Origin of the sequence: Rhodococcus sp. NPDC057297 (assembly GCF_042667435.1) — a bacterium.
Taxonomy (GTDB): Bacteria; Actinomycetota; Actinomycetes; order Mycobacteriales; family Mycobacteriaceae; genus Rhodococcoides.
On the sequence record NZ_JBHUZE010000001.1, the window covers coordinates 1 to 115343 of the forward strand.

The 115343-nt window shown below is 63.7% G+C and carries 96 protein-coding genes and 3 tRNA genes (1 of these 99 running past the window's edge); 53 read left to right on the forward strand and 46 right to left on the reverse strand.

The window, feature by feature from the left end; all coding sequences use genetic code 11:
• Positions 1–133: 133 nt before the first annotated feature.
• Positions 134–553, forward strand: coding sequence for a helix-turn-helix domain-containing protein (locus ACFULT_RS00005; protein WP_094720320.1), 420 nt, complete (start codon positions 134–136; stop codon positions 551–553).
• 22 nt (positions 554–575) lie between these two features.
• Positions 576–989 carry a VOC family protein gene (locus tag ACFULT_RS00010; RefSeq protein ID WP_037104240.1) on the forward strand — a complete coding sequence of 138 codons (414 nt, stop codon included), beginning with the start codon at positions 576–578 and terminating at the stop codon, positions 987–989.
• Between the two features lie 59 nt (positions 990–1048).
• On the opposite strand, the gene ACFULT_RS00015 is transcribed toward ACFULT_RS00010, so the two are convergent.
• The 10 genes from ACFULT_RS00015 to ACFULT_RS00060 form a co-directional block, all read right to left on the reverse strand.
• Complete coding sequence (locus ACFULT_RS00015) at positions 1049–1756, reverse strand: ABC transporter ATP-binding protein (RefSeq protein WP_378480270.1); 708 nt, start codon at positions 1754–1756, stop codon at positions 1049–1051.
• Positions 1756–4434, reverse strand: a complete 2679-nt coding sequence (locus ACFULT_RS00020) for an ATP-binding cassette domain-containing protein (RefSeq protein ID WP_378480271.1) — start codon at positions 4432–4434, stop codon at positions 1756–1758. Before ACFULT_RS00020 ends, ACFULT_RS00015 begins: the two co-directional genes overlap by 1 nt.
• Positions 4435–4468: 34 nt before the next feature.
• Positions 4469–5704 (reverse strand): ABC transporter substrate-binding protein, encoded by a 1236-nt coding sequence (locus ACFULT_RS00025; protein ID WP_378480272.1) that lies wholly within the window; start codon positions 5702–5704, stop codon positions 4469–4471.
• Positions 5701–6708 carry a zinc-binding dehydrogenase gene (locus ACFULT_RS00030; protein ID WP_378480273.1) on the reverse strand — a complete coding sequence of 336 codons (1008 nt, stop codon included), beginning with the start codon at positions 6706–6708 and terminating at the stop codon, positions 5701–5703. The genes ACFULT_RS00025 and ACFULT_RS00030 overlap by 4 nt, the downstream gene beginning before the upstream one ends.
• A gap of 274 nt (positions 6709–6982) precedes the next feature.
• Positions 6983–7729: a GntR family transcriptional regulator gene (locus ACFULT_RS00035; RefSeq protein WP_037104225.1), complete on the reverse strand. Its 747-nt coding sequence runs from the start codon at positions 7727–7729 to the stop codon at positions 6983–6985.
• Between the two features lie 320 nt (positions 7730–8049).
• Positions 8050–8883, reverse strand: a complete 834-nt coding sequence (locus tag ACFULT_RS00040) for an alpha/beta fold hydrolase (protein ID WP_094720314.1) — start codon at positions 8881–8883, stop codon at positions 8050–8052.
• Positions 8884–8918: 35 nt separating this feature from the next.
• Positions 8919–9833, reverse strand: a complete 915-nt coding sequence (locus tag ACFULT_RS00045; RefSeq protein ID WP_037104219.1) for a catechol 2,3-dioxygenase — start codon at positions 9831–9833, stop codon at positions 8919–8921.
• Positions 9824–10267 carry a 2Fe-2S iron-sulfur cluster-binding protein gene (locus tag ACFULT_RS00050; protein WP_080732819.1) on the reverse strand — a complete coding sequence of 148 codons (444 nt, stop codon included), beginning with the start codon at positions 10265–10267 and terminating at the stop codon, positions 9824–9826. Before ACFULT_RS00050 ends, ACFULT_RS00045 begins: the two co-directional genes overlap by 10 nt.
• Entirely contained in the window at positions 10248–11861 is a 1614-nt protein-coding gene (locus ACFULT_RS00055) for a 4-hydroxyphenylacetate 3-hydroxylase family protein (RefSeq protein WP_037104216.1), read from the reverse strand. Before ACFULT_RS00055 ends, ACFULT_RS00050 begins: the two co-directional genes overlap by 20 nt.
• Before the next feature lie 50 nt (positions 11862–11911).
• Positions 11912–12478 carry a flavin reductase family protein gene (locus ACFULT_RS00060; RefSeq protein WP_037104214.1) on the reverse strand — a complete coding sequence of 189 codons (567 nt, stop codon included), beginning with the start codon at positions 12476–12478 and terminating at the stop codon, positions 11912–11914.
• 228 nt (positions 12479–12706) lie between these two features.
• Here ACFULT_RS00060 and ACFULT_RS00065 point away from each other — a divergent pair, with 228 nt between their 5' ends.
• Positions 12707–13648: an AraC family transcriptional regulator gene (locus tag ACFULT_RS00065; protein ID WP_037104211.1), complete on the forward strand. Its 942-nt coding sequence runs from the start codon at positions 12707–12709 to the stop codon at positions 13646–13648.
• Here the strand turns inward: ACFULT_RS00065 and ACFULT_RS00070 are convergent.
• Positions 13622–14869, reverse strand: coding sequence for an MFS transporter (locus ACFULT_RS00070; RefSeq protein ID WP_378480274.1), 1248 nt, complete (start codon positions 14867–14869; stop codon positions 13622–13624). The two genes, ACFULT_RS00065 and ACFULT_RS00070, sit on opposite strands and share 27 nt — an antisense overlap.
• Before the next feature lie 222 nt (positions 14870–15091).
• Between ACFULT_RS00070 and ACFULT_RS00075 the strand changes: the two genes are divergently transcribed.
• Positions 15092–15229 carry a hypothetical protein gene (locus tag ACFULT_RS00075; RefSeq protein WP_378480275.1) on the forward strand — a complete coding sequence of 46 codons (138 nt, stop codon included), beginning with the start codon at positions 15092–15094 and terminating at the stop codon, positions 15227–15229.
• Between the two features lie 70 nt (positions 15230–15299).
• Here the strand turns inward: ACFULT_RS00075 and dmpG are convergent, their stop codons facing one another.
• From dmpG to ACFULT_RS00090, 3 genes are read right to left on the reverse strand one after another with little or no spacing between them, the layout of a single operon-like run.
• Positions 15300–16346: a 4-hydroxy-2-oxovalerate aldolase gene (dmpG, locus tag ACFULT_RS00080; RefSeq protein WP_378480276.1), complete on the reverse strand. Its 1047-nt coding sequence runs from the start codon at positions 16344–16346 to the stop codon at positions 15300–15302.
• Positions 16343–17290 (reverse strand): acetaldehyde dehydrogenase (acetylating), encoded by a 948-nt coding sequence (locus ACFULT_RS00085; protein WP_094720309.1) that lies wholly within the window; start codon positions 17288–17290, stop codon positions 16343–16345. The genes dmpG and ACFULT_RS00085 overlap by 4 nt, the downstream gene beginning before the upstream one ends.
• Positions 17291–17322: 32 nt before the next feature.
• Positions 17323–18114 carry a 2-keto-4-pentenoate hydratase gene (locus ACFULT_RS00090; protein ID WP_378480277.1) on the reverse strand — a complete coding sequence of 264 codons (792 nt, stop codon included), beginning with the start codon at positions 18112–18114 and terminating at the stop codon, positions 17323–17325.
• 47 nt (positions 18115–18161) lie between these two features.
• Between ACFULT_RS00090 and ACFULT_RS00095 the strand changes: the two genes are divergently transcribed.
• From ACFULT_RS00095 to ACFULT_RS00105, 3 genes are all read left to right on the forward strand, one after another.
• Positions 18162–18902, forward strand: coding sequence for an IclR family transcriptional regulator (locus ACFULT_RS00095; RefSeq protein WP_378480278.1), 741 nt, complete (start codon positions 18162–18164; stop codon positions 18900–18902).
• Positions 18903–19069: 167 nt separating this feature from the next.
• A complete protein-coding gene (locus ACFULT_RS00100) occupies positions 19070–20644 on the forward strand; it encodes an alpha/beta hydrolase (RefSeq protein WP_378480279.1) in 1575 nt (524 codons plus the stop codon).
• A gap of 12 nt (positions 20645–20656) precedes the next feature.
• Complete coding sequence (locus ACFULT_RS00105; protein WP_094720306.1) at positions 20657–21364, forward strand: MerR family transcriptional regulator; 708 nt, start codon at positions 20657–20659, stop codon at positions 21362–21364.
• Positions 21365–21485: 121 nt separating this feature from the next.
• Here the strand turns inward: ACFULT_RS00105 and ACFULT_RS00110 are convergent, their stop codons facing one another.
• Entirely contained in the window at positions 21486–22226 is a 741-nt protein-coding gene (locus ACFULT_RS00110; RefSeq protein ID WP_378480280.1) for an SDR family NAD(P)-dependent oxidoreductase, read from the reverse strand.
• A gap of 446 nt (positions 22227–22672) precedes the next feature.
• On the opposite strand from ACFULT_RS00110, the gene ACFULT_RS00115 reads away from it, so the two are divergent.
• Positions 22673–24289: a thiamine pyrophosphate-binding protein gene (locus tag ACFULT_RS00115; protein ID WP_176459986.1), complete on the forward strand. Its 1617-nt coding sequence runs from the start codon at positions 22673–22675 to the stop codon at positions 24287–24289.
• A gap of 108 nt (positions 24290–24397) precedes the next feature.
• Positions 24398–24712: a winged helix-turn-helix domain-containing protein gene (locus tag ACFULT_RS00120; RefSeq protein WP_378480281.1), complete on the forward strand. Its 315-nt coding sequence runs from the start codon at positions 24398–24400 to the stop codon at positions 24710–24712.
• Here the strand turns inward: ACFULT_RS00120 and ACFULT_RS00125 are convergent.
• Entirely contained in the window at positions 24705–25502 is a 798-nt protein-coding gene (locus ACFULT_RS00125) for a 2-keto-4-pentenoate hydratase (RefSeq protein ID WP_378480282.1), read from the reverse strand. The two genes, ACFULT_RS00120 and ACFULT_RS00125, sit on opposite strands and share 8 nt — an antisense overlap.
• A gap of 297 nt (positions 25503–25799) precedes the next feature.
• Between ACFULT_RS00125 and ACFULT_RS00130 the strand changes: the two genes are divergently transcribed.
• The 3 genes from ACFULT_RS00130 to ACFULT_RS00140 are packed head-to-tail and all read left to right on the forward strand — an operon-like array spanning position 25800 to position 29344.
• A complete protein-coding gene (locus ACFULT_RS00130; protein WP_217900758.1) occupies positions 25800–27212 on the forward strand; it encodes an MFS transporter in 1413 nt (470 codons plus the stop codon).
• On the forward strand, positions 27209–28045 hold the full coding sequence (locus ACFULT_RS00135) for an IclR family transcriptional regulator (RefSeq protein WP_378480283.1): 837 nt from the start codon (positions 27209–27211) through the stop codon (positions 28043–28045). The genes ACFULT_RS00130 and ACFULT_RS00135 overlap by 4 nt, the downstream gene beginning before the upstream one ends.
• 24 nt (positions 28046–28069) lie before the next feature.
• A complete protein-coding gene (locus ACFULT_RS00140; protein ID WP_378480284.1) occupies positions 28070–29344 on the forward strand; it encodes an alpha-hydroxy-acid oxidizing protein in 1275 nt (424 codons plus the stop codon).
• 45 nt (positions 29345–29389) lie between these two features.
• Here ACFULT_RS00140 and ACFULT_RS00145 read toward each other — a convergent pair whose 3' ends face one another.
• The 3 genes from ACFULT_RS00145 to ACFULT_RS00155 all read right to left on the reverse strand — a co-directional run bounded on the left by ACFULT_RS00145 (position 29390) and on the right by ACFULT_RS00155 (position 32154).
• The gene (locus ACFULT_RS00145; RefSeq protein ID WP_378480285.1) at positions 29390–30601 is read right to left on the reverse strand and encodes a CaiB/BaiF CoA transferase family protein; all 1212 of its coding nucleotides are present in this window, start codon (positions 30599–30601) and stop codon (positions 29390–29392) included.
• A 31-nt stretch (positions 30602–30632) separates the two neighbouring features.
• Entirely contained in the window at positions 30633–31262 is a 630-nt protein-coding gene (locus ACFULT_RS00150) for a TetR/AcrR family transcriptional regulator (protein WP_037104195.1), read from the reverse strand.
• 61 nt (positions 31263–31323) lie between these two features.
• The gene (locus tag ACFULT_RS00155; protein ID WP_378480286.1) at positions 31324–32154 is read right to left on the reverse strand and encodes an esterase/lipase family protein; all 831 of its coding nucleotides are present in this window, start codon (positions 32152–32154) and stop codon (positions 31324–31326) included.
• A gap of 100 nt (positions 32155–32254) precedes the next feature.
• Between ACFULT_RS00155 and ACFULT_RS00160 the strand changes: the two genes are divergently transcribed.
• The 9 genes from ACFULT_RS00160 to ACFULT_RS00200 are packed head-to-tail and all read left to right on the forward strand — an operon-like array spanning position 32255 to position 42638.
• Complete coding sequence (locus ACFULT_RS00160; protein WP_378480287.1) at positions 32255–34105, forward strand: multicopper oxidase domain-containing protein; 1851 nt, start codon at positions 32255–32257, stop codon at positions 34103–34105.
• Complete coding sequence (locus ACFULT_RS00165; protein WP_378480288.1) at positions 34102–34887, forward strand: MlaE family ABC transporter permease; 786 nt, start codon at positions 34102–34104, stop codon at positions 34885–34887. Before ACFULT_RS00160 ends, ACFULT_RS00165 begins: the two co-directional genes overlap by 4 nt.
• 18 nt (positions 34888–34905) lie before the next feature.
• Positions 34906–35736 (forward strand): ABC transporter permease, encoded by an 831-nt coding sequence (locus tag ACFULT_RS00170; protein WP_037104189.1) that lies wholly within the window; start codon positions 34906–34908, stop codon positions 35734–35736.
• 1 nt (position 35737) lies between these two features.
• Positions 35738–36943, forward strand: coding sequence for an MCE family protein (locus tag ACFULT_RS00175; RefSeq protein ID WP_378480289.1), 1206 nt, complete (start codon positions 35738–35740; stop codon positions 36941–36943).
• Positions 36940–37962, forward strand: coding sequence for an MCE family protein (locus ACFULT_RS00180; RefSeq protein ID WP_378480290.1), 1023 nt, complete (start codon positions 36940–36942; stop codon positions 37960–37962). Before ACFULT_RS00175 ends, ACFULT_RS00180 begins: the two co-directional genes overlap by 4 nt.
• Entirely contained in the window at positions 37959–39014 is a 1056-nt protein-coding gene (locus ACFULT_RS00185) for an MCE family protein (RefSeq protein ID WP_241483581.1), read from the forward strand. The genes ACFULT_RS00180 and ACFULT_RS00185 overlap by 4 nt, the downstream gene beginning before the upstream one ends.
• A complete protein-coding gene (locus tag ACFULT_RS00190; protein ID WP_378480291.1) occupies positions 39011–40237 on the forward strand; it encodes an MCE family protein in 1227 nt (408 codons plus the stop codon). Before ACFULT_RS00185 ends, ACFULT_RS00190 begins: the two co-directional genes overlap by 4 nt.
• Complete coding sequence (locus ACFULT_RS00195) at positions 40234–41340, forward strand: MCE family protein (RefSeq protein ID WP_378480292.1); 1107 nt, start codon at positions 40234–40236, stop codon at positions 41338–41340. The genes ACFULT_RS00190 and ACFULT_RS00195 overlap by 4 nt, the downstream gene beginning before the upstream one ends.
• Entirely contained in the window at positions 41337–42638 is a 1302-nt protein-coding gene (locus ACFULT_RS00200; protein WP_378480293.1) for an MCE family protein, read from the forward strand. The genes ACFULT_RS00195 and ACFULT_RS00200 overlap by 4 nt, the downstream gene beginning before the upstream one ends.
• Positions 42639–42645: 7 nt before the next feature.
• On the opposite strand, the gene ACFULT_RS00205 is transcribed toward ACFULT_RS00200, so the two are convergent.
• The gene (locus tag ACFULT_RS00205; protein WP_378480294.1) at positions 42646–43128 is read right to left on the reverse strand and encodes a hypothetical protein; all 483 of its coding nucleotides are present in this window, start codon (positions 43126–43128) and stop codon (positions 42646–42648) included.
• Positions 43125–43709, reverse strand: a complete 585-nt coding sequence (locus ACFULT_RS00210) for a hypothetical protein (protein WP_378480295.1) — start codon at positions 43707–43709, stop codon at positions 43125–43127. Before ACFULT_RS00210 ends, ACFULT_RS00205 begins: the two co-directional genes overlap by 4 nt.
• Positions 43710–43864: 155 nt before the next feature.
• Here ACFULT_RS00210 and ACFULT_RS00215 point away from each other — a divergent pair, with 155 nt between their 5' ends.
• From ACFULT_RS00215 to ACFULT_RS00235, 5 genes are read left to right on the forward strand one after another with little or no spacing between them, the layout of a single operon-like run.
• The gene (locus tag ACFULT_RS00215) at positions 43865–44968 is read left to right on the forward strand and encodes an alpha/beta fold hydrolase (RefSeq protein WP_378480296.1); all 1104 of its coding nucleotides are present in this window, start codon (positions 43865–43867) and stop codon (positions 44966–44968) included.
• Positions 44965–46218, forward strand: a complete 1254-nt coding sequence (locus ACFULT_RS00220) for an oxygenase MpaB family protein (RefSeq protein ID WP_378480297.1) — start codon at positions 44965–44967, stop codon at positions 46216–46218. The genes ACFULT_RS00215 and ACFULT_RS00220 overlap by 4 nt, the downstream gene beginning before the upstream one ends.
• On the forward strand, positions 46215–47537 hold the full coding sequence (gene hmgA, locus ACFULT_RS00225; RefSeq protein ID WP_378480298.1) for a homogentisate 1,2-dioxygenase: 1323 nt from the start codon (positions 46215–46217) through the stop codon (positions 47535–47537). The genes ACFULT_RS00220 and hmgA overlap by 4 nt, the downstream gene beginning before the upstream one ends.
• Positions 47534–49021 (forward strand): aldehyde dehydrogenase family protein, encoded by a 1488-nt coding sequence (locus ACFULT_RS00230; protein WP_378480299.1) that lies wholly within the window; start codon positions 47534–47536, stop codon positions 49019–49021. Before hmgA ends, ACFULT_RS00230 begins: the two co-directional genes overlap by 4 nt.
• A 35-nt stretch (positions 49022–49056) precedes the next feature.
• Positions 49057–50127 carry a lipocalin-like domain-containing protein gene (locus ACFULT_RS00235; RefSeq protein ID WP_378480300.1) on the forward strand — a complete coding sequence of 357 codons (1071 nt, stop codon included), beginning with the start codon at positions 49057–49059 and terminating at the stop codon, positions 50125–50127.
• Between the two features lie 10 nt (positions 50128–50137).
• On the opposite strand, the gene ACFULT_RS00240 is transcribed toward ACFULT_RS00235, so the two are convergent.
• Together ACFULT_RS00240 and ACFULT_RS00245 are read right to left on the reverse strand one after the other, a co-directional pair.
• On the reverse strand, positions 50138–54628 hold the full coding sequence (locus tag ACFULT_RS00240) for an EAL domain-containing protein (RefSeq protein WP_378480301.1): 4491 nt from the start codon (positions 54626–54628) through the stop codon (positions 50138–50140).
• Between the two features lie 181 nt (positions 54629–54809).
• A complete protein-coding gene (locus tag ACFULT_RS00245; protein ID WP_378480302.1) occupies positions 54810–55706 on the reverse strand; it encodes a LysR family transcriptional regulator in 897 nt (298 codons plus the stop codon).
• A gap of 72 nt (positions 55707–55778) precedes the next feature.
• On the opposite strand from ACFULT_RS00245, the gene ACFULT_RS00250 reads away from it, so the two are divergent.
• A complete protein-coding gene (locus ACFULT_RS00250) occupies positions 55779–56564 on the forward strand; it encodes an inositol monophosphatase family protein (protein ID WP_378480303.1) in 786 nt (261 codons plus the stop codon).
• Between the two features lie 22 nt (positions 56565–56586).
• On the forward strand, positions 56587–57204 hold the full coding sequence (locus ACFULT_RS00255; protein ID WP_378480304.1) for an NAD(P)-dependent oxidoreductase: 618 nt from the start codon (positions 56587–56589) through the stop codon (positions 57202–57204).
• Between the two features lie 122 nt (positions 57205–57326).
• Here ACFULT_RS00255 and ACFULT_RS00260 read toward each other — a convergent pair.
• From ACFULT_RS00260 to ACFULT_RS00270, 3 genes are all read right to left on the reverse strand, one after another.
• Positions 57327–57399 (reverse strand) — tRNA-Arg (locus ACFULT_RS00260).
• Between the two features lie 45 nt (positions 57400–57444).
• Positions 57445–57534, reverse strand: a tRNA-Ser gene (locus tag ACFULT_RS00265).
• Positions 57535–57607: 73 nt separating this feature from the next.
• The gene (locus ACFULT_RS00270) at positions 57608–58360 is read right to left on the reverse strand and encodes a dienelactone hydrolase family protein (protein WP_037111628.1); all 753 of its coding nucleotides are present in this window, start codon (positions 58358–58360) and stop codon (positions 57608–57610) included.
• Positions 58361–58451: 91 nt separating this feature from the next.
• Between ACFULT_RS00270 and hisC the strand changes: the two genes are divergently transcribed.
• Entirely contained in the window at positions 58452–59513 is a 1062-nt protein-coding gene (hisC, locus tag ACFULT_RS00275) for a histidinol-phosphate transaminase (protein WP_378480305.1), read from the forward strand.
• Here the strand turns inward: hisC and ACFULT_RS00280 are convergent.
• The 3 genes from ACFULT_RS00280 to ACFULT_RS00290 all read right to left on the reverse strand — a co-directional run bounded on the left by ACFULT_RS00280 (position 59510) and on the right by ACFULT_RS00290 (position 61573).
• On the reverse strand, positions 59510–60547 hold the full coding sequence (locus ACFULT_RS00280; RefSeq protein ID WP_378480306.1) for an alpha/beta hydrolase: 1038 nt from the start codon (positions 60545–60547) through the stop codon (positions 59510–59512). The genes hisC and ACFULT_RS00280 overlap by 4 nt on opposite strands.
• 141 nt (positions 60548–60688) lie before the next feature.
• Positions 60689–61318 (reverse strand): hypothetical protein, encoded by a 630-nt coding sequence (locus ACFULT_RS00285; protein WP_378480307.1) that lies wholly within the window; start codon positions 61316–61318, stop codon positions 60689–60691.
• A 51-nt stretch (positions 61319–61369) separates the two neighbouring features.
• Positions 61370–61573: a DUF3072 domain-containing protein gene (locus ACFULT_RS00290; RefSeq protein ID WP_037111620.1), complete on the reverse strand. Its 204-nt coding sequence runs from the start codon at positions 61571–61573 to the stop codon at positions 61370–61372.
• 110 nt (positions 61574–61683) lie between these two features.
• Between ACFULT_RS00290 and ACFULT_RS00295 the strand changes: the two genes are divergently transcribed.
• Both ACFULT_RS00295 and ACFULT_RS00300 read left to right on the forward strand, forming a co-directional pair.
• Complete coding sequence (locus tag ACFULT_RS00295) at positions 61684–62010, forward strand: excalibur calcium-binding domain-containing protein (protein WP_378480308.1); 327 nt, start codon at positions 61684–61686, stop codon at positions 62008–62010.
• A 75-nt stretch (positions 62011–62085) separates the two neighbouring features.
• Complete coding sequence (locus ACFULT_RS00300) at positions 62086–62997, forward strand: pseudouridine synthase (protein ID WP_378480309.1); 912 nt, start codon at positions 62086–62088, stop codon at positions 62995–62997.
• Positions 62998–63047: 50 nt separating this feature from the next.
• On the opposite strand, the gene ACFULT_RS00305 is transcribed toward ACFULT_RS00300, so the two are convergent.
• Together ACFULT_RS00305 and ACFULT_RS00310 are read right to left on the reverse strand one after the other, a co-directional pair.
• A tRNA-Ser gene (locus tag ACFULT_RS00305) sits at positions 63048–63134 on the reverse strand.
• Positions 63135–63186: 52 nt separating this feature from the next.
• Positions 63187–63684, reverse strand: coding sequence for a MarR family winged helix-turn-helix transcriptional regulator (locus ACFULT_RS00310; protein WP_371828877.1), 498 nt, complete (start codon positions 63682–63684; stop codon positions 63187–63189).
• A gap of 116 nt (positions 63685–63800) precedes the next feature.
• Here ACFULT_RS00310 and mgrA point away from each other — a divergent pair, with 116 nt between their 5' ends.
• Both mgrA and ACFULT_RS00320 read left to right on the forward strand, forming a co-directional pair.
• Positions 63801–64838 carry an L-glyceraldehyde 3-phosphate reductase gene (mgrA, locus tag ACFULT_RS00315; RefSeq protein WP_037111616.1) on the forward strand — a complete coding sequence of 346 codons (1038 nt, stop codon included), beginning with the start codon at positions 63801–63803 and terminating at the stop codon, positions 64836–64838.
• 9 nt (positions 64839–64847) lie between these two features.
• Positions 64848–65819 (forward strand): NAD(P)H-quinone oxidoreductase, encoded by a 972-nt coding sequence (locus ACFULT_RS00320; RefSeq protein WP_378480310.1) that lies wholly within the window; start codon positions 64848–64850, stop codon positions 65817–65819.
• A gap of 45 nt (positions 65820–65864) precedes the next feature.
• Here ACFULT_RS00320 and ACFULT_RS00325 read toward each other — a convergent pair whose 3' ends face one another.
• Positions 65865–67070, reverse strand: a complete 1206-nt coding sequence (locus tag ACFULT_RS00325; protein ID WP_037111613.1) for a cysteine desulfurase-like protein — start codon at positions 67068–67070, stop codon at positions 65865–65867.
• 166 nt (positions 67071–67236) lie between these two features.
• On the opposite strand from ACFULT_RS00325, the gene ACFULT_RS00330 reads away from it, so the two are divergent.
• The 5 genes from ACFULT_RS00330 to ACFULT_RS00350 all read left to right on the forward strand — a co-directional run bounded on the left by ACFULT_RS00330 (position 67237) and on the right by ACFULT_RS00350 (position 71543).
• Entirely contained in the window at positions 67237–67821 is a 585-nt protein-coding gene (locus ACFULT_RS00330; RefSeq protein ID WP_026348206.1) for a bacterial proteasome activator family protein, read from the forward strand.
• 129 nt (positions 67822–67950) lie between these two features.
• Positions 67951–68826: an ABC transporter permease gene (locus ACFULT_RS00335; protein WP_378480311.1), complete on the forward strand. Its 876-nt coding sequence runs from the start codon at positions 67951–67953 to the stop codon at positions 68824–68826.
• 11 nt (positions 68827–68837) lie between these two features.
• Entirely contained in the window at positions 68838–69677 is an 840-nt protein-coding gene (locus ACFULT_RS00340) for an ABC transporter ATP-binding protein (protein ID WP_052059350.1), read from the forward strand.
• Positions 69661–70569, forward strand: coding sequence for a glycosyltransferase (locus ACFULT_RS00345; protein ID WP_378480312.1), 909 nt, complete (start codon positions 69661–69663; stop codon positions 70567–70569). Before ACFULT_RS00340 ends, ACFULT_RS00345 begins: the two co-directional genes overlap by 17 nt.
• Positions 70570–70688: 119 nt before the next feature.
• Entirely contained in the window at positions 70689–71543 is an 855-nt protein-coding gene (locus tag ACFULT_RS00350) for a TylF/MycF/NovP-related O-methyltransferase (protein ID WP_378480313.1), read from the forward strand.
• A 52-nt stretch (positions 71544–71595) separates the two neighbouring features.
• Here ACFULT_RS00350 and ACFULT_RS00355 read toward each other — a convergent pair whose 3' ends face one another.
• Complete coding sequence (locus tag ACFULT_RS00355) at positions 71596–73467, reverse strand: glycosyltransferase (RefSeq protein ID WP_094720270.1); 1872 nt, start codon at positions 73465–73467, stop codon at positions 71596–71598.
• Between the two features lie 113 nt (positions 73468–73580).
• Here ACFULT_RS00355 and ACFULT_RS00360 point away from each other — a divergent pair, with 113 nt between their 5' ends.
• Positions 73581–75101 carry a hypothetical protein gene (locus ACFULT_RS00360; protein WP_378480314.1) on the forward strand — a complete coding sequence of 507 codons (1521 nt, stop codon included), beginning with the start codon at positions 73581–73583 and terminating at the stop codon, positions 75099–75101.
• Here ACFULT_RS00360 and ACFULT_RS00365 read toward each other — a convergent pair.
• Complete coding sequence (locus ACFULT_RS00365; RefSeq protein WP_378480315.1) at positions 75087–76562, reverse strand: hypothetical protein; 1476 nt, start codon at positions 76560–76562, stop codon at positions 75087–75089. The genes ACFULT_RS00360 and ACFULT_RS00365 overlap by 15 nt on opposite strands.
• Positions 76546–77550 carry a dTDP-glucose 4,6-dehydratase gene (rfbB, locus tag ACFULT_RS00370; RefSeq protein ID WP_378480316.1) on the reverse strand — a complete coding sequence of 335 codons (1005 nt, stop codon included), beginning with the start codon at positions 77548–77550 and terminating at the stop codon, positions 76546–76548. The genes ACFULT_RS00365 and rfbB overlap by 17 nt, the downstream gene beginning before the upstream one ends.
• 279 nt (positions 77551–77829) lie before the next feature.
• On the opposite strand from rfbB, the gene ACFULT_RS00375 reads away from it, so the two are divergent.
• The 5 genes from ACFULT_RS00375 (at position 77830) to ACFULT_RS00395 (ending at position 81476) form a co-directional block, all read left to right on the forward strand.
• Positions 77830–78417, forward strand: coding sequence for a hypothetical protein (locus ACFULT_RS00375; RefSeq protein WP_378480317.1), 588 nt, complete (start codon positions 77830–77832; stop codon positions 78415–78417).
• 119 nt (positions 78418–78536) lie between these two features.
• A complete protein-coding gene (locus ACFULT_RS00380) occupies positions 78537–79634 on the forward strand; it encodes a hypothetical protein (RefSeq protein WP_378480318.1) in 1098 nt (365 codons plus the stop codon).
• Positions 79631–79981 carry a hypothetical protein gene (locus ACFULT_RS00385; protein ID WP_378480319.1) on the forward strand — a complete coding sequence of 117 codons (351 nt, stop codon included), beginning with the start codon at positions 79631–79633 and terminating at the stop codon, positions 79979–79981. The genes ACFULT_RS00380 and ACFULT_RS00385 overlap by 4 nt, the downstream gene beginning before the upstream one ends.
• Positions 79982–80019: 38 nt before the next feature.
• Complete coding sequence (gene rfbA, locus ACFULT_RS00390) at positions 80020–80889, forward strand: glucose-1-phosphate thymidylyltransferase RfbA (RefSeq protein ID WP_094653721.1); 870 nt, start codon at positions 80020–80022, stop codon at positions 80887–80889.
• Positions 80889–81476: a dTDP-4-dehydrorhamnose 3,5-epimerase family protein gene (locus ACFULT_RS00395; RefSeq protein ID WP_378480320.1), complete on the forward strand. Its 588-nt coding sequence runs from the start codon at positions 80889–80891 to the stop codon at positions 81474–81476. Before rfbA ends, ACFULT_RS00395 begins: the two co-directional genes overlap by 1 nt.
• Positions 81477–81643: 167 nt before the next feature.
• On the opposite strand, the gene ACFULT_RS00400 is transcribed toward ACFULT_RS00395, so the two are convergent.
• On the reverse strand, positions 81644–82144 hold the full coding sequence (locus tag ACFULT_RS00400) for a GtrA family protein (protein WP_378480321.1): 501 nt from the start codon (positions 82142–82144) through the stop codon (positions 81644–81646).
• Positions 82145–82218: 74 nt separating this feature from the next.
• Between ACFULT_RS00400 and ACFULT_RS00405 the strand changes: the two genes are divergently transcribed.
• The 9 genes from ACFULT_RS00405 (at position 82219) to ACFULT_RS00445 (ending at position 97326) form a co-directional block, all read left to right on the forward strand.
• Positions 82219–83670: an FAD-binding oxidoreductase gene (locus ACFULT_RS00405; RefSeq protein WP_094720244.1), complete on the forward strand. Its 1452-nt coding sequence runs from the start codon at positions 82219–82221 to the stop codon at positions 83668–83670.
• Positions 83667–84431, forward strand: a complete 765-nt coding sequence (locus ACFULT_RS00410; RefSeq protein WP_037112584.1) for a decaprenylphospho-beta-D-erythro-pentofuranosid-2-ulose 2-reductase — start codon at positions 83667–83669, stop codon at positions 84429–84431. The genes ACFULT_RS00405 and ACFULT_RS00410 overlap by 4 nt, the downstream gene beginning before the upstream one ends.
• Positions 84432–86324 carry a galactan 5-O-arabinofuranosyltransferase gene (locus tag ACFULT_RS00415; protein WP_378480322.1) on the forward strand — a complete coding sequence of 631 codons (1893 nt, stop codon included), beginning with the start codon at positions 84432–84434 and terminating at the stop codon, positions 86322–86324.
• Positions 86325–86358: 34 nt separating this feature from the next.
• The gene (locus ACFULT_RS00420) at positions 86359–88149 is read left to right on the forward strand and encodes a glycosyl transferase (protein ID WP_378480323.1); all 1791 of its coding nucleotides are present in this window, start codon (positions 86359–86361) and stop codon (positions 88147–88149) included.
• Positions 88150–88197: 48 nt separating this feature from the next.
• Complete coding sequence (locus tag ACFULT_RS00425) at positions 88198–91449, forward strand: arabinosyltransferase domain-containing protein (protein ID WP_378480324.1); 3252 nt, start codon at positions 88198–88200, stop codon at positions 91447–91449.
• A gap of 72 nt (positions 91450–91521) precedes the next feature.
• A complete protein-coding gene (locus ACFULT_RS00430) occupies positions 91522–94848 on the forward strand; it encodes an arabinosyltransferase domain-containing protein (protein WP_378480325.1) in 3327 nt (1108 codons plus the stop codon).
• A 95-nt stretch (positions 94849–94943) separates the two neighbouring features.
• Positions 94944–95837 carry an ABC transporter ATP-binding protein gene (locus ACFULT_RS00435; RefSeq protein WP_378480326.1) on the forward strand — a complete coding sequence of 298 codons (894 nt, stop codon included), beginning with the start codon at positions 94944–94946 and terminating at the stop codon, positions 95835–95837.
• On the forward strand, positions 95834–96565 hold the full coding sequence (locus ACFULT_RS00440) for an ABC transporter permease (protein WP_378480327.1): 732 nt from the start codon (positions 95834–95836) through the stop codon (positions 96563–96565). The genes ACFULT_RS00435 and ACFULT_RS00440 overlap by 4 nt, the downstream gene beginning before the upstream one ends.
• Positions 96562–97326: an ABC transporter permease gene (locus ACFULT_RS00445; RefSeq protein WP_378480328.1), complete on the forward strand. Its 765-nt coding sequence runs from the start codon at positions 96562–96564 to the stop codon at positions 97324–97326. The genes ACFULT_RS00440 and ACFULT_RS00445 overlap by 4 nt, the downstream gene beginning before the upstream one ends.
• A 95-nt stretch (positions 97327–97421) precedes the next feature.
• Here the strand turns inward: ACFULT_RS00445 and ACFULT_RS00450 are convergent, their stop codons facing one another.
• The 10 genes from ACFULT_RS00450 to zomB all read right to left on the reverse strand — a co-directional run.
• Positions 97422–98966 (reverse strand): acyl-CoA carboxylase subunit beta, encoded by a 1545-nt coding sequence (locus ACFULT_RS00450; protein ID WP_094720235.1) that lies wholly within the window; start codon positions 98964–98966, stop codon positions 97422–97424.
• Between the two features lie 3 nt (positions 98967–98969).
• Positions 98970–104030 carry a polyketide synthase Pks13 gene (gene pks13 / locus ACFULT_RS00455; protein ID WP_378480329.1) on the reverse strand — a complete coding sequence of 1687 codons (5061 nt, stop codon included), beginning with the start codon at positions 104028–104030 and terminating at the stop codon, positions 98970–98972.
• A 48-nt stretch (positions 104031–104078) separates the two neighbouring features.
• On the reverse strand, positions 104079–105977 hold the full coding sequence (gene fadD32, locus ACFULT_RS00460) for a long-chain-fatty-acid--AMP ligase FadD32 (protein WP_037112566.1): 1899 nt from the start codon (positions 105975–105977) through the stop codon (positions 104079–104081).
• Between the two features lie 220 nt (positions 105978–106197).
• Positions 106198–107217: an LLM class F420-dependent oxidoreductase gene (locus ACFULT_RS00465; RefSeq protein ID WP_052059505.1), complete on the reverse strand. Its 1020-nt coding sequence runs from the start codon at positions 107215–107217 to the stop codon at positions 106198–106200.
• A gap of 176 nt (positions 107218–107393) precedes the next feature.
• Positions 107394–108362: a cutinase family protein gene (locus ACFULT_RS00470; RefSeq protein WP_378480330.1), complete on the reverse strand. Its 969-nt coding sequence runs from the start codon at positions 108360–108362 to the stop codon at positions 107394–107396.
• 11 nt (positions 108363–108373) lie between these two features.
• Positions 108374–108916 (reverse strand): DUF732 domain-containing protein, encoded by a 543-nt coding sequence (locus ACFULT_RS00475; RefSeq protein ID WP_037112563.1) that lies wholly within the window; start codon positions 108914–108916, stop codon positions 108374–108376.
• Positions 108917–109069: 153 nt separating this feature from the next.
• A complete protein-coding gene (locus ACFULT_RS00480; protein ID WP_037112562.1) occupies positions 109070–110899 on the reverse strand; it encodes an alpha/beta hydrolase-fold protein in 1830 nt (609 codons plus the stop codon).
• Positions 110900–111228: 329 nt separating this feature from the next.
• Positions 111229–112242, reverse strand: a complete 1014-nt coding sequence (locus tag ACFULT_RS00485; protein WP_176459975.1) for an alpha/beta hydrolase family protein — start codon at positions 112240–112242, stop codon at positions 111229–111231.
• Between the two features lie 315 nt (positions 112243–112557).
• Complete coding sequence (locus ACFULT_RS00490; RefSeq protein ID WP_170945219.1) at positions 112558–113550, reverse strand: alpha/beta hydrolase family protein; 993 nt, start codon at positions 113548–113550, stop codon at positions 112558–112560.
• 226 nt (positions 113551–113776) lie between these two features.
• Positions 113777–115343, reverse strand: partial view of a flagellar motor control protein ZomB gene (gene zomB, locus ACFULT_RS00495; RefSeq protein ID WP_037112559.1) — the 3' portion only. It continues 296 nt past the right edge of the window; the window shows 1567 of its 1863 coding nt (coding positions 297–1863); its start codon lies beyond the right edge, outside the window; its stop codon occupies positions 113777–113779.

Here is a 115343-nt window from a genome sequence, read left to right on the forward strand (position 1 = left end):
GCCCGCACCCGAATCCGACTCCTCCGCCGAAAACTACGACAACACAAAACCATCCAACGCCTCCGCGAACGAAAGAAACCACCACCCTTCTGATCGGCCGGGGACGTTAGGGTGACCTGTGGGAGGCCGCCACATGCAGTTGACACCACAGGAGGACATCAATCGTCGAATGCTGCGAGCACGGGACGCAATGGACCGCCGGTACGCTGAACCACTGGACGTGCCAACACTTGCCGCGGTTGCGCACCTGAGTGCCTCGCAGTTCGGCAGGGTGTTCAAGCAGGTATTCGGTGAGACTCCGCACCGCTACCTCCAACGCCGACGCGTCGAACGAGCGATGACGCTGCTTCGCCAGACCGATCGCCCCGTCACCTCCGTGGCGTGGGACGTCGGTTTTGCCAGCCTGGGCACGTTCAGCAGGACCTTCACGACAATCGTGGGGTGTTCACCGTCGGACTTCCGAGCACGAAATCAACCCGTCCACGTTCCGTCCTGCTTCATTGCAGCATGGACCCGTCCGCGGACAGCGGTTTCGGAGAAGCGCCACGGGTAGACGGTCTACTAACGTCGCAATCATGACCACTAACCACATCACCTCCGTCCTCATCAAGAGTGTCCCTGTCCTTGACCAGGACGAAGCGCTGAACTTCTACTCCACCCACCTGGGCTTCGAGGTCCACGACGACATCGACCTCGGCTTCATGCGGTGGTTGACCGTTGCTCTTCCCGGAGGCGGTGTTCAGCTGCTGCTCGAGCTCGTCGGAGGCCCCCAGCATGACGACGAAACCGCCGCCCAGGTGCGTGAACTCGTCACCAAAGGTGCGCTGGGTGGACTGTTCCTCACGAGCAGTGACGTCCACGCCACCTTCGCGGCCCTCCGTGATGCCGGAGTCGACATTACTCAGGAACCTGTCGAACAGCCGTACGGCACCGACTTCGGCTTCCGCGACCCCTTCGGCAACCACATCCGCGTCAGCCAGCCTGCCTGACGCACTCTCCGACGACGCACGCCGGGGGCGCTACGAGTTCACGAGTGGCAGTACCGCGGTCACTGTCCGCCGACCCCCAGATAAGCCTGCTCGATCTCGTCGATCCTCGGCAACATGTCCGACGCGGGTCCGTCGAGCACTATCCGGCCCTGATCGAGCACGTAGGCGCGGTCTGCGACTTGCAGGGCTGTGCGAGAGTGCTGCTCCACCAGCATCACGCCGACCCCGGTGCTTCGTGCCTCGTCGATCGCGCGGAAGATTCTCTCCACCACCAACGGTGCGAGTCCGAGCGAGAGTTCGTCCACCAAGAGCACCTTCGGTTTTGCTGCCAGCGCCCGGGCGACCGCAAGCATCTGCTGCTGGCCACCGGAGAGAAGACCTGCCGATCGAGTCAGGTGCGGTTCGAGCTCCGGGAAGATGACCAGCGCGTCGTCGACGGTTCCCTGCCCCAGGCGGAGGTTCTGCAGTACTGAAAGCCCGGTGAACACGCCCCTTTCCTCGATGACGTAAGCGAGTCCGTCCCGGGCCCGGCGGTGAGCCGCGGTGGTGCACTCTTTCCCACCGAGCGCCACGACGCCCGCTGACGGACGCAGAATTCCGCCGAGGGCCAGAAGCAGCGTGCTCTTCCCCGCGCCGTTACGTCCCAGCAAGGCCACCACTTCTCCGGGCGCGACGCTCACACTGACGTCGTGAAGGACGGGAATTTCCCCGTAACCGACACACAGATTTCGCGCAGCGAGCACCGAATTGTCCAGCGATGTCGACATCACACTGTTTCCGTTTCTCCGAGGAAGGCCCGGCGTACTTCACTGTCCAGCCGAATCTCCGCCGGGGTGCCGCGGGCGACGACTTTGCCGAATTCCAGGACGGTGATGTGATCGCACACCTTCATGACGAGGTCCACGTCGTGTTCGACGAGGAGAATACCCATCCCGCATTCGTCGACGAGACTCCTGATCAAGTCCACCAGCTCGTCTCGTTCGGGAGCGGACAATCCGGCCGCAGGCTCATCCAGTAGCAGCACCGCCGGTTGCGCCGCGACGGCGCGGGCAATCGCTACCAGCCGCCTTTGTCCGTAGGGCAGTTCGTGAGGACGACGATCGAGTACCTTGGCGAGGCCGAATCGGTCGACGGCCACCAACGCGGCTGGTGACAAAGCCATTTTCGCCGGCCATACCAGGTCTCGCAGGTACGTCCACTTGCGCTGTCTACCCGAGCCGACCTCGAGATTCTCGCGAACAGTCAACTCGTCGAACAGTTCCAGTGCTTGCAGCGTCCGGCCGAGACCCGCTTCCGCACGTGCCGCTGCAGGCATCCGACCGAAGGACCATCCGTCGATCGACACGTCGCCGTCGTACCTGCGGGTGACGCCGGTGACGGAATCGATCAACGTCGTCTTTCCGGCGCCGTTCGGCCCGATGACTCCTTCGACGCTTCCCGCGGGAACCGTGAGGCTGACATTGTCCAGCGCGGTGACACCGCCGAACGACACACTGAGGTCACGAACTTCCAGATGTGATCCACGCCGTGAGAACGACTCGAACACAACGGGTTCGGCTACAGTCTCGGACAACGTCGAACGTGGGCTACGCCGCATCAGACGCCGCTTCAGACGCCGCGCCATCGCAGCATTCTGTGGAACGAGACCGTCGGGCACGAGAACTAGATTGACGAGCAGAAGGACACCGAGAGCCAACGGTAGATATTGCTGCCAACCGGTGAGCGTCAGCAGGTAGTAGACCACTCCGCCGGTAACCGCGAACCCAGCCATAGGCCCGGCTGCGATGAACCCGGTCCCAGCCAGAACGACGGCGACGAGCAGGGCCATCGCAGCGTCCGTCGTGAACCCCGTGAATACGAGTTGCGGTTGGCTGAATGCTTCGACGGCACCTGCCAGACCCGCCAGCGCCCCCGCGACGGTCAGCGCATAGATCTTCGCCCGAGATGTGTTGATTCCGAGGGTCGCTGCCGCACGCTCACCGCTCCGAGTGGCCAGCAGCCTCCGACCGGCCTCACCGCGGCGTACGTTGGCCACTGCACAGCAACACAGCGCCAGGATCACGACGCAGAGTATCGCGAACCTGGTTGGGTGAGCGACGCTGTCGACATCGATACCGAACACGGTCGGTGCCGGAACCGATATCCCTGCAATACCTCCGGTGAAAGCCGGGTTCGCCAGAACGAGGGCCTGGAACGCCAAAGCCACACCGAGTGTCACGATCGCAACCGTGTCGCCCCGGACTCGTAGCGACAGCATTGCGATCAACGCCCCTCCGGCGGCGCCTGCACTTGCACCGGCCACCAGTGAGAGCACGAACGGAAGACCGACCTCCGACGCCAGCCGGGCTGCGACGAGTGCGCCGAGACCGGCAACCGCATACTGCGCGAGGGAAAGCTGCCCGGCGTACCCCGTCGACACCACGATCGACAGTCCGATGATGGCGGCAACGAGCGACGTGGAAAGAGCGTCGAGCATGTTGCCCGACATGAGGAAGATGGCCACCACAACCACGACTGCTGTGGTCAGCGCAGTTCTCGGTTCGATTCGTCCCGATCCGACTGCGGGGAGCGCCTGCTTGGCATCTCCGCGAGGTGACAACGTGTTCCTACGCACCAACACCGCCGCGATGATCACCAAGAACGGGATGGCCGTGGACCACCCTGCGTCGCCGCTGATCCGAACGGTCTCGGCCTGCGCGACGCCGAGAAGCAGACCTCCTGCCATCGCCCATCCGAAGGAACGGAACGCACCGATCAACGCAGCCGCCAATGCCCCGTAGACCACATTGCTCATGGCGACGACATTGAGTCCGTTGATCGGCGCAATCAGGATGCCCGCGCCACCCGCGAGCAACGCCCCGAATGCCCAGTTGGCGAGCGATATGGAACGCGACGACCAACCAAGTACCTCAGCGGCTCGCGGATTTTCGGCGACGGCCACCGTCGCCGTTCCGAACCGCGTGTAACGGTAGGTGCACACGAGCAAGAACGTGATCACCGAACCGATGAGGAGGAGCAAGGCTCGGTCCGAGGTAATGACGAGTTGGTCGGTCAGACGCCAGGTAGTGCGCGGCAACACACTCTGTACGAACTGCGTGGAGTCGCCGTAGCGCAGAAGGGCAGCGGACTGAATGACGGTGAGCAGGCCGATGGTGGCTACCAATCGCGTCACCGAGGAAGCGTCCCGCAACGGCCGCATCACCGCCAATTCGATGACGGCTCCCAGTACGGCGCTGGCCGCCAGGGCGATGAGCACCGACGTCCACATCGGCACGCCGGCGTCGGTGAGTTCGAAGTACACGTAGGCCGCTACGAGCGCGATCGCGCCCTGGGAGAAGTTCAGTACCTTGTTTCCCAGGAAAATCAGCACCAGGCCTTGAGCCGACAGGCCGTACACCGCGCCGACTCCGATTCCCAGAAGAGCGAACTGCAGAAAATCGTTCATGAGGAAGTGTCCTGTCCGTCGCGATCGTTCGCGACTAGCCGTTACCGGCGTCGATCAGGTCCCCGATCGGGACGAAGGGAGGATCGGCTGGGTTCTGTAGGACGGTCTGACCGTCCTCGATCGTCTGAAAAACAACCGTCGGATTGAACAACCTGGGGTATCGACTGCTGCCCGAAGTCGTGGAGTACGGAGGGGTGATGCCTCCCATGTCGAGTTCGCGAACGTTGTTCATCGCGTCCTGCACCGCCGTCGAGCTGACGGTCTCTAGTGAGCCTGCCACTCTGGCGAAGGTCCACATCGCCAGCCACTCGTGCAGTCCCGTCGCGGTTACGGGTATCGCCGGATCGAAGGCTTCGAGATCGGCCCGGAATTGCCGTGTGCCCGGAGTATCCGCCGACGGGGGAACGAAGCCCTCCACCGACAGGACGCCCTCGGCGTCCTCACCGACACTCTCGAGAACCTTGGCGGTCAGGTTGAAAGGGAAGGTCGTGACGTGCGAGTCCGGTGCGAGCATGCGCATCGATCGCACGAATTCCGCTTCGTCGTTGGCAAATCCGGCGACGCTTGCACCATCGTCCGTGGCGGCGGCAACGACGGCGCTCAGGTCCGGTGATTTGGCGGGTACCTGGACCAAGCTGGCGAACGGGACATTCGCCTGCGCCGCGCCGGCCTCGACAGAACTACTGATCGCGCCCGAGATCCCGCCCAGCCCTCCGGGCACGACCACGCTCACCTCGCTCGCCCCTGCAGCCGCCAGCTGCACCCCCATTCCCAGCGTTTGGCCGACGAAGCCGGATACATCGGGAAACGATGCAGGACTGCTCAACCCGATGTCGGTGAAGGGATATACCCCCACTGCGGGAATACCTGCGGACTCCAGTATGGGGAGGACAGTCGTCTCGTTGGTGGTTTGTAGACCCACGACCGCTGCGACCTTTGCCTCCACCGCCTCGCGGGCACACTGCCGCGCGACATCGGGGTTGAGCTCGTCGCTGCAGACCAACACCTCGATCGGACGTCCGCCGAGGCCACCGGCCGCGTTGGCAGCTGCGGCAGCCGCGCGGGCACCCGCCGGAAACTCGGGGTTGGATGTTCCGAGTAGCGGTTGAGTCCAGTTTCCGATCGTCATCACCTTGACGGGTTCGCCTGTGAGCCCGGCGAACACATCAACACCGGTGCCATATTCGGAGGCCGACGATCCCGTGCTGCATCCGATCGCAAGCACCGATGTCGCTGCGCAGACCAGTGCGGCCTTCACGGAACGTTTCATGATTCGTCCTTCGACACGGTGACGACTACTTTTCCGAATGCAGCCGGGTCGGCTCGGCGTCGATGGGCATCGGCCATCTTCTCGAGAGGGAAGACCGAGTCGACGGGCATGCGGTACCGACCGGTTTCGATTCCGCGTATCCAATCCCGGAGCATCTGTGGGGTCCGCGGTGATCCATGCACTCCCCCTGCCGTGAGACGAACCGACGGTGGAATGAATTCGAGAGGGTGCGGAAAAGTGTTGGTGGAGCGATCTTCACGGACGCCGCTCACCATCGAGTTCTTCTGGTCCTGCAGAAGCCCAGTGAGACAGACGACCCCGTACTCGCGCACGCACTTCAACGTGTCCGGCAGGGTCGCCAATCCGAGCAGGTCGACAGCCGAGTCCGCACCACCGGGGATGATCGCCTCGACCTCCTCTCGCAACCCGCGGCCGTCGACCACTACATGATCGACACCGTGGGCAAGCAACTGCTCGCGCTTCTGCGGCGCCCTCGTCGTGGAAATCACCTGCGCGCCCGCATCCTTGGCAAGTGAGGCAAGTGCAAGACCGACACCCGAGGTACCACCGCGGATCATCAAGGTCTTTCCTTCTATGTCACCCAACGCTGCAAGGCTCCCCGATGCCGCAGTGAACGAAGCAGGTACTGCCGCGAGGGTTGCAGAATCGAGCTCGGATTCGAAGGGAATGGCGTCTTCGGTGTCGACGCAGATGTACTCCGCCCAGGCACCGTCGCGCGTGTACCCGTATCCGCCGTAGCCGCCGGCGACCCGGGTACCCAGCACAACGTCCCTGTCGGGGGCCGATACCACTCGACCGATGAACTCGTTGCCGAGCGTCAAGGGAAGCAGAGCCGTCGACACCCCCTCCCGGCTGGCGATCTCCGACGAAATAACCGTCGTTGCTTCGACTTTCACCAAGACCTGCCCGCTGCTAGGAATCGGGACGGGGATGACCTCCTGCTGTAGCGACTCGGGGCCACCCCCTTCGGCACCTGCCCTCACGGCACGCATCGTGCGCGGCACGCCCCGATATCCACGGGGCACAGTCGATATCGAAGCGGAATCGATGTAGTTCAACTTTTCTTCCTCTATCTCTTGGACGCACGTCCGGCGGAAAAAGACATGCGTGTAACGGATCTCGTTGCGGCAGACGTGGGTCACGGGTGCCACAACTCGGTGGTCGCGCGAAAGAACACACACGACCCTCGACGTGGGGTCCATCGGGTCGGCGCAGTACCTACGGCGCCGTCAGGTAACGACTGTGTCCGGCGTCCTGTCAGGGATCGAGCGTCGTCGGACGGGTCAGGTGCTGCATCAAGGTCAACCGGTCACCCCGAACGCGAGTGAAGGCGTACTCCACCGGTGTGCCGGTGGTATCGCGTACGAGCCGTTCGAACAGCAGCAGTGGATGCCCCACGCGAACGTCGAGCAACTGGGCGACCAGATCGTCGGCGACGACAGCTTCTATGGAGTGATCGGTTGTGCCCAAATGGATCCCGGCCCTTTCGTACAGGGCGAACCATTCGGTACGAGGTCCGAACTGCGCAATCATGGGCACGAACGACGCGGGCACGTACGTGGTAGCGGTGTAGAACGGTTCACCGTCCAGCGACGTCAGCAGTTCGACGACGCCACAGTCGACCCCGACATCGATCTGCAGCCTTTGGGCGACCTGGGGCGACGCCGCCTCCTGGTTGACCGAGAGCACCTCGTGACTGATGTCGACGTCGACGCCGGCCGGACCGTGCAGGAAGTCGAAATCGTGCCGAACTCCGGTGGCGGTGGACAGGGTTCCTGCACCCTGGGCCCGTCGCACGAGGCCTTCGTCTCGGAGCAGCGCAAGTGCGTCACGGATAACCTGCCTGCTCGTGGAGAACGACAACATCAACGACGGTTCGCTCGGCAAGGTACCGGCCCGGAACTCGCCGTGCACGATCGCCGAACGAAGCAGGTCGCGCACACGCCGGGCCGCGGCGTTGCGCCGTCCCGTCCGTGGGTGAGGCCCTGATCCGTGTCGAAGCATGAAGTCAATGTAGGGAAGAAGATTTTGCGCTGCACTGCCCCTGCGTTACAAATAAGTTAAGCGGTTTGAGCACGACCTCTTCAGCACTCTGAGCTGGGAAAACAGAGTTTCGGCGCTGAGGTTCGCCGCAAGATATTCGGTCTTCGAGCTGTATCGGGTTCGACGGGGGTGAATCGATGCGCGCGAACAGCACAAAGCGCGAGAGGTAGACCTCTCGCGCTTTGTCAACCGATTTCTAGGAACAGCGGAACACTGTGCAGCTCAGGGTATTCGACGACGCCCCTGGCCTACCTCCCGCATGACAGCAGAAACCACGCACCTCACTCGGCCAGGAAGCTCCCGACGAGCGCATTGAACCGCGCCGACTCTTCGATCTGCACCCAGTGGCCGCAACGACCGAAGACGTGCAGTTGTGACTTGTCGATCAAGCCGGCCAGCTCGACCGAATTCGACATCGGGATCACCTGATCGTCGCGTCCATGCACGATAAGGGTGTCGTTCTGCAGCTTCCCGACGAGCTCCTGATCGACCGTCATCGCGTCCACCCCCTGCTGCCTCGGCGCAGGGAACATCGCGCTGAATGCCTCCTGCACTCCGGGACGGGTGGCCGCGGCAAGCCGGAGCCTGGCTAGCTCGTCGTTCACCAGGGACCGGTCGTACGCGAACACATCGAGCAGCGACCTCATGTTCTCGAATGACGGCTCGAACCCCCACACCGCGTCCAGCCCGTCGGTGATCTCGAATGGGACGCCGACGCTTCCCATCAAAACCAGCTTGTCGACGCGTTCGGGATGCCGGGTGGCGATGCTCAGGGCAAGCGCACCGCCGAAACTGTTGCCTACGATCGATACTCGATCCAATTCGAGAGCGTCGAGAAAATCGACGAGATGCCGGGTCCACACCTCCATTCCGTACTGGACGCCGTCGGGGCGCTCGGTGAAACCGAATCCGAGGATGTCGGGGGCGACTACGCGGAACGTCTTCGACAGTTCGGGAATCACGCCGCGCCAGTTTGCCCATGCCGTGACGCCTGGTCCCGACCCGTGAATCAAGATCACCGGTGCGCCGGTTCCTTCGTCGTGATAGTTGGTGGCGATTCCGCCTGCATCGACGGTCTTCGCTATCTCTGGTGTCTGCTCGGTAGCGGTGGTCATGTGAGAATCTCGTCTCTCTGTCGCGTGTCGGCTGTCTAGGTGACGACCGTCAGGAAGTCCTGATCCAGTTCACGGTGGGTGTAGTTGATTCCACGGGCAGCCTGATCCATGGTCCACGTGATGGTCCGGAAATCTTTGCCGGTGCGGTAGCCGCCCGAGAACACTTCGTTGCGGTTTCCCGCCGGGTCGAAGAAGTAGATGGTCTCGCCCCGGGTGATGCCGTGACGCGCGGGCCCGAAGTCGATGGGCACGTCGTGCATCGAAAACACGTCGCCCGCGTGCAGTAATGCCGACCAGTCGGCGATGTGGTACGCGAAATGATGAAGTTTTCCGTTCTCGCCTTTGACGAATGCGATGTCGTGGGGTTGTTCACCACAGAACATCCAGGACGCCACCAGGTCGGTGTTGTCCTCGCCGCCCACCAGCCGCTCGGCCGGCTGGAACTCCAGGCACTCCTCGAAGAAGCGCTCGAGCAGAACCGGGTCCTCGGTCGTGATCAGGGTGTGGTCGAGGCGGGGAACACCGATCCCGCGCACACCGGAACGCGGCCACGGGTCCGGGTTCCACAATCCCGTTGCCGTACCGACGTATTCGATGTCGGTGTACAGCTCCAGAGTATGTTCGGACGGGAGCGTCACCCGTAGCCCGTCTCCGACGGATTGGTTGTCGCCCTTGCTCATACGCTCGTATCGAGCACCGAACGCGCGGACTCGGTTCTCGATCTCGGCCAGGGACTTCTCGTCGGACACCTTGTAACCGAGCTTCGCCAGACCGACGCCGCCTTCGCGAAGAACGACGGAGTGATGGTCTGCCTCGTCCCACGACTTGAGGTAGACGGTGCCGTCGTCCTCGTGGACGGCGTCCATGCCAAGTGTGTTGATGTAGTGGGTCTTCGCTTCTTCCAGATCGGTTACGTCGATATGGACGTAACCCAGACGCATCACGGACATAGGTCTTGCTCCTGACTCGAGTGGTGAGTGGTGGTGTGCGTCGGTGCGGACGTGCAACCGAGTGCTTCGAACACGTTGACGATGCGGTCTCGAGCGCCCAGTTCGATCACGACATCCGACTGTGGGGTGGCTCGACACGGAAGGCATTTGTGCTCCTCGGGTGTCGGGCTCGGCCCGTCGAGCACAACGTCGCTGATGACGGCGGTGTACTCGACGGATCCTTCGACGAGTGTTGCTCTGCAGGCCCCGCAGCCGCCGCGACGACACTTGTAGCGAGTGCGATACCCGTTGCGCCGTAACGCGTCGACGATGGTTTCACCTGCGCGAACCTCGACATCTACGCCGGTGGGCCTGACCACGACGTGGAAGCCACCGGAACTTCCGGGAACCGGTGGCATCAGGTCGTCACCGTCGTTATTTGCGTAGGAAGACATTCACGTCGTCGTTTCCGATGAGGTCGGGAACCGTCCAACCGTCCAGGTTGTACTCGCTCATGAATGTCTCGGCCAGACCCTTCATCCCACCGACAACTCCGGTGGCCTGGGCACCGAACAGCAGTTCGGCTTTGACGTTCTCATGATTTCCGGAGTAGTTGCGCTCGTAGAGTTCGTGTCGCCCACCGAATTCGGAGCCGATCGAATCCCACAGCGCCTTCATCACCTTGACGCGTTCGACTGCGTCGATCCCGTCCGAACCGCGAACGTACTTGTCCAGGAACGGACGAAGTTCCGGAGATTTGAAGTCGGCGGCAGAGGACGGCAGGTAGATGAGACCGGACGCCACGTCCTGTTCGATGATCTCCTTGATGCGTGGGTATCCCTGCATCATGAACATACGATAGGTGAGGCCGTACTCCAGCTTGGGAATCACGGTGTCACCGATCCACTGTTCTGGGTCGCGAGCCATCGATTCGGTCAACGACCAGAACAGGTTTCGCCATCCGATCACCTCACCCACCCGCGTCTGGACGCCGCGGAAGTTGCCTGCACCGGTGCAGTCGAGCGCCTTGAGCAGGAGACCGGCGATGAAATCGAGTTTGACTGCCAGACGAGTGCAGCCCTGGAGCATCGCGCGTGGCAGGAATCCGGACTGCGGGAAGAAGGTGTTGATCTTCTCCACCGCCCCGTACATGAACACGTTCTCCCACGGCACGAGGACTTTGTCGAAGACGAGGATGGCATCGTTCTCGTCCATCCTCGACGAGAGCGGATAGTCGAACGGTGTTCCGACGATCGCGGCGTTCTGTGCATAGGATGCGCGCGAGATGAGCTTGACGCCAGGTGATCCCATCGGAACCGTGCAGATGAGCGCGAATTCCTTCTTCTTGATCGGGAGACCGTAATGGGCGATGAAGTTGTAATTGGTCACTGCAGATCCCGTGGCCACCACCTTGGCCCCGGAGACGACCAGACCGGAGTCGGTCTCCTTCTCGACCTTCATGAAGACATCGCCGACCTGGTCCGGGGGTAGTCCGCGATCTACGGGCGGGTTGATGATGGCGTGATTCCAGTAGAGAACTTTTTCCTGGGACTCGCGGTACCACCGCTCGGCGTTGGCCTCGAACGGCGAGTACAGCTCCTTGTTGGCGTGCAACGTACCTAGAAAGGACGCCTTGTAGTCGGGGCTGCGGCCCATCCAGCCGTAGGTCATTCTGGCCCAAGTGGCGATGGCGTCTCGGTCGGCGAGCACGTCCTCTGCAGTCTTCGCGGTGCGGAAGAACGGCATCGTCACGCCGCCGCTGCCGGTATCCGTCGGACAGGTAAGCGTATCGACGTGCTCGCCGCTGTGCATCGAGTCGTACAGCCGAGCGATCATGCGCACCGAGTTGCGGAAGGCCGGGTGATTGGTGTGGTCCTTCACTCGCTCTCCGTGCAACCAGATCTCGCGGTCGTCCGCGATGGACTCGATGTACTCGTCGCCCGTCATGGGCTTGGTCGCGTACACCTGCGGCGTGTTGACCTCACTGTCGGCCGCAGGGTTGACCTGCGTGGAGTCTGTGGACGTTGCGTCGGGCAGTGTTGCGGTCATGGTTTTCCTGTTCTTCTCGGATGGGTCTCGAGTAGGTGGATGGGGGCAGGTCAGGCTGGTGTCTTGATACGTGGTGCGATCGGACGGAAGACCGTGGTCTCGTCGAACCAGCCGCTGTTGGGATCGTCCATCGATCCATTCCACGCCGCGGCGTGAGACGGTGCACCGAGGTCGTGAAATGTACTGCGATAGAAGACGAGTGGGTCCGCGCCCGATGCGGTGGCCTCGACGATCTCGCCGATGAAGATGATGTGGTCACCGCCGTCGTATTCCGCCCACGGGGTGCAGGACAGGGTCGCCGCCGAACCGCACAGGAGCGGCGCCGTCGGCCCGTCGGCCCATCTGGGACCTGGGTCACGGGGACGTCCGGCGAAGTGCATGGCCGTATCGCTCTGGTCGGATGCGAGGATGTTGACGGCGAATGGAGAACCGCCCAGGTATTTGCACGCTTTGGACGATCTGGTCAGTGTGACCTGGCACAACGCCGGCTCCAGCGAGATCGACGTGAATGCCGTGACGGTGGCACCGTGCGGTTCTCCTGCATCGTTTCGGCACGTGATGACAGTGACGCCACTGGCGAACTCTCCGAAGATATTTCGCAGTTTGCGTGGATCCATTTCGGTACACCTTCGATCCAAATCGTCGTATCCGGTCTTGTGGTCTCGACGAGCAACCTATGACCGGGGTCACGCACCCGTCGATCCACCGAGCGAAACGAATATCCACCAGACGCAACGACCTCGATTACGCAACTCGAATCCGCATATAGTGAGCGGAATCACGGCAAGATGGCTGTCACCGAGGATCGTCCGCCACGAGGTCGGTGGGAAGGTGAGAGCAGGACAATGGCATCGAACGACGAAGAGGCTGCACGGTTCCCTGATTGGGAACACGTCCACGAAGCCGTGGCCGATGCGTACTTTCCGCACGAGATGCACCCTCTGACGGCCGGCGCGGAAGCTGCCGCGGCGGTCGGCTCTGCCGACCTCGGCACATGCAGAATCACCCATATCCAATTAGGTGCCGAGGTGTCTGTCAGTTCTGATCATCCCGGCGCTTACGGCATCAACATCCCGGTGTCGGGCTCCATGACGTCCTCGACCAACGGCGTCGAGGTGATTTCCGGCGTCGGGCAAGCCACCGCGTGCCCTCCGGACGCGCTCACGGTCATCCCGCAGTGGGAGACCAGCTGCCGAATCGTGGGGTTCAAGATCGACGAGGCGTACCTGCACACCGAGATGGAGCGAATACTGGACCGGCCTGCGTCTCCCGTGCCACTTCAGCTGGATCTGACAGCTGCAGGGGGTCAGAGCTGGCTCAGGCTGGTCCGAAGCGTCTACGAGCAGGTGCGTGAGGACGATGCGCTGTTGCACAACGATCTGATGCGCCGCCAGCTGGCGGGTGTACTCACGACTGGATTCGTACTCGCAACCGTCGACGACGTGTCGACCGGGCGGTCGGGAACTCGCCCGAGGATCGTTCGCCGCGTCGTCAGCGCCATCGACGACGATCCGGCACGGGCGTGGACGCCAGGTGAAATGTGCGCGATCGCAGGAGTCAGCGTCCGGCGTCTCCAACAGGGTTTTCGAGAATACGTCGGGATGACACCGTTCGAGTACCTCAACTCCGTTCGGCTCGAACGCGCGCGAGCCGAACTGCTCGCCGCGCAACCTCCTACCACCGTTCTCGACGTTGCATCGAGTTGCGGTATCACTCACACGGGCCGGTTCGCTGCGGCCTACCGGCGGAGGTACGGCGAGCTACCGTCGACGACGCTCGCGCACTGAAATCCTGGTCCTGTCCCGCTCCGACATCGCCGCCGTACGCCGCGTCGAGTACAGCCCGACTCCGCTCAGAAGCGCGCACACCAGGTACAGGCAGACCGCCATCGACCAGCCTCCAGCGAACGCACCCGTCGCATCGACGAGGAGCCCGGCAAGCGCCGGACCCAATGCGAAACCGAAGTACATCCCGACGGCGATGACACTGGACGCCTTCCCGACCATCGATGCGTCGACTACTTTGAGAGATCCGGCCATCAACACCACGTTGGCAGCGAGCGCAGACACTCCGTGTAGCGCCACACCCACCCACAGCAGGGCCTGCCAACCGGTTACCCCGGCACATAGAAGAGACAGCGACCCCGCCGCCGAACCCGAAGCCAGAATGAGCAACAGCACGTAGGTGTCGATCGCTCCCGACAGCGCACGTCCCCACAGAATTCTCGACGCGACCCCGAGTGCACCTGCTGCTGCGGCAGCCGCGCCGCCTACCGCCAGGGACAGACCCAGCGCATCGTGAGCGAACAACGGCAAGTAGACGTTGGTCGCCTGGACCGCTGCTCCGGAGACGAACGCGTACGCCGCGAACACCCAGACCGCTACCGGGATCTTCTGTCGCTCTATCTCGTCGCGGGCCCGCGGAAGAACTCCCGAAGCACGCGCGTGCGGGCTGCGCGGCCACGAGAAGAACACGACTGCGATTCCTACGACGCTCAGAGCTGCACCGATCCACAGCGCACCTCTCCATCCGAGGACGAGGGCAACCGCAGGACAACCGAGACCCGCGAGAAATTGACTGAACTGGACGCCGGATTGCTTGATGCCCACCCACTGACCGCGGACCGCCGACGGCGCGTTCTCGCTGATCGCCCTGTTGGTCGCTGGGTTGCTCAGTGACTGCGCGACTCCGGACACCACCATGGACACCAACAACCACATGTAGTTCGTCGACAATGCCGCGCAGACGAAGGACACACCGGCACCGACGAACACGAACAGCAGCAACGCGCGAACACTGCCCCGGTCCGTCGATCGCCCCAGCGTCAGCGACGTAAGCGACGCCGACAGAAACGTCACCGACGCCAACAATCCGAACTGCGCGAGGCTGATCTGCAGTGAATCCACGACGAGGGCGCCCGTGGCACTGAGACCGTACGTCAGCAGCGGACCGATCGCCATGGCGCCCGTCAGCGTCGTCAGCAGGCCCGCCGTGTTGCGTTCATCCATCGCGTCTGCGCCCTCTGCCTTCCACGAGAAGTGTTGTCACATGTTGGACACTACGAACTTACGCATGAGGTGTGACCTGGCGTCCCATAGGTCAGGACAACTCCGGTGCGAGGCACGGACACACACGTTGCGGAATATGGATACTCGCTGCGTTGGCTGGATCGACATTCTTACTTCCTCCACATACGTTCGGGTCACGTTCACACACAGGAGGATCGAGACGTGGAATCCACAGCAGCACCGATCGGGGTTCATCAGCAGTTCGACTTCGTCGCCATGCTCGACGGCGATCCGAACCCACCGGAAGGAATGTGCGCGTGCGGTGTTCGACCGCTCGGCGCCGACGGCGTGAAGACCTGATTACAGTCAGCCGTCCCTGCAGCGTGAGGACGATCCATCCGACCTCGCTGTCCGAGACGAAACCGGAATTTCAGTTCTTGGACGAAACCAGATCGAGGGCGATGTCGGTGATCAGGTCTTCCTGTCCGCCGACGAGTCCGCGTTCCCCGACGGCGAGCAGGATTGCGCGGGTGTCGAGTCCGTACTGCTTCGCTGCTGCCTCTGCGTGGCGGAGGAAACTCGAGTAGACACCCGCGTACCCGAGGGTCAGCGTTTCACGATCGACTTGAACCGGCCTGTCCTGCAACGGCCGAACTATGTCGTCGGCCGCGTCCTGGAGTCCGAACAGATCACAGGCGTGCTTCCACCCGTGCAGGTCAGCGACAGCGATGAACGGTTCGATAGGACAGTTGCCCGCACCGGCACCGTGCCCAGCGAGAGATGCGTCGACGCGTGTGACACCCTCTTCCACGGCAACGACGGAATTCGCGACCGACAGCGACAGATTCTGGTGAGCGTGAATACCGATCTGAGTCTCGGCTCGAAGGACGTCTCGGTAGGCGCGCACCCTGTCGCGGACCCCGTTCATGGTCAGGCGGCCACCCGAATCGGTGACGTACACACAGTGCGCACCATACGATTCCATCAGTTTCGCTTGCTCCGCCAGCTGTGCCGGTTCCGCGAGGTGGGACATCATCAGGAATCCGGAGACATCCATACCGAGCTCACGTGCTGTGCCGATGTGCTGCGCGGAGACGTCCGCTTCGGTGCAGTGAGTCGCCACCCGTACCGAGGTGACACCGAGTTCGAAAGCGTGCTCGAGTTCCTTCACGGTACCGACTCCGGGGAGCAACAGCGTGGTCAGTTCGGCGCGGTGCACCACCGCGGCAGCTGCTTCGATCCATTCCCAGTCGGTGTTGCTACCCGCCCCGTAGGTCAGGCTGTGGCCTGCGAGGCCGTCACCGTGAGTGACCTCGATAGCATCGACGCCGGCACTGTCGAGCGCACTGGCCACGCGCGCAACGTTTTCCGGACTGATGCGGTGCCGCATCGCGTGCATTCCATCACGGAGTGTGACGTCCTGAATGTACAGGGCAGCACCGTCGGTCGCGTTCGGTCGTGTCGAGGTTTCGCTCATCGTGATGCCTCCAGTGTTGCGGTTTCCGCGATCTTCTCCGCGACCTGCAGGGCAGCAGAGGTCATGATGTCGAGGTTGCCCGCATACGCGGGCAGGTAGTGTGCGGCGCCTTCGACTTCGAGGAACACCGAGACCTTCCACAGTCCGGGACCCTTGTCGACGCCGCCGGTCAGAGTCTCGACGGATTCGGCGTCGTCGAGTTGGGTGAACTGGACCTCTTGTTTGAGTCGGTAGCCCGGGACGTACGACGAGACCTTGGCGACCATGTTCAGAATGGACGCACGGATTGCGTCCTGATCCGGGTTCGAGACCAGTGCGAGGACGGTGTCGCGCATGATCAGCGGCGGCTCGGCCGGGTTGAGGACGATGATGGCTTTGCCTCGAGCCGCACCCCCTACCTTTTCGATTGCCTCGGAGGTGGTTTCGGTGAACTCGTCGATGTTCGCCCGGGTGCCCGGTCCAGCCGATTTCGACGCGATCGACGCGACGATTTCTGCGTAGTGGACCGGCGTCACCTGGGAAATTGCGGCCACTATCGGGATGGTCGCCTGTCCGCCACAGGTCACCATGTTCACATCCGGCGCGTCCAGATGTTCCTCGAGATTCACAGCCGGAACGACGTACGGACCGATCGCCGCGGGAGTGAGATCGATCAGTCGCTTGTCGTGTGGCCTGAGTGCCTCCTCGTTGGCGACGTGCGCTTTGGCGGAGGTCGAGTCGAAGACGATGTCTATGTCGGCGAACGCGGGGTGCTCGATCAGTCCTTGCACCCCTGAATCCACCGTGCTGATTCCCAGCCGACGAGCCCGCGCGAGACCGTCGGACGCCGGGTCGATGCCGACCAACACCGCAATCTCGACGTTCTTCGCTACCCGCTTCAATTTGACCACGAGGTCGGTGCCGATATTCCCGGACCCGATCACGGCCACTTTCGTTTTGCTCATGCTGTCCTTCGATTCTTGTAGCGAGTTTCGGCTCAGGCCGTGAACGTGGCGGTGACGGAGCCGATTCCAGAGATCTGAGCCGTGTACGTCGAACCGGGGGTGACTGCGACCATGGGGCCCAGTGCGCCGGAGAGAATTACTTCACCGGCACGCAGTGGAGATCCGTAGGACAAGCTGGTGTTGGCCAACCACACCAGAGCCTCCCAGGGACTCCCGAGACAGTCCGAACCTTTGCCGGCAGAGACCTGCTCACCGTCCGCGGTCATAGTCATGGTGACCTCTGCAAGATCGGGCGCATCGCCGCGAGAGATACTCTCTCCCAATACATACAGGCCCGACGAGGCGTTGTCGGCAATCGTGTCGGCAAGGCTGATATCCCAGCCGGCAATGCGGCTGTCGACAATTTCGAACGACGCCAGGATCTTCTCTACGAACGTCGGCGCTTGCTCGGCAGTGATCGTCTCGTCGATGTCCGACGAGAGCAAGAAAGCGATCTCCGCTTCGATGCGAGGTTGCAGCAGCCGACCTGAATCCACTGCGTCGTCACCGGTGACGTCGAAGTCGTCGAGCAGTACGCCGAAGTCCGGCTGGTCGACTCCTAGCTGCTGTTGCACTGCCGGAGAGGTCAAACCGATCTTGCGTCCGACGACCGTGCGGCCCGAAGCGAGCAATGCATCGATATTGCGTGACTGGACGCGATACGCGGCATCGATGTCCTCGCGGTCGATGACGTCCCGGACCGGGGTGCACGGTGTGCCTGTCTTCGCCGCGTCGGCCAGGCGATCGGCCGCTTCGCCGATCGCGCGTTGTTCGATAGTGGTCATGTCGCAGACAGTACGAGTCTGCGTCACCCGTGCCTAGGATTCATCTCATGAAACGGGATGACATGTCTCTGCTCGAGCGCTACACGTTGATACTGAGTGCGTTTCCTCCCGGTGCCGCTCTACGTCTCTCGGACGTGGCCACACGAACCGGCCTGCCGCGATCGACCGCGCATCGAATGCTCGTCGACATGGTGTCGGTGGGGTGGGTACAGCGCTCCGGTACCGAATTCGAGCTAGGTATGCGGCTGTTCGAACTCGGGGAGAGGGTGCCGGTCAAGCATCGCCTACGCACCGCGGCAATGCCGTTCATGCAGGATCTACACACTGTCACGGGGAACACGGTGCACCTCGGGGTGCGCGACGACCACGACATCGTTTACGTGGAAAAACTCCAAGGTCACGCGCCCATGTCACTGCCGTCGCACATCGGAGGTCGCCTGCCGTTGTCCTGCACCGGGGTCGGCAAGGCTGTGCTGGCGTTCGAGCAGGTCGAGCTTCGCGACGCCGTCCTCGCGCGCCCATTGCGCCGCTACACCCCCCAGACGATCGTCGACCCTGTCCTGCTCGAACGCGAACTCGTCGAGATTCGCCGAACCGGCATATCGGTCGAACACGAGGAGGCAGCGCTCGGCGGCTGCTGCCTGGCATCGCCCATCCTGGTCGGCGGTGTGCCTGTGGCCGCGATCTCCGTGTCGGTGCCGGCCGACCAGTTTCGCCCGGAGCTGTTGGCCCCTGCCGTGCGCGCGACCGCCCTCGCGCTGGGCCGAGCGTTGTCGCGTCCCGGCTGACAAGTGTCTGCGACGCCGAGACCCGAGAGCACCGGACAATCGTGGCAGCGCTTGCGTGGTCCGACTCGTCCACATCGCGGACCCGGCACTTGAGCCTGTTCCGAGAACACAGTGTCGGATGGACCGCGGTGTCGATTTCGCACCGTAGTCGACGATGAGGACGAGCGATGATCGGAACGAGAATGCGACGAGCAGTGAAGGCGACGGGGTCGGCGGCTCTGGCAGTAGCACTGCTTACGGCATGCGCACCGAACACGAATCCCGAGAATGAGCCGCTCGCAGACGGCGCTGCGCTGGATCGCTTCTACCAACAGCACTTGTCCTGGGGAAACTGCGGGCCCGACTATGCGAGCACGGACGACGAAGCCACGGCCATGGACGTCGTTCCGGGGCTCGAATGCACGCGTCTCCAGGTGCCTCTCGACTACACCGATCCCGAAGGTGGTCTTGTCGAGATCGCGGTATCGCGTGTGCCGTCCCGAGGTGACGGACCCAGTACGCCGCTGGTGATCAATCCAGGCGGGCCGGGCGGGTCAGGCGTCGTCGGGGCGATCTTGACCGCCCTAGGGCTTGTCGAAAGCCCGATCACCGAGAACTTCGATATCGTCGGATTCGATCCGCGCGGTGTCGGTGCCTCACAACCGGCCGTGGATTGCTACAGCGACGAAGAAGCGGATGCAGGTACTGTTCCGCTCGGATCGCTGGGTACGACAGTAGAATTCACCAGCGACGACACGCAAGCGATCATGGACAAGTGCGCCGAGAGGTCGGGCGGTGTCGATGCCCTCGCGCACGTCGGGACCCGAGACACGGCGCGGGACATGGATGTTCTGCGAGCAGCACTCGGCCAGGATAAGTTGACGTACTTCGGTCAGAGCTACGGCACCCGCTTGGGCGCGGTCTACGCCGAACAATTTCCCGACCGCGTGCGCGCGCTGGTGTTGGACGCGGCTGTCGATCCTCGCCTCGACGGTCACGAGGCGGTGCTCAGTAGTTACGAAGGATTTCAGCAATCGTTCGACGGCTTGGCGACCGAATGCGCGACTCGAGTCGACTGCCCCCTGGGTAACGATCCAGCACGGGCGACCCAGAGGTTTCAGCAGCTCGTCAGGCCACTGCGTACCGAGCCTGTTCCTGCTCTCGACACAACGTTGGGCTTCGACGATGCAATCGGAAGCGTCATCTCGGGGCTCTACGCGCCGGATACGTGGCCGTCCATCGTCGACGGTCTCGCAGAACTCGCCCGAGGGCGGGGCGACGGTCTGATGCAGCTGCTCTACACCTTCGGGGGTCGCAGCGCAGCGGGCCAGTGGACCAACTTCACGGAAGCGAACTACGCGATCAACTGCATGGACCTCGATCGCCTGACGCCAACTCGAAGCGCCGAACTACGGCGCCGGACGTACGACCTGGCGCCGTTCATGGACCCCGGTGTCGATGTCGCCGACGGTGCCCGTGATGCGTGTGAGCACTGGCCCGCGGAGCCGACGCTCGGCTTTCCGTACGCGCAGGACGTCGACGGACTACCTCCCACCCTTGTCGTATCCACGACGCGCGACCCCTCGACCCCGCACTCCGGTGGCGTCAGCCTCGCCGATTCACTGGAAAGTTCTCTGCTCACCGTCGAGGGCAGCGCCCATGGCATCGTCGGACAGGGCACGAATGCGTGTGTCGATGGCATAGTGTCCGATTACCTGATCAACCTGCAGGTACCCGACGAGGATGCGCGCTGCATCACGTGAGGAGTGGTCGATATGGCCTGGAGTACACGTGAACTCGCGGAGCTCGCAAGTACGACTGTCAACACCATCCGTCACTACCACCGCCTGGGTTTGCTCGCGGAACCCGAGCGCTCGAGCAACGGATACAAGCAGTACCGCGCTGGGCACCTCGTACGTGTTCTTCGGATCAGACGATACCGAGAACTCGGTGTCCCTCTCACACAGATCGATTCCATCGACGGGCCCGACAGCGCGCTCCAAACTCTCGACGAAGAACTGGTAGCCGCCATCGAGCAATTGCAGCGCGCTCGGGAACGACTGGCGGCCACCCTGAGTGAGGGTGCCGAGTCCGATGTTCCCGCCGGATTCGGTTCTGTCGCCGACCGATTACCTGTTCCGGACCGAGCCCTGCTGACGATAATGGCGCAGTACTTCAACGATGATGCGTTGGAAGACATTCGAGCAATGATCGAAGTCGCACAGACCGATGTGGACCGCGAATACGAGCAACTGCCGGAAAGCTCGAGCGACAGCGAGCGCCAGGATCTCGCCGAGAGAATGACGGTGCTGCTCAGCCGGCACCTGGAGGACTACCCCTGGCTGCTCAACCGAGAGTCACACATCACCGCTGCACCGGACGTAGTGGACAGTGCCGTTTATCCATCGGTTGCAGATCTCTACCGTCCCGCACAACTCGACGTACTCGAGCGAGTCGTCTACCTCATCCACGGCCACCGATGAACCGATACCGTCTCGATGGATTCTCCTCGGCTTGCGACCTCCGGCCAATGACGACCACGCGGCTCCGGGCTGCGAGAAGCGCCGTGAGGCTGGTCATTACCTCGTCAACGGTAGGCCGTACTCAGAACCCGAAGACGCCTCGGATGCTGTGACCGATATCGATAGAGGCGCCGGAGATCGTATCCGCGAGTGGCGAGGCCAAGAAAGCAACCAGTGACGCGATGCCCTGTGCATCGGTCGGTCCGGGTGCGCCGATCGCTGTTGTCGACGGGTCCGGCTCTGCTACTACAGGTCCCGGGTGCACCACATTCACAGTTATCGACGATGCGTACAACTCATCTGCCAGACACTTGGTCAGAGCAGCGACCGCAACATTGCGAACCGACGCGGGTATGGAGTCGGTGAGGTGAGTATGTTGCCCGCAGATGTTCACAATCCGGCCGGCGTCGGATTCCGCCAGGTAAGGGATGGCCGCGCGTGCGCATCGGAGATAACCCATTGCCTTCGTGTCGACGGCGTCCAGTATCTCACCGATCTCGTCGGAGCGACCTGCTGCTTCTATCACGCTCTTCGCTGCAGGTGCTCCGGTGTTGATCAGAACGTCGAGACCCTCCATCCACTCGATGGCAGCAGCGGTAGCGGTTCGCACCGAATCGGGGTCGGTCGAGTTCACGAGCGTGTAGCCGACCCGCCCCCGCCCGACTGGGTCGAGTTCTTCCACTGCGCCGCGAAGTGACGACTCGGTACGCCCGCCCAGCATCACTTGTGCGCCTTCGTCCACAAAGGTTCGGGCGACCGCCTTGCCGATCAAGCCGGACCCACCGACGACAAAGATTCGCCTACCGTCCAGATCGAGATTCATAGTTTGGTTCCTCTGTTCGGGAGGTGCACTTGTCGGGCCGTCTCGAGGCCACGATGCACGGTGATGACAGTCACAGTAGACATAGAAAGACTGATTGTGCAAGGTCCGACATTTGCAGAAGACCTGACCGCCTTGTCAGCACGTTCTTGCCGCGTATTCGTTGGGTTTAGCCATTGACGATCGCGTTAATGTCCGACATCATCGTTGGTGTCGGTATCGACGCGACGGTCCAGTGTCGAGTTCCCCCTTCGCTGAGCCGAGCAGCGCCGTGCTGTGGTGCCCTCACATAGGCCGACGCTGAACCCTCGAGCGTACGGTTCGGTTGCTGCGATCCAACCAACTGCACACAACCCTGAAATCGACTGCACTGCGACAGGTTCGGGCCCGCGAATACGCGATGCAACAGGCCGGCTTCGTGTATATGAATCCCTCAGCAAAGGATGACAATGAAGGTTTACTCCGCGATAGCGCACACGCTCACGGACTACGGGGTCGACACCATATTCGGTCTCATCGGTGACGCGAACATGTACAGCATCGGCGAATACCGACGGCTGGGGAAGGGAAGGTACATCGGCGCAGTGGACGAGGGCGGGGCGTGCAGTATGGCCGTCGGCTACGCCCGCGTCGGTGGAAAAGTCGGCGTGGCCACCGTAACTCACGGCCCCGGAGCCGCGAACACCGTAAACGCCGTCACAGAAGCCGCGCGCACCAACACTCCTTTCGTGCTGATCACCGGAAGCACACCACGGAAGCGATTCCATATCCAGGACATCGACCTCAAGGCACTGTTCTCGGCAACCGGAGCCGAATACTACAAGGTGCTGCGGGCAGAACACGTGGTCAACGACCTCGCGCGTGCACTGGCGCGAGCCGCCCGAACCAACTCGGCGATCGTCCTCGACATCCCGTACGACATCTGTCACGAGGACGTCGACTACGTTCCCGCGGAATTCATCTCGCACCCCAAACAGAAGTTCAGCCCCGACGATGTCTCGATGGACAACGCTCTGGGTCGATTGGCTTCCGCGAACAGACCGGTCATCCTCGCCGGTCGCGGTGCAGTGGAATCCGGCGCTCGCGACGAGTTGATCGAACTCGCCGATCTCCTCGGCGCTCCGTTGGCAACAACCGCTGCGGCGAAGGATTTCTTTCACGGAGAAAAATACAATCTCGGAATCATGGGCGACCACGGGCAACCATGGGCGGTCGATATCATCGCCAAGAGTGACTGCATTGCGGCATTCGGCGCTGCGTTGAACAACTACACAACAGTCGACGGAGAACTGCTCGCAGGAAAATCCGTCATCCAAGTCGATTCAGCAGCCGGCGCAATCGGTCGATTCAATCCCGTCTCCTGCGCGGTGACCGCAGATGCCGCCACTGCAGCGGCCGCAATGGTCGAGCAGCTCAAAGAAGCAGGCGTCGCGGCAACCTCGTTTCGCGACTCCCAGCTCACCGGTGGCGTGCTCGAGCGAGATCCGCGTCAGTACTTCACCGACCGCAGCACGGACACCGAGCTCGACGTTCGGACCGCCATGGTGACCCTCGACGAGAACCTCCCGGCCGACCGCGTCATCGTCACTGACGGAGGCCGATTCGTGCCGGCTCCATGGGGATTTCTTCACGCCTCGACCGCGAGGAACTTCACCCATACCTACGGCTGGGGTTCGATCGGACTTGGTATAGCTACCGCCGTTGGAGCGGCAGTTGCGAATCCGGATGCCGTCACCGTATGCGTCGCTGGTGACGGAGGCGGCATGATGGGTTTGATCGAGTTCTCCACAGCGGTGCGTCACAACATTCCGTTGCTCGTCGTCGTACTCAACGACAGTGCCTACGGCGCGGAATACAGCAAGTTCGAGCAGACAGGCTTTTCGCCCGACAACTGCTTTCAGAGCTGGCCCGAGTTCTCCGAGGTCGCTCGATCCCTCGGCGGTAGGGGAATCACGGTCCGGACCGAAAAAGAGCTGCGCGACGTTGTAGCCGAGATCGGAGATCTGACGGACCAGTTACTCATCGAGATCAAGGCCGACCCGAGCGTCGACCCGATGGCTCCGTGACGACAGTAGAACTCGACAGCTCGGCCCCTCGTGAGTATCACGAGGGGCCGAGCTTGCAGGACACACGACATCCAGCATGAAGCGTAGTGCCGCAGGGGGAACCGACGGATGACCATTCACACCGAAGTCGCTCGAAAACCACTCGGACAGGCAGTCCTGCGTCCCCGCCAACAGGTCGAGGAGACAATCAGATCCGCCATACTGTCCGGAGACCTCGAGAGCGGTGAAATGCTTCCGCCGGAGGCAGACCTTGCCCGGCAATTCAACGTGAGCCGGACTACGCTGCGAGAAGCGCTCCGAGTCCTCTCCTCCCAGCACCGAGTCACATTCTCGTGCACCGCGGCATGCGATCGACCACGCCACGGAAGGGACCTGCATCAGAGTGCAACTGTTCGGACCCCAGCGGTCCCGATGCTCAGGTGAACGTCACCGTCACGCTACCGATGTCGTTCAAGTCCGCACTGTAGCAACCCGGTTCGGCAGATACCGGATCTGCGAACGTGCCAGTCGACACCACCTGCCCCGCACCCAGCGAGAGACCGCGGCGGTCGAGCTGTTCCAGCAGCCAGTGAAGTGCGTGAATCGGCGATCCCATGACTGCGTCAGAATTGCCGTCGGCCACAACCTCCCCGTTGCGCGTCAACGTTGCTGGTATTGCGCTCCAGGACAAGGACTCGGATGAAACACTTTTTCCTACGACAAGGTAGCCGGCCAGAGCGTTGTCGAGGACGTGACTGTGCACCGTGTGCCCTGCACCAGGGGATCCGGGCATCCAGTTCCGGAATCGTGAGGTAGGCAGCTCGATCCCGGGCGCAACGCGCACGCGGTGTTCGAGTTCGGTGATCGACATCGATGCGTTCAACTCCTCCACCGCGGTCAACACCAGTTCAGGTTCGATCAGGAAGCCGTTCTCGGTGGACAGATTCACCGTTGCGCCCGAAGGGAGGAGCCGCTCGCGCATCAAGCGTCCGTATGCCGGACCGGTCGAGCCCAGAGCCGCTTGATCTTTCGTGCGAGTCAGACTGATCTTGTACCCGCCGATCGCGCCACGGCGCACACGGACGACCTCATCCAGGATCGAGTCGCGGAACAAGTATGGATCCAGCGGGGCAAAATTTCGGATCGATTCGTCGAGGTCCAACGGAGGCGCACCGGAGTAGGCGTCGATCAGGTGCCGCGCGATGTTCGTCGGTGTTTGCGTAGGAAGACTCATCACAACTCCGTGAAAGTTCGGTATGAACGCCGACGCAAAGATACCATGCAGTCGGTCTACTGTCCGACAGTAACGAAAAGGTACAGGTGCGTATCCGGCACAGAATTCGCCGCATCCTTCGACCGCACGTACTAAACGTCAGACGTTAGACTGTTCGTCTTAATTGAATCTAAAAGTCGAAAATGATCAGAATGTTTCTCACTGAGTGAGAGTATGCCTGTTGACCAACGTGGTTCACATCACACACTGAGCGGCACGCGGCTGTGATCACAGTCGAAAGTTGTCGATGGAGGAACAGTGACCGTAGCGTCCACCGGAAAGTCCGAGGCCACGCCCCCGCGTGCGTCCGACCAGACGTCACCTGCTGCACAGGCAGCGCAACAGGCAATTCAGGCCGCCGATCAGGGAAAGGCCACACCGCAAGCCAAGCGTGCAGCGGCGGCGAGCTTCCTGGGAAGCATGCTCGAGTACTACGACTTCTTCATTTACGGTTCAGCTGCTGCCCTGATTTTCCCGGCGTTGTTCTTTCCGACGGGCAATCCTGCGGTGGCCACCATCGCTGCTCTTGCAACGTTCGGCGTCGGGTATGTCGCACGTCCACTCGGCGGCATCGTGCTCGGTCACTTCGGAGATCGTCTGGGTCGCAAGCGGGTTCTGTTGTTCACGCTTGTGCTGATGGGCGTGGCGAGCACCTCGATCGGTCTACTACCTACTTATCAGCAGATCGGTGCGTGGGCGCCTGCACTGCTGGTGCTCGCTCGCGTCCTGCAAGGTTTCTCTGCCGGAGGTGAGGCCGCCGGGGCCAGTACGCTCACCATCGAACACGCGCCGACCGGTCGCCGTGGCCTGTTCGCCAGTTTCACGGTGTCGGGGATCATGGCCGGAATCGTCGTGGCAAACCTGGTCTTCATTCCCGTCGCGGTGATGCCCGACGAGACGTTGATGTCGTGGGGATGGCGGGTGCCGTTCCTGGCCAGTTCGTTGGTACTGGTTTTGGCTTACGTTGTGCGAAAGCGACTGGACGAGACTCCGGTATTCGTGGAGGCGAAGGAAAAAGACGCGACGCCGGACATTCCTTTCAAGACACTGATGAAGACTCAATGGGCCGACGTCGTCCGCGTCGCAATGGCATCGCTGTTCGCCGTGAACCAGACAGTGGTGATGGTGTTCGGCTTGGCCTACGCAACGTCGGAGGCAGGTATGGCGCGGTCGACGATGCTGTGGGTGTTGGTGGCCGCACACGCGGCATCGGTCGTCGGCGTTCCCCTGGCCGCCGGCCTGTCCGACCGCATCGGACGACGTCCAGTATGGATTTTCGGTGCGATCAGCTCCTCCTCGATGCTGTTCGTGTTCTTCTGGGCAATCAGCACGGGGAACATCCTGTTCGTGACCGTGTCCGGAATCGTTCTTGTCGGCGGTGCGTACTCCTGCATGAACGGGCTGTGGCCGGCGACCTTCTCCGAGCAGTTCGCCGCTCCCGTCCGCTACAGCGGATTCGCCCTCGGCCACGGAACCGGCCTCCTGGTCGCGGCGTTCGCTCCCACCATCTGTGTGGCGATCATGGGCGAGGGTCAGTACGGTTGGCTGCCGGTGGGAATCTTCGTCGCCATTACCGGCGCCGTCTCGGCAACCGGCATCTACTTCTGCAAGGAAACGAACAAGACTCCGCTCGCCGAACTCGGACACAAAGGGACGCGCGCGGCAGCATGACAGCGCATGCCGGAGGTGACGACACCTCGAGTCCGCCCGATGTGCAGCCAGGAGACTCTCTGCTCGCTCGAGCGGTCCGTATAGTCGAAACAGTCGCCTCCGGCAGTGCGTCGTTCACTGCATCGGACGTTGCGCGGAAATGCGGCCTTCCCAGGGCAACGACCCACCGAATAATCAACGAACTGATCGCACTCGGACTGCTCGATCGTGACGAATCTCGGCAGCTCCGAATGAGTTCCGCGACCTGGGAGCAGGCCGCTCTGTCGAGCTCGGTGGGTAATCTGATCGAGGCGGCCGCGCCGATAACTACGTCGCTGCACATGGCAATTCAAGAACATACGTACCTGTGCGTAGTGTCCGGCGGCGATACTCTGTGTATCGATCACCGCGGACCGGCAGACCCCTCTACTCAAGTGATCGCGCGAGCACACAGACGTCCAGCGCTCAGCTCGGCGGCAGGTTTGGCGATGCTAGCGTTCTCGCCGGCAGTGGTACAGGACGAAGCACTGGTGACTGGACGTTCGGACTCTCCGGCGCGCATCTCGTCCGATATGGCGGTCTATCGACGAAATCTCGCCGATATTCGACGGGCAGGGTATGCGGTCCTGACCGACTCGAGCAAAAAGGGAATCACTGAACTCGCCGTGCCGATCCATTCGAGATCGAGCAGTTCGATGGCTGCATTGTCCATTTCATTCCCGACGGATTCGGATCTGTACCGCCGATACTTACCTCCTCTGGTCTCCGCTGCCTCGGATCTGTCTCAGATCTTGAAGCGATCCGAGTCTCGCCACACCCTCACTTTTTATCGTCACTCGGGCGACGGTAGGTAGTGATGACCACGAAAGGATCGACACATGGACCCACTCGAGCGTCCGAAACCGAAGCGGCAGTTGCCCAACCTGCAGCAGGCCGCTCAACTGCTGGGGCTGACACAACGTCGAACCCGAAGATCTGCCCTCGACAGAATCCTGTCTGTCGAAGAGATGCGAGTTCGCGCCCGCAAGCGAGTCCCACGGTCGATCTTCGACTACGTGGACGGAGCGGCCGAGGAAGAAATCACTCTGCGCGCCAATCGAGATGCATTTCAGCGTCTGCGATTCCACCCGACCGCACTGAACGACGTGAGCGATCCAGACACTCGATCGAACATTCTGGGTGACACCGTAGGGATGCCACTTGCCCTCGCTCCCACCGGCTTCACACGCATGGTCCACCGCGAAGGCGAAATAGGTGTTGCATGGGCAGCGAATCGCGCTGAAATACCCTACACACTAGCAACTCTGGGTACGGCATCGGCACAGGACATCTGCAAGGTCACACCCCGCGTACCGCGCTGGTTCCAGCTCTACGCCCACAAAAGCGAGCAGGCCAACCTCCACCTCCTTGCCACCGCGAGAACCCACGGCTTCGATACCCTCGTGGTCACTGTGGATACCGCAGTCATCGGATCCAAACGCAGAGACCTGCGGAGTGGACTGACCGTTCCACCGACCGTGAGCCCACGAACATTCGTCGACATGGCTGTGCACCCGAGGTGGTGGACGGGGGCATTGACCGGGGCACCACTTGGATTCGATGCGCTCGGAAGTTCCGGAGAATCCATGTTCGCGGATCTCAACTCGCAATTCCGACAGGGCATCGACGCCACCTTCCTGAGGTGGATTCGTACCGAATGGAGCGGAAAGCTCGTGATCAAGGGGATAGTCAGTCCGAGCGACGCCTGTACCGCGTTCGAACTCGGTGCAGACGGGATCGTCCTGTCCAACCATGGCGGTCGTCAACTCGACCGGACCATCCCGCCTGTTACTGCGCTCCCTGCGATCCGCAGAGCAGTAGGTCCGACGCGCACGATTCTGCTCGACAGCGGAATACGTTCCGGCGCGGATATAGTCGCCGCATTGTGTCTCGGCGCGGACGCGTGCATGATCGGCCGGCCATATCTGTACGGCCTCATGGCAGGCGGGGCTCCAGGTGTCGATCGGGTTCTGTCCATCCTCCGAGACGACATCGTGAGAACCATGCGATTGCTTGGTGTGCAAAGGCTTTCCGATCTCGGTCCCCATCACGTCTCCAGTGAAACGAGTCCGCCCACCGAAAGCCCTTTCCTCACCGCAGCCAGTAGCCTGTAGCCAGGTACCGGAGCACGACCAGCCGGTGCTGCGGCCTGCCCCTCGTCACCGCGTGAGCTCGTCGAGAATATCGTCGGTGTGTTCGCCGAGTTCGGGACCGAGGTTTCTGATCTGTAGGGATCGCTCGCCGATCACCGGTACGATTCCGGGGAAGCCCACCGAGACCGGATCCTGACCGCCGGTATCGACCGGGAACTGTTGAATCATGTTGCGGGAAAGCATGTGCTCGTCCGCGCAGATGTCAGCCGCCGTGTTGATCGGACCACTCGGCACTTCCGCAGCGTCGAGCACCGCGAGGGCCTCGGCGCGCGTCCGCGTGAGAGCCCATGCCCCGATGGCCGCGTCGAGTTCGTCTCGCCGTTTCCACCTGCCGGCACCACCCGACAGTTCGGGGTCGGAGGCCAGGTCGGGACGCCCGATCGCCAGCATGTAGCGAACGAAGATGCCGTCTCCGTTGCCTGCGACCACGATCGACAACCCATCGGCGCACGTGTACGCGTTGGATGGGGCTATTCCTTCCATCCGCCCGCCGAGGCGTCGTCGCTCGACGCCGTACGCGAGGTAATCGGGAACCAAGGACTCCATCACCGAGAACATCGATTCACTCAGCGCGACGTCGACAATCCGAGACGGCAGCGGCAGCGAGCCCTGCTCGTCGGAGCGAGAACGGCTGTGCAGCAGCGTCATCACTGCTCCGAATCCCGCGTACAGGGCCGCGACGGTATCGCCTATGGACACCCCGACTCGCACGGGTGGCCGGTCGGGATCGCCGACCAGTTCCCGAAAACCGCTGTAGGCCTCGGCGACTGCCGCAAATCCCGGACGCCTCGACAGCGGTCCGGTCTGACCGAACGCAGAAATGCGCACCAGAACGATGTTGGGATTGGCCGCGTCGAGTTCTTCCGGTCCAATCCCCCACTTCTCCAACGTCCCCGGTCTGAAGTTTTCGACCACCACATCGCACGTCGCCGCCAAAGCAAGGACGTGCCGCCTACCTTCGTCGGTCTTGAGATCGAGCACGATCGACTTCTTGTTGCGGTTGAGCGTCCTGAACAACATCGACGTGGTCCCCGAGTGCAGGCGCCACGACCGCGTCTCGTCGCCGGTGTCCGGGCGCTCCACCTTGATCACTTCGGCACCGAAATCCGCGAGCATGCGCGCCGCAGTGGGCCCGGCGATGTAGTTACCCAGTTCCAGAACGCGAAAGCCGCTCAGTGGCAGCGCGTTCGAGTCGTCGGGCGAATCTTCTCCGAGCACAGGTGCCTCCGTCGCGTGGGATGAACCGGTTTCAATGCCGTGTGAGCAGCTCGAACATTGCATGTACTTCCGCAGCTGTCGGGGTGGGCAGGGAGCCCCGTGCGTGAACGAAGCCGATGCCCGAATACACGAGAATGCCTGCCCGGAGCCGCGCTTCGTCCGGGTCGAACTCGAGATCGAGCAACGAGCGCTGTACGACCTCGAAGATTCGATTGTCCAGTTCGCGCACAGCGTCGGCGATCTTGCCGTAGTTGCGTGCCCAATCCCGGACGGCCGACTCCACTGCCCACGTGCGTTGGTCGATCAACAGTTCGGCCATGATCTGCAGGCGCTGTTCGACCTCGACGGTCTCGAGCCCCTTCAATCCGCGCACCGTGTCGTTCTGGGTGTCGCACCACTTGTCCGCGATCGCTTCCATCAGCTTGTCGATGTCGGCGAAATGCCAGTAGAAGCTGCCTTTGGTGACCTCGAGGCGTTCACACAACTTGGTGATCTTCACTCCGGAGACACCGTCGGTCGCCATCAGTTCGAACGAGGCGTCGATCCAATCGTCGACCGACAGGCGTGTTGCGCGTCGCGCCGGCTTGCTCCCGGTCTTGGCAGCCGCAGCCTTCTTTGCGGGTGCGCGGCGCGTCGAAGCCGACCTGGGTGTTCCTGCCATCAGAGTGAACTCCTCGCTGTCGGGGTGGCGTACCGCCCTTCGATCGTACGATCCGGAGTCGTCATCCGACGGCCAGGGCGCCGAGGGCCAACCGACGGACGAGGGGATCGTTCGACAAGTGCAGGTGATCGGACCGATCCTCCGGATCCACGTCTTGCACGACGAGATTTTCACTGCCGGGCAGTGCTGCCGACAGCGGATCGGTCATGAGCCCGTCGTACCGCGAGATCACGTTGACGTACCGCACGCCCGGCGAGACCCATCCGGCACGAGCAGCGTCGTGCATGTAGCCGGAATTGGCCACGATCTGGCCGCACGCCGCGCAACTCGGTTCGAGCAGGGGCTTTTCCACGGCGGCGAGAGCGTCGTAGATTCCGATGCTCCGATTGAACGCGGCCAGGCTGCCGAGGCCGGCCACATCGGTTCCGTTCCACAACGGTCCGACGGTCACGAGCGTGCGAACGTCCTGCGCACGGGACCGCGCTACCCACTGCTGAGCCACCAACCCGCCGGCACCGCGGGCGAGAACCTGCACTCGGTCGGCCCCGGTTCTTTCACGGACGGAGGCGACGAATGCGCCGAACTCGAGCGCCGAGTCCTCGATGCTCGTCAGACCTGACACCGTGAGCCCAGCCTGCTGCAGTAGCGCCGATGCATCCGAACTGCCGTAGGTGAAGGAGAACGCGCACAACCCACGCCGGTCCAGGTCGTCGAGCCACCCGTCCCACTCGCGCTCCGAGGATGCGAGATCGTGCACGAGGACGGTGGGCGTTGCGCACGCCGAGGGAGAGGCGGCTGCAGTCGCGACCTCGACGTTCAGGACTGCGGCGACAGCAATTGACGTCGCACCTATTCCACGTAGTGCTCGACCGACGTTCTCACGCAGGTTCATTGGCTTCCTATCAGCGGTTTCGTCGAATTCGGCTGACCACACCATACAGTGCGGTATGGTGCGTGTCACATCGTCGGACCGTGCGAAAGGCCCCTCACACATGGCGCAGGACATGACCCGCCGCACCCTCTTCCGAGCGCTGGGGGTCGGCACCGCGGCAGTCGCACTCGGCGGCGTCAGCGCCTCCCGCGCGTTCACCTCGCCCGTCGACGACGCGTTCGAGAGTCCGCTGCTGTTCCACTCGCCCGACGTGGCTCCGTTCCGGGATGCACTACCGACACTGCCTACGGTGTCGGGATCGAATCTCTCGGTCGACGCGGTGTCTGCGATGCACAGATTTCATACCGACATGCCCGAAGTCCCCGCGCTGGCATATCACTGCGGACCGAACGCACAACTCGGCTACCTCGGGCCCATCGTCGAAGCGCACGCCGACGATCCGCTGACTCTCCGATTCTCCAACAACATGGCCCTGCATCCCATGGCCCGGGACATGGACACCTCGCTGCACGGTGTGACCGAGAGTTTCCGTACCTCGACGCCGATGTCGCTGCATTTACACGGTGGCGTGACTCCGCCGGAGAGCGACGGCAACCCGGAGCAGCTCACGATCCCTGGCGGAAGCATCGTCCATCACTTTCCCAACAGGCAGGAAGCGGCAACGCTCTGGTATCACGATCACGCGATGGCAATCACCCGCGTCAACGTCTACGCAGGCCTGGCCGGGATGTACCTGCTCCGAGATCGATTCGACACCGGTCGCACCGACAACCCCCTCGGCCTACCTGCCGGCGAGTTCGAGATGCCACTGGTCATGCAGGAGAAAATCTTTCGCGAGGACAGCCACCTGAGCATCAGATCGACTCGCATCGTGCCGGAGGGTTCATGGGAAGGTGGAGCCGTCGGAGACGTCGGGCTCGTCAACGGAATGATCTGGCCGGAACTCACCGTTGCCCGAGGGCTGTACCGCTTTCGGATGATCAACGCCGCCTCGTACAGCGTGTGGAACCTCCACTTCGAGAACCACATGAAGTTCTGGGTCATCGGCAACGACGGCGGATTGCTCGACGCTCCCGTGCCCGTGACGTCGATCAGGGTCGCTCCAGGCGAGAGGTACGACGTGCTCGTGGATTTCTCCGGGTACGACGGAGGCCACACGGTCGAGCTACTCAACGACGAGGTCCCGCCCTTCCAAGCAGCCGTCATCGGCGCAGTCACCATGCCGCTGTTCTGTCGTTTCCGTGTCGGTACTGCACGCGGATTCACCGGCGGGATACCGACATCGCTGCGCGGCGGTCGAGGGCCTGCACCGATCGGACCCATCCAGCAGCCGACGAGGATTCGCACCGTTACCGTCAGCCAGCCCTATGCACTGCGAAATCCACCGGCCATCATGTCGCTCAACAATCTTCGCTACAGCGACCCGGACATCGAAATGCCGCGACCCGGCACCGTCGAGCAGTGGAACATCGTCAACATCACGCCCGATCCCCACCCGATTCACATTCACCTCGTCACCTTCAGGATCGTGGGTCGTACACCACTGCGCACCCTCGATTACCAGGTCGCGAATCCGCAGCCGGCCATCGGGATCAAGTGGACCCCCGACCCGGAGGGCTTCCTCGGCGGACCGATGACCCCGCCTGCACCGTGGGAGGCAGGCTGGAAGGACACGGTCCGAGTCGACGGCGGGACGGTCACACGCATCGTCGTACGTTTCCCGACGGCCGAGGAACTGGGTTTCGACCCCGACGCCACCTTCCCCCGACCGACCGCTGCCGCACACCCGAGCACCGATCACGACAACCGTCACGACCCCATGCACGAAGTCCACAACGGAATCGACCATTCCGGGGAATCCGCCGGTGACCTTCAGGGCTACGTCTGGCACTGTCATCTCCTCGACCACGAGGACCACGACATGATGCTCAAGTACCGGATAGTGCCGTGACGCAGGCTCTTCGGAGTGCTGCCCGCGCTACCATCGCTGCGGCGTCCTCGGTCGGCGAGTTCTACGGCTTGGCCCTGGACACCGCAGTAGCCCTTGGACGTCGAGACTTTCAGTGGCGAGAATTCGTGGACCAGAGCTGGTTCATCGCTCGGGTATCACTACTGCCCACGATCCTGATGTCCATTCCGTTCACGGTCCTGGTTGTGTTCACCCTCAACTCGTTGCTCTCCGAACTCGGGGCAAGCGACCTCAGCGGTGCGGGAGCGGGCCTGGGCGCGGTGACCCAGATCGGACCCCTGGTGACCGTACTGGTCGTCGCGGGCGCTGCGGCGACCGCGATCGCCGCCGACCTCGGTTCACGCACCATCCGTGAGGAAGTCGCGGCAATGGAGGTTCTCGGTATCGACCCCGTTCATCGGCTCGTGGTCCCCCGCGTCGTTGCCTGCACTCTGATCGCAACATTGCTGAACGGTGCCGTCTGCACCATCGGCCTCGTCGGCGGCTTCTTCTTCTCGGTGTACCTGCAGGACGTCACGCCCGGTGCGTACGTATCCGGCATCACCCTGCTCGTCGGTCTACCGGAATTGGTCCTGTCCGAGATCAAGGCGGCTCTGTTCGGCTTGTTGGCCGCGCTGATCGCTTGCTACCGCGGATTGTCGGTCGTCGGTGGGCCGAGGAGCGTCGGTGAGGCGGTCAACGAAACCGTCGTGTTCTCCTTCGTCGCACTGTTTCTCGTCAATCTCGCACTGACATCCGTCGGCCTCGCTCTGAGTGACCGGTGACAAGCGATGGGCTTCGATATGTCGATCCGAGTGAGTAACCGTGTGCGCGGTGTCGTTCGCGGCATCGACGACGTCGGCGAGTTGGCACTCTTCTTCGGACGGGCCCTCGCGTCGACGGGTAAGGCCGCGCGCGACTACCGCGCCGAGACACTCCGTGTACTTGCCGAGATCAGTCTCGGCACAGGGGCTCTCGCGGCAGTCGGAGGAAGCATCGTCGTGCTGGGGTTCCTCACCCTGTTCGCCGGTGCCACCGTTGCCGTCCAGGGATTCGATTCACTGGGAAACATCGGAGTCGACGCGCTCACCGGATTCCTCGCCGCGTACGTCAACGTGCGAGTCGTGGCTCCGATCACGGCAGGCGTCGGCCTCGCCGCGACGATCGGCGCAGGTACCACCGCCCAGTTGGGCGCGATGCGTATCAGCGAAGAGATCGACGCGCTCGAAGTCATGGCCATCAAATCGGTGCCGTACCTGGTCGGAACCCGCGTGCTCGCCGGCATGATCGCAGTCCTGCCCCTGTACTCCCTGTCTCTCATCACCTCGTTTCTGGCGAGCCGCATAGCCACCGTGGTCGTTCTCGGCCAATCTGGTGGCGTCTACGACCACTACTTCTCCACGTTCCTCGTCCCCTCGGACGTGCTGTGGTCCTTCCTGCAAGTGTTCGTGATGGCCACCGCGGTGATGCTGATTCACACCTACTACGGCTACACCGCATCGGGTGGGCCGGCGGGAGTAGGGACCGCAACCGGTCGCGCTGTTCGGCTCTCGCTCATCACCGTCGTCATGGTCACGTTGATGATTTCACTTGCCCTCTACGGCAATTCCCGATCAGTGCACCTGGCGGGATGAGATGTCCGACGTGAACAGCACCGGATCCGGCGCAACCCGCCTGGCGGCTGTGGTTCTGGCGGCCACGGTCGCCGTCGCAGTCGCCGCCACCTACCTCGCCTTCACCGGCGCCGCGCAGGACGCCGTCGATCCACCGACGCGGGTGACACTGAGATCCGACCGTAGCGGTCTCGTCATGCAAGCAGGTGCCCTGGTGAAGATGCACGGGGTGGAAGTGGGGACCGTCGACGTCGTCGATCGGGACGCAGGCGGTGCCGTCGTCCAGCTGCGATTGAACAGCGATGCAGCACAATCGATACCCGAGAACGTGGAAGCGAACATCGCCGCCACCACGATCTTCGGTTCGAAGTTCGTCACACTCACCGAACCGGCCGATCCGTCGACGACGCCGATTGCCTCCGGCGCTGTCATCGACTCGTCCTCGGTAACCGTGGAGGTCAACACCGTCTTCGAATCGCTCACCCAGGTTCTGTCGGCAGTGGAACCCGACAAGCTCAACGCCACCCTCACGACGTTGGCCACGGCACTCGGTGGGCGCGGCAGCGACCTGGGACGGAGCCTGGACGACACGAACGCACTCCTCGCTGCCGTCGAACCTCGGATTCCGACCCTGCAACGCGATATCGACTCCGGATCGACCGTGACCGACACCGCCGCAGTTGCGGCACCGGATGTACTGACCGATCTGAGCAACCTGACGACCACCGGGCGCACTCTCGTCGACGAGGCCGACGCCCTCGACGCCGTCCTGCTCGGGGTCATCGGGATGGCCGATGTGGGCAACGGAGTCCTGACGGACAATGCCGGAGGAATCTCGCGCACCGTGCACGAGCTGAAGCCGACAACCGAACTGCTGGAGGAATACTCACCCCAGTTCACCTGCTTCCTGCAGGGTGCGGACCGCGCCCGGGTGGGGGCAGAGGAGGTGTCCGGCGGAAACGGACGCACGATGCTGCTCAACAGCACCGTATTGTTCGGAATCCCGCCCTACAGGCCCGAGTCGGATCTCCCCCGCGTTGCCGCGTCGGGCGGCCCGCGATGCGGCGCACTGCCCATCGTGCCCGACGACGCCGTGCCGACCCCGTACGTGGTTGCCGATACCGGATCGAACCCGTTCCGTGCGGGCAACACGGGCCCGGTTGTGTCGCCGGGTTCGATACTGGATTTTCTGCCCGGCGGACTCGCTGCACCGGGTGGCACCCGATGAACCGCACATCGAGCACGATCAACCTGGTCGTCTTCGTGGTGGTGATGACTGCAGTCCTCGCGTGCCTGGTCGTGGTGTTCGGACAGGTCCGGTTCGAGTCGACCACTTCCTTCCGCGCCGTCTTCACCAGCGCGTCGGGTCTGCGCAGCGGTGACTTCGTACGGGTGGCAGGGGTGGAAGTCGGAAAGGTCTCGGAAGTAGACATCGTGGACAACCACCACGCGGAGGTCGGCATCGACGTGGGGCCCGGTTACGTGGTCACCTCGTCGACCACTGCCACCGTCCGGTACCAGAATCTCGTCGGCGACCGCTATCTCGAACTGGCCGACGGCGCCGGTGAGGCCGAACCTCTGAGCGACAACTCGACGATCCCCCTCGAAAGGACCTCACCCGCCCTGGATCTGGACCAACTCGTCGGAAGCTTCGAGCCCCTGTTCGAGTCCGTCGATCCATCCAAGGTCAACGACCTGACCGCCGAACTCGTCGCTGCTCTCCAGGGACAGGGCGGTTCGATCGCATCCCTGCTCGCCCACACCGCCACGTTGACCACCACACTCGCCGATCGAGACGAGGTGATCGGGCGGGTGATCACCAACCTGGACACCACGCTGACAACGTTGACCGACCAGAAGGATGTCGTGTCGACCGCACTCGATCGGGCACAGAACTTGGCAACCGGCCTCGCTGCCGACAGCGCGGCATGGGGTACCGCCCTGACGGAGATCGATTCGTCTGCGACAACCGTGGCCGACTTGCTGACCGTGGCCAGACCGCCCTTGCAGTCGACACTCCACGAACTCGATCGAACTGCTGTGCAACTGGATTCGCAGAAGGACAGCATCGGGAGCATCGTCTCGCGCCTCCCCGACACCTACGCCGCGCTCAGCCGACTCGGTGCCTACGGCAACTTCTTCAACTACTACCTCTGCGGCATCAAGCTGAAGATCGACACTCCCGACGGCGGCGGCCTCACCACGCCGCTGATCGGACAGGAGACGGGAAGGTGCGCACCACGATGAATCAGCGTGTACGCGAGCGCAACACCGTGCGGCTCGGCATAGTCGGCACCGTCCTCGCGGTACTGGTGACAGTGGTGGCGACGAACGTGTCATCCTTACCGATTCTGTCGGCGAGCGCTGCCTACAGCGGCGTGTTCCGAGACACCGGCGGACTCGTGACCGGAGCCGATGTCGAAGTGGCAGGAATCGTCGTCGGCGAGGTCACCGATATCGAGATCGATGCGGACACAGTGGTCATCGCATTCACCGTAGGCGGCGGGGTCGAACTCCACGACGATGCGCGCCTGGCCATACCGACACAGACTGTGCTGGGCACGAAGAATCTGAGTGTCGATCCCGGCACCGGTGGACGGCTGACCCCAGGCTCTCGGATCGGACTGGATCACACATCCAGTCCTTACCAGTTGACCGATGCGCTGGGTGACCTGACCGACGACGTCACCGAACTCGACACCGACGGACTGACCGACGCCATGCGCGTGAGCACCGAGGTGCTCGAGCAGACCCCCGCGGATCTCGCTGCGGCAGTCGACGGAGTGGGCCGACTCTCCCAGAGCATCGCCTCGCGCGACGACTCTCTGCGGTCCTTGCTGTCAGCGGCGGAACAGGTCACCGGAGTACTCGCCACCCGGAGTGAACAGATCGGCATCCTCGTCACCGACGCGAACACCATTCTGAGCGAACTCGACCGTCGACGAGCCGTCGTGGATCGATTGTTCGACAGCGTCACCGAGCTCGCCCGGCATCTCAGTGGGCTGGTCGCGGACAACGAGGCGCAACTGGGATCGACTCTGGCATCACTGGATTCGGTACTCGAGGTGTTGGAGCAGAACAGAGCCGATATCGGCACGGCCATCGAGAATCTGGGCCCGTACATCACTCAACTCGGCGAGGCGGTGTCGAGCGGACCGTTCTTCAACTCGTACATTCAGAACCTGATCCCTGGCCAGATCATTTCACCGTTCATCCGTGCCGCCCTCGGACTCGGCCCCGCCCCCGGTGAATCTGCCAGTGTCAACCCACTGTCCGCTATCGACGGAGCCCCCCGATGACGGCCAGGCGATGGCAACTCGCGGCCATCGGGATCGGCCTGGCGATTCTGGCCGCGGTGTCCTACACCGTCGTCCCTGCACTGAACACCACGACTATCGTCGCCCAGTTCCCCAGTACCACCGGACTGTACGTCGGCGACGACGTGAAAGTCATGGGTGTCGACGTCGGAACCGTCGGCTCGATCGAGCCACGAGGTGACCACTCCGACGTCGAGTTACAGATCGACTCGTCCTACTCGGTACCGGCCGACGCCCTGGCGGTCATCGTCTCGCACAGTCTGGTCGCCAGCCGCTTCGTACAGCTCACTCCGCCCTACACCGGGGGCTCGACGATGGTCGATGGGCAGCACATCCCGATGTCGCGCACCGCGGTACCGGTCGAGTGGGACCAGATCAAAGCTCAACTGTCTCGATTGGCGGACGCGGTGGGAACCGCTGCGCCCGACGGCCGAGCACCTCTCGGAGCCCTCGTCGACGCCGCCGATGCCAACCTCAGGGGGGAGGGGCAGAACCTCGGAGCGACCGTCGCTCAACTCTCGGACGCGTTGAAGACGTTGTCCGACGGTCGAACCGACTTGTTCGCCGTCGTGCGCAACCTGCAGGTGTTCGTGTCCGCACTGTCCGCAAGCGGGCAACAGATCGTGAACTTCAACGACTCGATGGCATCGATCACCGCTGTCCTGGACGACAACTCCGAGCAGATCGGCACCGCGTTGACGTCTCTGGACGTCGCCGTCGGCGATGTGCAGAGGTTCGTCGCCGACAATCGCGACGGTCTGGACGACACACTCCGCAGCCTGCAGACCGTCGTGGGCGAACTCGCCTCGCAGCGTGACGGAATCGCCCAGATCCTCCATGTGGCCCCGACCGCGTTGTCGAATCTGAACAACATCTACCAGCCTGCACACAACGCGATAGTTTCCGCGCTCGCGCCCAACAACTTCGCGAATCCGATGGACTTCATCTGCTCGGCCATCGCCGCCGCCGAGGATGTCGGTGCTCAGGAAGGAGCGAACCTGTGCGTGCAGTACCTCGGTCCCCTGCTGAAGACGCTGGCGTTCGACTATCTTCCTCTGTCCACCAACCCGATTCACGGCGTCGGCGCACTGCCGGATCAGCTGGTCTACAGCGAACCCGACCTGGAACCGGCCACCCCCGCGCCGACGCCGGCACCGTCGCCGTCGTCGCTGACGGATCTGTTACTTCCCGGAGGTGATCGATGACGACACGACGAATCGGGCCTCGGCCGGCAGTGGTGCTCGCACTCGCGCTGCTGACGTCCGGCTGCGGCTGGCAGGGCCTCAATTCACTACCGCTCCCCGGCACCGCAGGAGAAGGGGAAGGAGCGTATTCGGTGACCATCGAGATGCCGGACGTGTCCACCATCGATCGCAATTCGCGAGTGCTCGCGTCCGACGTCACCGTGGGCCGCGTCGCGGACACCGAGCTCGACGACGGCCACGCCGTCGTCACCGTTCACCTGGACCAGGGCGTCGATCTGCCGGCGAACGCCGTCGCAGCGGTCGGCCAGACCAGCCTTCTCGGATCGACGCACATCGAACTGTCGCCACCCGTTGCCGAAGCACCGACCGGCCGGCTCGCCGACGGGGATGTCATCCCACTGGGTCGCGCGGGTGCGTATCCCACCACCGAGCAGACCCTGTCGTCGCTGTCGCTCGTACTGAACGGCGGCGGACTCCCCCAACTCGGCGACATCGTGAACGAACTGGATGCCGCGATCGGCGGACGACCGGAATCGGTGCGGTCCGTGATCGATCGGCTGAACGCTCTCCTCGGCGGGCTCGTCGAACAGCAGGCGAACATCGAGCGGACGATCGACAACCTCGATCGATTCGCCGCCGACGTCGCCGATCAGAACCAGGTGCTCGCCGACGCCGTGACCACGCTCGGCCCCGCGCTGACCGTACTGTCGAACAGCCGGCAGGACTTGACCGCCGCACTCACCTCGTTGGGCCGACTGGGTACCACGGCCGAGAAGATCGTCGACGACACCGGAGGCGATCTGGTGGCCGAGCTGCAGGAGTTGCGTCCTGTGCTTGCCTCACTGGCAGATTCCGGGACGTCCCTGACGGATGCCTTCCGTTACCTGCTCACCTACCCGTTCCCAATCGACACTTATCAGAACGCGGTACGCGGTGACTACGCCAACGGCGAGGTGACTCTGGATCTTCGGCTCGACACTCTCGACAACGCCTTGTTTCTCGGCACACCGCTCGAAGGCGCACTCGGCTCGTTCGCACCCACTCCGTCGCCGACGATTCCGTCGACCACCGACCTTCTCATCCCACCGGCAGGCAACCCATGACGTCGAAGACAACGCTCCATCGCAAGCTCTGGATCATCCTGGCCGTCGGCATCGTCTCCACCGCAACCACGGGAATCTATTTCGCCCGCGTGCCGGAGCAGGTCGGTATCGGCCGCTACCGAGTCGCTGTCGAGCTCGCCGACGGCGCAGGCCTCTACACCGGTGCGAACGTGACGTATCGCGGTTCCGAGATAGGACGGGTCGTCGAGCTCACAACCCTCGGTACCGGCGCGCGAGCGGTGGTGTCCCTGGAATCCGATGTCGATGTTCCCGCAGACACGGCGGCCGAGGTGCACTCGATGTCCGCGATCGGAGAGCAGTACATCGACATGGTGCCGAGCTCCGACGAGGGCCCGTACCTGTCCGAGGGTGCGGTGATCGCGAAGGACCGAACCTCCGTTCCCGAACCGGTAGGCCCCACGATCGATCTCCTGCAGTCGGCGCTGGCATCCATCGGCTCGGACAACCTACGCAGCGTGCTCGACGAAAGCGCTGCCGCACTGGGAAACAACGGCGCGAACGTATCCCAGCTACTCGATTCGCTTCGAACTCTCACCGCCGACGCGAACGCCGACACATCGTCGATCATCGCGCTCGTCGACGAAGCCGACCCCGTCCTGGCAGCGACCGCCGCGAGCAGCGAGTCGATCAAGGCCTGGGCAGCGTCACTGACCGGAGTCACGGGGACGCTTCGCGACCACGATGCGTCGGTGCGCGCCCTCGTGGACAAGGGCACGCCGATGGCAACGGAGGTGACAACCCTGTTTCAACAGTTGCAGCCGACTCTGCCTCTCCTCCTGGAGAACCTGACGACCGTGGAACAGGTTGCGGCGGTGTACAACCCGTCGATCGAGCAGATTCTGGTGCTGTACCCGCCGCTCATCGCAGCGACCCAGGGAACGGGGATGCTGAATTCCCAGTCGGGAGAGCCCGGCCAGAACACCTTCTTCGCCGCCCAGGTGAACGACCCGCCTCCGTGCACCACCGGATTCCTGCCTGCGTCCGAACGCCGATCACCCACCGAGGTGGATACAATTCCGACCCCGAAGGGCCTGTACTGCAGGATCGATCCAGCCGACCCCACCGCGGTCCGCGGCGCGCGAAACCTCCCGTGCATGGAGTTCCCGGGACGACGCGCAGCCACGGTGGAACTGTGTCGAGACCCGGTGGCGTCCACCGGAGACTACGACCCGACCGACGGTTCCTACATCGCCGGGGACGGACGCCGGTATGTCGACGGTGGACTCGACGCCCTGCCCGAGACACTGGACGGGCTGCTCGTCCCGGACGGAGAATGACCGCCCGTCAGATCGGATCCAGCTTCGAGATCAACCATCGGCCGTCGACCTGATCGAGTTCGATCCGAAGGCTGCTCGATGCCGCCTTCGGATCGGGGGCGTCGGTCGAGGTGATGTTCTGGTTCACGAAGACCAGTGCGACGGCGGAATTCTCCGACGAGGACACGATCGAACTCGCCGACACCGTTGCGCTGGAGATGATTCCGCGTTCCTTGGCCGCAGGAGCGATGGATTCTGCACCGAACGCACTGTAATAACTCAGGAAATCTCCGGTGAGGAACGACGCCGCATGCTCGATATCGGCGTCCACCGAATCCGCCCTGTAGGACAGCACGGCGACCGCACCGTCGTCGGCCGCGTCACCGATCGCCGAGCGTGACTGAGGCAGTTGTTCGTCCGTACGGGTCTGCGCGTACAGGGAGGCGGTCGACGCTCCCGCACCGACGAGCGCCAGCGACAGGCCCACTGCGAATGCTCGACGACCGATCATGGCACGAACTCCACATCGGAGACCAGAATCGTCCCGTCCTCGTTGTCGAGCGTGATTCGAAGCCGCCACACTCGCGGTTCTTCCTGCGCCCCGGAAGAATTGGTGACGCTGGAGGTCGCCGCCACGAGGACACTCGCGGCACTGTCGTCGGAGTTCTCGATACCCGCTTCGGTGATCGATCCCGTCGCCCGGACGTCGGCCTGCTCTACCACCGAGACGAAATCGTCCGAGCGTTCGGCGAACTGGTCACGAAACGTTCCTGTCGACCGCTCGAGTACCCGCGCGACGTCGTCGTCGACAGTGGCTGCCGAGATGGTCGTCAAGTCGAGCACACTCTGTCGTGCGGCCTGCAGGTAACGCTGCTCCAAGTCCCTCGTGGCCTCGAACCTCATATGCTGGTGAAGCAGCACTCCCGCCGTTGCGCCGAGCGCCACCACGGCGAGCACCGCAGCCCCCACCGCCCCGCGACGCACCTGCCTCGCCGGCTTCGACGAGGCAGATTCGAGCTCGCCCGGTTCCCGCTCCGGAGTGCCCTCGCCCTCCTCGGATGCACTGTCCAGCACAGTTTCTCGCTGACTCACATCGTCACCTTCCCGGTCCGCAGAAATCCGACCGTACTACACAGTATGGAGATTCCGCAGCCGAATGCGCGAGAAAATGCACCCTTGTCCATACCTCGAAGTATGGTACGTTTCTGTGACTCGGATCGCATTCGTCCTAGGAGGCGGACCCAGACGTGATCGTCGACAATTTCCAGAGAATTCAGTACGAACCAGCTCGGGACGGCCGAGTGGAGATGCACTCGGGTCTATCGCGGCATTACCCCACCCTGCATGCCAATTTCGTTGCGCCGCAGAGCCACGATCTCGGCGTAGGGATCCTGCTCGCACATCCCACCTCGGACTTCCTGTCACACTTTCTTCTTCGTGGCTTCGCCGAGGCCGGCATGCCCATCATGGGGCTCAACACGCGATACTCCTCCAACGAGCCGGCACTACTGATGGAACGCGCCATCGCCGACCTCGGATCCGGCGTCCGGTGGATGAAGAACGAACTCGGATTCGACAAGGTGATCCTTCTCGGCTTCAGCGGCGGTGGTTCGCTGTCCACCTACTACCAAGAGCAGGCGGAGACGCAGACCGTCGAGGTCGACGGTCCCCCTCTCGTCCCGGCCGATGGCCTGATGCTCGTCGGAGCCCATTCCGGACGTGCGAGGGTCCTCAGGCACTGGATCGACGCCTCGGTCACCGACGAATCGGATCCGTTCTCCACCGACCCCGCACTCGACCTGTACGACCCCTCTCGCACTGTCCCCCTGGATCGGGACTGGGTCGAGCAGTATCGCGCGGCTCAGCTCGACCGCATCAGAAGGATCGACGACTGGGCGATTCGTGAGCTCGACACACTGTCCGCACGAGGCGCTTCGGATCATGCGTTCGTGGTGCACCGCACCGTCGCCGATCCTCGGTTCGTCGACCTGACGCTCGATCCCAGCGACAGGGAGCTGGGAAGCATGTACGGAGATCCGCAACGTGCCAACACCGCCGCAGGCGGACTTGCCCGATTCGTGTCGGTGCGGAGTTGGCTCAGCACATGGAGTTCGGATCACACCGGGGCGGACGCGTTGAAGAATCTACCGAGGATCCACGCACCGACCCTCATCGTCTCGCTGCTCGGCGACCAAGCTGCATTCGCCGACGATGCCCGAGCGATGCACGATGCCAGTCCTGATTCCACCTTGGTCGAACTGCCCGAACTCAATCACTATCTCGTCGATCAGCCGCACGGAATCGGCACCGTCACCGGCGAATGCGGCGCCTGGATGGAGAAGAACATATGACGCTCACCCAGAACGCGATGCGAGTTCCGACTGCCTTCACGTATTGGGAACACCGCCGCAACCCTCGAATCGCTCGACTCGAGGCGGCCGCGCGCCACGTGTTCGGGACGTCGATCTTTCCGAGTGACGATGTTGCCGCCGAGTTCTGCGACAGCCTGTTTCGCGGAGACACGGTCGCCGAGAACTTCGTCGACGACGTGTTCGCAGCCGATCCGAAGGGTGGGCGAGCACTACTCGAACGCGCTCTGACGGAAGGTATCGACGCGCTCGACGACGTGCCGGCCAGCATGCGGGTGCTCTTCGACGAGTTCGAGACGCTGCCGGACTGGGTGCGGCCCGAGCTCGTCGAACAGGGCGCCGCCATCTGGCGCCGCTGGGGAACGATGTTGTTCGCCGTCGCAGGCGGAATCACCCTGGAGATGTACACCGAAGCCGCCGTCGCGACACCGCTGTCTCTCGCCGGCGGGTACGCGGGCGACAACGCCCTGCGGCGCTTTCTGGAAACGTGCCAGTTCTGGGTCGATACCTCGGAGCCAGGAGCGTTGCTGCGCATCGGCTCGACCGGCCGCGCCACCGCGATGAAGGTACGGGTGATGCACGTTGCTGTCCGACGGCGCATCGACGGCCACCCGGAGTGGGACACCGAGAAATGGGGGTACCCGATCAGCCAGGGATATCAGATGTTGACGTTGCTGGGTGGCAGTACCGTGCCTGCGTTGGCGCTCCGACTGGTAGGACTGCAGACCACACCGACCGAGATTCGCGCGCTGCTGCACTTCCAGAAGTTCATGGGCCATCTCCTCGGTGTCGACGTGCGCAACTTCCCGACGACCATCGCGGACTCCCTCCGCATGACTGCCATGGTCTCGGCAGCACGAAGCTACGACGCGGGGGTGCACGGCAAGGAACTCATCGAGTCCTTTCCTGCCAGCTTCGCACCCAGACCGCACCAGAAAGGACTGGCCCGCATGCGCGCTCGATACAACTACGGAATCTACGGCGCCTACACCACACTGTTCATGGGCCCGGCGACGCGTGCGAAGTACGACATGCCCTCTGCGTTTCCGTGGATTCTGATCGTGATCGCCCGGTTCCCCCTCATCACTGTCCTCGAGCTCGTCCGGCGGACTGTTCCGAGGGCCGGACGTCGGATGGAGCGCATCGCCGATCGACATCGGCGCAGTTGGCTCCGCGCCCAGATGGACGGCCGGGAGGCCGAGTTCGACGCACAGGGAGCGTTGCGACGATGACCGAGAACCTGGAATACAGCACTGGATTCGGAAACGAACATCAGTCCGAGGCAATCCCCGACGCTTTACCCTGGGGGCAGAATTCTCCGCAGCGAGCACCCTACGGCCTCTACGCCGAGCAACTCTCCGGTACGGCGTTCACCGAACCGCGGGAGCTCAACAGGCGCACGTGGGTGTACCGAATCCACCCGTCCGCGCGTCATCCGAGATTCGAGCGCATCGACAACGGCCTCTTCCGTTCGGCTCCGCTCGCCGACGGGATACTCGATGTCAATCGATTGCGGTGGAATCCGCTCGGTACTCCGTGGCCCGACGCTGATTTCCTCGACGGTGTCCACACCATCGCCGCGAACGGCAATGTACTGGAGCGCAACGGTATCGCGGTGCACATGTATCACGCGACGAGGTCGATGACCGACAGGTACTTCGCCGACCTCGACGGTGAGCTACTCGTGGTTCCGCAGTCGGGTGGCCTCCGGCTGCACACCGAACTCGGGCTCCTCGACGTCGCACCCGGCGAGATCGCCGTGATCGCCCGCGCGGTGAAGTTTCGGGTGTCGTTGCACGATGATTCCGCCGCCGGATACATCTGCGAGAACTACGGCGCCTATTTCGCGTTGCCCGAACTCGGCCCGATCGGGTCGAACGGACTTGCCCACGCACGGGACTTCTCGTACCCCGTTGCTGCCTACGAAGATCGCACTGACGAGGTGCAGGTGATCCAGAAGTTCGGTGGGCAGCTCTGGGCAGCAGAATACGATCACTCGCCCTTGGATGTGGTGGCGTGGCACGGTACGCACAGCGCGTACAAGTACGACACGAACCGTTTCAACACGATGGGCACCGTCGGGTGGGACCATCCCGACCCGTCCATCTTCACCGTGCTCACCTCTCCATCGGAGCGACCCGGCCAAGCCAATGTCGACTTCGCTATTTTCCCGCCACGGTGGAACGTTGCCGAGCATTCGTTCCGACCACCCCACTTCCACCGCAACATCATGACCGAGTTCATGGGCCTTGTTCGCGGACAACATGATTCCAAGGCGGAAGGATTCGTCCCCGGCGGGGCGAGTCTGCACAACATGTGGGGCGCCCACGGTCCCGATCTCGAGACCTTCGACACCGCATCGAGTGCAGATTTGGTGCCGCAGAAGTTGGAGAACTCGTTGGCGTTCATGTTCGAGACACGACTCCCGTTGATCACGACGGACTTCGCCTACAACGCGAAACACCGACAGCCGGACTACGACTCCTCGTGGAGCGGCTTGCAACGACATTTCGATTCGCAGGATTCCGCAGCCACAGGAGAGTCACGATGACCACGGCCGACATCACACGACCCGTATTCGATCTACCGGAGCCGCTGCTCCGCATCGGTGGAGCCCGTGTCGGGGCCGCCGACGGTGCGACGTACACCTCGACCGATCCTGCTACCGGCGAGGTGGTCGCAGAGATCGCCGCGGCCGGCCAGGAGGACGTCGACGCGGCCGTTCGCTCTGCGCGCCATCAATTCGAGCACGGCGAGTGGTCCCGAACCAGTGGCCCCGAACGAGGAAAAGCCCTCACCCGGTTGGCAGCACTGATCGAAGCCGACGCCGAGACTCTCGCGGCACTCGAAGCCGTCGAGATGGGCAAGCTGTACCGCGATTCCGTCGGCGGCGACATTCCCTCTGCGGCCGAAGCGTTCCGGCACTTCGCCGGGTGGGCCGACAAGATCTCCGGTTCGGCGATGTCCTTGCCGAACTTCGGCCCGCAGCAACGATTCGGCTACACGGTACGGCAACCTCTCGGTGTCGTCGCGGCGATCACCCCGTGGAACAACCCGGCTCTCATCGCAGCCTGGAAGCTTGCCCCCGCCCTCGCCGCAGGGAACACCGCCGTCGTCAAGCCTGCCGAGGACGCGTCGCTGTCGACGCTGCGACTGGCCGAGCTCGCCTCCGAGGCCGGTATTCCCGACGGGGTGCTCAACGTGGTCACCGGCCTCGGTCCGGTTGCGGGGGCTGCCCTGGCAGGTCATGGCGGCGTCGACAAGGTCTCCTTCACCGGAAGTCCCGCTGTCGGCCAGTCGATTCGGAGCTTTGCGGGCGAGAGCTTCCGAAAACTCGTTCTCGAGCTCGGCGGAAAAGCACCGCAGTTGATCTTCGAGGACGCAGATCTGGAGGCCGCGATGCCCTGGATCTCGATGGGGAACTTCTACCACCAGGGACAGGTGTGTGCCGCTGGGACACGAGTCCTGGCGCACGAGTCGGTCGTCGACCAGGTCGTCGACGGACTCGTTGCCGCAGCCGAGAGCGCTGTCGTCGGAGATCCGTTCGACGACAGGTCCACGATGGGGACCATCGTCAACGCGAAGCAACTCGCTCGCATCGACGGCTACATCGATTCCGGCATATCCGAGGGCGCACAGTTGATCTGCGGTGGCAAACGTGAGCGCGGCGCCGGTTTCTACGCGCAACCCACGGTGTTCCGCGGTACCAACGACCTCACCATCGCCCGCGACGAGATCTTCGGGCCCGTCGCCACGGTGATCGGATTCCGCACCACCGAGGAAGCCGTCCAAATAGCCAACGACACGCGTTACGGCCTCAATGCGATGGTGTACTCGCAGAACATCTCTCGCGTCCACTCCGTCGTCGAGAAGCTTCGTGTGGGCACGGTGTGGGTCAACGGGTGGGGAGTTCCCGACCCAGCGCTGCCCTGGGGAGGCCGCGCAGGAAGCGGTATCGGACGTGAACTGGGCCGATCCGGACTCGACGGGGACACCGAGGAAAAGACCGTCCACATCGGCTTCGACAGCATGTGATGCCGAACTTCACCGCACGAAACGGAGATCCACAGATGACAGCTCCCGAGATCGTCGAAACCTGGAACGGGCCGGGCAGAGCCGACGCCGCCCTCACCACAGTTCAACCGCGGCACAACGGCGCGCACCCGGTGCCGGGCAGTCGCACGGGTTTCGAACACTGGTACTTCGACGCGCACCTCGACGACGGACACACCATCATCGGCTTCCTCAACCTCCGGCGGCCCGAGGAACCGGCATTGGTGGCCAAACCCAGTGTCGAGATCTTGATCTACGCGCCCGACGGAACGCGCCGTCAGATCTTCACGCGATACTCCAAGAAACACGCCTCGGCATCGATCGCTCGATGCGATGTGAGAGTGGGACCCAATCACGCCTGGGCCGAGTTCCCGCAGGACGGTCTTCCGATTCATCATCTGTCGCTCTCGGAAGAGGACGTGACGTTCGACCTACGGTTCCACAACGAGCTGCCCAGCTGGATGCCGGGCGAAGGCGAGACCCTCTTCGGGGGGACCGATGTATTCGGTTGGGTAGTCGCTGCTCCCCGTGCACGTGTCGAGGGGTCGATCACGATCGGAGCAGAGACGAAGACCGTCACCGGACGGGGGTACGCCGACCACAATTGGGGTGCAGGCGACATGAAGAGCGTCATCGATCGGTGGCACTGGGGGCGCCTGTACGACGACGACTACTCCTTGCTCTACGCACTGGTCAAAACGAAGGAGCGACTCGGAGCGCACGAGAGCCGACCGCTGATGCTGGCGTACAAGGGCGAGGTGATTCTCAGCTCCGGCGAAGCGGAAGTCTCGGAAGGGCCGATGAAGTACAACGCCGTCGCCAATCGCGCATACCCGGAGTGGCTTCGGATCGAGATCCCCGGCGTGGTGAAGCTGATACTGACCGTCGGTGCGGTAGTTCATGCACACGATCTGCTGAGCGACGTACCCGTGGCCGGCCACAAAGCTGTCCGGCCGCTGCTGTATCGACTCGTCGGACACCCCGGATACTTCCGGTTCGATTCGACCTTCGAGCTCACCGTCACCCGGAACGGTAGAACCGAAGTCCGGACGGGGAGGACATTGCACGAACTCGTGGCGCTCAACTGACCGATTCACATCACGTTGGATCGGCCGCCGGATCACCGGCGATCGAATCGATGATGTCCGCCAGGGACATCGGTCGTCCGAGGTGGTAGCCCTGAGCCAGCTCGGCTCCGGATTCCACCGCGACAGCCGACAACCTCGCGTCCCCCACCCCCTCGATGACTGCAGTGGTCTCGAGGGCGTGTGCGAGCCCTACCGCTGCTTCGAGTATGCGTTCCCCCCGCGAGTCCTCGGCCGCGCGTTCGGTCAGCGAGCGGTCGATCTTGATGATTCCCGGTTTGAGTTGGCCGAGCAACTCCAAATTGGAGTAGCCGGTACCGAAGTCGTCGATACTGATCGTTGCGCCCAGTCTCTGTAGAAGAGTGAGAACACCGAACGCGCGGTCACCGGGTGTGAGGGTGATCTGCTCGGTGACTTCGATGACGATCTTCTCGAACCCCGCTGCCGGGCGCCATCCTAGGAGTCTGTCCATCAGGTCGCGCTCACGTAGTTCAGTGGCTGACATGTTGACCGCCACGCGTGGATGGTCGGCTCCGAACCGTTCGTGCAGTGTACCGACGTCCTCGATGAGGCAGTCCAGTACGAGATGGCCGAGGGCGCGGAGTTGGCCGGTGTCGGCCGCGATATCGATGAATTCGCCCGCACTGACCAGCTCACCGTCTCGCCTCCACCGAACGAGAGCCTCGATCATCGCTATGTCACCGGTCGCGATCGAACGAATCGGTTGGTAATGCAGCTCGAAATCGCGGGACCTCACCGCCGCTGAGAGCTGGTGGCGCACAGTTGCACGCGCGTCGGCATCGCGGTCCATCTCAGTAGTGAAGTAGACGTGTTGGTCGCGGCCGTTCTGCTTTGCCGAATACATTGCGACGTCTGCGTTGTGGAGCAACTCGTCAGCTGTGTTGCCGTCGGTCGGTTGTACGGCTATTCCGATGGACGCCGACACGAAGGCGTGGGACTCGTCGACAACGATCGGCTCGCGTACGACATTCAATATTCGGTGAACCAGACTGTCGAGAGCATCCAGATCGTCTGCGCGACTGACCAGTATTGCGAACTCGTCACCTCCGAACCTTCCGATCAGGTTGTCCTTGCGCACTGCGCCTTTCAGACGATGGGCGACGACACCGAGAACCAGATCACCGTTCCGATGGCCCAACCTGTCGTTGACTTCCTTGAAGCCGTCGAGGTCGATCCACAGCACCGCGGACGGGTCGTTGCTCGCAGCGACCACATCGGTGGCACGGGCACGAAAGAACGTGCGCGTGAGCAGGCCGGTCTGCTGATCGAACTGCTCATGCGCGGCCAGCTCTGCACTCAGACGGCGCAACCGCGAACTGTCCTGTACGACGACAACGGATCGACCCACCCCGGCACCGTCGACGAACTCGACAGAAGCCGGAACAGTGTGTCCGTCAGCGCGAACCAGCGCGCGATTCGTCGGTGCCCGGTTCTCGTTGTCGTGCCGAATCGACGGTATGAGACTGGACAGGATGCGCCCTTCGAGCGCGTCGGCGGTGTATCCGGTCATGGCTTCGATCACGGGGCTGACCCGCTCGATCCGCCCCCGACCGTCGACCAGGAGCAGACCCAGGGACGAGTTGAGAAACAGCGACTCGATGAGCTTGGCTTGGCCGTCGATACGCGCCGCGAGCTCTTTCTGATCCGAAATATCGAATGCGCTGCCCACTCGCACCGGCGGCGACCCGTCGGGTGGTTGCATATAGGCGGCCGACTCGTCGATCCATCGGATCGTGCCGTCCGGTCGGATGATTCGGTACTGAATCTGCCAACTCTGGTCCGTCGACGCGGAGACCGCAGCTACACGCTCGCGATCGTCGGGGTGCACTGCAGCCCGGAGAAGCGACGGGTCGGCCAGGACGCGGGTGCGGTCCAGACCGTACAGCTCCTCTACTCGGCGGGTCAGGAGGGTCAACACTCCGGACGTGTCGCGTTGCCAGACGAGTTCTCGAATGGACTCGGTCACTATTTCGAGGTTGGTCAAGGCCCGTTCGCGCGCCCGCCGCTCGGCTGTGATGTCGCTGACGTCGATGACCACGACGATGACGCCGAGGATCTCGCTGTTGTCTCCGCGATAGGGCTGCGTCTGCATCAGCAAGTCACGCTGGTCGCTTTCGAGCTCGATGAGTATCGAATCCCCGCCCAATGTTCTCTGCAGCGCGTCGTCGAGTCCGGGAACGGTGATGGCCGTCGGGACCGCACTGAGAGTCCGTCCGATGTCCGACGGTATGAGCGAGAACAGACGTACCGCCAGGGGCGTGAACCGAGTGACGCGGAGGTCTCTGTCGAGCAGGACCAGTCCATTCGTGAGGGAACTCTGAATATTCTCCAGATCGATGTTCGCACGCGTCAATTCGGTTCCGCGCGTTGTGAGCTCTTGGTTCAGCGTCGTCAGTTCTTCGTTGGTCGCTTCGAGTTCTTCGTTGGACGCCTGCACTTCCTCGGACGACGCCTGCAGCTCCTCCGACGATGCCTGCAGTTCCTCGTTCAGGGCTTGCAGTTCCTCGTTGGCTGTGCTGAGGTCCTCGACTGTCGCCTGGAGTGCGTCGTAGACGGTCTCGAGTTCGTCGCTGAAATCTACTGCAGTACCCACTGTTTCCGGATCCGGGCCGACGTGAAGGACCGGTTCGGAGTCGAAGGCAACAATCGCGCCATCGCCGCTGCCGTCGGCAAGGGAGGAGCCGATCCGGGTGACCGATATCCGGGTAGTTGCCTCGTCGGATCGAATCGTTCGGGTCGTCGCTTTCGGGGCACTGTGCTGAACTTGGCTGAGCATGGCACGAACCGTCGCGCGGTATTGCTCCTTCAGAAGGTCGACGACACTGCCACTGTGTACGCCTTCGCTTATCGTGCACCACTTCCCGACATCACCGACCACCTCGATGAGGATCGACCTGTCGTCGACGATAAGCGCCGCGGGCACCACGGATCTGACGATGTCGCGGTAGAACTCCCGATCGGCGACGGAAGTGTGCGTCGAAACATCCACCTGCTCGGCTTGTTTCGGTGAACGGGTGAGCGGGAAGACTCCGCGTAGTGGAAGCCCGAGCACACGGAGATGCTGACGCCTGCGATACAGGCGGCGATCGGGATCGACGACCGTGAACGCCTCATCGGTACGTGGAACGCGTTCGCTCTGACCGAGCAGCAGCAACCCTTTCGGATTCAGGGCGAACTGGCACAGATGTAGAACTTGCTCCTGGAGTCGCGGTTGAAAGTAGATCAGCGTGTTGCGCAGGGAGATCAGATCGAGGTTGGGAAACGGCGGGTCGAACGCCACATTGTGACGAGCGAACACGATGCTCTCGCGCAGTGCAGGAAGCATTTCCACAGTGCCGTCGACTATGCGCGTCCACCGGCGACGATAATTCTCAGGAATCTCATCGGCCTCGCTCGATGGGTACTTACCGGCTCGCGCGACATTCAAGGCGTGCTCGTCGAGGTCCGTGGCGAAGATCTTCACACGACTGGACAGTTCGTCGGCTTCGATACCGAGTACGTCCGCAGCCAGCATTGCGATTGTGTAGGCCTCTTGACCACTTGCGCAGCCGGGCACCCAAATTCGGACCTGATCGGATCCCGATGCTTCGACTGCTGTGCGTAGATGCTCGCGGATACCGTCCCAGACATCCCGGTCACGAAAGAACGCTGTCACGGTCACGAGAAGCGCCCTCGACAGTGCCGATGCCTCGGTGGGAGCATCACGCAGAAGAGTGGCATACGAGCTCGCGCTTCCGATGTTCAGAAGTCTTTGTCGCCGGGCGATTTGACGTTCCAGTGTCGAGGTCTTGTATCCCGAGAAGTCGAGTCCGGTCTCTGCGTGCAATGCCTCGAGAATGTCGTCGAGGTGCGCCGGACCGAGATGGACGGTATCGGCGAGGTCATCTGTGAGTGAACCGCCGTAGTCCATCAGTGTGTTGTTGTCGAGGTAGCGCTTCAGTTCACGGGGGATGTCCTGCGCCGGTGCCTCGATATCCACCGATCCAGTTGCAAATGTGGCCGCCGGCATCGGCTCGAAGGCCGCTGTTGCCAGTTCTTGTACCGCAACGAGACCGCCGGCTGACTCGACGGCCTCGACTCCCGACGCTCCGTCGTTTCCGGTACCGGACAGGACGACGGCGACAGACCTGTCCTCGAACGCCCGCGCCGCGGAGATGAACAGACGATCGATACTGGGCCACGGCCGAGTGTTCGCACTGGGGGCTTCGATTGCGATGCGATGACCATCGACCAAGATGTCGTGGCCCGGTGGTGCGATGAAAACGGTGTCCGCGCGAAGTGGAGCCCCGTCGACAGCTTCGACGACCTGCAGGTCTGTCGTACGATCGAGAATGTGGGCAAGCTCGCTGGCCTCTGTCGGCGCCATGTGCTGGGCTACCACTACGCACCAGCCAAGGCCGACCTCGACTACTCCGAGCATCGACGTCAGAGCGTCGAGCCCACCAGCTGAACTACCGACAACGATCACCCGCAATGTCGGCACGGTTTCATCCGAATCCTCGCGCACAAGGCTCCCCTTCGAACGACCCACCCGACGGCCTAGAAGGGCCTCGAGCACCTCACTCTGCCATACTGGCGCACCGCGCAGTGTGTCGCACGGACAATGACCGGGGCAACATTCGAGGCGAGTTTTCCAACAGTGTTCGAACGCCGCCGCGTTCGACCTACTTCGTGAGCACTGCGTCCAGAACGTCCCTCGCCCGTGACCGCAGCCACGCGTGCGGCGGGTCGCTGTCGTTGCGTCGGTGCCACAGAATGTGGACGGGACTGCCTGGCAACTCGAACGGGAGACTTCTGGCGACGATCCCGAACCGCCGCATTGGGGCGGCGCACATGCCTTCCGCTACTACGGCAACGAGATCCGAGTCCGATACAAGTTCCAACGCCGAGGAGCTCGTCGGAACAACCGCGCACACGCGTCGATCGAGGCCTATGCCCCCCAGGACCTCGTCGACGCGGTCTCGATCACGCCCTCTCCTCGACACGATGACATGTCGAGCGGAAGCGAACGACGCCGCCGTGACAACGTCCGACGCGAGTGGATTCCCTGGCCGCATCGCAGCTACCACCCTGTCTGTTCCCACGAATGTCGACGAGATGTCCGGAGCAGGAGCGCTGGTGGCTCCGATATCGAGATCGACACGCCCACGCTGCACATCGAGGTCGTCGTTCGCGGCCTCTGCCACGAACCGTATGGAAACCTGAGGCATTGCGTCGGCCACCATATCGAGCAAACGCGGCGCGAGCGTGCCGAGGAGCGCATCGTGACACCGGACGACGAACGTCCTGTCGACTCGAGCGAGGTCCACCTCGCGCCGGGGAGTCAGTAGAGCACTCGCGCGGCGTACGAGATCACCGGCCTCGTCTCTTATCTCCAGAGCACGGGGGGTCGGCGCCATCGTTCGGCCCGATCTCACGAGAATGTCGTCACCCGTCGCACGTCTGATTCGCCCCAGGGCACGACTCATTGCCGGGGCTGAGAGCCGCATCCGATCGGCCGCACCCTGGACGCTGTTCTCTTCGAGCAAAGCATCCAGGGCCAGTAGCAAGTTCAGATCCACATGCACGAGGGTAAACTAGTAGTTTCCAATATTGCACTGGAGTTAACTGTTCCCGGAGCCTAACTTGGCGACATGGACATCTCCAGCACACTTCTCTCTCAGGTCGAGGAGGTCGCACACGCCGCAGGCGAGACGCTCCTGACCTTGTTCGATCCCGACAGCCGCCCCACCGACCGGACCCAATTGTTCGACGCCATGCGCCGGAACGAGGACGCGGTCTCCGGCCTAAGGGATGAACTCGCCTCGCTTCGACCGAGTGCCCAGTGGCTGCCGGACACTCTGTCGTCCACCTCGCTACCGGACGGCGAGTGGTGGGTTGTCGACGCGGTGGAAGGAAACGTCAATCACGTCCACGGATCCGGCGAGTGGTGCGTGACGGTCACACTCGTCGTCGACGGCGCTCCCACACTCACGGTGGTTCGGCAACCGATCGGAGACAGGACCTACACCGCGGTCACCGGCGGCGGCGCGTACCTGGGCACTACCGAACTTCATGTGGCTCGCAAGCGCGACCTCGCCGACGCCGTTGCTCTCACCGGTCAGGCAGAGCACGGACAGACTGACACTCACCAGGCGATATCTCGGTCGGTCGAGGCACTGCTGGGCCAGAGCTTGTTGGTGCGCGCAACCGTGCCGTCGACCTTCCCACTTCTGTCCGTGGCGGCGGGCCACGCCGACATCTTCTGGCAATATCGCCCCACGCTCCCCGGCGTGGCAGCCGGACTACTTCTCGCCACCGAAGCCGGCGGAATCGCAACGCGAATCGACGGGACCCCGTGGCACCCGGGAAGCGCCGACATTCTCGTGTCCAATAGATCGCTCGCGCAACAGGCTTCGGCCACCCTCTCCTCCATCTGATCGATCGAAAAGGCAGCAAGTCATGCACATCACCATCCTCGGCGCGTCGGGCGCTACCGGACACCAGCTGACCGGGCAAGCACTCGAACGCGGACATACCGTTGTCGCCATAGCGCGCGATCCCGGCCGAATCGCCCTTCCTGACGCCCCGCACCTGACGAAGGTGTCGGCCGACGTGTTCGACGCCGAATCCATCGAGCGTGTCATCGACCCCGGCACCATCGTGATCTCAGGTCTCGGGGTCACCACAGGTGGTGTCGGAACCCTCGACGCAGGCGCGCGAAGCATCATCGCCGCCCGACCATCCCGAATCATCTGGCTCGGCGCCTTCGGAACGGGTACCTCAGGCGAGGCCGCCGGCGCGTTCACCCGATGGCTACTGCGTCGCGTCATGGGAAAAGAACTGCCCGACAAAGTAAGTGCAGACGCTGCGGTGCTCGATGCGGGAGGAACCGTCTTCCATGCTGGACCGCTGACCGACAAACTGCGTGCAGACACATGGAAGACAGTTGAGCTCGCAGATGCCCCACGAAGGATCTTCCCCGCGACAATCAGCCGCGCAACCGTCGCCGCGGCGATGCTCGACGAAGCCGAGAGCTGCGCCTTCCCCGGAGTAACAGTGATCCCTGTGCGCGGGTGAAACCCTGCGGGAGCCTTCGACACTTTCAGCCGCACCGCAGGCTGCGTCGAGTGACTGTCGAGTCGGTCCGGAAACGAGAATGCCCCGAACTGCATCGCTGCAGCTCGGGGCATTTTCTTCTGTGCGCCCGAAGGGATTCGAACCCCTAACCTCTTGATCCGTAGTCAAGTGCTCTATCCGTTGAGCTACGGGCGCGTGCTATTCAATTGGTCTTGCTGGCCGGTAGAACTCTACCAACCGTGGCGGAGGCGAGAGGATTTGAACCTCCGGACCCGGTGAAGGGTCAAGTCATTAGCAGTGACTCCCATTCGGCCGCTCTGGCACGCCTCCTAGGCTGCCGGCCCTCTCGGACCGCCGAGGAAGAAGATTACACATGCCTACACGGTTAACGCAAAACGGCTGGTCAGCGAAGGAATGAGTCGAACCAGTCGAAGATTCGGGTCTGCGCTTCGACGAGGGCAGCCGCCGTCGGATCCCCGTCCTCGGCACTACCGGGTGACGGCGGGGCATCAGCTCGGTGACCGAGTCCGCCGTAACTGACCACATTGGTTGCCACGGACGCTTTCGTCGCCGCCTCCCGAAGGCTCTCGATGTGCTCGGGTGGGGTCTTGGGGTCGTTCTCGCCGTACAGGCCGAGCCACGGCGCCTGAAGCGACGGCGCGGCTTCGACGAGCGCGACGGCGTCGTCGTTCAACGGCTCGAGAATCCCGGCTGCGGCGACGCTGACAGCTGCACCGATGGGACGATTGGTGGCGACGATCAGCGCGGCGGTCCCAGCGTCGTCGAACCCGATGACGCCGACGCAGTCCGGATAGACGCCTCGAGTGGTGAGCCAGTCGAACGTGGCGTCGAAGTCGGCGAAGAGGTTCTCGCCGAAGACCTCGTCGCCGTCGGTGTCGGCGTCGCGATGGAAAAGGTCAGGAGCGACGGCCAACCAACCCTCCAGCGCGAGGGCGCGCAACAGATCCAGCAGCGACGCCGGGATCTCGCGGGACTCGTGCAGGACGACGATGCCGCCGCGCACACTGCCGTCGGGCTCGATGGCGGTGAGGGGGACTTTCTGCTGCACCGCAGGTGGTTGCTCGGTGTCGGCTTCCACCACACCGGGGTCGACATCGATTCGGAGCACTGCCACATCCGTGAAGATTCCCGACATGAACCCAAACTAGTGCGCTCGTGCGGTGCTCGCATCAATACCGGCGGACACACAGAAAAAGCACATGAACGCCAGGCGCATAATGTGAGCCGTGACCGCTCGCATACGCACCGACCTCGACGCCATCCCCGCCTACGTACCCGGCCGCAACTTTCCCGGGGCGATCAAGCTGGCCAGCAACGAGACCACCCAGGGGCCGCTGCCGAGCGTTCAGGCGAAGATTCTCGAAGCCGCGGCAGGCGTCAACCGCTACCCGGACATCCTCGCCACCGAATTGGTCGCAGCCCTCGCCTCGGAATTGAAAGTCGCACCCGAGAACGTCGCGGCAGGCAACGGCTCCGTCGCACTCTGCCAGGAGGTCGTCCAGATCACCTGCGGACCGGGTGACGAAGTGGTGTTCGCGTGGCGCTCGTTCGAGGCGTATCCGATCATCACCCGTGTCGCCGGAGCAACCCCCGTGCAGGTACCGCTCGACGCGAACCACGTCCACGACCTGGACGCGATGCTCGCGGCGATCACCGACCGCACCCGTGTGGTGTTCGTCTGCAACCCCAACAACCCGAGCGGCACGGTGGTCCGTCGTTCGAAGCTCGAGCACTTCCTCGACGCCGTGCCTGCGCATGTACTCGTCGTGCTCGACGAGGCCTACTTCGAGTACGCCCGCGAGAACCCCGAAGGCGATTACACCGACGGAGTCGAGTTGGCCCGTGGTCGTCGTAACGTGCTGGTCCTGCGTACTTTCTCCAAGGCGTACGGACTCGCCGGGTTGCGCGTGGGCTATGCCGTCGGCGATCCGTCGATCATCACCGCTCTCGGCAAGGTGCGCATCGCATTCGCCGTCAACTCCATTGCACAGCAAGCCGCCTTGGCATCGCTGGCGTCCAAGGACGAGCTTCTTGCCCGCACCGATGCGCTGGTGGCGGAACGTGAGCGCGTACGAAACGCGCTGATCGGATACGGCTACGACGTAGCACATTCCGACGCGAACTTCGTGTTCCTTCCGCTCGGCGACCGCTCCGGCGCCTTCGCGGAAGGGTCGGCCGAGGCCGGAATCCTGTTGCGTGCCTACGGAAACGATGGCGTGCGGATCACCATCGGTGACCCGCACGAGAACGACGCATTTCTGAACTACGCGGCGACCGCGGCCCTCTAGAGGCCCAGAGCCCGCTCGAGCGTCGGCCAGGACTCGCGTAGATCGTCCTGCCAGTACACCCACTGATGAATGCCGTAGGGGCGATAGACGACGGTCGCGTCGATGTCGAGTGAGCGCAGCCGCGTATCGAACAGAGTGGTGCAGTAGAGCGCAGCAGCCTCGAGCGGGCCACCCTGCGCTGCTACCTCCAGTCCGCTTCCACCGGGGCCGAGCTCGTACGGACCGGGCAGTCCGGTACCGACGGAGATGTAGACATCCTTGCCGCGCAACGCTTCTGCATTACGCGATGGATCGTGCTCGACCCAGCGGAGGTCGGCGTTCTCGCCCCACATGTTGGTTGCGTTGCCGCCGTTCATCGCGACCGTTGCGCGCACTGCGTCCTTCAAGTTGTTCTGCGAGTTGTCGTAGCACCCGCTCAGCCCCGCGACGCCGGTGTAGAGATCCGGGTGACGGGTGATGAGATCCATCGCGGCCTGTGCGCCCATGGACACACCGGCGATAGCGTTGGTGCCGTTGCCGGAGAACCGCGCGTCGATCAGCGGTGGGAGCTCCTGCGTCAGGAACGTCTCCCACATGTTCACACCGAGGATGGGGTCCGGAACGTTCCAGTCGGTGTAGTAGCTACTCGAACCACCCACCGGCAGAACGACGTTGGCGTTCTTGTTGGCGAAGAAGTCGACGATGTCGGTCTTCTGCGTCCACGTGCTCTCCGCGTAGTTGGATTCCTTGCCTGCGCTGACGCCGTCGAGCACGTACAGCGTGGGCCGGGAGACAGCTTGCGCGGCGGGAAGCAGAACCTGAACCTGGACGATCTTGCCCATTGCAGGCGAGTCCACGAAAACCGCTGCACGACGATCGGTCAACATCTCGACCTTGTCGATACGCGCAGATGTGGCGGGCGAAGACTGCGAGAACGGTGCCGGGGCCCCCTCCGAGCTACCGGTCCCGGGGAGCGGCTGGGCAGACACCACACCGGACCCGAGTATCGACAGCGCGATACCGGTTCCGAGCGCTGCCAGAACACGACGGTGCATTACTGATCCATCCTCCCCCGTCACCCCGTCTCCGGCGCAACACGAACAACATCTGTTCCACAAGGTAACTCACCGGTAGGCAGCCGTGCCGCGAGCTGTGGTTCCGCTCACAATAGTCGTAAGGAGGGTCGTACAAAAGTTCTACGAGTTGTTTGGGACTCGTCCCAAAGGCCGCATGAGCAGGGCCGCAGCGAAGAAACACAGTGCACCGACGAGCGTCCCCAGATTCGCCATCGATGCGTTCGCCGGATCCCCGGTCGCAGGCCTGATGAATGCCCCCACCGCCGAGAAACCGAACGCGATCGAACCGATCATGTTCAACCACGTGCTCCGCCAGTTACGAGCATGCGGATCCCACAATTTGTCCGTTTCGGTGGTCGCTACGACAGCGAGCGTGCTCGCAACGAGAAAAGCCGCCGAGCCGAACACATCGGGACGCCACACCCACTTGTCCGCCTGGGCCGCCGTCAACCCGGCCACCAGGGCAACACCCGTGCTCACGTTGAACAGAACGGTACCCACCAACTGCACCGCAGCCGCCCACCAGTCGAAGTGCTCCACCTTCTCCGACTCCGAACCGGGTACCGGGCGCCCACTGAGCCTCAACGCGATGAAACCCGACGCGGTGAAGAACAACGAACCCACGAAGTAGGTGACGTTGTCGACGTCGACCCCTACCCAGTGCCCATACGCAGGCACCGCGGCCAAACCGAACAGCAGCGAACCGACGACGAACCCCCACGACTCCCGCCGCAGCCCCTGCGCATTCACCGGCCGATTGTCGCGGGCTCCGCCCAGGCAGTCCTCACCCGTCGGGGATGGTTATCCGCGTCCGGTTTCGCCCTGCAGTTTGTCGATCATTTCCGACGCCTGGGCTTTGGTCAGATCGGCCGGCACGTCCTCGCCTGCTTCCTGCGCCAGCGTGTTCAAGTAGCTTTCCTGCGGACCGGTGATCGGCTCGTCGCCGGTCACCCACTGATCGGGATCCTTCTCGGGGTTCTGGTTGACCTGCTCGTTTTCGCTCATACGTTCGTATACGCACGAGCGTCGGATTCCAAACTCATTCGCGCAGATGATTGACCGTTTGATCACACCTGCTCGACGATTGAAACCCCCTCAGCTCAGGAGCCACACCTATGACCAGCAAGACCTCCATGCTCGCCCGTCTCGGATTGGGCGGTATCGCCCTCGCTGCCACGATGGCCATCAGTCCAGCCGTTGCAAGCGCCGATCCCGTCGCAGACTTCCTCTGCAACTCCGGTTCGTCGCAGTTCTGCCCCGCGTTCGTGCAGCCGGCTCCCGCACCACGTGTCGCGCCTCAGGCAGCACCCCGGCCACAGTCCACGTTCCAGTACAAGAACTGCACCGAGGCTCGCGACGCAGGGGCTGCCCCCGTCTACCGCGACGAATACGGCTACGGCCCGCACCTCGACCGCGACAACGACGGCATCGGCTGCGAGTAATCCCTCGAGTTCGCACTTGTGCAGCTTTCGGGCTGCGTTTTGCCTGCACAAGTGCGAACTCGGTACCGTCGGTCGGTGAGACGACGGCAGCAACCCCCGTTGCCGAAAAGGCACGGCCTGGATCCAGCCCGGGTACGAATGCCGGAAGGTGGCCGGTGGGTCACCGTGCGTGAATTCCTCGTCGCGACCGAACCACGGATGTCACCGGACCGCATCGACGAGATGTTCGACGCGGATGCCATCGTCGACATGCAAGGTCCTGTCAGCCGCGACACCGCGTACGCCCCGGGCGGGGCCGTCTGGTTCCATCGCGATCTCCCCGTCGAAACCGTGGTCCCGTTCGACATCCCCATCGTCTACCGCGACGACACGATCCTGGTGATCGACAAACCCCACTTCCTGCCGACCATCCCGCGCGGCGGACACATTCTGCAGACAGCATTGGTGCGCCTACGCCAGGAATTGGCTCTGCCGCATCTGATTCCGGCGCACCGACTGGATCGAGTCACTGCAGGTCTCGTGCTGTTCGTGATCGATCCGACCGTACGCGGCGCTTACCAGACCCTGTTCCAGGACCGAAAAGTACGCAAGGTCTACGAGGCCGTGGCCGGTTACGATCCTGCACTCCACTTTCCGCGCGAAGTATCGAGTCGCATCGTCAAGGAAAAATACGACTTCGCCGCCCGAGAAGTCGCGGGCGAGCCGAATGCGCACACCACCGTCGAACTCCTTGCCCACCGAAATACGCTGGGACACTATCGACTTCACCCGACAACAGGACGTACCCATCAGCTACGCCTCCACATGAACTCGATGGGGACCCCCATCGTCGGCGACGATCTTTATCCGCATCCCACCGACCGAGCCGTCGACGACTTCACGGAGCCCTTGCAACTCTTGGCCTCGGAGATGGAATTCACCGACCCGCTGACCGGCAGATCCAGACAGTTTCAGACTTCCCGACGCCTGGATCACGCCCTGACATGACGAACGAAACGACGACGGCCCCGGTGAGCACCGGGGCCGTCGTCGTGCTGCGGAAGCGGAGGGATTTGAACCCCCGGACGCTTTTGGACGTCTCTCGCTTTCAAGGCGAGTGCATTGGGCCGCTCTGCCACGCTTCCATCGTCTACCGACGAAAGACGATCCTAAACGGTTCTGCCGGTCAGGGGCCAATCACCCCCGGCCCGTCGGGCTCCCCATCGCTGCGTCGACCTTTTCGAAGATGTCGCCGAGAACCGCGAGTTCACGGGCCGTCAACAGATCGACGAGATGCTTCCTGACGCTGGTGACATGAGTCGGTGCCGCTTCCTCCAGTCGGCGGCGACCCATGGCAGTGATGACGGCAAGGACACCCCGCCCGTCGTCGACGCACGTGCTGCGTTCGACCATGCCGTCGGACTCCATGCGCCTGATCTGATGCGTCAGGCGAGACCTCGACGACAGCACACCGTCGGCCAGGTCGCTCATCCGCAGCGAGCCATCGGATGATTCCGACAGCATCACGAGGATGCGGTATTCCGCCATCGTCAGGTTGTGCGCGTCCTGCAAATCTTTGTTGAGTACCCCCTGCAATCGTTGGCCGCCGTCGATATAGGCGCGCCACGCTCTCATTTCCGCAGCATCTAACCACTGCGGGTCCCCCCCTGGACCAAAGGATCGTTCGGCCGTCACCCGACCATATTAGGCACCAGAGCTACCGATGAGTAGCTCAGCGGTCCTTTCCAGTCACTCCCTGGGCGACGCTCCCGCTCGATGTCCGTTACGGGCGGTCGGAATAGGCTCGGTGCATGTCCGAACCCCATATCGATCCCCCGTACGTCGCGGCTGCAGATCGCTACGACTCGATGCAGTATCGGCGAACCGGCACCAGTGGCCTGAAGCTCCCCGCGATCTCGCTGGGCCTGTGGCACAACTTCGGCGACGATGCCCCGCTGCAGACCCAGCGCGCAGTGCTCCGCAGAGCCTTCGACCTGGGAATAACCCACTTCGACCTCGCCAACAACTACGGACCGCCGTACGGCAGTGCCGAGAAGAACTTCGGACGCATTCTGCGCGAAGACTTCGCCGGCTACCGCGACGAACTGGTCATCTCCAGCAAGGCCGGGTGGGACATGTGGCCGGGGCCGTACGGCTTCGGCGGATCGCGGAAGTACCTTCTGTCGTCGCTGGACCAATCGCTGCATCGAATGGGCCTGGACTACGTCGACATCTTCTACAGCCACCGACCCGACCACGAGACACCCCTCGAGGAGACGGCAGGGGCGTTGATCAGCGCCGTGCAGCAGGGCAAGGCTCTGTACGTCGGGATCAGCTCCTACACGCCTGAGAACACGACGAAGATGGCCGAACTCCTGTCCGCGGCCGGTGTGCCCCTGCTGATCCACCAGCCGTCGTACTCCATGGTCAACAGATGGATCGAGGACGGGTTGCTCGACGCCCTCGCCTCGGTCGGCGCAGGCACCATCGCGTTCTCTCCCCTCGCGCAAGGCATGCTGACCGACAAATACCTGAACGGGATTCCCGACGGCTCACGCGCAACACAGGGCAAGTCGCTGAACCCTGACTGGTTCACCGACGAACACGTCGCCCACCTTCGCGGACTGAACGACATCGCTACCTCACGTGGACAGACACTCGCGCAACTCGCGCTGAGCTGGGCCCTGCGCGACTCTCGCGTGACATCGGTACTCATCGGAGCATCGAGTGTCGAGCAGCTCGAGAACAACGTGGGTGCACTGGAGAACCTCGACTTCTCCGCCGACGAACTGAGCCGAATCGACGAGCACGCACGGGACTTCGGCATCAATCTCTGGGATATCGGGTAAGGGGCAGGCATGCATGCGATAACGCTGAAAGAGTTCGGGGCTCCCGACGTGATGCAGTGGACCGAAGTAGCGGACCCACGTCCCGAGCGCGGGCAGGTCATCGTCGACGTCGCAGCCACCGCGGTCAACCGCGCCGACCTGATGCAGCGTCAAGGCTTCTACCCGCCACCGCCCGGGGCGAGCGACACGTTGGGGCTCGAATGCTCGGGGATCATCTCCGAACTCGGTGAAGGAGTGCACGACTGGAAGGTCGGCGACAAAGTCTGCGCCCTCCTCGCCGGCGGCGGGTACGCAGAGCAGGTCGCCGTCCCGTCGACCCAGCTGTTTCCCATCCCCGGCAAGCTCGATCTCCATGCGGCAGCGGCACTTCCAGAGGTCGCGTCGACAGTCTGGTCCAATCTCGTGATGTTCGGCGGCCTCCGCTCCGGTCATGTGGTTCTCCTCCACGGCGGCGGAAGCGGCATCGGAACGCACGCGATCCAGGTCGCCAAAGCATTCGGCGCCACCGTCGCCGTGACGGCCGGATCACGCGAGAAGCTCGACTTCTGCGCATCCCTCGGCGCGGACATCCTCATCGACTACAAGAACGAGGACTTCGTCGAGAAACTACCCGACGGAGCCGACCTCATCCTCGACAACATGGGCGCGAAGTACTTGGGGCGCAATGTAAATGCGCTTGCCAAGGACGGGAAGCTCATCACCATCGGGATGCAGGGCGGACTGAAGGGTGAGCTCGACTTCGGTGCACTCCTGGCCAAGCGCGGCACCGTTCACGCCGCGGGTCTGCGTGGCCGACCGGAAACCGGAGCGTCGAGCAAGGCGGACATCGTCGCAGACATGACTGCACGGTTGTGGCCGCTGATCGAGGAAGGCGCCGTCGCCCCGATCATTCACGCCGAACTACCGATAACCGAAGCGGCAGACGGGCATCGACTGCTCGACGCCGACGCGATCGGAAAGGTCCTGCTCCGCGTCTCGTGAGTGGAAATGTGGGCCCTGGGCCCTGACCCGAGGACACATTTCCCCTCACATACGGAGCTTGGACAACGCCTTGGAAAGCTGATCGATCTCGTACCGCGTCGTGTACGGCGCGAGCCCGATGGTCACCGCGCCACCCTCGTCGTTGACGCCTAGAGCATCCAGAAGCCTACTGCCGCTGTGGATTCCACTGACGGTGCCGATTCGGTTCTGCGCCAAGTGCTCGGCGACCTTCTCGGCGGACGTGTCCGCGACGGTGAAACTCAACGTCGGGATACGGCTGGGAGCGTCGCCGAGCACCATGACGTGCTCCAGCTTCTCCAACGATCGCAGCAGATAATCGAACAACCGGTCGTGGTAGTCCTGCAGCGAACCGATGGACAGCTGCAAGCGCTCACGACGGGTACCCGTAGCCGCGTCGTCGAGGTTGGCCAGATAGTCCACCGAGGAGACGACACCGGCGAGCAACGCGTACTGATGACCCGACACCTCGAGCCGCTCGACGCCCTTCGCGAACGGATTGAGCGACATCGACGGAATTCGATCCAACAGACCCGGATCACGGAAGACGAGCGCGCCCACCTGCGGACCACCCCAAGCCGACGCTTGAACAGCGACGACGTCAGCGCCCAATTCCTCGATGTCGACGTGCGCGTACGGAGCCGCGCCTGCGGCGTCCACGACGATCAGCCCGCCGACGGCATGGACACGATCGGCCGCAACACGCACGTTCGGGGCCGACCCGACGATGGGCGAGGCCGCGGTCATCGCCACCAGGCGAGTGGTCGTCGTGATGAGTTCTTCGAATTGCCAGCTGGGGAGTTCGCACGTGTCGATCTCGACCTCGGCCCACCGGACCTGAGCCCCGTAGCGGTTGGCGATGCGTAGCCAGGGCGCGACGTTCGCTTCCTCGTCGAGGCGCGACAGCACAAGGCCCGTCCCGAGCCCGAGGCGCGACGACATGGACTCGGCGAGCCACGCGAGCATCGTCGCTCGATCCGGACCGAGAACGACACCTGCGGGATCGCCGCCGACCAGATCCGCTATCGCCTGACGCGCGGCGTCGAGCAAACCAGCGCTGCGACGAGACGACAGGTGGCCGGAAGTGTGAGTTGGCGCACTTCCGCGAAACGCTGTGGACACCGCGGTCGACACACGGTCGGGGATCTGCATACCGTTCTGCGGATCGAGGTGGATCCAGCCGTCGCCCAACGAGGGAATGGATCCCCTGACTCGCGCGACGTCGTACCCCATGCCGGACACTCTAAGCGCCGATTTCGTGAGCGTGTGTTCCACATCCCTTTTTCGGATCGACCGCCTGGCTGTCTTGCACGCTTGTCTTCCCTCCTCAACGACCCGAAACAACAATAATCGGCCCCGCTCATCGCGCAATCCCACCGAAACCGGAAGGATGGCGAACATGACGCACTCGGACTCGCACTCGAATCCAGAAGCCGGCGACCACGTCGTCGTGATCGGTCCAGACGGACAGCCTCTCGCACTCAGCCGGGAAGAGGCAACCGCCGCCGCGGCCCGCGCCGCAGGCACCGACAACGTGGAGAACGGCGAAACGCCCTTGTCGGACATGGTCGAGCAACCGGCGAAGGTCATGCGCATCGGCACCATGATCAAGCAGCTCCTCGAAGAGGTGCGGGCAGCTCCCCTCGACGACGCCAGCCGCGCACGACTCAAAGGCATCCACCAGTCCTCGATCCGCGAACTCGAACAGGGCCTGGCCCCCGAACTCCGCGAAGAACTGGAACGTCTCGCCCTCCCCTTCGGCGAGGACGCCATACCGTCGGACGCCGAACTGCGCATCGCGCAGGCCCAGCTGGTCGGCTGGCTGGAAGGGGTGTTCCACGGAATTCAAACCGCCCTGTTCGCCCAGCAGATGGCAGCACGCGCCCAACTCGAACAAATGCGCCAAGGCGCCCTGCCTCCCGGCGTCGCCATCAACCCCAGTGGCCCAGGCCACACCGGCGGCGGAACGGGCCAGTACCTGTAAGGGGAGGGCAGGAGTCGAGCCTGCGGAATGACCCGGGGCTGGGCAGGAGTGGAGCCTGCGGAATGACCCGGGGCTGGGCAGGAGTGGAGCCTGCGGAGCGACCGTCGGGAGCGGGTAAGGTCGACCGTCGTGTCAGCTCCAGCGAAGGATCCCGAGAACGAGACAGGAGAGCGTGTGACCGTCCCTGTTTCGGATTCGCAGACGTACAAGCGCGCATTTCGCGATCTGAAGACCGGGTTCAGTCAGCGTGAGCTGTGGCTCCACCTCGGCTGGCAGGACATCAAGCAGCGGTACCGACGCTCGGTCATCGGCCCGTTCTGGATCACCATCGCCACCGCAGTCCAGGCCACCGCCATGGGCCTGCTGTACTCGGTGCTGCTCGACATGGATCTGAAGACGTTCCTGCCGCACGTGGCCGTCGGTTTGATCATCTGGAACTTCATCAGTGCGGCGATCCTCGAGGGCGGCGATGTCTTCGTCGCCAACGAAGGCCTGATCAAGCAGTTGCCGTCGGCGCTGTCGGTGCACGTGTATCGGCTGGTGTGGCGTCAGATTCTGCTGTTCGCGCACAACCTGATCGTCTATGTGATCATCATCGCGATCTTCCGGCCGACGTTCCATTGGACCGACCTGGCGGCGTTCCCGGCCTTCGCGCTCATCGCCGTCAATGCCGTCTGGGTGGCGCTGCTGTTCGGCATCGTCGCAACGCGCTACCGCGATATCGCGCCGATTCTCGGGTCCATGGTCACGCTGCTGTTCTTCATGACGCCGATCGTGTGGACGACGCAAGGGCTGCTCAACCAGGGCGGACAGGCCGCCGAGCGCGCCCGCCTCGTCGAGATCAACCCGCTCTTCCACTACCTGGACATCCTCCGAGCCCCGATGATCGGTGAGCCCCAGGAGGCCTACCACTGGTACATCGTGATCGCCTGCACCATCGTCGGCTGGCTCCTGACCATTTTCGCTCTCAAGAAGTTCCGGGCCCGAGTGCCCTACTGGGTTTAGGGGTCTCCGCCATGTCAGTCAGCATCTCCACGCACGACGCCTGCGTCGACTTCCCCATCTTCGACGCCAAAACTCGCTCCCTGAAGAAGGCGTTCCTCGGCAAAGCCGGCGGTGCCATCGACCGGAACAGCTCCGACGTCGTCGTCGTCGAAGCCCTCAAGAACATCACGATGAACCTGAAGGAAGGCGACCGCGTCGGCCTCGTCGGACACAACGGTGCAGGCAAGTCGACGCTCCTGCGCCTGCTGTCCGGCATCTACGAGCCCACCCGCGGTACAGCCTCGGTGCGCGGCCGCGTCGCCCCCGTCTTCGACCTGGGTGTCGGAATGGACCCGGAGATCTCCGGCTACGAGAACATCATCATCCGAGGCCTGTTCCTCGGCCAGACGCGTAAGCAGATGCTTGCGAAGATGGACGAAATCGCCGACTTCACCGAACTCGGCGACTACCTCGACATGCCGCTGCGGACATACTCCACCGGCATGCGGGTGCGCGTCGCGATGGGTGTAGTCACCAGCATCGATCCCGAAATCCTGCTTCTCGACGAGGGCATCGGCGCCGTCGACGCAGAATTCATGAAGAAAGCACGCATCCGGCTCCAGGAACTGGTGCAACGATCCGGCATTCTCGTCTTTGCAAGCCACTCCAACGAGTTCCTCGCCCAGCTCTGCGACCGCGCGATGTGGATCGACCACGGCCAGATCCGTCAGGACGGTGGCATCGAAGAAGTCGTACGAGCGTACGAAGGCAACGACGCGGGCGACCACGTAGCGACGATCTTGAAAGAGCTCGCTCGAGACGAAGCGGGAGTGGAGCCTGCGGAACGACCTAGAGATGAAACCAGTGGCTGAGACGATCATCGGAGTCATCGTGACGCACAAGCGTCGCGAGCTCCTCGCGAAGTCACTCGATGTCATCACGCGCCAGACCCGCCCGCTGGACCATCTCGTCGTTGTCGACAACGCGCACGAGAACGAGGTCCGCGAGCTCGTCGAGTCTGCGTCGATTCCGACTACTTATCTTGGGTCGCATCACAATCTGGGCGGTGCGGGCGGGTTCGCGCTCGGCATCCTTTACGCCCTGTCGCTCGGCACGGATTGGGTGTTCCTTGCCGACGACGACGGGCGTCCCGAGGGTCCGGACGTGTTGAAGACGCTGCACGAGTGCGCACTGAAGCACGGCCTCGACGAGGTCTCCCCCGTCGTCTGCGACATCGACGACCCCGATCGTCTCGCGTTCCCGCTGCGTCGTGGAGTGGAATGGCGTCGACTACGGTCCGAGCTGATCGACCCTCGCAACCCCGACGACGACCTGCTCGAAGGAATCGCGTCACTGTTCAACGGAGCCCTGTTCAAGGCGTCGACGATCGACGCCGTCGGGGTGCCCGATCTGCGACTGTTCGTCCGCGGTGACGAGGTGGAGGTGCATCGCAGACTGCAGCGATCGGGCCTGAAGTTCGGCACCTGCCTGACGACGGCCTACGTCCACCCCAACGGCGCCGAGGAGTTCAAACCGATCCTCGGCGGGCGGATGCACACGCAGTACCCGGACGACGCCACCAAGCGCTATTTCACCTATCGCAACCGTGGGTACCTCATGTCGCAGCCCGGTATGCGGAAACTGCTGCCGCAGGAGTGGATTCGCTTCGGGTGGTTCTTCCTTGTGACCACTCACAATCCCAAGGGCCTGTTGGAATGGCTTCGTCTCCGTCGACTCGGGCGTCGGGAGCATTTCCGGAGATGAACACCTAGGTGAGTGGAAATGCGGTGTGATCTGGTCGCTCCGCAGGTTCCGCTCCTGCCCCAGGGCCTACATTTTCACTCACAACGGCCGTGGGCGTCTGCGTCCGCTACCGTGTGCGCATGACGGAATCGCGGAAGCTGACGGATCGAATTCGGCATTCGGCGCGAGAGAAGTTACAGCGCGCGATCGGCGAGGTTCTGGACAAGCAGACGGCCCAGCTGGCCGAGCAGACGAGCGACCAGCAGACCAAGTTGCTGGACATTCTCGAGCGTCAGCGCCGCGAGATCGATGATCTGCACGCCTTCATCCGCGGACTCGAAATGCGCATGCGACGCGACATTCCGTACGCGTCCGACGTCGAGGCCGCCGCTCAGAGCGCCGAGTTCGCGGAAGAGGTCATGCCGAAGGCACCCACGTTCCTGCGCCCCCACGCCACGCTGAGGTTCGCGCTCGGCGAGGTATCGGTACCGGGGATGGCGCTCGAGTTCGGTGTCGCCAGCGGTACGACGCTGGAGATCATCGCCGAGGAGATGGCGAAGCGACACGACATTTCCATCGTCGCCGGATTCGACGTCTTCTCCGGTCTACCCGAGACGTGGAGGACGGGCTTCCCGAAGGGACTGTTCGAGCAGGAAGCCGAACCGACGGTGCCCGGCGCGGAGATCGTCCCCGGCATGTTCGAGGAATCGCTACCCGAGTTCCTGAAGAGCCACAAGGACACGCTCGCGTTCCTGCACCTCGACGCGGACCTGTACTCGTCGACCGTGACCGTCCTCGACCTCGTCGCCGACCGCCTGGCCGTGGGAACCGTCATCGTCTTCGACGAGTACTTCAACTTCCCCGGCTGGCGCAATCACGAATACCGCGCGTGGACCGAGTTCGTCGGCCGCACCGGCACGGAATTCGACTACCTCGGCTACACCGCGGACAACGAACAGGTCGTCGTTCGAATCCGTACCGCTCCGTCGTTGTGAGTGAAACTGCAGTGCGTTCTGGTCACTCCGCAGGGCTTACATTTCCGCTCACCTAGGAGTAGAGCCGCGTCCAGTTCTCTCGGCTGGTGAGCTCAGGAACAGCCTGCCGGTAGGACTCGGCCACGCTGTCGGTCTCGACACGCAGGCGACGCAGCGCCGTCAGCCCTCGCTTCAGTAGCTCCGTGGCGGCCGCCTTGTCGCGCTTACGAACTCGCACACCCTCCTGCGAACGATCGGTGACGACGGCATGCGCGAACAGCGAGACGTGCCACCAGTGCGCATCATCGGCCGAGATCGCGACCGGGCCCGGGTGAACGCGGCCACGCGACTGGTTGAGCACACGCTTCGCCAGAACGGCCCACTCCAGGCTTTTCTTGGGGTGAGGCCCAGCCGGGGTGATAAACATGTCCGCAGGGCGGACGTCAGGAACCGAGTTCGCGTTGTAGCGCTTCGTCTCGTTGTACGCGGCTCGATCACGACGGATCGCCGCCGCGGCATCCATGCCGCCGTCGGTGAGCTTGCTCGGTCCGACGAGGAAGTCCTCGATGGCCTTGATCAACGTGAACGCCATGCCGTACTGCATGGAAACGAGATAGCGGAACAGATCGGTCGTCAACTGACGCGCGAGCTTCTTACCGTCGAGCCCCGCGTGCAGCGACGCCGTGATCATGCCGTTGCGCAGGTTGAAGTAGCGGTGCCACTCGTCCCAGTCCTTCCACGCGAAATCGGCGTGCCACACGGCCGCACCCGGAAGCGTGACCGTCGCGAATCCATTGGCTCGGGCCCGGTAGCCGTACTCGATGTCGTCCCACTGGAAGAACAGCGGAAGTGGGTAACCGATCTGCGAGACGATCTCCGACGGGATCAGACACGACCACCAGCCGTTGTAGCCGGCGTCGACGCGGATCTCCTGCTTCTTCTTCAGCGCACTCTTGTCCGAGATCGCGTTCTTCACGTGCAAACCGGCTTCGAGCTTCTGAAGGTTCGCGACCTCGGCACCGACATGCACCCGATCGGGATGCAGCAGGTAAAGCATTTGCGCACCGATGATCGCAGGCTCGATGGTCTTGTTCGCGAACGCGTTCATGCGCACGATCGCCTCGGGCTCGCACAGCACGTCGTCGTCCATGAACACGACGTTGGCCGGGTCGCCGCCCTTGCCTTGCACCTCGTACAGCCCGCGGGTGAAACCACCCGCACCGCCGAGGTTGGGCTGAGTGATGTAGACCAGCTTGTCGCCGAGTTCGGCCGCGACACGCTGGAACAAGGGCCGCGTCTGCACCTGGTCGGTTCCCTGGTCCACGACGTACACGTTGTCGACGCCGAGCAGTGCAATCGGATCGTCGGCCATGGCTGCCACGGTGTTGGCGCAGTCGTCGGCCCGGTTGAACGTGCAGATGACCACGGACGTCGGACGCAGCTTCTCCGGCGCGTCGACGGTCCACTCGGCGTCCTCGACCGTCAGCTCACCGGACGTGGTGGTGAATCGGGCGAACAAGGCTCCGCCGTCGAGGAACTGCTTGACGGGAACAGCGAAGTCCAGCCGCCTGGCCCGCCCGTCGGTGGTCAGAGTCTCGCTGGCCATCGTTCGCTTACGACCCTTGTAATCGGTGGCGACGATGTCGATGCGCCCCGAACCGGCAACGGAAGCCGAGAAACGCACCTCGGTCACATCGGTCCAGCGCTGCCAATAACTCGCCGGGAACCGCCCGAAGTAACTGTTCGTCTCGAGAACCGTGCGCTTCGCCAGCTTCGCCGCATACCGAGAGCGCTCGACATTGCCCTTGGCCACAGTCGTGTACATATCCGCACTCACCAGCGGCGACGGCCCGTCGAAGAGGAGACGCTGCGCGCGCAACTCCGTCGACGACGGCAGGTCGACGGATTCTGCCTCGGTCGTGGTGGTGGAATCAGCGTGACTCACAGCAACGGTCCCTTTTCTCCTTGGCTCTTGTGCTGCCCGTATTGCGAGACACAACGCCGGGCGAGGGCTCGCGGTGCAGCGTACGAGCCCTGTTGTCTGCCATTCTGGTGACCATGGTTGCACAGTCCGCTGCCGCCGACGCGGAGGCGTACTCGCCTGGAACCCGGTTGTCGCGCGCAGGACGCTCGTCATGGATACTCGTCGCGCTCGGCGCGGCCCTGGGCGCCGTCGGGTACTGGGTTGCTGCACCCAGCCTCACCGATGACGCGTACATCAGCCTGTCCGCGGCCCGAAATCTCGCCGAACACGGTCAGTGGGCCATCGTCACCGACCTGACCGCGAATACGTCGACCTCACCCCTCAACGTTCTGCTCCTCGGCCTCATCGTGTGGGTCACGTCGTTCTTCGGCGCGCCCGCGCCGTTGTTCGCTCTGTTCGTCGCCAACGTTCTGGCCGGGGGAATCGTCGGTGCAGCGTGCGCGTCGATCTCACGGTCGATCGGTCGAGGCATGTGGCTCGGTGGGATCGCGGTCGTTCTGGTCATGAGCAACCCATTTTTGTTGTCGTCCATCGGACTCGAAGTTCTTCTCATTCCCGCAGCGGTGCTCACGCTGACCGCTGCGGCTCTGCGGGGCAGCCCCGTAGTCTTCGGCATCGCGAGCGGGCTGGCCGTCCTGGTCAGACTCGATCTCGTTCTGTTCGTGCTACTTCTCGCTGCTTTCGCGCCGACGCTGTACCGCCGCTGGCCTCGGGCTCTTCTAGCCGCGGCCGCGGTCTCCCTGCCCTGGTACGTCTTCAGCTGGATCGTGCTCGGATCACTGGTGCCGGACACGCTCGTCCTGAAAGAAGGACAGGCCATCGAGGGTTTCAACTACTTCGACGGGCCATCCCTCTACTACGACGGCGACTGGTGGGGCACACTCGCGAGTTTCGGTCCTGCCGTCGTCGGCCTTGTCGTCACCATCGGTTGGCTCGCTGCGTGCCTGTCCAGACGCGCGCGCGACCGAGCGTCGTGGCCCCTCATCGGCCTCGGACTCGGTGGGGTCGCCTACTACCTCGCCTACACAGTTCTCGACACCGTTCCCTACCACTGGTACTACGTCACCCCGATGATCGCGGGTGGATCGGCGGCAATCTTCCTGGCCGGCATATCGCCGCGCCCGGTGGCCGCCGTCTCGCTTCTCCTCGTCATCGTAGGGATTGCGGGCTCCATCGCGTTCGACACCGTCCGACCCATGCCGTGGGCGTCACCGCCCATCTTCGGCAACTTCGCCTCGGCCGCGGACTACCAGCGCGTCGGCGAGGAGATCGGAGAAATCGTCGGCGACGACGCCGTCAAGTCCCCCGGAGAGATCGGAACGTTGGCCTACGCCTGCGAGTGCACGATCGTCGACGAGTTCTCCGACCGAGGCGTCATCATCAACGAGCGGATCATCCCGCGCCTGGAGGAATCCGGGCCTGTCGGCGACCTGCTGCTTCGCGCGAATTACGCCAACCTCGACTACTCGCGTAAGCCTGTGGTGCCGGTCTACCGCATCGAGTACCGTCCTGGCCCGAGCGACGGCTCACCCTGGACATGGACAGTGGATTCCGCAGCCCGAGGCGTCGCACACTTTGCGCTAGTTCGGAATTGACGCATCCGGTTTCGTCAGGTGCAGCTCGCCTGCTCCGGTCCAGGGCGAGGTGATCGGCCAGTCCACGAACGACGGAGGACTCTCCTGCATCCAGTTCACCCGCAGGAGCCGGTAGTCCAGCGGAATCGGGCCTGTCTGTTCGAGGGCGTCGAAATCCAGGAAATGGAAGTTCTTGCGCCACAACCAGCCGGCGACTCCTGGTTCAGCAGTCTTTTTCCGCAGATCCGCTTCGAGTGCGCCTCGATCCGAGAACTTGTCGACGACGAGGCACTCGCAGTAATAGGACAGCGCGCCGATCTCACCGCCCGACCGGACAGCCTTGTCGCCTGCGTAGGCAGGCAGCTGGGCGCCGATGTCCTCGTACTGATTCGCCGTCGCATGATTGGTCGTGATGGGAACGACCCGATCGGTGGCCGCCGTCCAACTCCACAGGGCCGCGCCCGCCAGCCCTGCGGCTGCCGCGGCGGCAAGACCGACAGACTTCACGACGGTGGGAGCCGCGAACATCGCGCCGACGAACATCACCGTCCCCGCCACCGCGGGAACCCCGTAGTACCAGTGGTAGGGAGGGACCTCGAGCAGGGTGTACGCGGCGTAGTAGGCGACGCCGCCGATCGCCCATGCCCACAAGACCGTTGCTCGACGCCATCGCCGCACCGCCGGCACTGCCAGCAGGCACAGCGCTCCGAGAATCGGCACGACAGCGGTCAGGACAGCCGCGGCGGGATAGATGTCGAGGTACATCAGCAAACCGTTGCCGAAACCCCATTCCCCCCAGGCCCCTTGGCCGGTCTTGATGACGACGGTATCCGGGACCACCGAACCGAGAAACACCCAACTGACGAAGAACCATGGCAACGCTGTTGCTGCAGCGGCTAGCGCAGACAGCCATAGTCGATGCAGCGGCGCGCTCCTGATCAGCACCAACGCGGCCGCGACGACGACCAGGTCCACACGAGCGACCACGGCGAGGCCCGAGGCCACACCGAGAGCAATCGGCGAGTGCTCCATGGCGAACACTGCTACCCAAGCCAGAATCGCCGTTCCCAGAATCACTTCCAATCCCAGAGACGACGAGACCACCGGATTCACGACGATGAGCGCTAGCGTAACCGGAGCGAAAGCCGTCGAAAATCCTTGGTGGAGAGCAATTCTTCGGAATGCGACCACCGTTGCCGCGCAGGACAGGACGAACACGATCCCACATGCCAGCACGGCGTCGCGCACCACGAACGTTCCGGCAGCAAGCGCCAGAACGTTCAGCGGCGACGTCGCGGTGTTCGACGGATGACCACCGACAAGCGCCCACTCGCCATGGAATGCCAGGTTTCTCGCATACGACAGTGTGATGAAGGTGTCGTCGATCAGAAACCGCGACGCAACCGCGAACACCACAGCGGCGACAACCGCCGTCGTCGCGGGAAGAAGATAGGGCCGGACGCGTTCAGACAGTGCGTTCACCCGCGGTTGCGTAGGCGGCCTCGGTGGTGTCCTTCTGTGGACGCCACCAGTCCTCGTTGTCTCGGTACCAGTCGACGGTTGCTTTCAGACCGCTGCGAAAATCGACGTACTGGGGGGTCCATCCCAGTTCGGTGCGCAGTTTGGTCGAGTCGATTGCGTAGCGCAGATCATGGCCGGGGCGGTCGGTGACGAAATCGAAGGCGTCGGCGGCTTGTCCTGTTTCCTCGAGAATCGTCTCGAGCACGGCGCGGTTGTTCTTCTCCCCGTCGGCGCCGATCAGGTAGGTCTCGCCGAGCACACCGTTGTCGATGATCGTCCAGACGGCGCTGTTGTGGTCGTCGACATGGATCCAGTCGCGGACGTTCCTGCCTTCGCCGTACAGCTTGGGGCGCAGACCGGACAGGATGTTGGTGATCTGACGCGGAATGAACTTCTCCACGTGCTGGTAGGGGCCGTAGTTGTTGGAGCAGTTGGAAATCGTGGCGCGGACCCCGAAGCTCCGCGCCCACGCTCGGACCAGCAGGTCGCTGGAGGCTTTCGTCGAGGAGTACGGGCTCGACGGGTTGTACGGAGTGTTCTCGGTGAACCGTGCGGGGTCGTCGAGTTCGAGGTCTCCGTAGACCTCGTCGGTGGAGATGTGGTGATAGCGCACGTCGTGTTCGCGGACGGCCTGCAGCAAGGTGGTGGTGCCGATGACATTGGTGTGCACGAACGGCCAGGGGTTCGCGAGGGAATTATCGTTATGGGATTCCGCGGCGAAATGGACCACCAGATCGGTGTCCTTGATCAGGTTCGACACCAGGTTCGAGTCTGCGACGTCGCCTTCGACGAACTCGATCCGGTCCGCAACCGGGTCGAGCGATGCTCGGTTGCCGGCGTAGGTCAGCTTGTCCAGGACCGTGATCTCCACATCGTGCCGCTGCGCGACGGTCAGATGGACGAAGTTCGCGCCGATGAACCCGGCACCCCCGGTCACGAGCAGTTTCATACCCGCGACCATACCGGTGTGCCCGGTTTCGGGCCGAACTTGTCCGACCCCCGTGTTACCTTTTCGCAGACTTCGGGGGGAGCGTTCGTGGGATTACGTAAACGGCTACTGCTGCTGGCAGGGAGCTTGGTTGTCTTCAACCTAGTGCTGTGGGGAATACCAAAACTGGCACCTGAAGCGCCCGGCCGGTACGAGGGGGTCTCGGTCGCCGAACCGTCCAAGACGAGCACACAAGCTCCGACAACAACACCAGCCCCTCTGCCGTCGGGGTTTCCGACGATGGAGTATCCGCCTCCCAAAATCGTCGTTCCTGACGGGGAGTCCCAGCCCATCGCAACGAAATTCGGTTTGACCTACGACATTCCAGCAGACTGGAGAAATGTCTCCGGTGGCGTCGCCGGTTGGACCACAGGTGGCGAGTCGGTCGTCTACGGCGCAATCGGCGACTACGGTTACAAGTACTGTCCGGAGTCGGACGGATCGACTCTCGCTCTGTCGGGCATGACCGGACGGATCGGAACGACGATCGACGATGCGGCATTGTCAGCCGCTCGCGACGCCGAAGTTGTGTTCGGTAACTCCGACGCTGCCCCACCCACGCTGCAGTATTCGCAACCGTATTACTTCAAGATCCAAGGTGAGCCCGCAGTCCGGTACACCGTTCGCGCGGAGAACATTCATCGGCAAGAGGACTGCGATCCGCACCAGGCGACCTTCGACGTCGTCGCTACCACGGGGTTTGCAACTGCCCCCGTCGCGGTTTTCATGATCGAGCTCCATCAAGGTCTACCTGACGCGCTGAACCATTCCATCGCCGACGCCATGATATCGACCATAAGGCGCAGCGACTTCGATTCAGGGGGATAGAGATGACCGACGAACTATTCCGTGCAGAGGCAAGTGAAATAGCAGGTATGGGGAGACTGGCGTCCGAGATAGGTCTACGAACGATGGCATGCCATCGCTATATCGGGGATCACGCGGGCTTGAGCGATACAATCCCCGGTCAGATTCTGCAGCGGCTTGCACCGTTCATTGCTCTTTACCAAGAGAATACGCGCAGCAGGCACGTCCACCTATCGGCCAACTGCACCTACATCGGAGACGAACTCCGAAAAGCAGCATGGCTCTATCACGATGCCGAGAAGGAAACATACGACCAACTGAACGCTCATACCGATCTTGTCCCTGTACCTGTTCCGCAGCTGGGTAATTCGAAGACCGCCGCGGTGGGAAATGTCGACGATTACGTCAATGCCGCCGACTACGGCCACCCCGACGGAATCGACTATCCGCCAGCAAATCCCGCCGTGGACGACACCCGTGAGGTCATTCAAGCGGCTGCAGGCTGGCTGGGCGACGTGGACGAGACGATCTTCGAACTCACCACTTGGAGCCCCCTGACTGAAGTCACCACACCGCTGAGCGGGAACTGGAACGAGATCAGACGAGCTGGAGAAGCATTCGACATCGCGGGCAGCGCAATGGAAGCTGCCGCCGCATCACTCGAGCGTGGCGTCCGGCGCGTCGACGACTACTGGGATGGCCAGGCCGCCCAAGCTTTCACCGAGTATTCCGGTCGACAGATTGCAGCCATGTACTGGGAAGGTTCGTGCGGTCGCACGATCCACGCCATCTCCGAAGCCATCGCCGAGGAAATTCGCGAGGGCGTCCAGACCGTCGTGAGGAAGTTCGCCGAGATGTTGGAGGCCGAGGTAGATCTCGGGTCCGGCTCCGCAGCAATGAAAGTGGCGCTCAAGAAAGTTCCTGTCCTCGGGACAGCCTGGCAGCTCGGAGCGATCGTCGACATCCTGAGACAGACGATGGACCTGACGATGGATCTCGTGCGCAGAATCGAAGAACTTGTCGACCAGTTCGGACTGTTCCTCGACGCGATCATCGACCCGGAAGGTCAGGTCAGCCGCACGATCGACAAGTACCTCCAGCCGTTCAACGAGGCTCTGGACAAGGGCAAAACTGCCGTCGACGCAGGCAGAACCGCCGACATAACCCCAGTCCTCGACACGCCTGACCAACAATTCTCCGTCGGCGAAGGCGACCAACCGTGGCAGGACGCGGTATGACCGATCCCAGGAACACTCCCGAGTACAGGAGAGTGCTCGACGCCGTCGACCGCCTGCGCGCAGCTCGACTCCGCGCCGATGCCACACCGATCCGTGTGGACCAGGGCCCTGTCGTCGTCGACGAGGCATTGCTCGAACGCCTCTCACAGGCAAGGACAGCAAGCCCGGAACTCCAGACGTACGGCGTGAGGGTGGCGTCGGGCAGCACCACATGGGACCGGATCGAGTTCGATGCCGTACCGATCCCACCGGAAGTCGAACAGATGAAGGCAGATCCCAGAATCGTTTGGCCCCGTCACTGGCCGTTGCCGCGGGAGGACGAGCCGTACAGCATCCCCTGGCAGTGAGCGCGCACGACCAGGTCCCGTCTGGGAGACTTCCCGGTATGCGGGGAATCATTCTGGCGGGCGGCACGGGCTCGCGTCTACATCCGATCACGGTCGGCATCAGCAAGCAGCTTGTCCCGGTCTACGACAAACCGATGATCTACTACCCCCTCTCGACCCTGATGCTCGCCAACATCCGCGACATCCTCGTCATCACCACCCCACAGGACGCCGATCAGTTCCAACGACTCCTCGGCGACGGCTCACAATTCGGAATCAACCTGACTTACCAGGTCCAGCACGAGCCCAACGGCCTCGCCCAGGCCTTCGTCCTCGGCGCCGACCACATCGGCACCGACAGCGCCGCACTCGTATTGGGCGACAACATCTTCTACGGCACCGGATTGGGCTCTCAGCTCTCGCGATTCGAGGGCATCGACGGCGGCGCTGTCTTCGCCTACGAAGTCAAGGACCCCAGCGCCTACGGCGTCATCGAATTCGACGCCGACGGCAAGGCCATCTCCCTCGAGGAAAAACCCGCCGCACCGAAATCGAACTTCTCCGTCCCCGGCCTGTACTTCTACGACAACGACGTCCTGGCGATCGCCCGCGATCTCGAGCCGTCGGCACGCGGGGAGTACGAGATCACCGACGTCAACCGCCACTACCTCGAGGCAGGCAAGTTGGCTGTCGAAGTGCTTCCCCGCGGCACGGCTTGGCTCGACACCGGCACCTTCGACTCGTTGCTCGATGCCTCCAACTACGTCCGCACCATCGAACAACGCCAGGGCATGAAGATCGGGGCACCCGAGGAAGTGTCCTGGCGACGCGGCTTCATCACCGACGACGAACTACGAGAACGAGCCGAAAAGCTCGTCAAATCCGGATACGGGCAGTACCTGCTCGATCTACTGGCGCGAGGCAAGTGATGAGTTTTCGTGAACTGACGATCCCCGGCGCCTACGAGTTCACCCCACGACAGTTCGGCGACGATCGCGGCGTTTTCTTCGAATGGTTCAAATCCTCCGCCTTCGAGAACGCAGTGGGCGGGCCGTTGGAACTGCAGCAGGCGAACTGCTCGGTCTCCGCCGCCGGGGTGCTGCGCGGTATCCACTTCACCGACACCCCGCCCGGGCAGGCGAAATACGTCACCTGCGTCAAGGGTGCATTCTTGGATGTGATCGTCGACCTGCGGGTGGGTTCGCCGACCTTCGGGCAGTGGGACAGCGTGCTCATCGACGACGTCGACCGCCGCGCAGTGTTCCTGCCGGCAGGTCTCGGGCACGCCATCTTGTCCCTCGAAGACGGCTCGACCGTGATGTACCTGTGCTCGATCGAGTACACCCCGTCGTTGGACCGCGATCTGAACCCACTCGATCCGGACCTGGGTATCGACTGGCCCACCCACGCCCGCGACGGATCGGTACTCGAGTACCAACTCTCCGACAAAGACCGCGCCGCACCCTCCCTCGCCCACGCCATCGCCGACGGCTACCTCCCCACCTACCAAGGCTGACCTCCTCGATCCAGGGGCGTCGGGACCGAACGGCTCATTCGGTCACCGGGCGGTGCCGCACGCGCAGCTTTCATCCCCCGCGCAGGTTGCACGCAACCTGCGCACCCGCTGCAACCTGCGCGCTCACGGACACGCGGAGCGAATGTGCCGTTCGGTCACCGGGAGCGTCAGCGGATTTTGAAGATCACGGCCCGCTGGACGATGAAGTTGATGACCGTTGCCGTGCCCTGGGCAACGACGAAGGCGAGGTTCGCGAACCAGAAGCCGTCGGGAAATGCCTGGTAGAGCCAGGTGTAGATACCGACCTGCACGGCGAAGGTGACGGCGTACAACACCACGACCGCGAAGAAGCGGGCGCGCGACGGTGCTGCGTTGAATGTCCAGCGCCGGTTGATGAGGTAGGCCGTCGTGGTGCCCAGGACGAAGCCGATTGCCTTCGCCAACGTCACACCGACACCGAACACGAAGTGAAGCAGCAGGTTGACGCCCTGGTCGACGATGGCAGAGAGCACACCCGTTGCCAGGAACCGGACGATCTGGGTCTTGAGGTCGAGGGCCTCGTCGGCGATGTTCTCCGTCAGCGGGAGTTCGACGGGCAGCGGCACGTGATGCTGCGGCTCCGGCGCTTCGGCGGGCCAGTCGTCGTTCTGCGGGGTGGACACGATCACTGAGACTAGCTGTCATGGCGAGCAGGGAGCGCAGCCTGCGGACCGACCCGATCGAACAGGTACCCTCAACGACGATGTCCACGACAGCCGACGACGCACTCTTCCCCCTGGAACCACAGGCCGGGAACACTGCGCCGCTACCCACGCAGACCCGCACGATCTCCGGTTTCGGGCGCACCGCGCCTTCCACGGGAGAGGTGCTCACCACGTCCGACCCCGAGCTCATCGCGAACGCGGTGAAGCAGGTCGCGGAGCAAAACGAGAGCAAGCCGTCCTACCTGCGGCGGGGTGTGATCGCGCGCGGTCTCGGCCGTTCGTACGGTGACAACGCGCAGAACTCCGGTGGCCTCGTCGTCGACATGACGTCGCTCGACCGCATCTACAGCATCGACGCGGGAACACGCATGGTCGACCTGGACGGTGGAGTCAGCCTGGACGCCTTGATGCGTGCAGCATTGCCGTTCGGCCTCTGGGTTCCGGTTCTGCCCGGTACGCGGCAGGTCACCATCGGTGGAGCAATAGGCTGCGACATCCACGGTAAGAACCATCACAGCGCCGGGAGCTTCGGCAACCACGTGCGCTCGATGGAACTGCTGACCGCAGACGGACAGATTCGTCACCTCACGCCGTCGGGCAAGAACGCGAAGCTCTTCTGGGCGACTGTCGGCGGCAACGGTCTGACCGGCATCATCTTGCGGGCAACCATCGAGATGACGCCGACGGAGACGGCGTACTTCATCAACGACGGGATCCGCACCGAGTCGCTCGACGAGACCGTCGCAGCGCACCAGGACGGGACCGAGGACAACTACACTTACTCGAGCGCCTGGTTCGACGTGATGAGCGCGCCGCCGAAGTTGGGGCGAGCGACCATCACGAGAGGATCCTTGGCGAAGTTCGACGAGCTGCCCAAGAAGCTGCAGAAAGACCCGCTGAAGTTCGACGCGCCGCAGCTGCTCACGGTCCCCGACATCTTCCCCATCAGCGGCCTGAACAAGCTGTCGATGAGCATGATCGGTGAGGCGTACTACCGCATGGGCGGCAACTACACCGGCAAAGTACAGAACCTGACGCAGTTCTATCACCCTCTCGACCTCGTGGGTGAGTGGAACCGAGGCTACGGACCCAAGGGATTCCTGCAGTACCAGTTCCTGGTTCCCACGGAGGCTCTCGAGGAATTCAAGGACATCATCCGGTACATCCAGCGCTCGGGCCAGTACTCTGCGCTCAACGTCTTCAAGCTGTTCGGTCCTGGAAACAAAGCGCCACTGAGCTTCCCGATGGCCGGCTGGAACGTCGCGATGGACTTCCCGATCAAGGCCGGCCTCAACGAATTGGTGCGCGAACTCGACAAGCGTGTGCTCGAGTTCGGCGGCCGGCTGTACACCGCCAAGGACTCGCGCACCGATGCGGAAACCTTCCATTCGATGTACCCGCGGATCGACGAGTGGATCAAGGTCCGCCGATCCGTTGACCCCACAGGCGTTTTCGCCTCCGATATGGCCAGAAGGTTGGAACTGCTGTGACGATCGACGCTGTGGGAAACCCGCAGACCATTCTCGTACTCGGCGGAACGAGCGAGATCGGTCTCGCCATCACCGAGGAGTACCTGTCCAAGTCGCCGGCGCGCGTGATCCTCGCGGCCTTGCCGAACGACCCTCTCCGGGATGCGTCCGTTGCTCAGTTGAAAGCCAAGGGCGCCAAGGACGTCGACGTCATCGACTTCGACGCACTCGACACCGAGTCCCACCCCAGGGTCATCGAAGAGGCGTGGTCCAAAGGTGACGTCGACGTGGCGATCGTCGCGTTCGCGGTGGACTTCGACGCCGAAGAGCTGTGGCAGAACCAGCGCAAGGCCGTCCTGACGGCGAACATCAACTACACCGCGTCGGTGTCGGTCGGTGTTCTGCTGGCCGAGAAGTTCAAGGCCCAGGCCTACGGACGGATCATCGTCATGTCCTCGGTGGCGGGCGAGCGCGTGCGCCGATCCAACTTCGTCTACGGCTCCACCAAGGCGGGTCTCGACGGGTTCTACCTCGGACTCGGAGAAGCGTTGCGAGAGTTCGGCCCTCGCGTCACCGTCATCCGCCCGGGCATGGTGCGCACCAAGTTCAGCGCCCACGTCAAGGAAGCGCCGCTGACGGTGGACAAGGAAGACATCGCGAAGCTCGCCGTCGCGGCGTCGCAGAAGGGCAAGGATCTGGTCTGGGCACCGGGCCCCTTCCGCTTCGTGATGATCGCTCTGCGGCATGTGCCGCGGCCGATCTTCCGCAAACTCCCCATCTAGATGAAAAGAGCGCTCGGCACAGCCGTCGACGGTGTACTGGCCGCTCTAGTCGCAGCCGTGGTGGCGGCGGTCGGGTTGTTCGCGTTCTCACTCGTCGAGTGGCCTGCGTTCAACTCGTCCAACGTCACCCGTGCGCTGACGACGCTCGGCCAGGTGGTCTGCGTCGCCCTGTTGGCCACGGCGATCGTGCTGTACCGCCGCGGGACGCTTGCGCGGCTCGCGAAAGTGCTCACGTGGGGCGGACTTTCGGGGTTCGTGACGGTCACGCTCGGCATGCCTCTGGCGGCAACCAAGCTCTATCTGTTCGGGATATCCGTCGACCAGGAGTTCCGAACCGAGTACCTGACGCGCCTCACCGATTCGCCTGCGCTACGCGACATGACGTACCCGGACATCCCGCCGTTCTACCCGGCCGGATGGTTCTGGATCGGCGGACGCGTCGCGAACCTGCTCGGCATGGACGGCTGGGAAGTGTTCAAGCCGTTCGCAATCGGATTTCTCGCCGTCACAGCCGTCGTCGCCTACACGCTCTGGCGCCAACTGGTCCGCGCCGACCTCGCGGTAGCCGTCTCGGCCGTCACCACCGCTCTCGTCGTCGCCTACGCCTCCCCGGAGGCCTACAGTGCCGTCATCGCGCTGCTCGTCGCGCCTGCACTCCTACTCGCGTGGGGAGCGCTGAATCGGCCGATTCCCGACGAACCCGACCGATCGACGAACTGGGGCTGGGGCGCTGTTGTCGGGACGGGTCTGTTCCTCGGCCTCGCGGCGACGTTCTACACCCTCTACCTGGGCATGGCGGCGTTTGCGGTGACGCTCATGGCCGTTGTGTCGGCGTTCCTGAATGTTCGGGCTCACAAGACCTGGCGTGCAGCAATTCCGGTGGTTGTTCGCCTCGTTGTGATCGCCGCGATTTCAGGACTTGTCGCACTGACCGTCTGGGCCCCTTATCTTGCCGACGCACTGACCGGAGCACCTGCGACGTCGGGTACTGCGCTGCATTACCTCCCGGAGGCCGGTGCCGAGCTGCCGTTCCCGATGTTCGAGTTCTCCCTGCTCGGTGCGCTGACCATGGCCGGGACCCTGTGGCTCGCCGTCAGGACGGCAACGTCGCGACGAGCACAGGCGTTGAGCATCGGCGTCGTCTCCGTGTATCTGTGGACGCTGCTGTCCATGGCGGCGACCGTAGCCGGCACGACACTGCTCAGCTTCCGCCTCGAAGCTGTCCTGATCGTATTGCTGGGAGCAGCGGGAGTTTTCGGCTTCGTCGAAGGCGCGAAGGCCATCTACCAGGCGGTGGGTGAACCGTCGCGGTTCAAGGTTGCCGCGGTGACGGTGGCGACGATCGGTGCACTTGCGTTCGCACAGAACATCCCTCAGGTTCTGCAGTCGGAGATCACCGTCGCGTACTCGGACACCGACGGTGACGGCAACCGCGCCGACAAGCGCCCACCGAGCGCAGTGTCCTATTACTCCGAGGTCGACCGAGCGATCACCGAGCAGGTCGGCAGGCCCCGAGACGAGACGATCGTCCTGACGGCGGACACCTCGTTCCTCAGCTACTACCCGTACTTCGGCTTCCAGGGGCTGACGTCGCACTACGCCAACCCGCTTGCGCAGTTCGATCAGCGCGCCGCAGCAATCGAGGACTGGACGACGGCCGAGACTGCGGACGAGTTGATCACCAAGCTCGACGAGAGTCAGTGGCAGGCGCCCGACGCCTTCCTGTTCCGCCGCGGCGCAGACGGCTACACCTTGCGGTTGGCCGAGGACGTCTATCCGAACGATCCGAACGTCCGGCGCTACACAGTCACCTTCGACGAGTCGTTGTTCGAGGATCCGCGGTTCCAGGTCACCGATATCGGGCCGTTCGCGCTGGTCACCCGCGCTACATAGGCAAATGACATAACGTTCACGTAACGTTCAACCGATGCCTACCTCGGACCAGACTGTTCTCGAGCAGCCGCGGACCGCCCCGGCACGGCGAATCGGGGCGCTCTCCACCCGTCTTCGGCGTGCCGATCGAGCCGATGTCGCGGCTGCGTCCGCCTTCACCGTCGTCGCGTTTTTCGTGCTGCAGGGACAGTGGCGGAACCTCGGTAGTGGCTATCTCTACAACAGTGGCCAGGACCAAGCCATGTGGGAATGGTTCTTCGCGGTGGCCGCGCATTCCGTCGCGCACCTCGAGAACCCGATGTCGAGCGATCTGCAGAACTTCCCGCTCGGGGTGAACCTGATGGCCAACACGGCCATGTTCGGGTTGTCGATTCCGCTCGCACCCGTCACGTTGCTGTTCGGTCCGACAGTCACCTGGGCCATCGCGTTGACCGTCGGTCTCGCAGGCACGGCATACGCCTGGTACTGGCTGTTCTCACGCACGCTCGATGCGTCGCGACCGGCGTCGGCGCTCGGTGGAGCACTGTGCGGCTTCGCGCCGGGCATGATCTCCCACGCCAACGGCCACCCCAACTTCGTCGTCCTCTTTCTGCTGCCGGTCATCGCGGCTCTCGTCGTCCGCACCGCACAGGACGGCCCGACAGCGAAACGAACCATCGCGCTCGGACTCGTCGTCGCATTGCAGATCATGCTCGGTGAAGAACCTCTGCTGATCTTCGCGATCGCGTTCGGACTGTTCGCGGTCGTCTACTACGTCGGAAAGCCGCGCAGCCTGTGGCCTGCCGTCAAGAACTCGGCGAAGAGCCTCCCGCTGGCGGCTGCGCTCGCGATCGCCCTCGTCGCCTTCCCCCTCTACTGGCAGTTCTTCGGCCCCCAGAGCTACTCGTTCCTCGAACACGGCGCGATGGGCAACGACGCCAAAGCCCTCACCCAGTTCCCGACGCAATCCATCGGCGGCGTCGCGACCCCCGGTCAGAACGTCCGGATCAACGCGACGGAAGAGAACGCCTACTTCGGGTGGCCCCTCCTGGTGCTCGCGGGGGTCGCCGCGGTCTGGCTGTGGCGGGTCGCCTGCGCCCGCGCTGCCGCGGCCACCGCCGTCGCTGTCGCCGTGCTGTCCCTCGGATCCGAACTGATCGTCGGCAAGAACAACACCGAGATCGCACTGCCGTGGGAATGGCTGGCCGACACACCACTGGTCGAGTCGATCCTGGAAACGCGCTTCGCGCTCGCCGCCGTTCCCGCACTGGCGCTTCTGCTGGTACTGGCCACCGACAAAGCCTTCAAAGCCGGGCTGCGGCCGATTCCGGCACTGTGGTCGATCGCTCTCGCACTCGCGCTGGTGCCGCTGCTCCCGACGCCACTCGACACCGTCGAACGCGCGTCGACGCCGTCCTTCTTCGCCAGCGGTGAATGGAAGAACTACGTCGACGACGGATCCGTCGTCACCGTGCCCCTCCCCCGTCCCGAGGATGCTCGTCCCCTGCACTGGCAGATCGAAGCCGACATGGGCTTCCCGCTCGCGGGCGGATACTTCGTCGGGCCGGGTGACAACGTCGAACGCAAAGCCAAGTACGGCGCCGTGGATCGGCCGACGGCCCTGCTGCTCGGGTCCGTGCGGAACTCCGGCACCGTCCCGGACGTCACACCACAGCAGCAAGCCGACGCCCGATCCGATCTCCAATTCTGGGGCGCCGACGTCGTCGTCCTCCAACCCGGTCGCAACAGCACGCAGCTACGCGACACCGTCGACGAACTCCTCGGCTTCGATGCCGAGTACCACGACGGTGTGTGGATCTGGGACGTGCGAGACTTCGCTCGCTGACCTGCAGGAAAAGGGGTCGGTCCGGGCTGTGCCCTAGCATCGACAATCGTGTCCACCGCTGCAGCCACCGCACCGAAGCCCCCTGAAGCATCGTCGTCGTCGCGTAGTTCGGCGGGAGTCGTTGCCGTCGTCTCCGGCATCATCGCAGTCCTCGCCGCGATCCTGACGCCGCTGCTGCCGGTCACACAGGACTCGGCGTCGATCAGCTGGCCGCAGAACGGAACGTTGAACTCGGTCGAGGCTCCGCTCGTCTCGTACTCACCGTTGTCGCTCGATGCCACGATTCCGTGCAGCACCATCGCCTCGGCAGCGCCCGGCACGCTCGTACTCTCGACCACCGCGCCCGGCGCACCGGACGCTCAGGGCGTCGGCCTCGTCGTCTCCCGCACCGATTCCGGTCTGCAGGCCGTCCTGCGTGAGAAGGTTCTGCTGTCGCTGACCGACGCCGAACTCGCGTCGTGCTCGTCGGTGACCATCAGTTCGACGGACACGTCGACGACTGCGTCGGCAACGGGTACCGACGTCACCGGAACGATCGACGGCGACGCACGCCCACAGACAGTGGGCATCTTCACCGAACTGCAGGGCGCCGCACCGGCGAACCTCAGCGTGGACGTCCAGATCGACTCCCGCTTCTCCTCGACCCCCACCGTTCTGAAGAAACTCGCGATGGCCGCAGCGGTGATCTTCACGATCATCTCGCTCGTCGCGTTGCACCGACTCGATCTGCTCGACGGACGCAGCAGCCGCCGCTTCTTCCCGGCGCGGTGGCTCCGCATCACCGTCGTCGACGGGGTCGTCATCGCGGTACTCGCCGTGTGGCACTTCATCGGCGCCAACACCTCCGACGACGGCTACCTGCTGACCATGGCACGCGTCTCCGAGCACGCCGGGTACATGGCCAACTACTACCGCTGGTTCGGCGTCCCCGAAGCACCGTTCGGGATGCCTTACTACGACATGCTCGCCGCGTTCGCGAAAGTCTCCACCGCCAGCCCGTGGATGCGGTTGCCGGCGCTGATCGCCGCGCTTCTGTGCTGGGCCGTGATCAGCCGCGAGGTCATCCCGCGTCTCGGTCGCGCCGTCCGCTCCAACAAAGTCGCAATCTGGACCGCAGGCCTGGTGTTCCTCGCCTTCTGGCTGCCCTACAACAACGGCCTGCGCCCCGAGCCGATCATCGCCCTCGGTGCCCTGCTGACGTGGTGCTCCATCGAACGCGCTGTCGCCACCGGCCGACTGTTGCCCGCGGCCGTCGCGGTCCTCATCGCCGCGTTCTCGCTCGCCGCAGGCCCAACGGGGCTCATCTGCGTCGCCGCGCTCCTCGCCGGCGGACGCCCACTCGTCCGCATCGTCATCGCACGCGCCCGCACCGTCGGCTACGCACCCGTGCTGGCCCCGATCCTGGCGTCGGGAGTCGTCATCGTCGCCGCCGTGTTCGCCGACCAGACCGTCTCGACAGTCCTCGAAGCCACCCGCGCCCGCGCTGCCGTCGGACCCAACGTCGCCTGGTTCAACGAGCGCGCCCGCTGGGACTCCCTCATGGAGATCACACCCGACGGTTCCCTCGCACGGCGCTTCGCCGTCTTCGCGATGATCCTGTGCGTGATCGTCACCATCGTCGTCATGCTTCGACGCGGTGGCCGGATCCCCGGCGTCGCGATCGGACCGTCCAGGCGCATCGTCGGCATCGTGATCGGCGCCCTCGCCCTGATGATGTTCACTCCCACCAAGTGGACCCACCACTTCGGTGTCTACGCAGGCCTGGCCGCATCGCTCGCTGCCGTCGCGGCCGTCGCCGTCGCGTCGGCCACCCGGGACAACGCACGCAACCGCACTCTGTTCACTGCCGCCGTGCTGTTCCTGGCCGCGCTCGCGTTCACCGGCTCCAACGGCTGGTGGTACGTCTCCAGCTACGGAATCCCCTGGTTCGACAAGCCTCCGATGATCCTCGGCAAAGGCTTCTCCACCATCTTCCTCGGACTGACCGTGCTCGCGTTGCTGTACGCAGGCTGGCAACACCTCCGCGCGCCGTACCGAACCAGTACCCGCTCCGCACGCTTCGGAGTCTCCGCGCTGACGGTGATGGCCGCCTTCGTCGTACTGTTCGAGCTCGCGTCCTTCGCCAAAGGCATCGTCGCCCAGTATCCCGCGTACTCGGTGGCCCGCTCCAACCTGAACGCGCTCGCCGGTAACTCCTGCTCCCTCGCGAACGACGTTCTCGTCGAACAAGATCCGAACAGCTCGATGCTGACGCCGATCGATTCCACCGTCCAGAACTCACTGGCCGGACCGAACACCGTCGGCTTCACCCCCGACGGAATCCCCAACGATCTCACCGCCGACGAAGAAGACGTCTCCCAGGAGAGCACCCGCGGATTCAGCGACGACCCCGACAGCGGCACCGACACTCAGGGACCCACCTCCGCAGGATCCTCGGGCACCCAAGGCGGCACCACCGAAGCGACCGGCATCAACGGAAGCTCCGTCGCACTGCCGTTCGGGCTCGACCCGTCACGCACGCCCGTCCTCGGTAGCTACGGCGCCGACACCGCGGAACCCGCCACCCTCGAAACCGAGTGGTTCTCCCTTCCGTCGGATGCCGACCGATCGGGTCGTTCCACGGGCTCCACTCCTGACAGCGATTTCATCGCGATCAGCGCCGCCGGGCGCATCCGATCCGTCGACTCCGACGGCATCGTCGCATCCGGCCAGCCGCTCGAGGTGGAGTTCGCCGCGGGCGATCAGGTCCTGGGCCGCGTCACCCCGATCGACATCGGGCCCCAGCCGTCGTGGCGCAACCTGCGCGTGCCGCTGTCGGACATCCCCGGCGAAGCCGACCGCATCCGCCTCGTCGCAACCGACGGCGACATCTCACCGGATCAGTGGCTCGCCGTGACGCCGCCGCGGATCCCCCGCACGACCCCACTCGTCGACGTCATCGGTCCCGACGTGCCCGTCATGCTGGACTGGACCGTCGCACTGGGCTTCCCGTGCCAGCGCCCGTTCGACCACAAGGACGGCGTCGCGGAACTGCCGGAGTACCGCATCCTGCCGGACCGCAGCGGCGCCGCCGCACACAGTCCGGTCATGGACGCCTTCGGCGGTGGGCCACTCGGCTGGCAACAGCTCGTTCTGTCCGCGCAGGTCGTCCCGACGTACCTCGACAATGATCTCGATCGCGACTGGGGTTCACTCGAGAGATTCGTCCCACTGGACCCGTCGGCGACACCGGCAGAACTGACGGTCGGAACCGTCACCCGCAGCGGCTGGGAGACCGAAGGACCGATAAGGGTCGGATGAAACCGGCATGATGCCGGTTTCCTCGCGATGCGGGTGCGGTGAACCGATCACGTTCGAATAACATCGACAACCGTGCCCGACGCCGTGAACGATTCTCCCGCCGTGCCCGACGCCCCCCAGCCGAAGGGTTCGGTGTCGAAGGGCACCGGGACCGATCTGCGATCCACGGTGCGTACGACGCGTCTGGTCGCGATCGTCACGGGTCTTCTCGGTGCCGTCCTGGCTCTCCTGACGCCGTTCCTGCCCGTCGTGCAGACGACGTCGACCATCTCGTGGCCGGAATCGGGCTCGATCCAGGACATCGATGCCCCGCTCGTCTCACAGGCGCCGATCTCCCTGACCGCGACCATCCCGTGTTCCGCCGTGGCCGCACTGCCCCCGCAGGGCGGGCTACTGCTCGCCACCGCGCCGCCTCAGGGCGAGGGTGCCGCGCTCAACAGCCTGTTCGTGCGAGTCAACGAGGGTTCGGTCGACGTACTGGACCGCAACGTCGTCGTCGCGTCGGCGCCGCGCGAGGACGTGCAGGGCGCGGCCTGCAACTCCATCGAGATCACCTCGAACATCGACTACACCTCGGCATCGTTCACCGGCCTCGTCGACGACGAAGGTCTCGAACGCACCGGACGTCTCGACGGTGACCTGCGACCCCAGGTCGTCGGCGTCTTCACCGACCTCGACGGCGCCGCACCCGCCGGACTGAACGTCACCATCGACGTCGACTCGCGCTTCTCCTCCAGCCCGACGATCCTGAAGCTGCTGGCGATGATTCTCGCGGTGGTCTGCACGATCATCGCCGTCACTGCCCTCGGCCGCCTCGACGGCATCGACGGACGCGGTCACCGACGGTTCTTCCCGTCGCACTGGTGGAAGTTCACCGGCGTCGACGTCACCGTCGTCGGAGTCCTCGTCGGCTGGCACTTCGTCGGCGCCAACACCTCCGACGACGGCTACCTGCTGACCATGGCCCGGGCCGCGGACCAGTCGGGCTACATGGCCAACTACTTCCGCTGGTTCGGTGTGCCCGAGGCCCCGTTCGGGTGGTACTACGACGTCCTCGCCGTCTTCGCGAAGATCTCCACTGCCAGCCCCTGGATGCGCCTGCCCGCCCTCATCGCCGGCGTTCTCTGCTGGATGGTCATCAGCCGCGAGGTCGTCCCGCGTCTCGGCCGCGCAGTACGCAAGTCCAACGTGGCGCTGTGGACCGGCGGACTCGTGTTCCTGGCGTTCTGGCTGCCCTACAACAACGGTCTCCGCCCGGAACCCATCGTCGCGCTCGGCGCTCTCCTGACGTGGTGCTCCATCGAACGCGCCATTGCCACCGGCCGACTGCTTCCTGCTGCGACGGCGTTCCTGATCGGCGCGTTCACCCTCGCCTCGGCGCCGACGGGCCTGATGTGTGTGGCTGCCCTGTTGGCCGGAGCTCGGCCCATGGCGCGCATCGTCGTTCGCCGCCACCGCCTGGTCGGTACCCTGCCGCTCCTCGCACCGCTCGCTGCCGCCGGCTTCCTGGTCCTCGTCGTCGTCTTCGCCGATCAGACCTACGCGACGGTCATGGAGTCGACGCGTGTGCGCACGGCAATCGGCCCCAACGAGCAGTGGTACCAGGACTTCCTGCGGTACTACTACCTGTTCGTCCAAACGGTCGACGGTTCCGTCGCTCGCCGCTTCGCATTCCTCGTGATGCTGCTGTGCCTGTTCTCGACGCTGTTCATCCTGCTCCGACGCAGGCGAGTTCCCGGCATCTCCAACGGACCGGCCTGGCGACTCATCGGCGTCGTGTTCGGAACGATCTTCTTCATGATGTTCAACCCGACCAAGTGGACCCACCACTTCGGGTCGTACGCAGGCATCGCGGGCAGCCTCGCCGCCCTGACCGCCGTCGCGATCTCCGCCAGCGCGTTGAGGTCTCGCCGAAACCGAACGATATTCCTCGCCGGCCTGATGTTCGTTCTGGCACTGGCATTCTCGGGAATCAACGGGTACTGGTACGTCTCGAGCTACGGCGTTCCGTGGTTCGACAAGACCGTCTCGCTCGGCGGAAACGAATCCAACACCCTCTTCCTCGTGCTCTTCGCCGCCGCACTCGCGTTGGCCGGATGGCAGTACCTCCGTGAGGGTTACGCACCGCCACAACCCCGTGCCGGTAGCGAACGAGGCAGGCGCATCAAGAAATTCGCCGCCGCACCGCTGACGGTGATCGCCGGGCTCATGGTGCTGTTCGAAGTCCTCTCCCTCGTCAAGGGAGCAGTGTCCCAGTACCCCGCGTACTCACTCGCACGCTCGAACGTCCAGGCCCTCACCGGTAACTCGTGCGGCCTCGCGAACGACGTGTTGGTGGAATCGAACCCCAACGCCGGCATCCTGAACCCCATCCCATCGGCGTTCGACCCACAGACCGGCCCACTCGGAGGCGAAACCCCATCGGGCTTCACTCCCAACGGAATTCCCACCGATCTCAGCGCCGACGCCGTCGAGGTGAAGCCCGGACAGGGCAACACCGACCAGCAGAGCGTCGGACCCGCATTCGAAGAAGGCCAGAGCTCGGGCACCGGCGGCGGCATCGGCGCCCTCGGCGTCAACGGCTCCACCGCAGCCCTGCCCTTCGGACTGGACCCGGCCACCACCCCAGTCCTCGGCTCCTACCAGCCAGGCATCCAGGAACCGGCGTCGGCGACCTCGAGTTGGTACTCGCTGCCCGAGCGCTCCGACAGCGCACCGCTGATCGTCGTGTCCGCCGCAGGCCGCATCCTGTCCTACGACGACACGGGCGCCATGACATACGGTCAGTCGCTCCTCGTCGAGTACGGCACGCGTCAGCCCAACGGAACCGTCGACGTCAAGGGCACCTACCTGCCCCGCGACATCGGGCCCGCACCGTCGTGGCGTAACCTCCGCATCCCCATCGCGGACCTGCCCGCCGACGCCGATGCCGTGCGCATCGTCGCCAACGACCCCAACCTCACCGGCGACCAGTGGTTCGCATTCACGCCACCGCGAGTACCTCAGCTGGAAAAGTTGAACGACCTCATCGGTAGCGAACAGCCCGTACTGCTCGACTGGGCCGTCGGACTGCAGTTCCCCTGCCAGCGCCCGTTCGACCACGAATACGGCGTCGCCGAAGTCCCCGGATACCGCATCCTCCCGGACCGCCCACTGGCCGTCAGCTCCACCGACACCTGGCAGTCCGGCGACAACGGCGGACCACTCGGCTGGAGTGAACTCCTCGCCCGTCCCGTCACCGTCCCGACGTACCTCGACCGCGACTGGGCTCGCGACTGGGGCTCGCTCGAACGGTACGAGCAGTACTACCCCGGTGCCGTACCGGCAACACTCGACACCAGCGAAGTAACCAGGTCCGGCTTCTGGACGCCAGGGAACTTGAGGGTGTTCGATCGGTAGAGCTCGTTCCCCTTCACCGGGTCATACCGCGGTAGTACTCGTGATTGATCCTCTGGACGGATGATTCCATCCTCGATCCGCGGCAGGGTCGAGGCATGGACATCGTCAGAACTCACAGCCTCGTCAAGCGATACGACAGCCACACCGTCGTCGACGACGTGAACCTCGCCATTCCCGAGGGCTGCGTCTACGGTTTCCTCGGTCCCAACGGATCGGGCAAGTCGACGACGATGAAACTGCTACTGTCCCTGATCCGGCCTACTTCCGGAGAAGTGGAAGTGTTCGGCCGACCGATGAACTCTGCCACCCGACGCGAATTGCTCTCCGGGATAGGTTCGTTGATCGAATCACCACCCGGCTACGGCCACCTCACGGGCGCGGAGAACCTGAAGATCGTGCAACGGTCCCTCGGCTCGACCGACGACCAGATCACTCGCGCCGTCGCCACCGTTCGACTGCAGGACCAACTGAACAAGAAGGTGAAGAACTACTCACTCGGAATGAAGCAGAGACTCGGAATCGCCATGGCACTGGCCCGCGAACCCCGACTTCTCGTGCTCGACGAGCCCACCAACGGACTGGATCCCGCGGGAATCGAGGAAATTCGAGCCCTGCTGAAGCATCTCGCCGAACACGGAGTGACCGTCATGGTGTCGTCGCACCTCCTCGGCGAGATCGACAAGACGGCGAACGTACTTGGAATTCTCAGCGAGGGGCGACTGATCTTCCAAGGCAGCCGCGAGCAACTTCTCGCCGCCTCCACTCCCGACGTCGTCATCGACATCCTCGGTTCGGACAGCCCGAATTCCACTGCTGGAAAACAGCTTCGGGATCGGCAGACGCTGCGCATCCCATCCGCCGACGACCTCCACACCGCCCACGTCGTCGGCGAACTCGCCGCATCCGGAGCCGGGGTCTACGGAGTCCGGCGAGACGAGCAGTCACTCGGAGACGTCTTCATGAACCTCACGAGCGGCGGAAAACTGTGAACGTACTACGCAACGAGTTCGCCAAACTGCGGCATCTGCACCTCGTGGCCACTGCTGCGTCGATGACCGCCGGCATCGTCGCGCTGACTGTTGTCGGAACGATGACAGGGAATGCCGCAGGGCACGCCTCGACGCAGTCCCTCGCCGCACTGTCCCTCGCCGGACTGTCCCTCGCGTTTCCTCTCGTCTCGCCGCTCATGATCGCCGTCGTCGCAAGCCGAACCGTCGACATCGAACACCACGGCAACGGATGGCTTCTCAGTCGCGCCACCGGAGTGGCCCTCGGTGAACTCCTGCGCGCCAAGGTGGTATCCACCGGACTCGTCGTCACCACGGCGACCGTCGTGGCCGTCTCCCTCGGCGCGCTTCTCGGCGGCACGAACCCGCTGTGGACATGGCTCGGTTACGCAGGCGCGATGGTCGTCGTCAATCTCGTGGTCCTGGCGCTCCACCTGGCGATTTCGACACTCGTGGTCAACCAGCTGATCTCGCTGGGAATCGGCGTCCTGGGCACCGTCGTCGCGATCTGCGCATCCGGATTTCCCTCCTGGCTCGCACATCTCACACCGTGGGGGTACTACGCACTCGCATCCGCCGCGGACTACCGAGGCGACCACGTCATGACACTGTCCCCGTCCTACATCAGCGTGGCCGGGCTCGCCGTCGTCGGCGTCGCCCTGTTTCTTCTCGTCACGGCTCGACTCGATCGACAGGAGGTTCGTGCATGAACACCATTGCCGCCGAACTGATCAAACTCAAACGATCCCAGAGCGTGACCGTCGTGATCCTGCTGCCCATTCTGATAGTCGGAGTCGGAACATTCAATACAGTTCTGTCCGGAGAACAACTTCAGAACGGTTGGCACACACTCTGGTTACGAACGGTGGTGTTCCACGGCCTCTTCCCGCTCGCACTGGGAGTCGCCCTCCTGGCATCGCTGATCTGGAAACCCGAGCACGACAGAGGGAACTGGAATCTCCTGATGAGCGGCCGGGCCCCCGCGCTACGAATCGTCGTCGCCAAGACCTCGGTCGTGGCACTCCTCACCGCTGCCATGCAGGTGTTGATGGTCGCAACAGTCCTCGTCGTCGGCACGCTGCTGTTCGAACTGGACGGACCGCTGCCCACACCGCTGTGGATCGCCGCCGGGTTGAGCATCTTCGCGGCGGTTCCACTGGCCGCGGTGCAGTCCGCACTGTCGATGCTTCTCGGATCCTTCGCAGTGCCGATTGCCCTCGCGCTCGTCGGCGCAGGCATGTCGGCATTCCTGCTCACCGCCGACGTCGGTGCCGCCATCTTCGTACTGCCGCATGCCTTGGTCTCGCGCGCAACACAACTCGCCACCGGCACCTTCGGAGACGGTGGCTCGCTCACCGCGGCATCCACCCTGTCCGTCGTCGGCGCGACGATTTTTCTTTCTGCGGTAGCGATTGTCGGCTCGAGCAGAATCCTCGATCGTCGGGATGGTCGAGGTCCTTGCTCAGCATGAATGTGCCAGTGCAGCCGTCTGAAAGTTGTGCACCGCTGTCAGAAAGCCACAGTGGCGCATTCATGCGGTAGGGGGGGGCAGCCACCCACAAACAGTTAGATCGGAAAGAGGTGGTGCTTCCGTGGGTTCTTGAAGACCTTCTTGTCCTTCAGCAATTTCAGCGCCTTGCGGAGCTCGAGCCGGGTGCTCGAGGGCTCGATGACGGCGTCGATGTAGCCACGCTCGGCGGCGACCCAGGGAGTGGCAACGTGCTCGTTGTAGAAGTTGATGAGCTGCTGACGCACTGCGGGAGCATTCTCTCCCGCGGCTGCCATCTGCTTGCGGCCGATGATGTTGACGGCACCTTCGGCACCCATGACGGCGATACGTGCTGTGGGCCAAGCGAAGTTGATGTCGGCACCGAGCTGCTTGCAACCCATGACGGCGTAACCGCCGCCGTAGGCCTTGCGAACGACGACGGTGACCTTGGGTACCGATGCTTCGATGTAGGAGAACAAGAATCGGCCACCGCGTTTGATGACGCCGACCTTCTCCTGGTCGACGCCGGGGAGGAAGCCGGGCGTGTCGACGAGGAAGACCAGCGGAATGTTGTAGGCGTCGCAGATGCGCACGAAACGTGCTGCCTTGTCGGCACTGTCGGCGTCGAGTGCACCGGAGAGATACATCGGTTGGTTGGCGACGACACCGACGGGCCTGCCGTCGACACGGGTCAGACCGGTGATGACGTTCGGTGCGATCTCCGACGACATCTCCAGGAATTCACCGTCGTCGAACAGGCGCAGGATGATGTCGTGCATGTCGTAACCGGCGTTGTCGGCGTCGGGCATGATCTTGTCCAGCGACAGGTCCGAGTCCGTCACCTCGGGTTCGAGGCCCGGGTTGATGACGGGTGGGTCTTCCTGGCAGCTCGACGGCATGTAGCTGAGGTAGTTGCGAACCCAGTCGAACGCGGCCTTCTCGTCGGGCGCGACGTGGTGCACGTTGCCGTACTGCGCCTGCTTGCGCGCACTTCCGAGGTCGTCGAGGCTGACGTCCTCGCCGGTCACGGACTTGATGATGTCCGGTCCGGTGACGAACATGTACGCCTCTTCGGTGGCGACCACGACGTCGGTGTTGATGGGTGCGTAGACGGCACCGCCTGCGCACTTGCCGAGGATGACCGAGATCTGCGGGCACATTCCGGACAGCGGCTCGTGGCGACGCCCCAGTTCGGCGTACCAGGCGAGGGACGTCACGGCGTCCTGCACGCGTGCGCCGCCGGAGTCGTTGATGCCGATGACCGGGCATCCGACCCTGATCGCGAAGTCCATCACGCCGGCGACCTTGCGGCCGAACATCTCGCCGACGGTTCCGCCGAACACGGTCTGGTCGTGTGAGAAGACGGCAACGGGGCGACCGTCGACCGTTCCATGACCGGTGACGACACCGTCGCTGTAGAGAGCCGACGGGTCGTTGGGCGCTTTCACCAAGGCGCCGATCTCGACGAAGCTGCCGGGATCGAGCAGCATGTCGATACGTTGCCGGGCACTGGGGATGCCCTTCTTCGCGCGCTTGGCGATACCGATCTCACCTGCCGGTTCCTTGGCAAGTTCGAGGTTGGCCCGCAGGTCGGCCAACTTTTCGGCGGTAGTACCAGTCAAGATTTAGTCTCCGGTTCTCAGCGACTCGATCTCATCGAGCTTCGTCGTCATGTGTGCCGCAATTCGTCCAATGTACGGCTCATCGACGACGGCGAGATGGTCGCCTCCGATTTGCACGATCTCGAGATCCTTCACAACCGGTCCCCAGCCGCCGTGATCCTCACGAGTGGCGTAGGCAGGCTCGAGCGCGATGGCGTCGTCGTGGTACTTGTCCGCCATGTACAGCGTCACCGGGCCGCCGTACGGCTTGAGCTCCGCTGTTTCGATCGCGCGGTTGTCGAGCCACGACGTGCGCTGGTGCTCGATGATTCCGCCCGGGATCTTGGCGCCGCTGAGCTTGACCAGATCGGTGATGATGCGGATCTGGCCTTCGTCGTCGGCTTCGACGAGCTTGTCGTACGGAATCGGGTAGTCGACGTCGTACGTCTTCTTCGCGAACTTCGCGTACCGCTCCCACCGACGACGAACCTCGTCCTTGGTGTCGGGAATCTTCGCACCCGGCATGACGGTGTCGAGGAGGCCGACGTAGACGACCTTGATGCCCTCTTCCTCCATCTGACGGGCAACCTCGTAGGCCAGGATGCCGCCGAGCGACCATCCGACGAACACGTACGGGCCCTCCGGCTGGATCGCCTTGATCAGCGGAACGTACTCCGCCGCACGGACCGAAATCGGCCCTTCGACACGCTCCAACCCGTACATCGGTGTGCCGGCAGGGAGCTTGCGCAGCAGCGGCTCGTACGCGACCGTCGAACTGCCGGCCGAGTGGAACGCGAACACCGGCGTCGCGGTGGATCCCTCCGGACGCGGGCGCAGATTACGGACGAGACCGTCGATCTCTCCACCTTCGAGATGCGGACGCACCTTGTCCGCGAGCTGCTCGATGGTCTCCGAATCCAGCACGTCGTCGAAGGTGATCTCGCCGCCGGCTCGTTCGGTGAGGCGCGCAGCCAACTTCTCCGCGGTCTCGTCGTCGAGAATCGGGAGCGTGTTGAAGATGCCCTTGGCGGATTCCTTCGTCACCACGGCCCACGTCGCGAACGTCATGCGCTCGGCGTTGTCACGAGGCGGGACATCGGATCCCGCTGCTTCCGCGAATGCTTCCTTGCCACCGAGATCGGTCTGCGCGGACGGCGCCGGTTGGTACTCCGCACTCGGCGTCGCAATCTCGTCCGACGCGACGGCGGTGTCGACTGCGGCGTCCCGTGCCGCCGCTCCGGCCTCGGCAGCCCTTTCGGCTTCCTTTTCGGCTTCCTTCTCGGCCGCCTGCTTGTCTGCGAGAGCCTGAACTTCCTCACGGTTCTCGATCGCGTACCGCAGGTACTTCTCCACCTCGAGGAGGTTCGCGTCCCGGACGGCCTGCAATTGAACAGTGGGGATGTCGAACTCGTACTCCACGCGGTTCTTGATGCGGACGGCGCTCAGGGAATCGAGACCGAGCTCGATGAGCGGGATCTCGGGAGGCAGGTCCTCGGGTGCGTAGCCCATGGACTCGGCGACGATGATGGCCAACCGGTCTTCGAGCTTCTGGTTGCCGTTGGGATCCCAACGGTCACCGAAGTCCTCGACGACCTCCGGCAACTCCTCCACTCCGGGCTGGCCACGCTCCGCGACACCTGTGGACGGCTCGGCGACAACAGGTTCCGGCAATGCCTCACCGGAGGTGACGACGGCGTCGTGCAACAGGGTGAACGACGAGCCCGCGTGCGCGTGCACCTGAACGGACGCGCCCCCGAGGTGCCGGGTCAGTGTGGTCACCAAGGTTCCTGCGGCCGGTACGGCGGCGTGCGTCACCGACGCACCGAGCGCAACGCCCGAGAAGACCTGCGCTGCCGCGGCTTCGACCAGAGTATCGAGGGACTCGACGCTCGGGGCTTCGACCTCCCACACGTGCCTGCCGTCCGGGAGAGCGACGTGCGATCCCGGAATCCGGCCGCTACCACTGGAATTGACGCGAGTGTTCAGCCAGAACTCCTTGCGGAGATAGGCCGTGCGCGGGATGGGAGCGTAGCCACCTTCCGCGAAGAGAGTCGGCAGATCCAGGGCGTGGCCGTGGACGTACAGCTGCGCCAGGGCAGCGAGGAACGTCTCGGACTCGTCTTCCTTGCGCTTCAGCGTCGGGATCAGCGTGGAGTCCGCAACACCGGCAGCCCACGCCGTCGCCGCCACGGACATCAGCGCAACCGGGTTCGGAGCCAGTTCGACGAACGTCGTGTGCCCGTCTCCGACAGCAACATTGACGGCCTGGGTGAAGTTCACCGGGTGCCGCATGCCCTTGACCCAGTAGTCGACGCCGTGGATGGCCTCGTGTCCGACGCGGTAGTGCGCCTCGAGGTCGACGGACGAGTAGACCCCGGCCGTCAGCGTGCTGGGCTCGATGCCTGCAAGTTCGGCGGCGAGTTCGCCGAGCAGCGGATCGACGGCGGACGTGTGGCCCGCGCCCTTGACGTCGAGGAGCCGAGCCATCTTGCCGGCTGCTTCGGCGACGGTGACGAGCTCCTCCACCTGCGCACGGGGCCCACCGACGGTGGTGTGCGTCGGCGCTGCGTACACGCACGGCTCCACGTCCGGGAACTGATCGGTCAACGCGGTGACCTCGTCAGCGGTGTACTCCACCAGGGCCATTGCGCCCTGCGATGCGGCTCCGAGACCGTCCTGGCCCTCGGCGAGCAGACGCGAGCGGGCGTAGATGATCCGGACGGCGTCCTCCAGATTCAGGCCGCCCGCGACGTATGCGGCTGCGACCTCACCCATCGAGTGCCCGATGACGGCGGCGGGCTCGGCGCCGTGCGCACGAAGCGTTGCGGCCAAAGCGATCTGAATGACGAAGATACCGACCTGCGAGTTCTCGAACTCGTACGTCTGCGAATCGTCGAGGATGATGTCCTTGATGGAGTAGCCGGCCTCGTCGAGCAGCAGGTCGTCGACCTCGTCGAGTGCAGCCGCGAACGTCGTGTTGGTCCGGTACAGCGTCGACGCCATCTTCCGGTGCTGGCTGCCGAACCCGGAGAAGACCCACACAGCGCCGTTCGACGCGGGCGAGTCGGCGGAGAACACGCCCTGGCCCGGCTTGCCTGCTGCGATCGCACGGAGTCCGGTGATCGCCTCGGCGCGGGTCTTCGCGAGAACCACTGCGCGCGAACGTCCGTGGTTGCGCTTGGCCAACGCACGGCCGACGTCGGCAAGAGGCGTCGTGCTGCCTTCTTCGGTTTCGAGCCAGTCCGCAAGATCCGATGCCGCGCGCTTACGGCGCGACGGCAGGGCCGCGGACACGGCGAGAACGACCGTCTCGTCGACCGAAACGGACTGCTCCAGAATTTCTTCGGCCTCGGCGACGGGATCGGTGGTCTCGATCTCCGAGACCGGCGAAACACCCTCTACCAAGACAGCTTCCGGATCAACCGCCTCCGGATCGAAACCCTCCGAAACTTCGTCGGCGACATACTCTTTCACCACGACGTGGGCGTTGGTGCCGCCGAAGCCGAAGCCGGAGATACCCGCAACGGCCTTGCCGGTGTAGCGCGGCCATTCGGAACCCTCGGGAATGACCTTCAGGTGTGCCTTGTCGAAGTCGATGTACGGGTTCGGTCCCGCGTAGTTGAGCGAAGCAGGCAGGCGATTCTGCTGCATGGCCAGCACGACTTTGATCAAACCTGCTGCACCGGCGGCAGATTCGAGGTGGCCGAAGTTGGTCTTCGCTGATCCGAGCAGTGCCGGCTTGTCCGCGTCACGGCCACGTCCGACGACACGACCGAGAGCGTCGGCCTCGATGGGGTCACCGAGGATGGTTCCCGTGCCGTGCGCTTCGATGTAGTCGACGCCGGAGGGTGCGATACCTGCATCGCGGTAGGCGAAGCGTAGTGCGTCGGCCTGAGCATCCGGGCTCGGTGCGAGAAGTCCGTTGGAGCGTCCGTCCTGATTGACGGCCGAGCCTGCGACGACTGCGAGGATGTTGTCGCCGTCGCGCTTGGCGTCCTCGAGCCGCTTGAGTACGACGAGGCCACCGCCCTCGGAGCGAATCATGCCGTTGGCGTCGGAGGAGAACGCCTTGATCTTGCCGTCGGGCGCGAGCACACCGGTCTGACCGAAGCCGACGGTGATGGGCGGCGCGAGCAACATGTTGACGCCACCGGCGACAGCGAGGTCGGACTCGCCGGTACGCAGGCTGCGCACGGCTTGGTGGACGGCGACGAGCGAGGACGAGCATGCGGTGTCGACGGCGATGGACGGGCCACGGAAGTCGTAGAAGTACGAGACGCGGTTGGCGACGATGGCCGTCGACGTTCCGGTCAGTGCGTACGGGTGCGCCTTCGGGTCGCTGACGGCGAGGAGCTGATAGTCGTTGGACGAGCTGCCGATGAAGACACCGACCTGCGAGCCCTTGACCGAGCTGGCGGGGATGCGCGCGTGCTCGAGCGCCTCCCAGGTGAGCTCCAGAGCCAGCCGCTGCTGCGGGTCGACGTTGACGACCTCGTTGGGCGACATCGCGAAGAACTCGGCGTCGAACGTCTTGACGTCGTCCAGGTAGCCGCCCTTGGTGACGGTGGCGTCGACGGCTGCCTTGATGGCCGGGTCGGAGGTGAACTCCTCCCAGCGGCCGTCGGGCAGATCGGTGATGCCGTCACGGCCCTCGCTGAGCAGGGCCCACATCTCTTCGGGGGTGGTGCCAGCTCCGGGGAAACGGGTGGAGACGCCGACGATGGCGATGTCGTGCGAGTCTCCAGCGACGATGCCGCGGGTGTAGAAGGAGTCGTCGACATCGCCCGCGGGTACCTCGGGTTCGCCCTCGATGATGATCTTCGCGAGCGACGCGATCGTCGGGTGCTGGTAGACCACCGTCGCGGTCAGCGTGACTCCGACGAGCTCCTCGATCTCACCGCTCAGTGCGACCGCGTCACGCGAGGACAGGCCGAACTCTTCCATCGGCCGGTCGTCGGAGATCTGGTCCGGTGACTGGTTGGTTGCCTCGGCGACCCAGTTCCGTAGCCACTCGCGAAGCTGAGCGACAGTCAAGTCGGCGTCGCCCTCCGCACGCTGGATCTTGTCGGTTTCTTGTTCAGCCATCACTCACCAAGTTACGTGTAGAAGGAAACGGGACCCGATCCGAAGACGTCAGTCCGGCAGTTCCGCGTCGGGGAAGGCCTGCTGCTGGTAGCCGCCGCGCAGGGTGCCCTCGATGTAGGCGGCCTTGCAGGCGCGGCGGGCGATCTTGCCGCTGGAGGTGCGGGGGATGGATCCGGCCGGGACGAGCAGTACGTCGCGGACGGTGACGCCGTGCCGTGCCGAGATGGCGGCGCGGACCTCGTCGGCGATGGGCTGCGGATCTGCCTTGCCCGCGCCCGGGGCGCGCTCGGCGACGATGACGAGTTGCTCGGCGCCGTCCTCGGGATCCTTCGTCAGCGCGGAACCGCTGAAGTCGAAGACGATGTCCGGGAGCTGATTGAGCGGGACCGAGAAGGCGGCGACGAAGCCGGGGCGCAGTGCCTTGCTGGATTCCTGCGCCGAGAACTCGAGGTCCTGCGGGTAGTGATTGCGGCCGTCGACGATGACGAGGTCCTTGACGCGGCCGGTGATGTAGAGCTCGCCGTCGTGGTAGACGCCGAAGTCTCCGGTGCGCATCCAGTTGGCGCCGTCCGGGGCGCCCTCGGCGTGGGAGCCCGTCGCGATGCGGCTGACGAGCTTGTTGTGGAACGTCTCCGTGGTCTCCGTGTCGCGACCCCAGTAGCCCTGACCGATGTTCTCGCCGTGAAGCCAGATCTCGCCGACGTGGTCGTCGGCCTGCTCGGTCGCGGAGTCCGAGTCGACGATCGCCGCCCACTGACTGCGAGCGACCGTGCCCGTCGAGACCTGCGGGATGGCGCCCGGTGCGTCGGCGTCGACGACGACGAAGTTGCCTGCGTTGAGCTCGGTGCGGTCGACGTAGACGACCTTGGCCTCGTCGGCGTGCTTGCTGGTGGAGACGAACAGCGTCGCCTCGGCCATGCCGTAGGACGGCTTGATAGCCGACTTCGGCAGGCCGTACGGGCCGAACGCGTCGTTGAACTTCTTCATCGACGTGGTGGTGACCGGCTCGCTGCCGTTGATGAGGCCGATGACGTTGGAGAGGTCGAGCTTCTCGCCGTTTTTCGGCAGACCGCGCTGCGCAGCGTGCTCGAATGCGAAGTTCGGGGCGGCAGCAAAGGTGCCTGCACCGTCGGAGACCGCGGCGAGTTCCTTGATCCAGCGCCACGGCCGCTGCACGAACGCGCGGGGGCTCATGATGGTGATGTACTTGCCGCCCAGCGCGGGCAGGATGACCGTCAGCAGACCCATGTCGTGGAACATCGGCAGCCAGGTGACGCCGCGCGAGTCCTCGTTGATCTCCATGCTGTCGACCATCTGCAGCGCATTGACGCCGACCGCGCGGTGCGTGATCTCCACGCCTGCGGGGACGCGGGTGGAGCCGGAGGTGTACTGGAGGTACGCGATGTCGTCGAGCTTGGCGGCGGGCTCGACCCAGGTCTCGCCGACACTGTCCGGGATGGCATCGACAGCGATGACGCGGGGACGTTCCTTCGCGGGGAGCGCGCGGAAGAAGGCACGGACACCGGCCGCGGAGTTGGTGGCCGTCAGGATCGCGGTGGGGCTGCAGTCACCGAGGACCGCGTGCAGACGGTCGGTGTGGCCGGGCTCGTCGGGATCGAACAGCGGCACGGCGATGGTGCCTGCGTAGATGGCACCGAAGAAAGCGACGACGTAGTCGAGGCCCTGCGGAGCGAGAATCGCTACGCGGTCACCGGGCTGGGTGACCTGCTGCAGCCGTGCTGCCACCGCCCGAAGACGCTTGCCGAACTCGACCCAGGTGAGCTCGTGTGCTTCACCGTCACGTTCGCGGGAGTAATCCATGAACCGATAGGCAAGAGTGTCGGCGTTCTCGGCGACGTTCACCTCGACGTGGCGGACGAGCGTCTTGCCTTCGGCGATGGTGATGTGGCCGTTCTCATCGATGTAGTCATCGAATGTGTGGCTCATGGTGTTCGTTTCTCCTCCGACGGTGTCCGCTGCGATTGCGCTTCCCGAAGCTGGCGCCCCGGAGCTCTTTCGGCCCGCGCCCCGACTTCCTTTTCACTCACGACTCGCACCCGAACTGCGTGAATATTACTAGCTGGTAGCTTGCCTCACGGCAAATACTTGCTGTCTTCCTCATGCTCCTCCGAAACGGCGGCGCATGCCCGGAAGACACGTCCTTCGGTCACTCGCCTTTCAACAGGTCGATGACCGGAGCGAACGCTTCCATCTGAGTGGGGAAAACCCCGACATAGGACATCGTCGTTTTCGCGCGAACGTTACGGATTTGATCTGCGATCTCCTCGTATGTCCCGAATGCGAGGTACGGCGACGTCAAGATGTCCTCGACGCTCAGCTTCACGTCGACGTCGACGTTGGGCGGATATCCGTTGTCCAATGCGGCGAGCGCCATCTCCGCCATCTGCTCACGATCGTCGGTGACGACGATGGTCGTGATGGCCCAGTTCAGTTCGATCTCGTCGAAGCGATCCCCGGCCGCTGCGCGAATGAGCTCGACGCGCTCGAGGGTCTGCTCGAGTGTCATACCGGAGAGCTTGAGCTTGCCTTCCTTCGTACTGGCCGGAACCACCGAGATGATGTCCGCGTACTTGGCCGCGAGCGCCAGCATCCGGGGGCCGCCGCCACCGACGCAGATAGGAGGACGAGGTCCCTGCCGCGGACGAGGGCTGCCCTTGAGTCCGGAGATCTGGAAGTGCTTGCCCTCGAAATTGCACTCCTTGCCGCGCAGCAAGGTGTCGAGGATCTCGAGGCTCTCCTCGAGCTTCTCGATACGGATACCGGGCCTGTCGTACTGGATGCCCGCCTTGTCGTACTCGTCGCGCATCCAACCTGCGCCGAGACCGAGCTCGAGCCGACCGCCGGACAGTACGTCGATGGTGGCGGCATCCTTGGCGAGAATCGCCGGATGCCGGAAGCCGTTGGCGAGGACAGCCGTACCGAGCCTGATCTTGTCGGTCGCGACGGCCAGGGCTCCCAGCGCAGCGATCGGCCCGACCTGGTTGCCCAGGTGATCGGGGATCATGAAGCTGTCGTACCCGAGCTCCTCCGCCTGCTGAGCCAGCTTGACGAACTTACGCGCCCCGCCCTCCTCCGCGTTGCCTTCTCCGCCTGCCGCGAATCGGAACTTGCGCAGTGCCGTGACGTGCCCTTCTGCGGGCAGATCGGGGGCCTGGGCAGAACACATGTATAGGTCTCCTCGTGCGGTCATCGGTGGTGCCCAGCGCCAATCGCCAGCTGGTCCAAGGCGCCACTCTATCTGCTCACGACATGGGAATACACTTCGCGGGGTAAGCCGGGACCACCTTTGTGCGTATTCCTCAGGTGCCCCGAGGCGACCTTGTGAGAACTACACGGGGTGCGTCAGGAGTGCGGAATCTCCGGCGCCGACGAGATCAACCCGGCCGCCCAGCCCGCCGTCCACTGCGTCGACGTCGTGCCTGCATCGTCGACGACGAACGAGTTGTACGACGCGTGGACGGGGTTGCCTGCCGCACCCGCGAGGATGCCGATGCTCTGCGGAATGTTGCGCAGCGACAACCCTTCCGAGGGTGCCGCACAGATGAGGTCGCCCGCCGCGCAGATCTGATTCACGCGGTCGTTCAGCGCTCCGAAACCGTCCGGACGCGCACCCGTCATCGTGATTCCCGGAAGGTCGAGACCACCGAGCGCGACCTCGGCACCGACGCCGTCGACGGGCGGTCCGATATTTGTTCCCGACGTGCCGTCGCGCCTACCGTCGGCGATCAACGTGACACCGAGGACCTTGTCCGCGGCGACGGGGCCGTTGCCCGCGCCGATGTCGGCGGCGATGTCCCCGGCGATGACCGCACCCTGCGAGAAGCCTGCGAGAACGTAGCTCGTCAACGGGCAGCGATCGCTGACGCGAGTCAGTTCGGCTTTGGCCGCGGCGGTGCCCTCGGTCCTGCTGTTGTTGTAGGACTGTTGCCCGTCCGGCGGGAACGCGACCGGGTTGGAGAACTGAGCGACGTAGGGAACCGTGTACACGCTCGCCCGCGACGGATCGAACTGTTCCTGCAGCGGGCGGGTCACGTTCAGCATCAAGGACGCGGGGTTGGCCGTCGGGTTGTACGGATCGTCGCCGACGGCCGACTCCCACGTTCCGGGAATCGCGATGACCGCGACGTCGGCGCAATCGGCGGGCTGCGACTGCGGCTGATCGGGCCCTGGCCCCGGCAGAGGCGACGGGATCTCCTTCGGGAGACGTCCGGCCAGCAGGTACCACAGGGCGACGACGATCAGCCCGAGAACGACCACCACTGCGAGCAGCTTCGGCAGCAGCCTTCTCTTGCGCTTCGTTCGATTGGCCATCGACGTGTCCGTCAGGCCTTGCAGATGGTGTTCTGAGCCGACGCGATGTAGACCTGCGCGGTCTCACCTGCCTGCTCCGCGGACATCTGCGTACCGGCGGCACTCGCCTCGACGCCGACGTTGGCGGTCACGAACGTCGCGATCTCGTCGGCCGGCACGCCCTGGGACTGGGCGGAGCAGATGTACGACGCCGTCGAGATGGCGATTTCGCCGTTACCCGCAACGGTGACGCCCTGCTTCTCGAGCTCGTCGAGGAACGCCTGGCCCCGCGCGTCGACGGGCGCTTCCGTCGGCCCGGGGAATCCCTCGGGCACCGGCTGCGGCTGCTCCGGCGGTGCGGTGGCCGCATCGCCGGGGCTGGTCGTCGGAGCCGCACTCGACGTCTCCTCCGACGAGGTTGCCTCCGCGCTGGTCGTCTCCGCGGCCGTGGTGGTCGACGACGTGGACGGTGATCCGGTCGCGGTGGAATCGTCGCTACCGCAGGCGACGAGCAGGCCGCCCGCCGCGACGCTCAGTACCGCCAGGGACAGTGTCCGGGAAAGAGAAGTGCGCATGATGGAAAGTCCTTCGACGTTTCGTTGGGACCATGACCCGGAGGTCGATGGGTTCACGACCGGGCGGCCGGACGGACGACGACAAACCGAGACGCTACCGACGGCCACTGAGAGAACTCTGAGGGACCCTGCAGGAGCCGACGTGCCACGACGTCACGGCGCGATGGTGACCTTGCCGTCCTTGACCGTGATGATGCCGAACTGGAAGTTCTGCTGGATTCCGCCGCCGTCCATCTCGAACTGATCGCTCGTGACGTAGCCCAGCCGGCCGGCTTCGTAGCCGACGCTCTTCCACGCGTCGAAGATCTCCCCGTTGCGGATCGCCCAGGCGCCGGTCAGAGGGCTCCAGTAGATGTTGCCGCCCTCGAACTCGTTGAACCTGCCGCCGTCCCTGATCGGGCCGAGCTCGCTGCTCTTCGGGAAGCCGAGAGGTCCGTTCTCCCAGCCGATCTGGCCGTACTTTCCGAGGATCATGCCCTGCACGGAGTGCGTACCGAGATCAGGGTTCCAGTACATCGCACCGATCTCGAATCCCTGGACCGCGCCGGGCTTCGACGGTGTGGCGACCTCGTCCAGCACCGGGTAGCCGAGCGGCCCGGCCTCGTAGCCCTGGCGTGCCCACTGGTCGAGAATGGCTCCTCGTACGGCGTGCGCGCCGGTCTGCGGCGTGAAGTAGACCATGCCGTTCTGGAATGCATTGGCTCGTCCGCGGCCGTCGGGGGTTCCGAACTCACCGGTCTTCGGGAAGCCGAGGGGCCCCTCCGGCCCACCCGAGCCCTGGTAGTTTCCGCCGATGGCTCCGGCTACGACCTGGGCGCCGGTGTCCTGGCTGAAGAACACGCGACCGAACCGGAAGTCCTGTGCACGGCCACCCGCGACGTTGTACTCCGCCGTCAGGCAGTCGCCCAGCCAGGAGTTCGCTCCAGCGGCGTTTCCGATTGCTCCGGCAACGCTGCACGACGGCTTGTCCGCCTCGACATCGAGCGCGCTCGCGAGTTGCGGCCACAGTTGCTTGAGTTCGAACTCCCAGTACTCCCACGTGTGCAGTCCCGACGGGCGGTAGACCACCTGAGCGGGGATGCCCAGTTTGTTGAGCTTGGTAGCGAACGTCTGCGACGTGAGGCGGGACAGAATCTCGAGGCCCATGCCCGCGTAGTTGGAGCTGACGCCGGGGATGCCCGACGGCGGATCGTACGGTCCGGCAACGCCGTTGCCGCTCGAGACGTACAGGCTGATGCCCTTCAGCTTCTCCGCGAGAAGGTACGGATCATGTTGTGCCCACAGGTCGTTCGACGGTGCGCCCCACATCGCCTTGGAGTCGAAGCCACCGGCGTCCGCCATCGCGTACTGGATTGCCTGCGGCATCCCGAGGGTCGTGGTCGTCAGCATTCCGGACAGCGACCCGGCGAACTTGAAGAAGCCTTCGTTGCGAGCAGCGAGGAACATCGCAGCGGTGCCACCCATCGACAGGCCCACGACGCCGCGGGTCTGGTTGGTGCGCCAGCTGCTTTCGAGAATCGGCGGGAGTTCCTTGGTCAGGAACGTCTCCCACTGGTAGTTCTTGCCGTTGTCCTGGTCCACCCAGTCCGAGTAGAAGCTCGACTGTCCACCGACCGGGAGGACGACGTTGACGTTCTTGTCCGCGAAGTAGGATTCCGCGTCGGTCTCGGCCGTCCAGCCGTTCTCCATGTCCGTGGCGCGCAGACCGTCGAGCATCCACACCGACGGGAACGTCGCCTGGGGGTTGATGTTCCAGTCGCGAGCGAGCAGGAGCTGAACCTGGATGGGAGTTCCCATCGACGGGGAGTCGATCCACAGGGCGACGCGGCGGTCGGACAGCCAGTCGACGGCCGTGACGCTCGCACCGGACGGGGCCTGCTGAGTCTGCGCCGGGGCGGTCAGGGCCGTCGGGGCGGCCTGAGCGATGCCTGCGGCTCCGAACGGGGAGATCAGCGCAGCAGCGACGACTGCAGCCGTCGCCATCCGGCGAGCTCCTGCTTTCGTGGATTTTGCTTGCCAGGCCGCCGTTCCGGCCGTTCGACCCCGGCCGAACTTGTTGGACCCAGTACGCATGGTGGTGACTCTCTTTCTATTACCTGATCAAGTCCGCACCGAACGCATGAGTCGCAGACTTGTAGTTCTCAAGTATTTCTACACGCGAAGTGCGTCGGTCAGGCCGAGGCTCGCTGTGACTGATGGTGCAATTGTGAATCAGGGATCGTCGCGATGCCGATGACACCGCTGATCGTGGCCGGAAACGCGCCGATGCCGCCCTGCACACGGCAGGACGGCATCGGTGAACGAAACACAGGTCAGGCGTTCAGAGCCTCGAGGATCTGGCCGCGAGCCTTGAACAGCTCGGCGGACCAGTACGGCCAGCTGTGGATACCGTTACTCGGGAAGCTGAAGGTAGCCGGAATTCCGAGCGTCGCCAGGCGGACCTGGAATGCGCGGCTGTTGGCCAGTGCCAGGGCTTCCAGAGCCATGCCGTTCGCGGTGTTGTAGAAGTCGATCGGGGCGCGCGGCTTGTCGAACTCACCGGGCAGGCCCGATGCGGCGGAGACGTACAGCGACAGTCCACGAAGATCGGGTGCGAAGACGAACGGGTCGTTGCGCAGCCATGCCGGGCTCCACGGAGGTCCCCACATGGAGTCGACGTTGAACCAGGACTGGCTCAGCATCGCGACGCGAATGGCTTCTCGCATGCCGGGAGCCGAGATGTTGAGGTAACCGGAGAACGAGCCGGCGAACTTGAACTGATCGCGGTGGTACGCGGCCAGCGTCAGTGCAGCCGAGCCGCCCATGGAGATTCCCAGAACAGCGTTGTTGGAGCGCGAGACTCCGTAGCCCTCCAGGAAGGCAGGCAGATCTTGCGTCAGGAACGTCTCCCACTTGTAGGTGACTTCCTGGCCGTTGAGGTTCGATGCTGCGTACCAGTCACTGTAGAAGCTGGCCTGGCCACCGACCGGCATGACGAGGGTGACGTCGTCGCCTGCGAACTGATCCTGGGCGTTGGTCTCGAAGGTCCACGCGTTGCGATCGTCGCGGGCGCGGAGTCCGTCGAGCAAGTAGAGGGCGGCGTTGCCACCGCGAGCGGCCCACTGGACCTGAACCTTGATCGGGCCCATCTCGGACGGTACCCAGAGATCTTCACGCCCACCGGCCGGAGCCTTGTGCACGACCGCGGTGGGCGCTGCAACTGCTGCTGCTCCACCGACGACACCGGCTGCGAGGGGAAGGACCAGCGCTGCCGCGCCGAGTCCGAGCAGTCGCTGCCGCCATCGTTTGGTCACACTCGGCTTTGTCGAGGGGCCGGAAAATCGCATGGATCGTGCTCTCTCTCGTTCTGCTGCGGTCTCCGCGGTCTGCGGCCCCCGGCATTCCAACAGGGCTGTCTTCGGCCCCGTCGGGCCGTAGTACTTGGGTATCTAGTTGTGAAGCGCACACGTCCAGTGGACGTACGCACCGAAGGGAGGTTATTCCACTCCTTCGCCCCGAAGCAAAACTGTGATCTGGGTCTCGTGCTTGCTTCGAGGGCGATATCAGACTGTGACACTATCCTGCGCGACCGCCGCAGGCCACCCTGTCAAACCAGTGATTTCTCACAAACAAGGTGGCCTGCGGGTATCGAGCGGGCTGAATCAGCCGATGTTGGCGCTGAGGTCCGGTGCCATGATGTGTGCCTGTTCCTGCCAGTAGCCCCACTGATGGGTGCCGACGGCAGGGAATGCATATGTGACGTTGTTCGCACCGATGCTGGCCATGCGAATCTGGAACGCGCGGCTGTTCGCCAGTGCGATCGCCTCGAGGCCCATCGCATTACCGGTGTTGTAGTAGTCGATGAAGCTGCGCGGGCGGTCGAGACCACCGGGCAGACCACTACCCGCGAAGACCCACACTCGGGTGCCGTTGTCACGCAGACGTGGAGCGAAGACGAACGGGTCGTTGCGCAGCCACGCCGGATCCCACGGAGGTCCCCACATCGCGTCGATGTTGTAGCGACCCGAATCCAACAGCGCCACTCGCATGGCCTCGCGCATACCGGGTGCCGAGATGTTGAGGTACCCGGACAGCGAACCGGCGTAGGAGAACTGATCCGGGTGGTAGGCAGCCAGTGTCAGAGCCGCGCTTCCGCCCATGGAGATACCGACGACTCCGTTGCGGTTGGGATTGAACCCGAGACGGTCCCGCAGGTTGTAGCGCAGGTTCTGCGTCAGGAAGGTCTCCCACTTGTACGTGGACTTCTGACCGTTGAAGTTCGACGGCGCGTACCAGTCCGAGTAGAAGCTGGACTGCCCACCGACGGGCTGAACGACATTGATGTTCCACGACGCAAGGTAGGCACCTGCGTCGGTCTCGTGCTCCCAACCGGAGATGTCGTTGGTGGCGCGGAGTCCGTCCAGCAGGTAGACGACGCGGTCGGTGTTGCCGTCGGCCGCACGCCAGATCCTGCTCTTGATCGGGCCCATGCTCGAATCGGTCCAGAAATCCTGGGCACCGGGATCGAACGCGGCGCTGGCGGTCGCACCTGTTCCGACCACGGCCAGACCGAGCGGCAGTGCAACAGCCATCACCAGAGATGTAGCTATCCGGCGGAGGCGCCCCCCGGCACCCTTCTTCGTTCTACCCAGCATGCAATTCGACCTCTCAGCAGTGTCGGTGAACCGTGCAGTCTCTGCACGCAACACCCGTTTCGGCGGTCATGCCCCTCCTTCGACGCTCATCGAGAGCGTCGACCCGGCCGACAGACCAGGGGCAGTCACACACATCTTTCGCATACATCGTCCGTGAGGCGCTGTCCGTTACCGAAATGAGATATCCCATCTTGGCGACGAACGGATTGCGACGCGACCCGATCGACTAATTGTGACCTTCCAGAATCGGAGGCTCCAAACCACATCGTTGTATTTCGTACTCGGGAACGCGATCGAACCGATATCCGGCGTAGAACAGCGACCGCTTGATGTTACGAACGAACAATTCCTTCGTCAGCGGGGCCCGGTACGACGCGATCAGCTCCTGCGTATCCGCGCAGGACAGTGCGACTCGCGCCTGCGTCACCCAGTCCTCGTCCATGTACCACGGCAGGTACGGGTGCTCGCCGACCATCCCGAGATCCGCGACGACCCAATCCGGGTACAAGTTCTTGTCGTGGCCGATGCGCCCGTTCTCCAACCTTTCGGTGTGCGACGCCAGCGGGTATGCAAGACCCATCTGATCGATCACGCGCACGTCGAGGCCGACGTTCATGCTGGTCATGCCCAGGTTGAGGAAGAACACCGTATGGCCGGCGCCGCCGGGAGGAATCGGCAGCGGTGGCGGCACGACGTCCCAGTAGGTGAATTGGGCGCTCGGCAGCAGCAGGCCACCGTCCGGGGTGTTGTCGATGGCTTCCACCATGGCGCGCATGCGCGGATAGTCCAGGTAGTCCGACGCCAGGATCGGATGCGCGTGACCGGTGTTGAGCGCGTAGAACGCACGCTCGTCGACTATGCCCGATCTTCCGACGATCGAGCCCTCGGGCATACCCGTCGTGTTCGCCGCGAAGAACGCCCAGACGACCGTCGTGACCCATACGAGACCTCCGACGGCGAAGACGGCCACCTGCCGGACGTCGGACACGCTCGTCGGGACTCGGAGCGGAATGACTGCGACCGGCAGGAGAAGCGTGAAGAGGGCGGGCAACAAGGTCCGTCCATGCATGAAGTCGCCGCCGACGCGCACTGCGTAGACCAGCGACAGCACGCCACCCACCAGAACGAACGCGACGACGGCCGTCGGGCTGCGGAGCCATTGCTGCGCGTCACGGACACTGCGCGGAACCGTCGGGCGCGACGCGGACACGACACCCGCGAGCACCAGAAGAATCAGTGGGAGCCACAACATGTACGGGCCGAGCAGGTTCCACAGGTAGTCGAAACCCTGCGCCCACTTGGCTCCGCCCGCATCCTTGGACACCGCGGTGTTGGGATACGGCAGACCGTAGTAGCCCATCCGCCAGATCTGGTACAGCACAGGCGTCGCACCCGCGACGGCGAAGACGAGGATGCGACTCGGCCAGCTCTGTCGAGCCAGGAAGATCATGACGAGCGACAAACCCGACAAGATCACCAGCTCCGGACGCACCAGCGGGCCGAGGCCGGCCCAGAACGCCAGGAACAGCACGCCCACGGTGCTCGTGTCCCGGGTCGCCCAGCGCACCATCAGCAACCACAGCACGGCGATCCAGAAGATCACCAGGCAGGTCTCGAGCCCGGACGTCGCGAAATCGCGTGCCGGAGGAACCGCGATGTAGACGAGCACCCCGGCCGGAAGGAACGCGGTGATGCCGGCGGTCCACCGACCGGCGCGATGCAGCGTGAACGTTCCGATCATGGCCACCGCGACGGCGGCAGTCGACAGGACGAGTGCGATCGTGAGCACCACG

Bases quoted from the DNA above. Each gene is read 5' to 3' on its own strand.
- ACFULT_RS00025 (WP_378480272.1), bottom strand. From the start codon at position 5,704: ATGAAACGTTCCGTGAAGGCCGCACTGGTCTGCGCAGCGACATCGGTG.
- ACFULT_RS00395 (WP_378480320.1), top strand. From the start codon at position 80,889: ATGAGTTTTCGTGAACTGACGATCCCCGGCGCCTACGAGTTCACCCCA.
- ACFULT_RS00015 (WP_378480270.1), bottom strand. From the start codon at position 1,756: ATGTCGACATCGCTGGACAATTCGGTGCTCGCTGCGCGAAATCTGTGT.
- ACFULT_RS00125 (WP_378480282.1), bottom strand. From the start codon at position 25,502: ATGAGTCTTCCTACGCAAACACCGACGAACATCGCGCGGCACCTGATC.
- ACFULT_RS00190 (WP_378480291.1), top strand. From the start codon at position 39,011: ATGACGGCCAGGCGATGGCAACTCGCGGCCATCGGGATCGGCCTGGCG.
- ACFULT_RS00170 (WP_037104189.1), top strand. From the start codon at position 34,906: ATGTCGATCCGAGTGAGTAACCGTGTGCGCGGTGTCGTTCGCGGCATC.
- ACFULT_RS00350 (WP_378480313.1), top strand. From the start codon at position 70,689: ATGACGGAATCGCGGAAGCTGACGGATCGAATTCGGCATTCGGCGCGA.
- ACFULT_RS00185 (WP_241483581.1), top strand. From the start codon at position 37,959: ATGAATCAGCGTGTACGCGAGCGCAACACCGTGCGGCTCGGCATAGTC.
- ACFULT_RS00415 (WP_378480322.1), top strand. From the start codon at position 84,432: ATGAAAAGAGCGCTCGGCACAGCCGTCGACGGTGTACTGGCCGCTCTA.
- ACFULT_RS00220 (WP_378480297.1), top strand. From the start codon at position 44,965: ATGACGCTCACCCAGAACGCGATGCGAGTTCCGACTGCCTTCACGTAT.
- ACFULT_RS00070 (WP_378480274.1), bottom strand. From the start codon at position 14,869: ATGGATGAACGCAACACGGCGGGCCTGCTGACGACGCTGACGGGCGCC.
- ACFULT_RS00435 (WP_378480326.1), top strand. From the start codon at position 94,944: ATGGACATCGTCAGAACTCACAGCCTCGTCAAGCGATACGACAGCCAC.
- rfbB (WP_378480316.1), bottom strand. From the start codon at position 77,550: ATGAAACTGCTCGTGACCGGGGGTGCCGGGTTCATCGGCGCGAACTTC.
- ACFULT_RS00175 (WP_378480289.1), top strand. From the start codon at position 35,738: ATGTCCGACGTGAACAGCACCGGATCCGGCGCAACCCGCCTGGCGGCT.
- ACFULT_RS00105 (WP_094720306.1), top strand. From the start codon at position 20,657: ATGGCCTGGAGTACACGTGAACTCGCGGAGCTCGCAAGTACGACTGTC.
- ACFULT_RS00405 (WP_094720244.1), top strand. From the start codon at position 82,219: ATGTCCACGACAGCCGACGACGCACTCTTCCCCCTGGAACCACAGGCC.
- ACFULT_RS00050 (WP_080732819.1), bottom strand. From the start codon at position 10,267: ATGTCTTCCTACGCAAATAACGACGGTGACGACCTGATGCCACCGGTT.
- ACFULT_RS00445 (WP_378480328.1), top strand. From the start codon at position 96,562: ATGAACACCATTGCCGCCGAACTGATCAAACTCAAACGATCCCAGAGC.
- ACFULT_RS00150 (WP_037104195.1), bottom strand. From the start codon at position 31,262: ATGGCAGGAACACCCAGGTCGGCTTCGACGCGCCGCGCACCCGCAAAG.
- ACFULT_RS00270 (WP_037111628.1), bottom strand. From the start codon at position 58,360: ATGTCGGGAATCTTCACGGATGTGGCAGTGCTCCGAATCGATGTCGAC.
- ACFULT_RS00095 (WP_378480278.1), top strand. From the start codon at position 18,162: ATGAAACGGGATGACATGTCTCTGCTCGAGCGCTACACGTTGATACTG.
- ACFULT_RS00140 (WP_378480284.1), top strand. From the start codon at position 28,070: ATGGACCCACTCGAGCGTCCGAAACCGAAGCGGCAGTTGCCCAACCTG.
- ACFULT_RS00490 (WP_170945219.1), bottom strand. From the start codon at position 113,550: ATGCTGGGTAGAACGAAGAAGGGTGCCGGGGGGCGCCTCCGCCGGATA.
- ACFULT_RS00065 (WP_037104211.1), top strand. From the start codon at position 12,707: ATGGCATCGAACGACGAAGAGGCTGCACGGTTCCCTGATTGGGAACAC.
- hmgA (WP_378480298.1), top strand. From the start codon at position 46,215: ATGACCGAGAACCTGGAATACAGCACTGGATTCGGAAACGAACATCAG.
- ACFULT_RS00010 (WP_037104240.1), top strand. From the start codon at position 576: ATGACCACTAACCACATCACCTCCGTCCTCATCAAGAGTGTCCCTGTC.
- ACFULT_RS00465 (WP_052059505.1), bottom strand. From the start codon at position 107,217: ATGTGTTCTGCCCAGGCCCCCGATCTGCCCGCAGAAGGGCACGTCACG.
- ACFULT_RS00115 (WP_176459986.1), top strand. From the start codon at position 22,673: ATGAAGGTTTACTCCGCGATAGCGCACACGCTCACGGACTACGGGGTC.
- rfbA (WP_094653721.1), top strand. From the start codon at position 80,020: ATGCGGGGAATCATTCTGGCGGGCGGCACGGGCTCGCGTCTACATCCG.
- ACFULT_RS00320 (WP_378480310.1), top strand. From the start codon at position 64,848: ATGCATGCGATAACGCTGAAAGAGTTCGGGGCTCCCGACGTGATGCAG.
- ACFULT_RS00100 (WP_378480279.1), top strand. From the start codon at position 19,070: ATGATCGGAACGAGAATGCGACGAGCAGTGAAGGCGACGGGGTCGGCG.
- ACFULT_RS00090 (WP_378480277.1), bottom strand. From the start codon at position 18,114: ATGACCACTATCGAACAACGCGCGATCGGCGAAGCGGCCGATCGCCTG.
- ACFULT_RS00475 (WP_037112563.1), bottom strand. From the start codon at position 108,916: ATGCGCACTTCTCTTTCCCGGACACTGTCCCTGGCGGTACTGAGCGTC.
- ACFULT_RS00280 (WP_378480306.1), bottom strand. From the start codon at position 60,547: ATGCACCGTCGTGTTCTGGCAGCGCTCGGAACCGGTATCGCGCTGTCG.
- ACFULT_RS00005 (WP_094720320.1), top strand. From the start codon at position 134: ATGCAGTTGACACCACAGGAGGACATCAATCGTCGAATGCTGCGAGCA.
- ACFULT_RS00235 (WP_378480300.1), top strand. From the start codon at position 49,057: ATGACAGCTCCCGAGATCGTCGAAACCTGGAACGGGCCGGGCAGAGCC.
- ACFULT_RS00045 (WP_037104219.1), bottom strand. From the start codon at position 9,833: ATGTCCGTGATGCGTCTGGGTTACGTCCATATCGACGTAACCGATCTG.
- ACFULT_RS00295 (WP_378480308.1), top strand. From the start codon at position 61,684: ATGACCAGCAAGACCTCCATGCTCGCCCGTCTCGGATTGGGCGGTATC.
- ACFULT_RS00155 (WP_378480286.1), bottom strand. From the start codon at position 32,154: ATGAACCTGCGTGAGAACGTCGGTCGAGCACTACGTGGAATAGGTGCG.
- mgrA (WP_037111616.1), top strand. From the start codon at position 63,801: ATGTCCGAACCCCATATCGATCCCCCGTACGTCGCGGCTGCAGATCGC.
- ACFULT_RS00200 (WP_378480293.1), top strand. From the start codon at position 41,337: ATGACGTCGAAGACAACGCTCCATCGCAAGCTCTGGATCATCCTGGCC.
- ACFULT_RS00375 (WP_378480317.1), top strand. From the start codon at position 77,830: ATGGAGTATCCGCCTCCCAAAATCGTCGTTCCTGACGGGGAGTCCCAG.
- ACFULT_RS00345 (WP_378480312.1), top strand. From the start codon at position 69,661: ATGAAACCAGTGGCTGAGACGATCATCGGAGTCATCGTGACGCACAAG.
- ACFULT_RS00110 (WP_378480280.1), bottom strand. From the start codon at position 22,226: ATGAATCTCGATCTGGACGGTAGGCGAATCTTTGTCGTCGGTGGGTCC.
- pks13 (WP_378480329.1), bottom strand. From the start codon at position 104,030: ATGGCTGAACAAGAAACCGACAAGATCCAGCGTGCGGAGGGCGACGCC.
- ACFULT_RS00135 (WP_378480283.1), top strand. From the start codon at position 27,209: ATGACAGCGCATGCCGGAGGTGACGACACCTCGAGTCCGCCCGATGTG.
- ACFULT_RS00480 (WP_037112562.1), bottom strand. From the start codon at position 110,899: ATGGCGACGGCTGCAGTCGTCGCTGCTGCGCTGATCTCCCCGTTCGGA.
- ACFULT_RS00330 (WP_026348206.1), top strand. From the start codon at position 67,237: ATGACGCACTCGGACTCGCACTCGAATCCAGAAGCCGGCGACCACGTC.
- ACFULT_RS00120 (WP_378480281.1), top strand. From the start codon at position 24,398: ATGACCATTCACACCGAAGTCGCTCGAAAACCACTCGGACAGGCAGTC.
- ACFULT_RS00180 (WP_378480290.1), top strand. From the start codon at position 36,940: ATGAACCGCACATCGAGCACGATCAACCTGGTCGTCTTCGTGGTGGTG.
- ACFULT_RS00195 (WP_378480292.1), top strand. From the start codon at position 40,234: ATGACGACACGACGAATCGGGCCTCGGCCGGCAGTGGTGCTCGCACTC.
- fadD32 (WP_037112566.1), bottom strand. From the start codon at position 105,977: ATGAGCCACACATTCGATGACTACATCGATGAGAACGGCCACATCACC.
- ACFULT_RS00420 (WP_378480323.1), top strand. From the start codon at position 86,359: ATGCCTACCTCGGACCAGACTGTTCTCGAGCAGCCGCGGACCGCCCCG.
- ACFULT_RS00485 (WP_176459975.1), bottom strand. From the start codon at position 112,242: ATGCGATTTTCCGGCCCCTCGACAAAGCCGAGTGTGACCAAACGATGG.
- ACFULT_RS00055 (WP_037104216.1), bottom strand. From the start codon at position 11,861: ATGACCGCAACACTGCCCGACGCAACGTCCACAGACTCCACGCAGGTC.
- ACFULT_RS00470 (WP_378480330.1), bottom strand. From the start codon at position 108,362: ATGGCCAATCGAACGAAGCGCAAGAGAAGGCTGCTGCCGAAGCTGCTC.
- ACFULT_RS00060 (WP_037104214.1), bottom strand. From the start codon at position 12,478: ATGGATCCACGCAAACTGCGAAATATCTTCGGAGAGTTCGCCAGTGGC.
- ACFULT_RS00035 (WP_037104225.1), bottom strand. From the start codon at position 7,729: ATGCTTCGACACGGATCAGGGCCTCACCCACGGACGGGACGGCGCAAC.
- ACFULT_RS00290 (WP_037111620.1), bottom strand. From the start codon at position 61,573: ATGAGCGAAAACGAGCAGGTCAACCAGAACCCCGAGAAGGATCCCGAT.
- ACFULT_RS00085 (WP_094720309.1), bottom strand. From the start codon at position 17,290: ATGAGCAAAACGAAAGTGGCCGTGATCGGGTCCGGGAATATCGGCACC.
- ACFULT_RS00385 (WP_378480319.1), top strand. From the start codon at position 79,631: ATGACCGATCCCAGGAACACTCCCGAGTACAGGAGAGTGCTCGACGCC.
- dmpG (WP_378480276.1), bottom strand. From the start codon at position 16,346: ATGAGCGAAACCTCGACACGACCGAACGCGACCGACGGTGCTGCCCTG.
- ACFULT_RS00230 (WP_378480299.1), top strand. From the start codon at position 47,534: ATGACCACGGCCGACATCACACGACCCGTATTCGATCTACCGGAGCCG.
- ACFULT_RS00020 (WP_378480271.1), bottom strand. From the start codon at position 4,434: ATGAACGATTTTCTGCAGTTCGCTCTTCTGGGAATCGGAGTCGGCGCG.
- ACFULT_RS00205 (WP_378480294.1), bottom strand. From the start codon at position 43,128: ATGATCGGTCGTCGAGCATTCGCAGTGGGCCTGTCGCTGGCGCTCGTC.
- ACFULT_RS00360 (WP_378480314.1), top strand. From the start codon at position 73,581: ATGGTTGCACAGTCCGCTGCCGCCGACGCGGAGGCGTACTCGCCTGGA.
- ACFULT_RS00340 (WP_052059350.1), top strand. From the start codon at position 68,838: ATGTCAGTCAGCATCTCCACGCACGACGCCTGCGTCGACTTCCCCATC.
- ACFULT_RS00040 (WP_094720314.1), bottom strand. From the start codon at position 8,883: ATGACCACCGCTACCGAGCAGACACCAGAGATAGCGAAGACCGTCGAT.
- ACFULT_RS00160 (WP_378480287.1), top strand. From the start codon at position 32,255: ATGGCGCAGGACATGACCCGCCGCACCCTCTTCCGAGCGCTGGGGGTC.
- ACFULT_RS00325 (WP_037111613.1), bottom strand. From the start codon at position 67,070: ATGGGGTACGACGTCGCGCGAGTCAGGGGATCCATTCCCTCGTTGGGC.
- ACFULT_RS00255 (WP_378480304.1), top strand. From the start codon at position 56,587: ATGCACATCACCATCCTCGGCGCGTCGGGCGCTACCGGACACCAGCTG.
- ACFULT_RS00250 (WP_378480303.1), top strand. From the start codon at position 55,779: ATGGACATCTCCAGCACACTTCTCTCTCAGGTCGAGGAGGTCGCACAC.